This window comes from Carnobacterium sp. FSL E2-0243 (assembly GCF_038003605.1).
Taxonomy (GTDB): domain Bacteria; phylum Bacillota; class Bacilli; order Lactobacillales; family Carnobacteriaceae; genus Carnobacterium; species Carnobacterium maltaromaticum.
This window is the reverse complement of the sequence record NZ_JBBOPM010000001.1, coordinates 57,672-173,014: the sequence shown is the minus strand read 5'-3', so window position 1 is coordinate 173,014 and position 115,343 is coordinate 57,672. Positions and strand designations below refer to the sequence as shown.

Here is a 115,343-nt window from a genome sequence, read left to right as displayed (position 1 = left end):
CCGTATACGAACCATCTTCTGTTGGAACAGGAATATCTGGTCCTGTTCCAGTACTGATAATATTTCCATCCTTATCCTTAATTACCCACGTTAATGTTGAATCTGGTAATTTTTGACCTGCTGTAATTTTATCTGGGTTGAGCGGCTTTTCAATTTCAATAGTAGCATCTGGATGGCGAATAACAAATGTATCATTTACGATACTTATTTCACCTTCTGGGCTCGTTTCTGTAATTTTAACTGTATACGTACCATTCTCTGTTGGAACAGGAATATCCTTACCAGAACCACTGCTAATTACAGTCCCAGATTCATCTGTAATTTCCCAGGTTAACTCAGAATCAGGGATTTTTTGACCTCCTGTAATTGTCTCTGGATTGATTGGTTTAGAAACTTCAACTTCTGCTTTTGGATAACGGACTTCAAAGTTAACTGAAGCTGTATGAGCTTCACCTTCTAGACTTGTTTCTGTAGTTATTAACTGATAGTGCCCTTCTAATTTTGGTACCTCCGCATCAGTACCACTGCCTGTGCTAATAAGATTTCCTGCTAAATCTCTCACTTCCCAAGTTAAAGTCGAATCTGGTAATTTTTGACCTGCTGTAAGTTTACCTGGATTCACAGGTTTATCTACTTCTGCTGTAGCCTTGGGATGACGAATCTCAAAGTCCGATGAACTGACACTAGTTTCATTTTCAGGACTCGTTTCTGTTACTGTTACAGTATAGTGACCATTGTCTGTAGGAACTGGAATATCTGAACCTGTACCACTACTAATTACCGTTCCATCTTGATCTGTAATTTCCCATGTCAATGTTGAATCCAGAATTTTTTGGCTTCCAGTAATTTTTTCTGGATTGACTGCTTTATCTACTTCAACTTCCGCTTGTGGATGGCGGATTTCAAAACTAGTCTCTGCAACACTAATTTCGTTTTCGGGACTGGTTTCGGTCACTAAAACTTTATATTTTCCTTCTTCAATTGGTACTGGAATATCTAAACCTGTGCCATTACTGATCACTACTCCATTTTCGTCAACAATTTCCCATGTTACTGTTGAATCTGAAATCTTATTTGTTGCTGTAATTTTTTCTGGATTAAAAGGTTGGTCCACAGCTACTGTTGCTTCTGGATGACGAACTTCAAATTTCTTCCTATCTGAACTAATTTCGCCTTCTGGGCTTTTTTCTACAAGTGTAACTTGGTATTTCCCCTCATCTTCTGGAACAGGAATTTCAGTGCCTACTCCACTTGCAATAGCTTTTCCGTCCTCATCTGTAATTACCCAATAAACTTCTGAATCTGGAATTTTATGGGTTCCAGTAATTTTTTCAGGATTGATTGCTTTATCTACTATAACTTCCGCTTTTGGATGACGGATTTCAAAGTCAACATTTGCAATGCTGCTTTCTCCTTCTGGGCTGATTTCAGTTACTGCTACTTGATATTTTCCTTCTTCGTCTGGTACAGGAATATCTAAACCTGTGCCACTACTAATAACCGTTCCAGTTTCATCTTTCATTTCCCATGTCACCGTTGAGTCTGAGATTTTATTTGTTGCTGTTATTTTTTCTGGATTAAAAGGCTTATCAACTGTCACTGTTGCTTCTGGATGACGAATTTCAAAGTTAGTCTCAGCATTGCTACGTTCCCCTTCTGGACTTGTTTCGATTACAACTACTTTATATTTTCCTTCTTCGGTTGGTACTGGAATGTCTAAGTCCGTTCCACTGTTAACGACTTTTCCATTTTCATCTTTGATTTCCCATGTTACTGTTGAATCTGGAATTTTATTTGTTGCCGTAATCTTCTCTGGGTTAAAGTGCTTGTCGACAGCTACTGTTGCTTCTGGGTGGCGAATCTCAAATTTAGCCACTGCAATACTAGTCTCGCCTTCTGGACTTGTTTCAGTTACTGCTACTGTATATTTTCCTTCTTCGTCTGGTACGGGAATATCTAAGCCTGTTCCACTATTAATGACTTTTCCAGTTTCATCTTTCATTTCCCACGTTACTGTTGAATCTGGGATTTTATTTGTTGCCGTAATTTTTTCTGGATTAAAAGGCTTATCAACTGTCACCGTTGCTTCTGGATGACGAATTTGAAAGTTAGTCTTAGCAATACTGATTTCGCCTTCTGGACTTGTTTCAGTTACCGTTACTGTATATTTTCCTTCTTCAACTGGTACTGGAATGTCTAAGCCCGTTCCACTGTTAATGACTTTTCCATTTTCATCTTTGATCTCCCATGTTACTGTTGAATCTGGGATTTTATTTGTTGCCGTAATCTTCTCAGGATTAAAAGGCTTGTCTACTGTTACAGTTGCTTTTGGATAGCGAATCTCAAAATTAGTTTCTGCATCTTTAAACAATCCTTCAACACTTGTTTCTCTGACTTTAACTGTATATTTCCCTTCTAAAGTAGGGACTGGAATCGTTGTTATATCCGTTCCTGATGCAACTACTGTGCCTGATTCATCAAAAATTTCCCAGCTACCAGTCGAGTTTGGTAGTTCCAATCCTGCTGTAATTTCTTTAGGATTAAATGGTTTTTCAACAGCTACTACAGGATCTGGACGGCGGATGCTAAAGGTATTTGTTGTCTCATCCGCTAAAGGATTGCCGTATTTAGTTTGACTTGTAGAACTTACTGTATTTGTATAGTCCCCATTTGGCAGGCTTTCTAAAAAGTCTTTTGTTGGATTTCCAGAACCCGTCCATTCTCGTCCATCTGTGTGACGAATAACCCAAGTTTCATTTGAGATGTCACTGTTGCTAGTATTTAGAATAGATTCAGGATTAATTGGCTTATCAACAATACTCTGAACTTCTAATTTTTGCATATTTATATATGCTCCAGCACTAATACTATTTTTCCCTGTCGGAAAAATAAAACGAACGTAATACTCACCTGTTGTTAAACCGTAATCTGCAAATTTTACAACGGTACCGGGTTCATAATTTGTATCTGGTACAACTATTTGGCCATTTTCATCTTCAATATTAAACATCACTTGGCCTGTAACAACACGAGAACCAATGTATTTAACTGCTATATTGGTTAATAAATCAAATGTAAAAGCCTCTTCGTCACCGTCAAAGCCAACATAGAAGCCGTCCATCTCAATTTCCCAATCAGTCTCTCCAGCTCTGGAAATAGGTGGAATAATTGTTTCTGCTAAATTAGAAATTACTGCACTTTCTTGTTGTTTTACTTGTACTGGTTCAGTGAATTCTTCAGTATTATTTTCTTCAACAACCTGGTCTTCTTCTATAACCGTCTCTTCTTCTGCAATACTGTTTTCTTCACTTATTTTTACTTTTTCATTTTTTTCAGTAGTGTCTTCTGTATTGACGATTGGTTCTACAGCCAACGCAGTCGATCCTATTTCTGTAGTTAACATACTTAAGGTCACTGAACAGACTGCTAGAGTCTTTAAAATATCATTTCTTTTCATTTTGTTTTATCCTCCTCCATATTTTATAATTAATATAAACAACCAAATAATACACCTAGTTATTATAGCACCATATCCATTGATTATTTTGTTTTTTTCTCCCTATTTAAGCGAAAAAAAATAATTTTTATTGTTTATATTTGTTTAACGTTATTAAATAGATTAACAAAAAACGCTCGTATCATTAATGTTTACTACGAAAATTCGTACAAACATTATTATCTTAAAATTTTAAAATATAGCTTCTACTTATTTAATTATGTTATATTTAAAATAAGTTTATTTTTTCCTAACTCAAGGAAAAAATAAACTTATCTAACCAATTTTTAGGAATTAAGCATTTAGAATCCCTTAAAATTTTATTGACTCCTATGTACTTCGCTTGTCTGACACTATGTTCAAAATAAACACTATAAATAGACAAAAAAAACTTCTAGCGAAATTTGATTAATCGAATTTCACTAGAAGCTTTCTATTTATAAAAAATTTCCTTATTTTGCATCCCAAATTGGAATATCCGTACCATTTGTTGTTGAATCAATTAATTTTTTTGTTGCTTCTGTTTGATATTCTGCAACTACCTTTTTATAGACTTTATTGTCTTTGTCCGCTTTGCGTGCTGCGATTACATTTTTGTATATATCTTTTACTTCCGAAATATTATCTGTGTCTAAATACAGTGCATCTTTCTTAGGACTAAAACCTGCATCTACTGCATAGTTTGTATTGACAACTGCTGCTGCTACATCTTGTAAAGAGCGCGCTGTTTGGGCAGCATCTAATTCTTTAATCTGAATATTTTTTGTATTTTCTGTAATATCATTAACAGTTGGAGAAGCAGCCTTTGTATCCAACTTAATCAAATCTAACGCTTGCAAGAGTAGTAAAGCACGTCCACCGTTTGTAACGTCATTTGGAATCGCGATAGAATCGCCATCTTTAAGCTCTTTTATATCTTTGATTTTTTCAGAGTAAATACCTAATGGCGAAACAAAAGTAAAGCCAATCGGCGTTAAATCTGCATCATTATTTTTATTAAAATCTTCTAAAAAGGCCACATGCTGAAAGGCATTTAAGTCAATATCCCCGTTTTTCAATGCAATATTGGGCTGATTATAATCCGTAAATTCGACAACTTCCAAGTCAATGTTTTGATCTTTTAAGCGTTTAGCAACATCTTTCCAAATTTCGATTGCAGACTCACTAACTACCCCGATTTTTACTTTTTCAACTTTATCTGCTTTATCTCCGGTCCCTTTAGCGCCACATGCCCCTAAAATAAAAATAAATGCTGCTGCCAATGTTATTAATCCAATTCTCTTTTTCATACTCAATCTCCCCTTTTCTATCTATTCTCATTTCATTGCATATCTATTCATCAAGTCTTGCCTTCCCTTTCTGAAGAATTAGGTAGTCAAAAGGACAACAAAAAAACCCTTTTACCAAGAAACTCTCTTTGAGTATTCTTAATAAAAGGGCGAAATTTTCGCGTTACCACCTTTTTTTACAGGTGCATCACTACATCTGTCTCTACCAGTACTTAAGCTGAAAAAAGCTTGTCAAACTGTGGCAATATAACGGCTGCATCCGGAATGACCTAAAGGAGTTCTCTCCAGTTTAGCCATTCAACTCCAAGACCATGTTCAACTCTACTATCCACCACCTGTTCCCACCTAGCCAGGCTCTCTTTGCGCTTCATTTCAAGTTTACTCTTCTTTTCATCGTTTTTTCACATTATTTTTTAATCTCTTTTTAATAATCATTAGTTTAGCACAGCGGTAAAATAAAAGTCAAGAAAATAATTTGAATTTTAATTAAAATTTGAACAAGGAACTCATAGGTACATTTTCATGAATCCGTTTAATACCCTCACCCATTAACTGAGAACACGTAATAATTTCTAAGTTTTCTGGCGTTCTCTTTTCCGTTAAATCAATTGAATCCGTGACGCAGATTTTTTTAATCGGAGCATTCTCTAATATCTCTGTCGCATTAGCTGAAAACAAACCGTGTGAAGCGCAAGCATAAACTTCTTTGGCACCACTGTCCATTAAAACATTGGCCGCCTTAGCTAATGTTTCGCCAGTATTAATCATATCATCGATCATGATACACGTTTTCCCAGTGATATTTCCAATTACATAACCGGACTCTTCTCCGTTTTCATCAACATGTTGATCAACGATTGCTAAAGTAGTATCTAGATATTCAGATAGCGTTCTAGCTCTACCAACACCACTATTTTTAGGTGACACCACCACTACTTCTTCATTATTTAAGCCACATTCATGATAATAACGAGCTAATAACGGCAAAGTAAATAAATTGTCCACTGGAATGTCAAAAAATCCTTGTAACTGAACTGTGTGTAAATCTAACGTCAATACTCTAGTTGCACCAGCTTTTTGAATCATATTTGCAACTAATTTTGCTGTAATTGGTTCTCTAGGTTTCGCTGTCCGGTCTTGTCTTGCATAACCAAAATAAGGCATGACTACATTAATTGTCTTAGCACTAGCTCGTTTCAATGCATCAATCATAATTAATAATTCTAGCAAATGGTCATTCACAGGGTTACTCGTTGATTGAATAATATAAACATGGTCCCCACGAATACTTTCTTCAATATTAATTTGAATTTCTCCATCGCTAAAGTGACGCACACTACTTTTACCTAGCTCAATTCCCACCACCTCGGCTATTTTTTCTGCCAATGGTTGATTAGCGTTTAAACTAAAAATTTTCAATGATGGATCTTTATAAGATGTTGTCATGATACCCTCCAACTGTATTTTTTATTCTCTTGTTACTGTACCATAAAAAGAGGAAATAAACAGCCATTTCTGTTTATTTCCTCTCGCTAAATGGTGATAACAAGCTGTTTAGTTAAATTATTTAGTTAAATCTATTTTTTTACTGATCCAATGAATCAACACTCCGCCAATCGTCATTGAGACGAATTCGCCTAATCCGATTGTTAACCAACTGAACCAAAATGGAATACCTAATAATAGAGTCAATTGAGCTGCAATTGTAAACATTGAAAAGCTACAAATCAATGCTGTCACAGCTAACTTAACGAACTGATTTTTTATTTTTCGGGTCACAAAATAAACCAATACTAAGACACAAAAAGTCGATAGGCCCCCCACAATGACATCAATCATCCCCAGTGGTGACGCTAAATTGGCTAACATAACACCTAATGTGACAGCGATAATATAACGCTTATTAAATACAGCTAAATAATTAAACATTTCAGCTAATCTAAATTGAATAGCGCCAAAGCTAATCACCGAAAAAACTAAAGTGACGGTTACATACAAAGCTGTTACTAAAGCCATCTTCGTTAAGGATGCTGCAGACCATTTTGCAGATTGGTTTTCCTCAAATTTATTCATTTTATTTCTCCTTTGTAAATTCCTGCAGTATTCTAAGAATCCGCCTTGGAATTTAGTGTTAACTACGACCAAAGGAAGTGAAACACGAGTCTGAGTTCAGATTGTGCGCCAACAAAGTGTCGTAGTGTCGTGCTAATTAGAAAGTATCTAACTTTATTTAGTATACCTTATTTCTCTCGATTTTTAAAAATTTTATTTTTCTAACCAGCCACCATCAATAGGTAGCACTGTACCATGGATATAATCTGCCAAACTGCTAGCTAAAAACAGCGTTAGATCTGCTACTTCTTTAGGTTGAGCCCATCTTCCAGCTGGTGTTTCCTTCGCCACCCATTTTGCCATTTCACCTGTTCCTGCAAAATCAGCTTTGTTCATGGGGGTTTCGATTGCACCTGGAGCAATTGCATTACAGCGAATCCCATGTTTAGCATAGTCATAGTCTAGCTGTTTCGTGTAGCCAATAATACCATGTTTCGCTGTGGTGTATGCCGCTCCGCCGCCTCCTGCAACTAATCCCGCAATGGAAGCCATATTCACAATTACGCCATGCTTTTGCTCTAACATCCCCGGTAAAATTGCATTAGCGGCAAAATACATTCCTTTTAAGTTTGTATTTAGGACACGATCCCACAGAGCTTCATCCGTTTCTAAAGTTGGAGTATAGTTATCTAATATCCCAGCTGTATTTAATAGAATATCAATTTTCCCAAAAGTAGATATCGCTGTTTTCACAGCTTCTTCAACATCTTTTGGTTGAGCGACATCCCCAGTTAAATAGGCAAAATTCCGGCCTATACTATTTTGGAATACAGCATTAGTTAAGACATCCGGTTCGACAATATCCATTCCAAAAACAGTCGCACCTTGCTTTAAAAAGGCCTCAGCCTGAGCCAATCCAATACCAGAAGAAATCCCTGTTATAAACACTACTTTTTCCTTAAATTCATCAATGATCATCGATTTCCCTCATTTCCAGTTGCTTTAAAACACCAAAAAAGTTCACGCTTCCACATGAACTTTTTAGTTAAATTATTGAACTATTTCCCAGTCTTCTGCTAAAATATCACAGACTGTTGGTGAAAACATCGTGTAACCTTCATCTGCAGTTTTAATTAGAAAATAAGGATTTAGCGTTGAGCCTTTGTGAGTTGAAGTTGGTTCTAAAAATACATATAACTCAAAACCACCCCAACCCGATCTAATTATTTTTTTCCCATTTTTTAAATGCGGTAGAATTTCTTCAAAAGTCATTTTATCTCTCCTTATAATAGTATGTTTGTTGAGCTATTTAGGCCTGGCAGAAAAATAGGGAATGGGAGGAATGACGCTTTTTGTCATTTTTACCATTTATCTTTTTTCCGAAGGACTGGCTCATAAGAACTAGCCTAATAAAAAGCTTGATAAGTTACCCTATATAATTAAAATAACGCCTCTTTATTTTCGCATACTCTATAACTAATGTATAGCCTCTTTCCTAAACTAACTAGTTCAGAAAACTCATTCATTTATTCCAATTAATTCCTCTGTAAAAAATTCTGTAACTTGATCCATTACTTCACTGCGCACCAAATGGCTCTCTTTTTCATCAACTAGAAAAAGAACATTTTCTGCATATTCTTGTTCCTTGATTTCTTCATAAAAATCATAGGCGGATTCAAATGGAATTTTTTCATCTTCTTTACCATGCCAAAATAATAATGGGCGCTTGGCTAATTTACTAGGATTAAGAGCTAAATCATAATTATCTAGCCAATTTAATAAGAGTGGTAGATCCTGTGGTACAAAGATATCTCGTTCGGCTACAGTACGTAAGACTAGTTGTAAATAGCTAGTTGGAGCAGGAGTTCCCATGATACATGCAGCTACTTGAATTTCTGGATGTTGCGTTAAAAGCGCACAAGTAGTAATCCCACCCATAGAAACACCACCTACACCAATTTTTTCATTTTGAATTAAGCCTTGTTTTTGATAAAAATGGGTTAACTGAGAAAATTCAGCGAGATTAAATTGAACACTTGACCAAAAAGTCATCGCTGGAATTGTAGAAATGGCTCCCACGCGACGTTCTCCATGGTTCATCGCATCAGGTAATAAAACGCGGATGCCTTTCTTTGCTAATTTTCTAGCTTGAGTTAAAACTAATTCTTTCGAAGATTGCCAGCCATGGTAATAAATAACTAGAGGTAATGGAGCTAATTTCAACTCATCCATGACCACTTCTAAGACTGGTATTTTCTTGATAAATCGGTGACGAACACTTATTTTCATTTGAAACTTCCTTTCACTAAATACCCTCATTCTTACTTTACATAGTACAACTTGTTGATTCTTAAGTAAATAAAAAGAGACTAAGACTTTTAGTTTAGTCTTAGCCCTTATATTTTTTAGATGTAATACAAATTCTCAGAAGAATAAATGGGATCACACGTAATATCTATGCCTAATTCTCGTAAAATTTGCTCATCATTTTTACTTAACATAACTGTTGAGTGGGCTTGGACATCCGCTAACTCAGCTAGCTTATCATAAGCTAATTGGGCAGTCGGATTCGTAACCGCACTAATGGCTAAAGCAATCAGAATTTCATTAGCATTTAGAGAAGTGATTTTACTGTGTAAATCGTTTGTCTTCATATTTTGAATCGTTTCTAAGACTAATGGCGATAGCAAGAAAATTTCATCTGAAATGTTAGCAAGTATTTTAAGTGAATTTAAGATTGCTGCTGAACAAGAATCCATCAATGAAGTGGTTTTACCAGTAACAATTCGGCCATCTTGTAACTCAAAAGCAATGACTCCCGGAGTTTCGTTGGTTTCATTCTGCTCTTTAAGCTTTTCAGAATAATGGCGCGCTCGTTTAACAGGTCCACGATCTTCTTTTTTCAGTTCTACTTCTTCCATAATTAACTTAATTCGATTAACCGTTTCTTCATCAACTAGCCCTTTTTTAAAGTCACATTCTGTTGCAAAACAGCGACGAATAATTTCCTGTTTTGCTGCTTCTTGGACAACATCATCGTCTGTAATACCAAAACCAACGCGGTTAACTCCCATGTCTGTTGGAGATTGATAAACGGACTCTTTTCCTGTAATCCGCTCAATAATCCGCTTAATAACAGGGAATGTCTCAACATCGCGATTGTAGTTGACTGCAACAGTTTGATACTTATCAAAGTGGAACGAATCAATCATATTAACATCTTTAAGATCCACCGTTGCCGCTTCATAAGCAATGTTCAACGGATGTTTTAAAGGCACATTCCAAACTGGGAATGTTTCAAATTTAGAATATCCTGCAGCTTTGCCATGACGACTTTCATGATAAAGTTGGCTTAAACAAGTAGCTAATTTCCCACTGCCTGGACCTGGTGCAGTCACGACTACAATTGGTTTGGTTGTTGGAATATAACTATTTTTACCAAATCCCTCTTCACTCACAATCTTATCGATATTGGTTGGGTAATCTTCAATTGCCGTATGTTTATAGACCTTGATATTTCGTCTTTCTAACTTGTTAATAAAAAGTTTCGTTGCTGGTTGTCCATTATAACGAGTGATCACTACGCTATTAATTTCTAAACCATAGCCTCTTAATTCATCAATCAAGCGTAAAATATCCATATCATAAGTAATACCATAGTCGCCACGAATCTTATTGCGTTCAATATCGCCTGCGTACACACAAATTAAGATTTCTGCTTGATCTTTTAGCTTTTGTAACAATTTAATCTTTGAATCTTCATCAAAACCTGGCAAAACACGTTTAGCATGCTTGTCCCCAATTAATTTCCCACCAAATTCAAGATACAATTTGTCGTAATCATGAACTCGCTCAAGAATATATTTTGACTGCTCTTCAATATACTGTTGTGGATCAAACCCGATTTTTTTCATTTGCTAACCTCGACTATTTATATTTTTAAAACTTCCTTTGAAATAATTCCTTTTCCTATCTTACCACTTTTTGCCTTTCAATAGGACCTAATTTACACTTAATTTTAATTTCTTATTTCACTCTCTTTTAAATGAATCAATTAAGAAAAATAAATCCGCTTAAAATAACACAAAGAACTGCTAGACTTTATTTGGTCAAATGCTATAATTATTTGAACTAAATAAAAAGGAGCGTGTGAATAATCTATGCATAATAAATATGAACCCCTTAATTTGTATACAAATTTTGCAAATGCGGCGAAAGAATTTCCAGAAACCCCAATCTATTTTGACGAACCTTTATTGGCTTTCCCAGAATTAAATCTACAAACTACCTATTCAGAATGTACTGCTGCTATTTTAAAAAAAGCTACCCAACTTAAAAAAATCGGTGTAAAAAAAGCCGATAAAGTCATTGTTTATAAATCAGCTAAATTTGATACCTATCTTGCTGCAGTGGCAATTTCTTATTTGGGCGCTGTTCCTATCATGGTCTCAGCACATTTACCAGCTGAAACGATCGATGTCTTTGTGAATCGCTTAGATCAACCTTGGGTACTTTTCGATAGTGAAACTTCGAGCAAGTGCACCCAATTACAAAATTTACCAAAGAACAAATTAATTGCAGTAGATGAATTACTAGCTGTTGAAATTGACGAAATTTGTCAGCAAGAGGAGTTGGAAAAAGACGTTATTTCATACATGACCCATACATCTGGAACAACTGGAATTCCTAAATTGATTGCTCATTCTGCAAATTCGATGGGCTGGAGAACAAAATGGCAAAAAAATATTTTTGATTTTATTAAAGAAAAAGAATTGGTTGCATTCCATATTTCACCGGTTCATTCACGTTTTAATATTGGAATTTCATCTCTAATGGCAAAAGGCTTTCCTTTATTAGCTATTGCTGATTCGTCAGCGGAAAATGTAACTAAAGTCTTAGTCGACTACCAACCGGGTGTCTTAGAAACCCATCCGAATCATTTTGTGCAATGGGCTTCTCTAGCTAGAGAAAAACCAGGAGTCTTCAGTAGCATTAAATATTACCATTCAACTTTTGATGCCATTAATAAAGAAACATTAGCTACATTTTTACGTTGTTCAACGTTTAAGAAACCCGTTTTCTTACAAGTATATGGTCAAAGTGAATGCGGTCCAATGATTATGCGTGTTCATAATTTATCTTCCATTAAAAAAATTAATGCTCGTGATATGGGTGTTGGGATGACTGGTTTAACTGAAGTTCGGATTGTCGATCAAGCAGGGAATCCTGTTGCTGCTAACATTAGTGGAAACATCCAAATGCTTTCAAAAGGTCGCGCATTAACATATTATAAAGAAGAAACGCGCTTTGAAGATAATCTTTATGGCGATTGGTGGGACAGTGGGGATTACGGATTTAAAGATAGTCATGGAAAATTACACTTGCAAGATCGACAAGTTGATTTAGTTGATACAATTGCTAGCACTTTGGCAATTGAAGACAAATTATTAGATGAGTTAACATTCTTAGAAGAAGTTGTCATTATTCGTGGTAAAAACGGGAGCCCTCAGCCTGTTTTAGCCGTTTATCCAACACACGAAATGGACTGGGATCGTTGGTGGGCAAGTGTTTCTGATCTACCTCATTTAAATGAACCGATTATGATGACCTTTGATGAATTGCCAAGAACAGCTACTATGAAAATTCAAAGACTGGCATTAGAACAACAATTAAAAGACTAATTAGTCAATTAAACTAGCGGACAAGTTTAACTTTTAGATTGGGAGGTTTTATCATGAAAAAAAATTCAACTACTAGTACTGGGATTCAGTTTTATCAAAATCAATGGGGAACGCCAACCCATGACGACCAATTACTATTTGAATTATTGACAGTTGGAACCTTTCAAGTTGGACTTGGCTGGAAAATGGTTGTCAATAAACGCGATGTTTTTTTACGTAATTTTCAGCAAATGGATATTTTAAAAGTTGCGGCGATGATGCCTGATGATGTCGAACGAATTATGGAAGACCCAGCCATGATTCGTAATCCTAGGAAAATAAATGCAACCATCACAAATGCTCGTGCAATTATTGGAATTCAAAAAGAGTATGGCAGTTTTGCTGCTTACCTTTGGCGATTCGTCGACAATCAAACGATTGAATATGAGTATACAGAGGCTTCGGAAGTCCCAACTTCATCCCCTTTGTCTGAAAAAATTGCTAAAGAGCTGAAGAAAAAAGGCTTCAAATTTGTAGGTCCAATTGTGACCTACATGTTTATGAAAGCTAGCGGACTTGTTCACGATACTATTATTGATCGGTAAAAAAATAACCTTACTAGAACCTAATCATTTTGATTATTTCTCTAGGTAGGTTATTTTTTTATTTTAAATGAAACTGCTGATAGTTAGCTACCGCCTTATGGATAGCATGTTGATTTACTCTTTTTTTCGGATTAAATAAGTCAATTCTCACCTCTGATAAATCACTTTTATCCGATTGCCAAGTTCCTTCAATCATACCTTCTACCATCAACCAATGCTTGTGCTCCATAAAGGGGCTGATTGGATATTCTTTGTTTAAAAAAATATCTCGATTTTTATAACTAATACCATATTCATCAAAATCAGGAAATAAAAAAGTACCATATTCATTTGGAACATAAGCATTATTCGTTGGCAAATACCAATACTCTTTGCCGTCATTAAGAAACGAACTAAAATCATTCGATAAGAATTGCGTTCCTAATCGTGCATCTTTAATTGATAAACCTGACCAATAAGCAAAATCTTGTACTGTTGCAGGTCCACGGCTAGTAAAGTAACGAATGGCTAATTTGGCCAATGCTTCTTCTCGAATAAACGAAGTTAAGGGTGCAACAAATTTACTAAGCAATGTGTAAACAGCTTGATTCCCCCTCATCTTGCCACTACAAAGTAGCCCCTCTAATTCTCCAAAAAGAATAATAAAGGAAAAACTTTGGCTCGTTGTTTGAATACCTTTTTCAGCGACTATTGCAGCTAATTCTTTCCGAGTTAATTCTTTCTCTACTAATGCCTCTTCAATAATACTACAGGCTTGATGCATTTTTTTTGGCGTTAAATCGAATTTACTATAGAAGCTTTTGATTTTTTTATGAATCTGCGGTGCCGTTAATGCCAACATCCACCGACTATCCTCTGGTACAATAAAATGCCAGGTTGGACGTAATAAATGCATCCGAATAATTTTCCCGGCATCAATTGCGGCATCAACATCTTGCACTGTTAAATTTGGGATGCGCAATCCAATCGCCCATTTTGCCATTGCGTATTCCTGCGCCTGCATCGCGCCTAGATACTGAACAAGCTCTTCTGGCTTCTTAAAATTGGTACTTGAAATCTGCTGGTTAGCCAGTCTTAACGTCCTTATTTCTTGATTATCCATCTACTCACCTAACCCTTATTAGTTGCCTTTAGTCTGCTGCTAGCATATCAACCAAAACTTTTTTCGATACGGCATCATCAGGGGTAATGAGCGCTTTCCATAAAGCCCAGGCTTTTCCTCGTTGCCATGTAGTGTCATCAAGTCCCATCTCTTCCTTAAAAGCTTTGCGACTCTTTGAATCAAAAAAGGTCCAAGCCATCACTAAATCACAGGCAGGATCTCCCGTTCCAAGGATACCAAAATCTATTACACCTGATAAATGCCCGTCATTTACTAAAAGGTTGCCTACAGCAATATCACCATGAACCCACACTGGTTTTTTCTCCCACTTTGTTGCAAGAGCCGTTGTCCAAATATCTTGGTAGTGGTTGCGCTGAGGTCCTGCTGGTAATTGAGTTAATGCTTGTTCAAATTCTGCTGTATATACTGCTAAATCGCCTCCACGGTAGAAGTTATGCGCCCCAGCTTGAGGTCCATTTTCAGCATTTATTGCTTCTAATTCTTTTAAAAAACGAGCTAATTCAATCGCAAATTTTTGTAAATCAACGTTTGTATGTGTAACTGTTTCTCCTACTAACCAGCGGTTAATTGACCAAGCTAAAGGATATTCTGGTGTTGGTTTTCCTTTAGCGACTGGAGCAGTGATTGGCAAAGAAAGGTGCTGGGCTAAAACAGGTAGCCATTTAGCTTCTTTTTGAATTTGTGGTTCGTATTCTTTTCCACTAGGCAAGCGAATCGTCAAATCATCACCTAAATGGAAGGTTCGATTATCATGTCCGCTATTTTTAACTGGCTTTATTTCTAAATGTGACCACTGAGGAAATTGTTCAAAAATCAATTTTTTGGCTAAATCAACTGTAATATCCATCATTTCCTCCAATCAAAATTTTCTTTATACGATTATTCTCTCATAGATGTAGTGTCCTACGCCACCATTAAGACAGTCTAATGTAAATTCTTGGCAAGCTTCTTTCACTATTTCGGTTGCATTGTCTACTGCAACAGCAATATCAACAACTTCTAACATCGGTAAATCATTCTCGGCATCTCCAATTCCATAAGAAGTTGCGTCAGGAAAAAGCTTCATATATTGGTTGATAGCAGAACCTTTATTGCTACTCGGATTGACAATTTCTAGCCCTGTGAAAAATGACGAAAAAGCATACACATTTTCGTTGGCTAACATTTCCACAATTTTAATTGTTTTAGCTTCATCACTTTCCATGACTTCTATTTTCAATAATTTAATTTGGGGATTTTCTTTGAAAAAAGTTCCTAAATCTTCATGATGCACACAGTCATTTGTAAAATAATTTTCTTTAAAATCCATAATTTGTTTGCCTTGTTCACCCATCGGCAGAAAGGTTTTACGCAACTCTTTGAAATGTTTAGTAAAGTATTGAACAGGTTTTAAATAGACCTCTTCACTCGTATGAATATGGTAAAAAATATTTTCTTGATCCAAAAATTTCATGATATTTACGCATGTTTCTAAAGAAAGACAGTTTTCATATTGAGCTGGCTGTCCCACTAATTTAAAACCAGCCCCATTTCCAAAAATAATGTCTCCTTCTTTGCCAAGTTCACCTTGCATCTTTTCAATTTGCGTACAACTACGCCCACTGACAAATACAAATCGATCCCCTTGTTGATGCATTGCATCAATTGCATCTAAATTTATTTGTGGAATCTCCGCACCCATTTGATGAAATGTACCATCTATATCTGAAAAAACGATTTTCATTTTTATGCCTCCCTGTATCATTCTTTTATCTAACTTTAGCATACAGTATGTAATGCTTCTCATGTCAAGAAAGGAATTTTCTAGCTTTTTTGCTACTCATCTTCTTCCGATTGATCCTAAAATGAAAGAAGATGGCTATCTGCGCCCATTGATTGGAGTCAGATAGCCATCTTTTCGTTTTATTTGCTTGTTACCCACGGTACCTTAATGCAAGTCCTTTTAAGAAGTTGCGAGCATAACGATCCCCACATTCTTTATAATTCCGATGTCCCTCTTTACGAAGAACGGCACTCAATTCGCTATTGGAAATACGAACTCCTGCTTCATCTAGCATATCAAGAATATCGTCACTCGTTAAAGAAAGAGCAATTTTGACTTTTTTCAACAAAACATTATTGACGCTTCGATCATTTTTAATCATTAATTCAGGTTTTTGAGTATCATCGCCAGTTGTCTCTTTGCGACCTCTTTGTGAAATGATTAAACCATTTAAAAAGGATTCCAACATAAAATTATCACATACTTTAAGCTCTTCATGAACAATCGGTTCACTTTTTTCAACTTCTGTTGTCGTATTTTTTTTAGGGTTAATCAACATTTTTTGAACTTCCGCCTTAGTTAATTCAATGCCACCCATTCGAAAAATTTCAACCATATCAGAATCTTTAATATTTAAAGCATATCTCAATCTAATTAATATATCATTATTCGTCATTTTGATCCTCCAACATTTATCTATTATCCATCTAGTATCAGTATAATACTTTATGCTCGCTATTGCATTAATTTATTCATCCTTGCCTATTTATAACCAAATTCTGCTATACTAAACAAGTAAATAAACTGATAGCAGCTAAGAATAGTAGGTGAAAAAATGAACGGGAAAAATCGCAGTAATTTAAAAGTTGGACAGCTTGTTGATATCGTTTTAAAAAAAGATCAACGAACTGGAACGTTAACTAGAGGGCATATTAAACGCATCTTAACGAATAGTAGCAGTCATCCTCATGGTATTAAAGTCATGCTGGTTGAATCTGATCAAGTTGGGCGTGTCCAACATATTGTTGAAGAATAAGAAAGCCCAGAAAATTGATTAAGGCTGATAACTATTAGCCTTAACACCGTTTTCTGAGCTTTGATTGTTTGTTTCACGTTTCAAAACTTAAAGTCGTTTTTATCTCTTTGAGAACAGCTTGTTGTTGAGAAAAAATAGCTAAGGGATTCCCCCAATCATGAAAAACCAGGCGCGTTTCTTCCTGCTCTTTCATGATTTTTTTTAATTCCTCTACTGACTGTTGCTCTTTTGTATCCATCAATTCATAGCTATTTCTAAAGTTTGTAAGCCTTAAACTAATTTCTTCGATAGTCTGCTCTTGTTTTTTAAAACATGCGATAAAGTGTTCCGGATCATCTAATATATGAGTTTGATATTTTTCATCTATCGAATGTAGCATCTGTTTTATCTCAGCTAAAAACTGAGTTCCCCTGCTCCCCATTTACTCACTTCTCAACGCTTCGACTGGATCTTTTTTCGCCGCTAATCTTGCTGGAATTAAACCGCCTAACATCGTTAATAAAACACTGACTATAATTAAAGCAAGGGCATGAAGTGGGTTTAATTGAGCAACATCGGCTAATCCTGTCACATTTTCCATCACAATATTCGCTGGAATTGTGACTAGATAGGCGATTCCGATTCCTAATAATCCCGAAAAAGTACCAATAATAAAGGTTTCAGCATTAAAGACACGAGTAATATCTTTTTTACGCGCTCCTAATGCACGTAAGACACCGATTTCTTTCGTTCTTTCCATAACTGAAATATAAGTGATAATTCCAATCATGATTAAAGAAACGACTAATGAAATTGCTGCAAATGCGACCAAGACTACTGTAATCGCATCTAATGTATTCCCCATTAAGGACGTCACTGTAGCTGCCATATCTGTATAAACTACTTGTTTTTCTTCAGGTTGGTCTTTATTCCATTGATCTAAATGCTCCAAAACTTGCTCTTTTTTCTCAAAATCAGCTGGATAAATCGTTATTCCACTTGGTTTTTCAATTGCACCGAAGCGAGTTAATAACTGATCTTTTGTGACGGTACTAACTGTCGCAGTTAATGGATTGTTTTCTGGGCTAAAGCTCCGTGTATCTACTGCGCCACCTGTGTTTGTACTGAAAACTTCTCCAGTCATAACATTGAAATCTGCAGCTTCTTGTGCTAGTACAATAGCTGATTTTTGTGCATTTCCAATAAATTCCTGCGCTAATGTATCTGAGTATTTAATGCCTTCACTCAATCCAGCAATAGAAAGGTCTTCTTTGCCGCGAATGACGCCGACAATTTTTAAGTCCGTACCAGATTCACCTTCATATAAACTAGTCAAATCAGGATTAAGCTTAAAAAACCCATTCGTTTCAGTGTAGAAATCATCATTGAAAATAGAGGTCATTTCTTGTCCTATAAACTGATCAAAATTAATTTCTTTTTGGCTACTGTCTAAACCTAAGGCATCAACCATCCCACTTGCTAGTTGATTATTTTCTCCTACAACTAAGATTAAATCATTTTTACCTGTTGGGTAGCTACCTGCTAATAAATCATAATTTTGTTCTAAGAAAGAAGAACCTTTGGCCTCGCCATTTGTTGGATAGCTAGTTAAATTTAAACTATCAGTCTGAACCGCGGCTACTTCACCATCGTTTTGATGGATTAAATTCATATTCACATTACGCGTAAAGGACATCCCTGAAATTAAGTTCGAATCCATATCCGCTAAATAGGCAATATACTCCTTTGACAAGCTATTTTCATGGACTGTTTCTTCTTCTGCTGGCTGTTCCGGAAACACAGCTTCCATTTTACGTTGTTTTTCATTGGCCTTATCGTCTTCTTCTGTGGCTAGTCGATTGCTTGGACCAAATGTCATGTCATTAGCTGTTTCGGTAATCGTAATCGGAAAACCTGACAATGTATCATTTTCGATTGAATCTATTTGCTTACTAAAACCGTTAGATAGTGACAAAACTAAGGCAATACCAATAATACCGATACTAGATGCAAAAGCAATTAGAGCCGTTCGCCATTTTTTAGTCCAGATATTTTTCCCAGAAAGAGTCAAGGCATTCCAAAAACTCATACTCGTTTTCTTTAATTGATAATTTTTAGAGGGCTCTGAGGCTGTCATGGGATTTGAATCAGACATAACTTCCCCATCACGAAACTCAATAATACGATCTGCAAATTCTTCTGCCAAGTCTGGATTATGCGTCACCATAATAACTAATTTATCTTTTGCAATTTCAGCGATCAAGTCCATAATTTGTTGACTCGTTTGCGTGTCTAAAGCTCCAGTTGGTTCATCTGCTAAAATAATATCAGGATCATTCACTAACGATCTGGCAATGGCCACTCGCTGCATTTGTCCGCCAGAAAGTTGATTAGGTTTCTTATGCGTGTGCTCTTTCAATCCCACTCTTTCAAGAACATCCAGAGCACGCTGATTTTGTTCTGCTTTTGGTACACCACTTAATGTCATTCCCATTTTAACATTATCAAGAACGGTTAGATGACCAATTAGATTATAGCTTTGAAAAATAAAACCTACGCTATTATTACGATACGCATCCCAATCTCCATCTTTATACTTCTTCGTTGATTGTCCATTAATCAGCAAATCCCCTTCATCGTACTGATCCAAACCACCAATAATATTTAATAAAGTCGTTTTACCTGAACCGCTTGGTCCTAAGATCGCAGCAAATTCATTTTTTCTAAAATTCAAACTAACTCCGTCTAAGGCAATTTGCGTAAATTCTCCAGTTGTATATTTTTTAAAAATATTTTTTAGTTGTAGCATTTGATTCACTCTCCCCTTCTTGTTCACCTTTAGTTTATCTGACTAATGTAAACTGAAGATTAACAACTTCAAAATAAAGAAGTGTGCTGTTATTTCCAAACTTATTTGGTAAAATGAACATACCAATGACTATCAAGGGAGGGATTCGCATAATGGAAACAATTTTAATCGTTGAAGATGATCCACATACTCGAAATTTAATGGAGATTATTCTAAAAAATAATGGCTTTCAAACCGTTACTGCTACTAATGGCATTGAAGCCTTAGATGTGCTTGATAAAAGAATGATTAGCCTAATTATCTTAGATATTATGATGCCTGAAATGGATGGGTACCAGTTGACACAAAACTTAAGAGAAGCTGATTTTCAATTGCCGATTTTAATGGTCACAGCTAAAGAAACCCCTAGCGAAAAGAAAAAAGGCTTTTTAGTTGGAACTGATGATTATATGACCAAACCTGTTGATGAAGAAGAGATGATTCTACGCATTCTCGCATTACTGCGCCGCTCAAAAATTGCGATTGAACATAAAATTGTTCTTGGAGAAGTTACGTTGGATTCAGACTCACTGACTGTTTCTAGAGGAACTCTACAACAAACTTTACCCAAAAAAGAATTTTATCTCCTTTTTAAATTATTAGCCTATCCCGATAAAATCTTTACGCGTTTGCAGTTAATGGATGAAATTTGGGGCTATGAAACGGAAACTGATGAGCGAACAGTCAACGTTCACATCAATCGATTGCGTGAGCGATTTGTTGAGTATCCAGAGTTTACAATTGTCACTGTTCGAGGATTAGGATACAAAGCGGTGAAAAATATATGAAAAAACTATTTAGTCGGTTTAGTTTAACGATGAGCCTTGTTCTATTTGTTTTTTTAATGATGCTCTGCTCAACTGTTATTGTAGCTTTGATTATTTTACTACTATTTAAAACTGGGATGCTGCAATATTTCCCACGTTTTCCTGAAAAATACCGTCTTTTTGGTCCAATTCTTCTTTTGCTTTTTATTAGTATTTTAACTGGAACAATGTTAACCGGTATCTCCAGCAAACGAGCAACACGTCCATACAAAATGGCGATTGAAGCATTTAATCGGGTGGCATCTGGTGATTTTACAGTCGAATTAAAATTTAAACATGTCCCTTATGAGCTTGAAGAACTAACCAAGAGTTTTAATCGGATGACAAAAGAATTAAGCGGAATTGAAACGCTTCGTAGTGATTTTATTAATCATTTTTCACATGAATTTAAGACGCCGATTGTGTCAATACAAGGGTTTGCTAAGCTTCTAGAAAATCCTAATTTAAGTGAAGAAGAGCGCCAAAAATACGTTGCTATTATTATTCAGGAATCGGGTCGCTTAACGACTTTATCCAGTACTATTTTACATTTATCAAAAGTAGAAAATCATGAAATTATTTCTGAAAAACGCGCTATTCAGTTAGATGAGCAACTTCGCCAGACTATCCTTTTATTAGAACCAAAATGGCAGAAAAAAAGAATTGTATGGGAGTTAGAGTTAGATGACTCCATTCTCAATTCAGACGAAGACTTGTTGCAACAAATGTGGATTAACTTATTAGATAATGCCATTAAATTTTCGCCTGAAAATGGCGTTGTTAAGGTTAAACTAATGAACCTAACGGATACAGTTGTAGTTAAAATTACGGATCAAGGTAGCGGAATGTCCGACGAAACACAGCAACGTCTCTTTGATAAATTTTATCAAGGCGATGCCTCCCACTCCAAAGAAGGAAACGGGTTAGGTATGTCTTTAGTAAAAAATATTCTTCGGATTTGTGACGGAGAGATTGGTTTGAAGAGCAGCCTAGGAAATGGCAGTAGCTTTACCATTACGTTAAAGAAATAACTAAAAATAACCAGAAAACTATCCTTTATAAGATAGTTTTCTGGTTATTTTGCATTTTCAGCTTAAATTATAGGACTTTGAAATCAGAATTTCTAATTGTCATTTTCTTGCTAGGGCTATCTGGATAGGCTGCATTTCCATCATATTGAATCATTTCAGTTGTGTCTTGCCCTTTGATTAGTTGGACGTAACTTCCGCCTGCGCCGCCAATATTTGTCCAGTGAAGTGTAATAGTATTCCCTTGAGTTCCATCTGGAACGATGGTCCATAAATCTCTACGATAATTGTCCCAGTTTATATCTTTACTCTCTTCATTCGCTGTATTTTTATAAACGCCTTCATAGAAATCAATTGCATTATCGATACCGCTCCAAGTTAAATTATCTATCTCTGTTTGGGGCACAAAAGTAATGACTTGATTTCCAACGGGAGCATTTTCATCATTTAAATAACTTTGATACGCATCCCCTTCTACCGTGATTCCTTCAAAACCGTTTGCTGTTTTTTTGACTAGTAGAGCATGATTTTTAGACTGATCGTTGGTAATCGTAATAACCGTATACCCGTTTTTATCCAGATTGTCTGCAACACTGTAAGTCCAATTTTCTTGCCCATTTACTTTTAATACATTATTTTCAAATTTCCAGGAGCTGCCTTTTTGATCCTCTTTTCCAGTCGCCAACCAAAACCCATCAATAGATAGTTCATTTTTTGTCGGTGTTACAACTTCGCTTTCTTTTGAAGTGCTTGCCTCTGAACTCGTTTTATCTGATGTTTTTGCTTTTTTATCTTTAGCGCTCTTTGCCGAAGTGCTAGTGTCCTCTTTTTTGGTTTCTTTCGTATTTCCTCCATTACCACATGCTGTTACCAACAACAAACTTGCCATTAATAGAATGCCTACTCCATATTTTTTCATCACAATCGCTCCTCTTCCCAAGTTATGATTCTTAAAAATAATTTCAACTTTATTATATCAATCAATACGTAAGAATAGTTGTTTGTCCCCTTTAATTAAAGAAAAAATAATTAATTATATAAACTAACAATATCATTTTCCATCGAACAGGCTACGGATTTATCCAGCAATCAACATTTTAGCTACTTTTTTATGTGACCTGGCTGTTTTGCGATTTAGCACCTTTAACTACTTTGGCGAAATCTTATTCTAAATAAATCCAATATCGATTTATATTTTTAACTCTTTCTTCATTAAAAATAGTCTCTTCCAATATTCCATGGTTGCTTTCAATAATCTTGCGGCTCCCCTGATTGTCATTATCGCAAGTGAGCAAAACTTTTTCTAAACCTTGCTTCTTTGCCTCAATTAAAGCTTGTCCCAACATTTGTTTTCCGTAGCCTTTTTTTCGTTCTGTGGGATTAATAGAATAACCAATATGCCCACCGATACTAGTTAAGTACTGATTTAATTTTAAACGCAGTTGTAGCATCCCTATTATTTTATTTGTTGAATGATCTATATAAATGTACTGAATTGCTGGCACTAGTTTATCAGAGATGCTGTTTTCATTCTCATTTTCGACTGAACGGCAAAACCATTCTTCAATGTTTACTGCTGCGGAAAGTCCGCCAGTTCCATCCATATTTTCTTCTCTTTTTATAAATTCTTCTTTGTATTTTTTGATTGCCGGAAGATCATTATAGACCATTTTTCTAAACTCTTTCTGCATCTTTTCTCCTCCTCTTATATTCCCCTACTAAAATTAGGTATCGTCACTAAAGATTATCTAGTGCTCGTTTCACGACTGCCTGTCCACCCACAAAAACCTGTTCAATTTTTGCTCCTGTTGCTTTTAACTCAACTAAAACTTTCCCCTTTTGCTGGATAGATTGTCGACCTTGTGAAAATGTATATTCAACATTGCCTTGGAGAGTATCATGTTTAAATAGATAACAAGCCAAAGCTCCATTAGAGGTCCCCGTAGCATATTCTTCGTCAATCCCTACAAGCGGGGCAAAATTACGGCAATGGATTAAATGCTGATTCTCTTCATCTAAAGCAAAGACATGATAACCAATTATATCCAGTTGATCTGAAATTTCACGAATTTTGTTCATATTAGGCTTAAGATTTTGCAATATAGTTGTATTTTTCACCGGAATAATTAAATCTTTTAAGCCAGTTGAGACAATTTCAATTGGATAATCACTAGGGATGTCGCTCGTTTCTATCCCTAAAGAATGAGCAAGCAAATCTCTGTCAGGCTGTTTATCATAAAAAATTGGTGACGATTGTTCCATAAAAATTGTAGCCTCTGCTAATACAGAAATTGATAATCGGCCTGCTTTAGTATGCATGATATATTTCCCAATATCCAATTGATTTAATTGACTCAGCAAACTAAAAGCTGCAATCGTAGCATGTCCACATAAAGGCACCTCTGCTAGCGGTGTAAAATATCTTAATTGAAATTCACCTTTGTTTAATGGTTTAACAAATGCAGTCTCAGAATAATTCAAAGCTTTGGCAATTACCTGCATTTCATTAGTAGAAAGATTTTCATCTTCCTTTAGCAATTTAACTCCAGCAAGGTTCCCTCCTTCTCCTGCTACAGTAAAACTCGATACTTCATAAAGTGTATTCATACTCATCCTCCAGTCATATAGTTATAGCTAAACTAATTTTATCACTAAAAATAGAAAAACCAACATTTATTAGTTTAAGTGATTTTAAATTTACTTACTAATAAGTTAGGTATTACTTGTATTAACTTAATAAGAATATCGTATCGGAACTAATTTTCTAGTGACTAACTATTAATGAAGATAGTTTTCAACACATACCCCTTTATCCTATTTTATACTTTTGGCAAAAACAGTAGTTAATGACAATTTGATTTTGCTATAAGTTTTGCCACAGTTTTATGTAAAAAAAGAACCTTTTTAGGGAAAATTTTGAAAATGGCATAAACAAATGTTTTTGCCTATCGTAAATGTATACTTTTATTTTTGATAGTAATATATGACAGTCTCAAAACTTTTTTTACTACACTATAAAACAGACTATCAATACTTATAAGTTTTGATAGTTCTACCTAAGTACTCAACATTTTGCAAAAGATATTCGAACTGCAATATATTAACACCTCCGTCACACCCAAGAACTAATATTAAATATAAATTGAGAATCTAGAGTGACAAACGTCATTAACGATAAATTTAAATACTATATAAAGTAAGATATCTGACTGCCTTCTTATTTTTAATTAATACTTCACACCATAATCTTTTACTTAATTATTGCGTTCCGCCATATTTTTCACTTATTCCAAAATATCTTGATAAGTCGCTTAATTTTTCACTGTATATCAAACTTGGAACTGTTACAAACCGCTATTTAAACAGCGGTTAATAGAAACGAAAAAAATTGTTTGCTAAATTCACAGGGTTTATTGTTTAATAGTTTTGCGTCATAGTTTTCTTAATAGTCTTCGTCATAGTTTCGTCATAGTTTTATTTATAGTTAGTACGAAATATTTTTCGTTCAATATCGTTTTTATTTCATTTTATATTCGGTTTTTACTACATTAAACACAGTCATATTTCATTTTTCAAACTTTGTTTTTTAAGTTACTGTGATACAATAAAAGAAAAAGAACAAGGAGGAACAAATTTATGGCCCGTTTCAAACTTCCTAAAACAAATGAACAAGTAGTATTATCAACTGTAGAGCTAGCAAAGAATAATTATAAGAATTGGCGTTTGTTACTTAAGAAAAAAGGTGAGAACAAGAAAGATACTTCAGTAGAGCCTTTTATCATTTTAAATAACAATTTAGAAAAATTTCTACCTTATCTCTCAACCGGCTCTATCCGATTGTACCTATTCTATTGTTTCAAGGCTAACAACACTACTAGTGAATCTTGGTATTCTGTGGATAAAATAGCAAAGGAATTACATGTTACAAGTAGATCAGTTGATAATTGGAACGCAGAATTAACAACACTCAATTTAATTTATAGAGGTTCAGCAAATCATTCAAGTACCAGCACGATCATTTTACCGTTGTCTAATTTTTCAATTATTGACCATCAATTTGATTTAAAAAATCATTTATCAAACCCACAGTACAATGAAGTTGATGGTACATTAGAATATGTTTTTCATATTTTTCAGTGGAGAAAAAAGAGCACAAAGGCTAAATCTTTTTCTGCACCTTACCATCTAATAGTTCATTGTTTTACGAGAGTGATTACAGATTCGGATGGGTCTATGATTCATAAAATTAGCAAATTTTTCATTTCTGAGGACAAATCACTCAATAAGGTTAAACTTGATGAAGATTCAGAGGCTTTTAAAACAGACAATGATATATTTCTATTTAAGCCCAGAATTGAAAATAAGCCTTCAAATGTTAAAACTAAAGGAATTGCGCTATCAACTCATTACGATTTAAGGAATGAATTACAACTAAACGACATACTAACAGAATTAGTTGAAAGCGCATCGTCATTAGAACGTAATTCATTTCCAACTGCCAACTTAATAGACAAATAAAAAGGAGTGTTTCATTTGAAAAAATATGTTAACGGTGGAATTTACAAAATTGATTTACATGGTAAAAGTCAAGCAGAGTTTATAGGACCTCATCCCTGTATAATTGTTAGGACACTAAAAGAAAAGGAGATGTATTTAGTAGTGCCCTTAACAAGTTACACTCAAAAAAAGTGGAACAAAACAAAACGATGCGGATATGGAAAAAGAATACTTAGCACGGGATCAATAGCTCGTATTGACAAAGTTGCTATTGTTCACGATCGCCAAATAATATCTCGTTGGTCAGATAATGATGCTTTTTTATTACCTACAACTGAAGAATTTTCTGAAGTTTCTAATAAAGTTATCGACTATTTTGCTAAATCAAGAACAAATGCAGAAAGAGAATATTCGAATTATCTTAATGAAGTAACTAAATTAGAGGATTATATAAAAACTTCGTTTGTTTCAAAAAATGAAACAAATTTCAAAATACCTAGTAACATGTGTACCCATATTACTATTGAAGATTTATATAAAATTTGTGGAACTCTTTACCCTCAACAGCCTATTTTGATTCAAAATAATTCTGGTAATTTTATCGTAGATATTCAGTGAAATTTAATCATTGAATTCTCAATGTTTTTAAGTTATACTATGTATGAAGATAGGGTTCTGTAAAAGGGTAAGTCCAACTTCACTATTCGAGTTGCGTGGATAGGGCACTTTCAAGGTAAGTCCAGCCACATTTTTACATAATTTTAAACTGGTGCCAAGCAAATTAATTGCTTGGCTTTTTTTATTTTAGATTTCGCGCATTCATCTACAACTCTATAATGTAGGTTTGCAACTTTCATCAAATGGCTGGTATTTATTGACTTTATAATATCATTTCTCTAGCCTTCATTAAATCCTCTGTAATCTCGTCTATAGAAATAGTTTTATATCCTACATTATCGTTAAATTTATTCATACTTTCTATTACTTCTGCAACCATTTGATTAGCAAAAAAGTAAATAAAGTTATGATCTACCAAAATATCTAACATAATATCCTCAGGTTTTTCATATCCCGAAAATAATTTCATGCCATGAGCATCTGAAGATAAATATGAATAGAGTAATAAATATAAGTCCTCCTTATCAACGTATTTACAGACTCCTCTTAGTCCTCTATCATCTTCAAAGCCACTAAAAAAATTGTACCAACTATAAATTCTTTTATTTCTCAATCTTTGTCCTTCTTCTCTTATTTCATTAAAGGTTTCTGAATTGATAAATTCATTTAATTTTTCCAAATCTGGATTCACATCAATACCTAAATCGTTGTTATTATGTTTTCTACTTAATATCTCATCCATAGTTTGACCACTTGGAGAATTGGGATCACCAATACTCAGAATCTTTTTTCTCGATAATGCTTCACAATATGAGTAACTCCTTAACTTTTTTGAAAAACTAAGTTTTGAATCTAATTTATATAGATATAAAATGTTGATGTATGTTTCAAAAAACGATCTAAAAACAACATTCATGCTTGTTTGATTGAGTCCATTATTAAAATGATAATTTATTGATTCATATAAGTCACACAAACTTCTATCTAATATAAATGCAGATTTTTTTTGTTCATCTGTATAATCTTCAGTATATATATACTTTATATTTTCATCTATCACACTCTTTAACAAATCAGTATTTTTTTTATAAATCGAATTTAACATCTGCTCATTATTCATAATTCAGCTCCTAATTAATTTTTTTAATAAATCTAAAAACCTTTTTTCCTACCGCTTAACTTCACCAAACTACTATGGTCATTTTTCACACCAATAATCGTTTTATTCTTGTTCGTAACCTTCACCCGATACTTGCTGCCAGCTGTTCCTTTAAAACAATTTCGTGATTCATCCTTTACTGCAGTAATTTGAGTATTCGCACTTTCAAACGAGCTACTATTCTTATCCTTCAGTTTCTTGGTTTCTTCAATCATATCATCCATTTTAGCCTTGATAGCCTTCTTTAAAGCAGATTGTTGGGCCATTTTCTTTTCTGCTAACTCGTAAGCTTTATATTGATCCTTCCAGGCGTCGAGTAGCATCTTATTTGGGTGATCCTTTGCTTCTTCTCTAGCAATGTCTTTCTTAATCGTGTCTTTAACACCACTATACATACTCATTTAAAGTTCATCCTTTTCTCCGCTAATTCCTTGTCTTTTTCTTCCATTACCACAGCTGCTTGATACGTGTCTCCGCCCAACTCGTCCATTTCTTTTTTTGCCTGTTCGATCCCGCTTAACACGTCATCCATTTTGTCCGGATCATGTAGATAGGGTTGGCCGTTTCGGGTGAATTTTGCTATGTCACGGATCATATCTTCAATTTCATACTCGCTTAATTCAGAATAGAGTCCACCAGGCATGGCTTCATTTTTTAAACTTTTTTCAAAATAATAAAGCTCGTCTCCTTCAAACCATTGATAGTCCAATAAATTCCTTTTAATAGATTCTAATTCTGATTCAATATGTCTAAATCGTCCGGACAATTCTTTTATCCGTTCCGGCGTATATAAAATTTGTTCCGCACTCCCATTTTTAAATGCTGAAGAAAAATCTGTTGAGTTAAAACCAGCTTGGATATGAGCATTCATCATATCCTTAAAGAAGTTCCCTGTTTTCTTTATATTGTTCTTAATGTAGCGTTTAGTGCCGATTCGTGGACCAGGAGGGGAAAATGGAACAACGTCGCCTTCATGCGCATAATCAAGGATTTGAGCGTTGTACATACCAAGTAAGGCTTTTGCTTTTTCAACCGTATTTAACTCATGAAACGGATTCGCAGCTGCAAAGGTTGTCGCAAGTTTTCCAGACCTTATTGCACCAACAGTGGCCAATTTACCGCCTAAACTATGGCCAGTAAAACTTCCCACCCCATCTGGGGCTAATTGATCTCTAAATACTTTTTGAGAGAATTCAACAAATTCATTGGTTTGATTGATCCCTAAGTTTGGTGTATAAAACTGTCCTATCCCTGTACCCTGGTAGACATCCGCTACTAACCAATCTTGAACCACATCGATAGCATTGTTACTTTCTGATCCACGAGCAACGACCACAATCGTGTCATACTTTTTAGGATTTTTATTTTTTTGTGCTTCCCACTCTGAAAGTGGAACAACAGCAGCTGCTTGTAAACCACTTGAATTATTTACAGAACTAACCGTTACCCATTTGGAATTATCTTCCGGATTCGTAAATTTTGTATTTACTGCTAAAACACTGTCTTTATAAATTAAGTTTGAAAGACCCCAATATTGTGCTTCATTCACGTTCATGTGTTCACCTCTTTTTTTTTGTGTTATTATTAATTTAAATACAGTGTGAAAAGGATACTAATTATGAAAAAAAAAATTTCAATCGTTTTTTCAATACTATTTATTTTAACATGTGGAGGATTGTATATGAACCATAAAATAAAAGAAAACAATGAAAAGCAACAAGAATGGTTAAATAAGGTGGTTTCTGAACAAGAACCTTATATAAATAAATATTTAAACTATTATTACAACGGCATTGAATCGGTAACATTAACAGAATCAGAACAAATACCAACTGGAGCTGTTTCTATCGAAGGCTATGTAAATAATGATAAAGAGAAAAGTTTTTCAATTATGTTAGATAATCCTAAACCTGGTAAAAATATGGGGATTATAATGAGTGATCCCTTATATGAAATGGCCAAGCCCGAATCTGAAACGCCTGCAAAAAATATGGAAGAGATTCTAAAAGAGGAACGAAAGAAAAAAAGAGCTGAAGAAAAAACCAGCTCCACACAGAACTGGTTTAATATCTAAAAAATACCCCCACTAAATTTTATTAGTGGGGATTTTTGTACTTCTATTTTAAAGTATTCTCAATCATTGCAGCAAGGAGTAGAAAGTACTTTTCCGTATGCAAGTTAAAGGACTTTAATACCAATCAAATTGGTATTTACTCTTTAACTCAACTTTTATATTTCTTTTTTTACATTCTTTTAAAAACTCATCTTTAGTCTTTAGTATTGTGACTTCTTTATTTTCCTTATTCACAATTACATATTCAAATTGTTTAAAAAATAGACTATAAAAATTGTTGGTTATTGATTGAATAATTATATAATCATCGTCATAGTTTAGTTTATATACATATTCTACCAAACTATTGTAGCGCTCACCATTTTCTTCATCATAATATAGTGAAGAAACGATTGCACTCGTAGTAGCAACGTAAAAAGTGTCATCAATTTTTATTAAATTCCCAGCTTCAGTTGTACCTGGTGCTCTATAATTTGAGTCTTACTTAAACATAGATGCTATTTTTGGAGTTATGACTATCACGCTAACTATTAGAGCTATAGTTAATAGAATTATGCTAGCAATCGCCAATGTTCTTTTATTTTTCATTTAATCACAACTCTTTCATAGTCTATTGTTTATAAGTTATTGAAATATTAAAAGGTTTAATCAATTCTAGAGTTTGCATTGCAAAACAATAATTATTTCCATCATCGTCCACAGCTTCAATCTGAATTGCTACTAAACTAGACAAAAAGAGGGGTAAATATTGTTAAATCAGCATTTATCCCTTTTATTTTTATAAATTTAGATTGGATTCTTAAAACACGAATTAAAAAACTATTACTAATTAATTTTCACGCTCAAATACTGCTGTGTAACCAATATCCAATTTAATTTGATTCTCTTTATTTTTTACTTTCGTAACATCAGTACTTGTTACATCCGTGTCTGTAAAGTTTAATTTTAATATTCCATATTTTTCATCGTTAGCCTTTTCTGAATCGAACTCGTATCCTATCTTAGTTTGATTTCCATCTTCGTAAGTAATAAAAGCTAACCCATTTGAACTAAATTCAATTTTTTTTATAATCGAATACGAACTATTTACATCAGTAGTATCTTTTGAAACAGATGTCCAATTTCCTTCTAACTCAAACTTTTTTGTTGGTGTACAAGCCACCATAAGTGGAAAAAGTAGAAAAAATAAGATTGCTATTTTTATTTTATGCATAATACCTAGCTCCTTTAGTTAAATTAATTAATAGTTGATTTTTAAAATAAGAATATGAATAATAAGACACCTTTGTTCTTTTATCAGACCCCGTTGAAGCGATTACAGTACTTGACACTCTTCCAACTGGTCTGTAACCACTAGTATACCAAGGACTATCATTAAACCATAAACTATCTCTCAAAACCCGAGGTTGTGACTTTCTATCAACTACATAGTATTGAACTGCCCGATTCTGTGGTTGTTTTACATTACCACTAACTGCATTAGCTGATAGTGGTGGTGTCGAAAATGAAATAATTGAAACTAACAAAGATAAAAAAACTCTCATATTCACCATTATATTTTAATCTTATTTTAATAATACCTTTAAAAACTTTTTATTGCAAGCTATTTTAGAAAAATAAATTTTAAGTGTAATTTTAAATTCTGTACTATATTTTCACATACAAAAAGACCCCCAAAAGTTAGAGTTTTTATCTCTAACTTTTGGGGGTCGGTACATTTATCATCCTTTTAAATTATAAATTGGTAACTACTTTGTTTTACTTATAGTTTTACTACCCATTTTTCTATAAAACATACCGTAGCTAAGCATTCCAAGTGAAACACTCAAGACTCCTAGCCACAGATAATTCTCTTGTTTACTATTCGTTTTTGGAAGTTGGTGATCTTGATTCCCAACAGACATTTGATTACCCAGTTCACGTACCAACTCTGGTTTCCCACTTAAATCGCCAGTATTAGGCAATTCTGGTCGTGAAGGATTCAGCGGATTCTCCTCTGTTCCTAAATAACGATTCGTTACGATAAAACCAGTAGAAACATCCCCAGTTATCTCCGATTGATAGCCTGGCAGCTCTTCTTCAATAACTGTGTACTGATTCTCTACTCCTGCATCATCGTATTTTGGCAAGTCTGTAAATTTACCTTGCCACTGATTCTCTTCATTTAAAGATAACATCTCTTCAATAGGAACGCCATTTTTCATTAGCTTAATTTGCACTTCATCCGCCTTTTTCCCAATCCATTTTTTCTTAACTGGTAATTGGATTTTTTCACAGTTCGTGTTCGTGACAACAAAACCTGTTTCAGGTGTTCCTGTAATTTCTGAGCGATAATTTTCCAAGTCTTTTTCTGTTAACGTGTATTGATACTCTTCACCAAATTCATCATATTTTGGTAAATCAACAAAGGTCCCTTGCCAATTATTTTCAGCATTCAATAACAATTCTGAATTCATCAAGACATCATTTTGTTTCAATTGAATCGTGACATTTTCAGCTGCAGGTCCAACCCATTTTTTAGTGACTGGAATTTGAATTTTTTCAATATTGGTATTAGTGACAACAAAACCAGTCTCACTGTCTCCAGTTACTTCACCTTCGTAATTTGCGACAGTCACTTCTTTGATTTGATAGTTGTATTCATTTCCAGCGTCATCATATTTAGGTAAATCCGCGAATTCACCTTTCCAGTCATTATCTGCATTTAAAACTAATTTGAGCGGTGTTGTTTCAGAATCACGAAACAGCTCAATTGTCGCTGATTCACCGATTGGCCCAACCCATTCTTTAGCCACAGGAATCGTAATTGTTTCGCTATTCGTATTCGTAACCGTATAACCTGTTTCAGCAGTACCACTAATTGATGCATCATAGTTTTTATAGCCGACTATTTCAACAATCGTATACTTATTTTCAGTACCATCTGCCTGATATTTTTCTAATTCAGAAAAAGTCCCTTGCCAGTTTGTCGTCTGATCGAGTGTCAGGTAATTGCTTAACATTTGACCATTTTTAACTAAGTTGACTTGAACCCGTCCAGCAATTGGACCAACCCATTTTTTAGTCACAGAAACGGCTACTTTTTCAGTGTTAATATTGTTAATCGTGTAGCCCGCTTCTTTACTGCCTTGGATTAACGGGCGATAGTTCTCCATGTTTTCTTCGCGAATGAAATAATTAATGGCCTTACCATCGCTATTATACTTAGGTAAGTGATCAAAAGAAGCTTGCCAATTCATCGCTTCATTTATCGTCATTTCTTTTATTTTTACGTTTTTATCATTATACAGAAAAACGGTAATGGCGTCTTTTTCAGGTCCATTCCATACTTTTTTCACAGGGATACTGATTTCTTCCTTGTTTGTATTGGTAATAACAAAACCTTCTGTGGAATTCCCTTTGATACTTGATTCATAATTTTCTTGAGCAATTTCTTCTACGGTATACTTGATTTCAATACCTTTATCATCATAAGTAGGCAAGTTTGTAAATTTACCTTCCCAGTTTTGATTCGCTTGCAAAGTCAGTGAAATAGCTGTATCTTTTCCATTAGCAAACAACTTAACAACTACATCTCCACCAACTGGACCTACCCACTTTTTCGTCACTGGGATACTTGTTGAGTCCGCTCGCGTGTTGGTAACCGTATAACCCGTATCCTGATCACCTGCATAGGTTGTGACGTAGCCCGATAACTCTTCTTCTACCACAGTATAGCGAAAGAGCTCCCCTGCTGAATCATACTTAGGTAAATAGTCTATCGTTCCTTCCCAATTGTTTTCTTCAGACAGAACAATGAATACATCGGGTAACAAAAGTCCGTTTACTTGAGCGTAAATTTTAACTGAATCTTTCTTCTCACCTTGCCATTTTTTCTTAACTGGCAAATCCACTTGCTCGCTAGTTATATTCGTTACTAGGAAACCTTCTTTAGCATTGCCATCTATCAAAGAAAAATAATTCTCAAGTTTATCTTCTTTAATCGTATAACTAATTTCTTCTCCAGTTTCAGTGTATTTAGGCAAATCGGTAAAAGCACCTTGCCAATTTTTCTGACTTGTCAGCTCTAAAGATTTTGATGTATCGACTCCTTCTGCAAGTAAACGAATGATTACTTTTTCACCGACAGGTCCAAACCATTCTTTCTTAACTGGAATCGTCACTTTTTCATTATTTGTATTCGTAACAGTAAAGCCCTCTTTAGCACTTCCTGTAATTATCGCATCATAATTATCTTGCTGGATTTCTTTAAGTGTATAATTAATTTCTTGTCCATTTTCATCGTACTCTGGTAAATTTGTAAAGGCACTTGTCCAGTTTTGATTAGCGGTTAATTTTACTGAACGTCCAGTTGTTACACCATTAGAAAACAGTTCAACAGTAACTGGTTTGCCAACTGGTCCAACCCATTTTTTAGTGACTGGAATCGTAATTGACGTGCTTCTGGTATTTGTAATCGTAAATCCATCTTGGGCATTTCCGGTATAAGTTGCGACGTAACCGGCTAATTCTGCCTCAACAACTGAATAACTAATCTCTTTTCCCTTACTATCATATTTAGCTAAATCGGTAAATTCAGCACGCCAATTATTAGCCGGTGATAATTGAATCGTTTTATCTGTAATTTTATTATTTCTTTTTAAGGAAACTTCAACAGAGTCTGTCGCCTTACCTTGCCATTTTTTGATAACTGGAATACTTAGTTTTTCAATATTCGTATTTGTGATAGTTAAACCTGTATCATTATTTCCCGTCACGACAGATTCATAACCTGCTGGGACATTAACTTCTTGCACCGTGTAGTTAATCAACGAACCATCTACATTGTATTTATCCAAATTGGTAACTAACAATTGCCAATTTGAAGCTTTTTCAATGGTAACTTGGCGATTAATATCTTGGCCATCTGCATAAATACGCACATCAATACTGGTTGTTTCAGGCCCAACCCAAACTTTGGTTAAATTCAAACTGGTTTTCTTGATTTTATTCGTGATTGGGATGAGTTCTCCTGTTGTACTATTTTCTTTAATTTCAAAAGGATATTGCTTAGTTTGATCAACATCAAACTGTTCTGGTGCACTTACTTCTTTAAAATAATACTGTCCTAGCTCCATATTTTTCACATTAATTTGACCTTGGTCATCTGTTTGATAACTACCTAAAGACTGATTAGCGGCATTAAACAATTCAAATGTAATGCCTGGAAGCAAGACATCTGCTTTATTTTCTAGTGATTTAACTAAGCGGGCGCTGCCTTTTTCTGGTAAATCACCACTTCCGCCACCACCAGCACTATTATTTTCAGTGTACGATGTATTTTTTTCAATCGTTTGCTCTTCACCAGTAATTTGATAATTCGCTGTATAATCATTGGCAAATTCTTTTTTACTTAAATCATTTATATGCGTATCATAAACAAGGCCAAACTTGTGATTAGAAATTTCCTTAGCAAACAACTTTATATTAAAATGATTGCTGTTATTGGGGTCAATTTCAAGTGTTCCATATTGACTGAATTCTGCTTGACTAAGCCAAGTAAAGTTCTTATCTTTATCTTCAATAAAATATCTAAAGCTATTTGCTAACAAGGTTTGGTCGGCTGCCGAAGTATCATCAACTTCAATTAATTTTTGATTAGTTCCATTGTGAACCAATTCTTTCTTTGGTTGATTGATAATCACCTGCCAAGTAATTTTATTACTACCATCTTCAGACATATGCCCATACTTACTGAAAAATGGATAATCATCATCATTTCCCGCTTCGCCTTTTTCATAAGTAACTGTATAGTCAATATCTGGAATATTTACGCCAAAATCAGTTGTCTTAGAAATTGTGCCTTCGGTTTGACTGTCGACTCTAACTTTAAAGTAGAAATAACCCTTAACATTGATTAATTCTTCAGCTGTGCTATTAAAGGTACAAATAACTTGGTCATTTACTATTTTCGCTTCACCTAAGACTTTCCCTGTTGCCGGATCTTTCAATTCAGCAGAAGAAACAATCCCAATTAGTTCCGGGGGAAGGGACATGGTAATAGTGTCACCATTCTTAATTCCTATTCCTTCTTTTTCAGAAAATGTAACCGAAATTCCAACTCTTTCACCATTGTATAAATCAGTTTTATCCATTTTTACTGAATCAATAATTGCACCACCGCCTAATTCAGCAGCAAAAACTTGGGTACCTGTTGAAAAAAGCCCCCCTATAAGTGTAGGAAATACCATCGAAAAAATAAGAAAAAATGAAACAATTTTATTTGTTACCTTGAACACACAAACACTTCCTTTTCCACGTTTATTTTTTAATCTAAACTTACAGACTGTTCATACACAAAAAAAGAACTGACTATTTGAGAAACCCTCAATTAGTCAATTACTAATTATTTTGCTGGCTATGTAAGTTTTACTATCCATTCACATTAATGCTGTCTTTTATTTGATCAGACTATTAATTTTCGCAAAAAATGAACGAATAGTCAACTGACTTTTTCAGTTTCACATATTCTTTCAGTATCATAATTTTAATACGTTCACGCATGCCTTATAAAATAAGAAATGTCAGGAAAAAAATGATTAAAAAATGATTAAAATAACATTAGACCAAATTGGTATATTCACTATTTATTATTGAATTTAGAAATTGGTTTACTTATTTATCTTTTAATTTTCAATCTAAATACCCTTTATTTTTTAACTAACAACAATACATAAATATTATCTATCTACCTTTTCACACTCCCTCAAACACGATCGAATTCCTCAATTGGTTTTCAATTAAAATAACGTAAGAAAAAAACTGTTAAATCTATATTTAAATTTACCTCTTACTATCAAAAAAACATTTCAGTTAACTTTACGACAGATACTAATAAACATACGAAATAAATAAAATTAATAAGGCAATATTTATAACTCTCGAAATTTCGATACTACCTATTTGTGAAAGACTGACCCAAACCCCTTTATAAATAAAAAAAGTTACCTATTTTAAAATAGGTAACTCCATCTAAAATCTAATTCAGTACGTTGTAGCTGAAAGTCCAATCGCACCTTTACCTCCATGAACCGTCATTACAGAACCAATCATATCAACATGAATCTGCCTAAAACCCTGTTTTTCCAAAGAAGTTTTCAAAAGTTCAATAACTTCAGTATCAGTGCCTAAAGCATAAAAAAGATAGACATTATCACGGTTGAAATCCTGGCTTTCGACAAAATCCTTCACAAATTGTGGCGCTATTTTTTTCATCCGTCCACGATATTTTTTAGAGGCTATTAGTTTGCCCTCCACAATATCAATTCTAGGTTTCAACCGTAAAATAGCCGCTCCAATGGCCGCAGCATTTGAAACTCTACCACCTGCTAATAAAAAATCTAAAGTATCTGCCACAAAAGAAGTGTGAGTTTTTTGAACAAAATTTTCTATTTTCAGAACTAATTCTGCTACTGAATCTTGCGGATTATTCGCGATAATCTCAGCAGCTTTTAGTGTTAAATTACCTAGTCCACCTGAAACATTTTTTGAATCAATTAAATGAACCTTAGCTTTTTCACATTCTTCCACACCAATCATGGCATTTTGAAACGAACACGAGCACGCTGATGAATAGCCGATATGAATAATTTCACTTGTTGGATTTTCACCGGCAGCTTCTTCAAAAAACTCAGTATACTGATGAGGACTAACCGCATTTGTTTTAGGAATTTTTTTTGTTTCTTGATAATAATCATAAATTTCTTGAATCGGAATTTCTCCATCATAAACCGTTCGATCAGGAAAATTCACACTAAATGGAACAGATAAAATCTGTTTTTCCTCCAGTAACTCTTTTGATAAATCTGAGCAACTTTCAGTTGTTAAAATAATCTTAGCCATATCTTTCACTTTCCTTCACATCGATTTATGAATCCTCTATCTATTGTTGAATCTATTCATTCTTAATTAAAAATAAAGCTGACTATTTAGTTCAATAGCTTCTATCAAGTATACCTTAAATACTCCCCTTAAAGCGCTAAAATTAATTTTTATTTTCACCCCATACTATAGGAGCAGCTTAATAAGCCTAAATTAAACAATTGACATATACAGTCGAACGATATACAATCTATCTATACAGTTACGCGATATAAAAAATAAAGACATAGAAAAGATGTGCATTATATGAACGTTAATAAGATTCTACCACTGACTGAAACGACATTCTATATTATGATTTCACTGCTTGAACCCTCTCATGGATATGCAATTATGCAGAGAGTCGAAGAGTTAAGCAATGGGCGAGTCCGGATTGCTGCTGGCACAATGTATGGCGCAACAGAAAATTTATTAAAACAGAAGTTAATTCATGAAGTACCTAGCCCTAACGAAGATAAACGTCGCCGAGTCTACCTATTAACTGATGCTGGGAAAGAGGTCCTAAAACTTGAAGTCGAGCGACTGAAACAACTGCTACTAATTGCTGATGAGTTATTATAGGAGGTCCATATGAAAAAATTCAAACTATTCATTGATATGAAAAAAGAAGAACAGTATTTAAAAGAAATGGCAGAAAAAGGTTGGGGATTAGTTAAATATAGCGCGTATAACCGATATACCTTTGAAAAAATACATCCAGAATCTTTGAGTTATAGAATTGATTATCAAATGTTTAAGAAAAAAGGAGATTACACTGATTATCTGACTTTATTTGAGGATAGCGGTTGGAAACATATCAGCGGCAGTCAAAGTAGCGGGTTTCATTTCTTTTTACCTGAGAATGACAATAATCAAGATTTAGATATATTTTCAGATAGTCAATCAAGTAGGGAACGCTACAAACGATTGTACAATCAAGCAACAATCTGGGTAGCTTTGATGATTGTTTATTTTATTCTTCTTCAACCATCCTTTGAAAATATATCCTCTTGGTATTTAGCTCCAACTATTTGGGAATACAGTGGTTTACAGTTGGTTGGAATGATTGTTATGCAAACCTTTTTTGTTTTGATTCAATTATTTCCAATGCTCTTTTTTATGGCTAGTGCCATTATCTATGCCCTAATTGGAACCAAGGCTAAAAAATTGGCGACGATGTAGGCAACAATTGACTAATTTCTAACAGATTAAAAAATCCCTCCAACTATAATAGGAGGGATTTTCTGTATGCAAAAGATTTAAACACTTCATGATATTCGACTATTGTTTAGTAGCCGTAACTTTTTCGTCAATTCGTAAAAATGGCAGGTAGATGAAAACCGAAACTGCAATAATGATAATTTGTAAAAATGCAGCACGCCAATCACCGGCTGTCGCTAAAAATCCTGATATAACAGGTGGTGTTGTCCAAGGGATCTGTACTACAACATGGTTAATGAAACCCATTGCCGTTGCAAAGTAAGCAATTGTTAAAGAAAAAATTGGAGCTAAAATAAAGGGAATGATTAAACTGATATTAAAGACAATCGGTAAGCCAAAAATAATCGGTTCACTGATATTAAAGACAGCTGGTGTGACAGACAATTTGGCAAAATCTTTATAGTCTTGCCGTCTACTAAAAATAAAAATTGCAATCAATAACGCAATTGTATTTCCTGAACCACCCATTACGGCAAAGGTATCCTTAAAGGCCATATTAATAATATGAGGAATTTCTTCATGATTGGCATAAGCCGCCATGTTTTCTTGCATATTTTGAATCAAAAATGGATCTAATAATGAACCTGAAATCACAGCTTGATGGATACCAAATCCAAAGAATAGATTGGCAACCGAAGTAATCAATAAGAAGCCTGGTAAGCCTGTCGTCACTTTACTTAAAGGTGCTGTAACGAGCGTAGTAATCAGCGTATTTACATCGCTATGGAAAAGTTCTTTGACTAAGAAGCCAACAATCGAGATTGACACGATTGTAATCATAATTGGAATCATTACGTTAAATGATTTCATGACTGCCGGTGGAATATTTCCTGATAAATTAATTTGCAGTTTTTTATTTTTAGATAATTTAATAAATAATTCCGTTGCTATTAACCCAACAAAAATCCCAACAAACATACCTGATGCTCCAATGTAATCCAATGGAATTACGTTAGGTATTTCTAGAGCTTTTTTAGCACCTTCTGGAGTAAAAGTAGTCATCATTGGAGTTAATACCATCAACGATGAAATTGAAACTAGAATCGCTGCAATTGTATTCTCGTAATTCCGATTTTGACACATATGATAGGAAATTGCCGCAACAATTAAAAGACTTGTAATGCTCAAAGTTGCCGAAGCAATCGGCGTTCCGATTGATTGAATCTTCTCCAAAATATCGGAAGAAATAATGGAACTTAAAAATCCTGCCGGGTCAAAAATTACATAGTTAAAGAGTGTTACAAAACCTGCCAACATCATAAAAGGCATAAAAGTAGCAAACGCATCTCGTAATGTCCGTAAATGAATCTGGTTGCCCATTTTTTGAGCCACCATGCCAAATCGATCAAAAAAGCTCATTTTATTTTCCATTTTCAATCATCTCCCTAGTAAAGTTGTGATAAATCAAATTCAAAGCCATTTTCATCACTCATTTTTTTATACATTTCACCGCTTTTTTTAATGGTTCTTTCTTGTGTGGCTAGGTTCAAAGAAACTAAACCATATCGATTTTTATAAGCATTAATCCAAGACCAACAATCGATAAACGTCCAAAGGTGATAGCCTTTAATATTCGCACCCTCTTCTATCGCTTTCCAAACAAAAGCCAAATGATTTTGAATATACTCAATTCTATAGTCATCCTCAACATAGCCATTTTCATCCATAAAGCGTTCCTCATCTGCGACTCCCATACCATTTTCAGAAATAAATGATTCGATGTTGCCATAATTATCTTTGATATCCATACATAATTCATAGATACCACGCTCATAGATTTCCCATCCTCGATAATGATTCATCTTTCTACCTGGCATAATGTAGGGTTCAAAAAACCAATCAGGTAAAAATGGTCCTGCTGGATTAATACTTGTTAAACGTGCCTTCACCCTTCTTGGCTCGTAATAATTTAGCCCTAATAATTGCGCAGTATTATTTTGAATAATTTCCAAATCAGATGCTGAATAAACTGGAAGCTGATCGTGCTCCTTCAACAAAGCAACTAATTTTTTTGGAAAATGACCTAATACCATTGGATCTAGAAAACTTCGCGTATAAAATTGATCCGCAATCTCAGCAGCTTCAACATCAGCGGGGTGCTGACTTCTAGGATAAGTTGGACTCAGATTTAAAATGACTCCAATTTTACTTGATAAGCCTAGCTTTTTAAACTCTTCTATCGCCCGTGCATGAGCAAAAATTGTATTAAACGCCGCTTGAGCGCCTCTTTTAAAGTCAACAATATTTGGATAATGAAAACATTCTAAATAGGTGCCTAGAATTGGTCCCAAAGGTTCATTAAAGGTAAACCACTGACTAACTAAATCACCAAATTCTTCAAAACAAGTCTTGGCAAATCGAACATAGGCTTCCACTACTTCTCTCGATTCCCAGCCCCCTTGATCTTGTAAAGCTGCGGGCATATCGAAATGATACAAATTCGCAAAGACAGCGATACCGTTTTGATTCATCTCAGTAAATAGCGACCGATAAAATTCAATCGCTAACGGATTAACTAGACCGACACCGTCATCTGGAAACATTCTAGCCCAAGATATTGAAACTCTAAATGAGTTGTGACCCGTTTCTTTCATTAATTGAACATCCTCTTTATAACGGTGAATATGATCTGTTGCAATTTCTGAACTCACTCGATTATAAAAACGATTGGGTTCTTCTTTGAACCAGCGCTCCCAAATTGTCTCAGCTTTACCTGTTTCCCCACGACCTTCAGCTTGTTCTGCAGACCAAGCGGATCCCCACCAAAAACCATCGGGAAATTGTATTCTTTTATTTTCCATTTACTCGTCCTCCTATAGTTACAAAATTAAGTTAAAAAATTAAATTAAAGAAATCCTAATCACCGTCATCATAACACCGCTTTCAAATTGAATCTATCCTTATTTCTAATTTAGCTAAAATCTCTTCCAAAAGGATATATCTTTGTTTTCAGGACAACTGTTTATGCTATACTAGTAGTAAGAATCCGTTATATAATCGAAAAAAACATATACTTATAGCTATACATTTAAACAGGAGGCCTCCTTATGGACAAAACATATAAATATATCGAAGTGTATCAAGACATCAAAACTAAAATTGCTTGTAATGAATATGTAATTGGTCAAAAAATCCCCTCTGGGAGTGAGCTTGCTATTCGCTATGGTTGCAGTAATTTAACTGTAAAAAAAGGCCTAGATATGTTAGTTAAAGAAGGCGTTTTACGTAGACGAAGTGGATTTGGTACAGAAGTTTTAAGAAAACCGATTGAGCGTTCGTTAGTTTCTGGACCCAATATTGGCTTACTAAATGTTTTAGGGGAAGAGCATGTTGATTCTAAAATTCATAGTTTTGCCATTGAACAACCTTCGAAAAAAATAGCGGAAACTTTGAAAATTTCAACCTCTGACTATGTGTATCACATTGTGAGAAGTCGCTACGTTGATTCCAATCCTTATTCCATTGAGGAAATTATTATGCCTTTAGATTTGATTCCACATTTACAGCCCAAGCATTTGAAAGCTTCTATTTATAAATACATCGAAAACGAATTAAAGTTAACTATTAAAACATCGCATATCCGTATTCGCGGCGACAAAGCTAATGAATTCGATGCTCTTGTACTTGAAATTAAACCTGAGCAATTTATTATTGAAGTTGAAAAGATTGTTTATCTAGATTCTGGTATGCCTTTTGAACATTCTATTACCCGACATCTTTATAACGACTTTGAATTTGAAGCTGTTTTTGTTGAAAATTAAAACCTTACTAACACTAATACCTGAAAAAAGCACTTAAAATTCATTTCAAAAAAAGAGAGGCTGTTATTATCCGACCTCTCTTTTACATATTTACTTATTTTAAACATTTCATTAATTCCTAAAAAAGTCCATATAAGATGCATACATAGGAACATAATAATCCGTTAAGTCGTCTCCTATCAACTCCAAAGGTTCAATTATTTCAACCGAATTAGCAAAAATAACAGTAGGAGCTATCATAAATGTTGCTAAAATAAAAATTCCTATTAAATTTACTTTTAATTTATTCATATAATTCCCCTTTTTTTGTATCATAAAATAAATCAACTTTAACTATATCTCCAAATATAGTTGTCGGATCAGTTTTTTGCTCAATAAATGTTCCTTTTTTAAAATAAAGATAAATAACTTCACCTTTATTAGGAATTTGATTTTTTAATTGATTTTTTTTCAAGGCATAGCTTGAGTCAATAGTCATCTCTAGTTTACTTTTAGGCATATCCTTCGACAGCAATAAAAAATATGAATTTTCATCTTCAATGACATCAGCAATAAAATATTCTTTTCTATCCAAATCATTCAAATTAATCTCATTTTTTTCTAACTTACTCAAACTTGTTTTAGGTTGACTATAGTTTGAAATCGTAATAAAACAAGTTAAGAAGAAACAAAAAATTATTAAAATTCTTTTTTTCACAATTTTCCTCTTTTTCTTTGAAATAGATTCACCTTCTAAAAAAGTATTGTTTTTTAAAATTTAATCGAATTATAATTCGAATATAATAATAACTTACGGAATTTAATTTGTCAATACTCATTTTTATTAATTTTTATTTTCTCCCTCAAAGCAATTTTAAACTCAGCAGATAGCAAAAGAACTACCCATATAGTACGAGGCTGCTGAAAAACTCATAAAATAACAAAACAGAAAAAGCATGAAAATTTAGTTCCCAAAACAATTTAAAAGAAGAGTTTTCATTGGGGATGAACCTTAATATTCTATTAGTATTTACTATACTAGTGGGAAAAAATAAAAAGTCCGAATTTTCGGTTAAGAAGATTCGGACTTTTTCAGCAGCCTCATATAGTACAGGTAGATTTGTTACGTTACTCAGTATCTTCTATTACAAAAGGAACTGTTGTTGCAAGCACCTCATCGTGTTGCCCAATAAATTCATCACGCCAACAAATCACTAACTGTTTCTGCTGATTGATAGTCAACGATTTTACCAAATGACTCATTTGCTGAATGACCAATTCACCTTGACTAATTTTAAAAATAACAGGAATTAAATCACCAAAAGGAGCTTCCTCCATTTTAGGTAGTACTACATAATTAGCCTCATGATCTTCATAACAAATTGTGTTCGCATTCATTTGAATACTCCATCCTTCAATTAATTCTTTTATCATGTCTATTCTCCTCCTAAATTCTAGTTTTTACTTTCCTTTATACCCTAATTGTAGCTAGATTAGCTAGAAAAATCTATTAAAAAATAACCCTCAATCTTCATTCAACTCAGATTGAGGGTTATAAAACTCTTTTTCAATTAAAAGAATAGTAAAAACAGGCGGCTCCCAACAAGAAAAGTAAGATTAATCTCAAAATCTCCAAACGATCCATGCTTCTTTTTGACACGGTCTCAACTGAATGGTTAGGATTTATTTTTTTCGTCTCATAATTAGCACTGGCCGATAGAAAATCACCAGATGGGGTTAAGCAAAGAAACAAAAAAATGTATACAAATCCTGAAACCAATAATGTCGGAAACTGCCATACTTGGTTTGCTATCCATCCAACAATAAATGGTGCAACCAATAATCCTCCTAAAAACCAAAACTTTTTCATTCTTCTCCACTCCCCTAAACATGCTCTACTAGTTTAAACTAGTATATCTCTAAGGAAAAAGAATAGCAATCCTATCTATTTCTACCAGATTTTTATGCCAAAAATTTCTTTTAAGCCTGATAAAACTAAGGTTGGAATCGCAGGAACAAATAATACGAGTAAATAAATGTTTAACGATAAAGGTGCTGTTCCCATCACTGTATTAAAGAATGGGATAATCGTCACTAAATAAGAACTAATCCCCGCAAATAAGACTGCAGCTATCAAATGCTTATTTTGAAACGGATTTCTTCTAAATAGTGTTTTTGAACTACGTGCATCAAATACATGCCATAATTGGCCATATACCAGTGTTAAGAAAGCCACTGTTTGTGCTTGGTTACCTGATAAGCCACTTTTCGCTGCCCAAACAAAGGCTAAAAAGACTGTTAAACCCATGACCGTTCCACGAATTAATACACGTGACCACGTATAATTTGCCAAAACAGATTCCTTTGGATCGCGTGGTTTCTCATTCATAATATCCGACTCAGCTACATCATATCCTAATGAAAATGATGGGATGGCATCACTTACCATATTGACCCAAAGAATCATTAAGGCTGTCAACGTTGGTGTTGAAGCTGAAACTTGTCCGATACCAGTTGTAAAGAATAGTAAACCAATTAATAAAGAAAGAACTTCAGCAACATTGGTTGTTAACTCATGACGAATAAAGTTTTTTATATTCGCATAAATCGTTCGACCGCTCTCAACAGTTTTTTCAATAGTCGTAAACTTATCATCTAATAAAATTAAATCAGCTGAATCTTTTGTCACTTCAGTTCCAGCAATTCCCATTGCTATCCCGATATCTGCTGCTCTTAAAGCCGGAGCATCGTTGACACCATCACCAGTCATAGCAACAATTTCACCATGCTTTTGTAATTGTTCAACAATTCTTTGTTTGTGCTCTGGTGAAACACGCGCATAAACTTGTGTATCTTTCACACGTTGGAACAACTCTTCATCAGACATTTTTTCGATTTCCGCACCTTTGATTGATGGTGCATCCACTGAATCAATAATCTTTAAATCATAAGCAATTGCCTTCGCTGTTGCTTCATGATCTCCAGTAATCATCACAACTTTGACAGAGGCTTCTTTCAACAATTCAACTGAAGCTCTAACTTCGTCTCTTGGCGGATCAATGATCCCTGCAATTCCCGTCACGGTAAATCCAGTTTCAAGTTCTTCTACAGAACCTGTTTCAGCTTCTTCTTTTGAAATCACTTTTTCTGCTACTGCCAACGTACGCAATGCTTCGTTAGCAAAAGATAATGTTGTTGTATCTAAAAGTTCTTTTACATCACTCGTGTCAACAAGATTGCCATTTTGTAACGTAAAGCGACTTTTTTCAATTAAAATATCTGGAGCACCTTTTGTATATAATTTATACTCATTATTTTCTTTTACAATGACACTCATCATCTTACGACTACTTGTAAAAGGCAATACACGGTAGATTTCAATTCCTTGCTCAAGTAAAGATTCTTTCTTAAGTTGGGCTTTTTCACCTAAAATAGTCAATGCTACTTCTGTTGGATTACCAAACGGTTTATATTTCCCATCAATAAACTTCACTTCAGCTTCATTACACAATACCGCACCTTTAACAAAATCATGATAACTTGGTGCATTTGAATCTGTACTTGTAATTTCGCCCTCTGGTCCATAGCCTTTACCAGAAACAGAATAAATTGTACCATTTGCGAAAAATTTGATGACTGTCATTTCATTTTTTGTTAATGTTCCTGTTTTATCTGAACATACATATGATGTTGCACCTAATGTTTCAACACTGCTTAGGGATTTGATTAAGCCTTTATTTTTAGCCATTTTGCTAGCTCCAATTGTTAATACAATAGATAAAACAGCTGGCAAAGCATCTGGTATTGAAGCTACCGCTAAAGCAATTGCCGTTGATAAGACACTACCGACAGCCGAAAAAGTTAAGACTCCGGTTGCTTGGTAGGATTGGAACAAACCAACCACTAACGTAAAGACAACCACTACACCTGAAATAAGCATCAATGATCTGGTTAATTTTCCAACCGTCATTTGCAAAGGCGAAGGTTTTGACTCAACATTTTGAAGCAACTCCGCAATTTTACCTAACTCTGTTTGTTGTCCTGTTGCCACAACAATCCCAATTCCACTACCATTTGAGACAGTTGAACCTGAAAAGCCCATATTGGTTTGATCTCCAACTCCAACGTCACCTTCTAAAGCGTCAATTTGTTTTTGGATAGCATCTGCTTCGCCAGTTAAATGCGATTCAATGATTTGCAGTTCTGACGTCTCTAACCAACGGATATCTGCTTCAATAAAATCGCCGACATTGACTTTCACAATGTCTCCTGGAACTAGATCCACCGAATCATAATGTCCCCAATTTCCATTGCGCATAACAGACACTTTTCGATTAGATAGTTGTTTTAGAGCATCTAAACTTTTTTTAGCACTGATTTCTTGCCAAAAAGAGAGTGTTGCATTAATTAAAATCAAAATTAGAATCGCTGTACCTTCATAGATAGCTTCAGTTCCATGTTTGATATCGCCCTTAATTTGCAAATCATAGTAAGCACTAAAAAAAGATAAGACAATCGCACCCATTAATACAATGACGATTGGCTCCTTAAAACTACGAAGAAAAATTCTCCAATACGGATCTGCTTTTTCTTCTTTAAGTTTATTCTCGCCAAATTTTTCTCTATTTGCTGCACTTGATGCATCAGTTAAACCTGACTCAATCGTGACATCAAATTCTTTCAACACCTCGTGTTTTTCCTTTGTATAATACTTCATCCAAACATTCCCTCCATTTATGTTTCTTTCAAATTAAACACAAAAAAGAGCGCAAGCAATCAAGATGTTCTCCTCACCCTTGGAGAACTATGTCTTGAAAGCTTGCGCCCAACCTAGTTTTTTTGTATTTACTTGTATTACTATTATACCACTTTTTTCACTATTTATTTTAAATTATGAGAAAATTCTAGTTAAAAAATGAAAAATTTTTTTATTCACTTTCTCCTTCTCTTTTAAGATGTTTAATAAATAGTTTTAGTGTAACCTTATAGCGTAGAACTGAGTTATTTAAACAGTTCTACAATATTTTTTTAATATGCAAAAAAACAGGTAATTTCTAGATAAACTCCATACATACTCCAGATTGTCTTGATAAACTAAAGTCATCAGAAATACATATGAATTTATAAAGAATGGAGGTCTTGATATGGCAATTCTAATTTTAGTTGGGGCATTTGTTTGTTATTTTTGTTTTAGTATTATTGAGAAGATGGAAAACTAAAAAAGGGAAACCAATAATTGATTTCTCTTTTTTGAGACTGCCCTCTTACAAGCGCCTCCGCCTTATTGGCTATCCATCCTCATCAGCATCCCTATCATAAAAACAAGCAATTAATTTTCTAATAGTACTTTGCAAATAAACTTCTCTTTTTTACTATATCACTTAAGTAACAAAAAAGTTATCTAAGAGAACTTCTTTTTAAATTCCAGCTAAAAAAGAAACCCTTTTCTTTTTGACTTGTATAGAGTAGAATCAACTCAAATAGGTCACTGAAATTTAGGAGGATAAAAATGAACATACATAAAATTTTGAATAACAACGTTTTAATCGCTATTGACGATAACGGAATCGAACAAGTTATGATGGGAAAAGGCATTGGATTCAAACAAAATGCTGGTGATCCTGTAGATATTACACGAGCTGATAAGATTTTCCATTTAGAAAATAACGGATTAAAACAACATTTTAATTCGCTAATCGATGAAGTACCTTATCCAATTTTAAAGGTTACTGAAGAATTTATTGATATTTCCAAACAGCGACTAAAGCAAAAACTCAACGAAAGTTTACATGTTTCTTTAGTTGACCATATTTATCATGCCCTAAAGCGACACGAAAATGAACAAACTATTAGCAACTCATTAGTATGGGAAATCAACCGGCTTTATCCTGCCGAGTTTGGACTAGCCAAGGAATTTTTGACTATGATTCAAACTGAAATTGCAATCGAACTCCCTATTGATGAAGCTGGTTTTATCGCTATGCACTTGATCAATGCCGAAATGAATGAAGAGATGAACGCTACTGTTGCCAGTACAAAGGAAGTCGCAGCAATTTTAAAGATTGTTAAGTACCATTTAGGCGTAGAATTTGATGAGGAATCCTTAAATTTCTACCGCTTTTTAACGCATCTTAGATTTTTTGTTCAACGTGTTAGTAAAAATCATTTACTCGAAAATGAAGATCCAGAACTCTATTTAATGATGAAAAAAAAATATCCGCAAGCATATACTTGTACCACAAAAATTGCAGAATATATCTATGCAACTTTTCACATTGATTTGACCTCTGAAGAGATGTTGTATTTGCTCATTCACTTAAAACGTTTAAAAATAAGAGATAAAGCACTTACAAATAAAGATTGACAACCCTTTTTGGAAGTGCTATCATTTGGATAAGTTCATATACGAATGTAACAGGTTAGAGGATTGTGACTGTTCGGCAGGCGACACCTAAACTTTTACTAAAGAAGATTTACAGGCAAACTGTATACTTTTTTAGTAAGGGTTTAGGTTTTTCTTTTGCCAAAAATAGGGTCCGGAACTTATTTGACTGTTGAAACATGTCTGTCCCTTAACTTGAAAATAAACGGATCAACTAACTTTTTATCAAGGCCAGTTCTTTTGAACCAACTCTTCGAAAAGAAGACAAAATCCCCTCAAAGTAAAACGATACTTTGTGTGTATTTTCCTATCTTTTGCCAGAGTTAAACGGATCAACTAACTTTTTATCATAGGAGGATTTTAAAATGGATACAAATCAATTAGCTCAAACAATCTTAGAAAACGTTGGCGGTGAAAAAAATGTAACTTCACTGGTTCATTGTGCCACTCGTCTACGCTTTAAATTAAAAAATAGAGATATCGTTGATAAAGCTCAAGTTGAAGCTATCCCTGGAGTTGTAACAGTGATGGAAAGCGGCGGACAATTTCAAGTTGTCATCGGAAATATGGTCCCTGAAGTCTATGAGGCGATTGGAGCAATTTCTAATTTAACAAATGATGATTCTACTGAAACAACGACAAATAAAGATGAAACGATTTTCGGTAAATTTATCGATTTAATTTCCACTATTTTCACTCCACTCTTAGGGGTTATGGCTGGCGCAGGTATTTTAAAAGGTTTGTTGTCGCTAGCACTAAATTTTAAACTGGTTATGCCGGATTCTTCAACGCATATTATCTTAAATGCAATTGCCGATAGTCTGTTTTATTTCTTACCAATGCTGCTCGCTATTACAGCTGCTCGCAAATTTAAAGCCAATATTTATGTCGCCGTAGCCATTGCTGGTGCGTTAATTTATCCTACAATTATCGAATTAGCGGCTAGCCCTAAGGCTGTTCATTTTTTCGGAATTCCAATTGTCATGGTGAAATACACATCAACAGTGATTCCAATCATTTTAGCGATTTATGTAATGAGTATCGTAGAAAAATTCTTAAATAAACGATTGCATCAAAGTATTAAAAACTTTATCACTCCAGCTATTTTACTTGTCACAATTGTACCTTTAACACTGATGATTTTTGGACCTTTTGGTGTTTATGTTGGGAATGGGATTGCTTCAATTTTAACAGCAATCATTGCTTTTAATCCAATTATTGCTGGTGCTGTCATTGCAGCTTCTTGGCAAATTTTAGTAATATTCGGTTTACATTGGGGCATCGTTCCTGTGATGATTAATAACATTGCAACGATGGGAAAAGATCCATTAAAACCTAGTACTGCCATTTCTGTTTTTGCTCAAGCTGGTGCCTCACTTGGTGTCATGCTTAAAACAAAAAACAAAGAATTTAAGGCTCTTTCTGCTTCTGCTGCTTTGACAGCTCTATTCGGAATTACTGAGCCAGCTGTTTATGGAGTTACTTTACGCTTAAAACGTCCATTTCTAATTGGCATTCTTTCTGCCGCTGTCGGTGGAGGGATTGCCGGATATGCAGGTAGTGCTGGATACGCATCTGGTCCTTCTAGTATATTAATGATTCCAGCCTTTTACGGGCCAAATGGAGAGGGTTTTATAGGATTTTTAATCGCTATTGCTGTATCTTTTACTTTAGCCGCAGTTTTAACTTACCTGATTGGCTTTGAAGATATTCCTAGTGAAACAACAACAGAAACAAACAACAAGGACACCATTCAGCCAACAACAAGTGTTCAATCCGAAACAATTGCTAGCCCAGTAAATGGTGTACTTCTACCTTTGTCTGACGTAAAAGACAAAGCATTTGCTTCTGGCATTTTAGGTGGCGGGATTGCCGTCGTTCCATCTACTGGCGAAATCGTTTCACCAGTAGATGGCTTCGTAACAGTTGCCTTCAAAACTGGACATGCCATTGGACTTCTATCTGATGAAGGTGCAGAAATCCTCATCCATATTGGATTAGATACCGTACAATTAGATGGCCAATACTTTGATTTAAAAGTAGAGCAAAACCAGCATGTCAAAAAAGGGGATCTATTAATTGTCTTTGATTTAGATGCCATTGTCGCAGCAGGTTTTGATGTGACAACACCCATCATTATTACCAACTCAACCAATTACGAAGACGTGATCCCAACTGAAAAACAAGAAACCCAAATGGGCGATCGTCTGATTACTTTACTATAAAAAGGAGCCATTTATTATGACAAATTCAACATCCATTTTTCCAAAGAATTTCTTATGGGGCGGTGCCATAGCCGCCTGCCAAACTGAAGGAGGATACGGTAAAAACGGTCGTGGCATGGCTGTTTCCGATATTTCTTTTTATGATAGCCAGATTGACCGTCAAGATTTGGCTAAACACCGAAATATAACAACCGAAAAAATTGAGGCAGCGATAGCAGATCCCGATACAAAGCGCTATCCAAAACGTCATGGCATTGATTTTTATCATCATTACAAAGAAGATATCGCTTTATGTGCCGAAATGGGCTTTAAAGTCTTTCGCTTTTCCATGGCTTGGAGTCGAATTTTCCCAACTGGTGACGAGTTAACTCCCAACCAAGAAGGCTTAGCTTTTTACGATGCTGTTCTAACTGAAATTGAAAAATACGGGATGGAACCACTTGTGACAATCTCTCATTTCGAAATGCCTGTTGCCTTAGTTACGAACTACTGTGGGTGGACTGACCGTAAAGTGATTCAATTATTCACACGTTTCGCAGAAACTTTATTTACTCATTTTGGTCAACGAGTAACTTACTGGATCTCCTTTAACGAAATCAACGCAGGCCGGTTCTCGACCTTTAAATCAACCGGTGTCGTGGCAGATAAAACCGATCAGTATGTCCAAGATTGTTACCAAGCAGTGCATCATCAATTTGTAGCGGCAGCTTTAATTACGAAACGACTCCACGAAATTAATCCAAAAGCGCAGATGGGCTGCATGATTGCACGCTTTACCACCTATCCGGCAACCTGTAACCCAGATGACGTTTTGCAAATGATGCACGACGATCAATATGATAATTTCTTTTACACAGATGTCATGATCCGTGGGGCATATCCTGGTTATATGAACCGCTTCTTTAAGGAAAATGATGTAGCGATTCAGTGGGCAGATGGTGACAAAGAATTGTTGGCGACCCACACAGCCGATTATCTAGCCTTTAGTTATTATATGTCGAACATTTCTAGCGCCAATCCTAATGAACTGGACCAAACCGACGCTAATTTGAAAAAAGGATTAAAAAATCCTTACTTGGAAAGCTCTGCATGGGGCTGGCAAATAGATCCAAAAGGCCTACGTTATACATTGAATAATTTATATGACCGTTACCAAGTTCCACTCTTTATCGTTGAAAATGGAATTGGTGCCGAAGATTATGTGACTACAGACGGAAAAATCCACGACACGTATCGGATTGATTATTTACAAAAACATATTGAACAAATGCGCGAAGCAATTGTTGATGGCGTTGAGTTAATTGGCTATACCATGTGGTCTTCTCTAGACATTGTCTCGTCAGGTACTTCCGAAATGTCTAAACGTTACGGCTTTATTTATGTCGATCAAGATGACGACGGCAACGGTACATTAAGTCGTAGTAAGAAAGATTCTTTCTATTGGTATCAAAAAGTCATTGCCAGCAATGGGGCCGATTTAAGCTGAAATTGACTGGATAAATACAAACATGCTATAATAAAAAAGAAGACGTGCTAGTAACACGTCCCTTTGATGTAGAACCGTTTAAGACGGTAGCTTAGTTTAATTAGTTAAAAAATAACCGAATCACTCGCTAAAGTAGACGGTTATTTTTTTTGTCTTTTTTTAGTACGTCAACTACAAGCTTGGTCAAGGCAAGAATAAACATTCCTAAACTAAAAAAATAAGAGGTCAACTAATCATTCATTGATTAATTGATCTCTTTCTTTAATTTAAGGAAAACAACTTTTCTGACTATTTAAAATTTGATTTTTCAATTTGCTAAAAAAATAAGAGTACGTAGGAATTTGTAACTCCCTCCATACTCTGCCTAATACTTAAAAATTAAACCACTATTTCTTCTTCTTCCAACTAATCGATTTCACAGCACGCTTCATGACATCAAAGAAACTTAAAGATTGAATCATATCAGCGGGATCAACATACTCTCGCATGGCCCGTAAAACTGTTTTCGGTTTCTTAGAAGAAAATGTGTACGTACCATTTTTTTTCGTTTCAATCGCATAACGTGGAATCCATTTGCCTTTAAACATAACCGAGGCAATAACATGATTTACTTCTTCCCAAGGAATTTGAATAAACTTGCGAGCATCTCTGGCATTGTAAAATTCAAAGCCTTTATCGCCAATCATAATTTTCCCATAATCAGTTAATCCTGTAAAAGCAGTAGCGTCTATTACCAAATCGACTTTTGTATTAATTGACTCAACCATAATCTCTGCTCCATTTCATCTAGCTTATTTTATTTAGTATACCATTTTTTAAGTACTTAGCGTTACAAAAATAACACTACTTCCAAAATTCACTCTAACCAATTGAAATAAAAAAGCTCGGGCAAAGCCCGAGCGATCTAATCATATTATAAAAGTCCGATTACGTGGCCAAGTACACCGACTACGAATAAACCAAGGATAATAACGATTGGGCTAACTTTTTTCTTAAGCAACCACATACAGAAGAATGTTAACATTAAAGCAGCTAGACCAGGAATTAATTGATCTAAGTTATCTTGTAATGTTGTAACTTTTATAGGTGAAAGTGCCATACCAGAGTTAACTTGTTCAAAGGCTTTTTGCATGCCTTCGCCGCCACCAGGTAGGTTACCCCATTCAATATATGCACCTTTGTCTAACTTAACTTCAGAAACAGTTGGTAAGAATTTAATCGATACCCACCGCTGTACTAAAGCTGCCAGAACAAACATACCGAGGATTGATGCACCTTTAGTAATATCTTGTAATAATCCACCTGAAAGGTCGTCTGTGATTTTAGAACCGGCTTTATAACCAAATTCTTGTGTATACCACATGAATCCCCAACGAATTAAGTTCCAAGCTACGAAGAAAATGATTGGACCTAAGATATTTCCACCCATTGCTAATGATGCTCCTAGAGCACCTAACATTGGACGAACTGTAAACCAGAAGACTGGATCACCAACACCAGCTAAAGGACCCATCATACCGACTTTAACCCCTTGAATCGCTACATCATCAACTGGCGCTCCATTTGCACGTTCTTCCTCAAGTGCTAAAGTAACTCCTAGAATTGGTGAAGCAATATATGGGTGAGTATTAAAGAACTCTAAGTGACGTTTCAGTGCTGCTGCACGATCTTCTTTTGTTGAATATAATTTTTTAATTGCTGGGATCATTGAAAATGCCCAACCACCATTTTGCATACGTTCATAGTTCCAAGAACCTTGAATAAATGTTGAACGCCATGCAACGGCTAAACGATCTTTTTTAGTTAATACAATTTTCTCTGCCATTTTTTCTGCCATTTCTCTTTCCCTCGCTTTCTTTTTAAATTAATAGTCGTTCAAGATATCGCCTAACGGATCACCGGAGTTACCGCCACCGCCGCCATTTGAAGAACCACCCATTTTAGAAAGGTTCAAGTAGATGAAGGCTAAAGCAAGACCTAATGCACCAAGTGCGATTAATGTTAATTGAGAAATTGCTGCTACAACGAAACCAATAATGAAGAATGGCCATACTTCTTTTGTTGCCATCATGTTGATAACTAATGCATAACCAACAGCAACGACCATACCACCACCAATTGCCATACCTTCAGTTAACCATGCAGGCATTGATTCTAAGAAAGATTGAACTGTTTCTGCTGGGATAAATAAAAGTGCTGCTGCAGGAATCGCAATACGAATCCCTTGTAAACATACGGCAAAAATGTGTAATGCTTCGATTTTTTTGAAGTTTCCTTCTTCTGCAGCCGTGTCCATCATGTGAACAATCGGTACAGCGGCTGTACGAACAACCATTGTTAAGAAAAGACCTGCTACTGCAAGAGGTACTGCAATCGCGATTGCTGAAGGAATACCTTTTTCACCTTGACCACCTAATACTAAAATAATTGCTGATGCTACTGATGCCAAGGCTGCATCTGGTGCTACCGCTGCTCCGATATTTGCCCATCCAAGCGCGATCATTTGAAGTGTACCACCAAGAATAATACCGGCCGTTAAATTACCTGTTACCAAACCGATTAAGGTACATGCTACTAGTGGTTGGTGAAATTGAAATTCATCTAAAATTCCTTCCATACCAGCTAGAAAAGCGATAAGAATTACTAAAACCATTGATATAATAGACATAATACGCCTCCTATTTTTAATTTATTGTGTGACTATGCGTTTGCTAATTCAGATTTTGCTTTTTTCAAGATATCTTCCATGTTTGCGCTAGAATCATTTGGTACTTTACGTACATCAAATTTAACACCTTTTGCTTTTAGATTTTCGAAAGCATCAACATCTGCTTGTCCCATAGAAAGTACTTTACTAACAACGACTTTTCCAACTGAATGAGCCATAGAACCAACGTTAACTTCTTCGATATCTACTCCGCCTTCAACTGCTCTAAGAACATCTTGTGGGTTTTCAAATAACAATAATGCTTTTGTATTCCCAAAACGAGGATCTTTTGCAATTTCAATCATTTTCTCAACTGGAATAACATTTGCTTTTACGCCAGGTGGAGCTGCTTGTTCAATTAATTTTTTACGTAAATCATCTTTAGATACTGCATCTGAAACAACAATAATACGGTTTGGTTGAGTTGATTTTGTCCATGCAGTAGCTACTTGACCATGCAATAAACGAGAATCGACACGTACTAAAACCATTTTTAATTTGCCATCGCCAACAACAGTTCCTGGAGCAAGTGCTCCTTTTGGAAGTGCATCTTCAGTAACTGCAGCAGAAGTTGCTTCTTCTGGCTCCAATTCTTCAGGTTTCACTCGAACACCTTCTTTTGCAGTTCCAATGATATGGGTTGCAATTTCTTGTGCAGAAGTCATTGAAAAACGAGACGCGTAAGCTTCAATTACCATTGGTAAACTCATACCAGCAACAATTGCCCACTTATCTTTATGTTCTTCAAACAAGCTGCTCGCTTGATTAAATGGTGTACCGCCCCATAAATCAACTAAGAATAAAACTTCGTCTTGATTGTCAAAAGATGCAATTGCTTCTTGCATTTTTGCTTTGACGTCATCAGGACCTTCGCTAGGCATCAACGTAACGGCCTTAACGTTTTCTTGTTCGCCAAAAATCATTGCGCCAGATTGCAAGATACCTTCAGCGAATTCGCCATGACTTGCTAGGATAATTCCTACCATCTCTCTACCTCCTAAATAATTTATCTTTATTTTTGACCTGTGACTTGAATATAGTTAACACCACCACACCCTCTCAAGTTCTGTCATTAATTCAAAGCTACTAAAGTTTAGCTTTTTTTAAAACATCCATCAAGTTTTGTTGACTATCGGTAATAACTTTGCGAATCTCTAATTCAATTCCCCGGCTATCTAAATACGTAAAAGCCTTCAAATCATCATCATCAATCGCAATTGTATTCGAAATCATTTTCTTTCCTGTAGTATAGCCCATTGCTCCAATATTTACTGTTGGAAAATAAATACCTGCTTGAACCATTTTTGCTACTTCAACTGGATTGGTAAACAATAAGATCACTCGAACATTATCAAATAATTTATTTGAATACACTTCAATCATTTTAGCTACCGTAATAACATTAACTTTAATGCCAGGCGGAGCTGCTTGTTGAAGCAATGTTTTTCGCAGATTATCTTTGGTAACAGCGTCACTAACCACGATCATACGCTGGATATCTAGCCGTTTAGCCCAAACCGTGGCAACTTGCCCATGGATTAGTCGATCATCAATTCTTACTAAGCGGATATCAATCGCCAAAACAATCCCCTCTTTCTTATTTACTATCCACTAAATATATATGCAAGTTCCATGCCAACTTTAGTGTATCGTTGCTAAACGTTGTTAAAATAACAATAAAAAAGCATCAATACAAAAAAACAATACACTATACAGTGTATTGTTTTCTAATGATACTCTATTTCACTTCTGTTTCTAGTGTATTATTTAAAATCTGTACAAGATAATACAGTTCTTCTGGCGGAATTTTAATTAATAAAGCTTCTTCTACTATTTTCGCAATTTCTTTTACTTGTTGAAAACGTTCCAAGTTATAATCAGAACGTTGGTCTTCTGGTACTGTCAAACAGTCTTGTCTGACTATCCGTTCAACCATCCCACCTAAGTGCATAATCATATTAATTGTAAAGGCCTGATTGGTTAGTCCGCCTAGGAAGACTTCCGTTAATTTTTGTGTAAATGCCCAAAAAGGCTCCATTACTTTTTCTGCATTGATAAAGGTGAAATTTGTTCGCAGGTAATCTTGACAAATTTCCCACGATTGTTGATCGTCTAAAACAACCGGTTCAAAAATATCTTCTGCATCTAGCACTAATTCTTGCAGAATGCTCTTGGCTTCTCCTGAAAATAAGAGTTCCATTGGAATATAACGGACCCCGATTTTTGGATCCACAATTCCAGTCACCGCAATTAATTGATAGTTTGTTTGCAGTTTCTTTAATACAGCAGCCATTTCAACGATGGATATCGGTAAAACCTCTAGATCTTTTTCCCCAACTTCTGCCAGGTACTTTTCAATAATATCTTTCATCCTTTGGGCAGTTCCTTGGCCAGAAGCACAGATTGCGACAATCGCTTTCTTCAAACTTTGATTTGGTTGTGGGACTTCTTGTTCGGGTTCTTGATTTAAATTATTTCCGTACCCACTGAAGTTTTTCAATGAATGAAATAGTCGATCTAAATCTGTATCTAGTAACTCCGTTTTTCTAGCTACCTCTAAAACTAGTGCCGTCGTAACCATATCCACCGTACGTACTAGAATTCCCGTGCGACGATGAATTTCTTCACTAAAGGTTCCTAATGAACCCATGTCCACTAGTAAAATCACTCCGCTACCATTGTTAACCTGCTCTACAGCATTAATAATTTCTTCTAAAGCAACTCGAGGTTTCATTTCAACGGGCATATCAACCGCAACTAGATTATCGCTACCAAATAACTGTTTTACAACTTGGACCATACTTGTTGCGGTGCTGTTCCCATGGGCTGCCACCACAATTCCAATCCGTCCCGTTGGCTTTTCTTTCTTAAGGGAAACTAATAAAACGGTCAAGTATTCGACTTCTTCAAGGGGAATTTCAATCTGATAAGCGTCTAAAATTAAGGCTTTGATGTCTAATGCGACTTCATACTCAGCCGGATATTCCTTCACCATTTTCCGAATACTGTCGTTGCTATTCATTTCACCTTGATTATCTAACTGATGACGTTTTAAGAAAGAGCTGATATGCAGACTCATAGCATAGATGAAATTGACCTGAAAACTATCATTAAGTTTAGCCTTAGCCACATCATAGATTTTCTTCGTTAAATCAATGACTTTTTGCTCGACAATTTCGGCTAATTTTTTTTCAATATCGAACGTTAGGCGATGATCCTTGTAAAACGATTTTAAATGAACATTAATATCTGTCATAATAAATTGGTTAATCGAATCTTGATCCACACCATCATCTTTTAGCAATGCTGCTTTTTCATCAATAATTTCATATAAATTGTAAGGTAGCTCGTAAGAATCAACTAGCGGCAACATTAGATTTTGATCTGGTGAGACTTCCATAATAGGCTCCAAATCTTGGGCTAATTCTGCTAAAAATTGGCGATTATTGGCTAATAAACTGAGTCCGATTTTAACTTCTTCGGTTAAATCTTCCAATGTAATCACAATTTCTTCTTTGTCCATATGGCTTAAAAAACTGCGTGCACAAATCAGCTGAATATTTGATTTTAGTTGTCCGACATTGCCATACGTTACACTTCCAATTAGGGCTTTAACTACATCTTCAGTCAATGATATTTTACGTTGAATGCGTTCAGCTTCAATCCCAACCATTAATTTTACTAAATCGATTTTCTCTTTCGTTTGGCGTTGGTTAAAACTAGGAAGTTGGATGCTAATTGGAATCCGACGAATAAATGTGCTTAATAAATAGGAAGTTGCATCTTCTGTCGTTGCACAAATAATCCGTACATCTGCTTGCCGTTCCTTGGCTGTTTCACCCAATCTATTGTACTTTCCATTGTCCATAAAATAGAAAATCATTTCTTGACCTTCTGGCGGCAATCTGTGAATCTCATCAAGGAAAAGCATCCCGCCATCCGCTTTAGCAATCAATCCTTCTTTCTCTTTGTTCGCACCTGTGAAAGCCCCTGCCGCATAACCAAAAAGATGGCTCATTAACAATTCAGAGTTATGAGCGTAATCTGCACAATTAAAGACGACTAATTCTTCATGTCCATTAATTAGTCCTCTATCCTTAGCAAATTCAAACATAATATGCGCAAAATGGGTTTTACCAGAACCCGTCGCACCCGTTATCAAGCAATTTAAACCGCGAGGAGGATATAAAATGGCAGCTTTAGCCTGTTCAATGGGCACTTTCATACTACCATTTCCACCAATCACTTTTTGAAAAATATCTACATATTCTTTTTTGTTACGAGTAGGGATAGGAGTCTTTTTTAATTGACTCTGTTTGGTTTGAGAAACTAAACCGCACTCTAAATAACGAACCGGTCTACCATCGATTTTAGCTAATAGACCATCTTTCACGAGTTCATTTAAATCTTTGCTAGCATTAGTACGTTGTATCCCAAAAGCTTCTGCTACTTCTTTTGTGGTAATTCCCGCTCCAGAAGCCACTTCTTCTCTACTTAATGCTTTTGATTGCTTACTCACAAATAAATAGATTTTCTCTATTCGCTTCATCTCTACCCCGCCTTCAGTTATGGGTGCTTCTATTTATCTCCATCAACTTGATTATTATAACCCCTATCCTATCACAATTTCGGGCTCATTTGAAATGATTTGATACAAATTCCCCTACTAAATGGTGTTTGGTAGGAAAAGATCATTAGTAATTGTTTTTTTATAGGAAATAAATTGAGTTAAGCGCAACCATTCATTGCAATTTTTTATCTTGTATTGCTTTACATAAACAAGATATTGTTAGCTATTAACTTCTTAATTTCATTTGATGGCTTTCATTGACTAAAGTTCAATTATTGGCTACCATAGTAGTAAGGATAGGGGGCGAGGAAATGAAATTTTATCATGTAAAAACCGATCAGGATTTGCTCAACCTTGATCAAAATGAGCGTAGTTTTATTTTATGTGACCAAGAAAAATTTAAACATATTTATGAAAGTTTTAATATCATGAAACGTAAAGAAGAAGCCAATGAAAAAAATTTAGATACCATTCACTTCGAGAGTCATTTTGATTATGATGTGACCTCTTTTTCATTTTTTGAATGGCAAGAAAATAAATTAGAATTTGAGAAAGTTTATCTCTATTTTAGTAAAGATTATTTGATATTTGTCTGTAACCAAAACGAGACCTTATTTAATGAAATTGTAGCAGATATCGAAATTGATAAAGAAATCCAACCCAATGGCATTGATACTTTGACCTACGCTTACTATAAAAGTTTGGACCATATTTTAGCGAAAATGTTTGTTTCTCTAGAAAATAGCGAACAAACCATTGCTGATTTAGAAATGAGTTTATTAGAACAAATGGAGGAAGGTAACTTTGAAACGATTATGCAGTTAAAATCAATGTCCTTTGAAGCAAAACGCCACTTAAGATTACTGACTTATATTGGAGATCAAATTTTGAGTAACGACAATAATTTGATTAGCGAAGAAAATTTAAAATATTTTAAAAATATTTCCACAAAAATGAGTCGTCTATATGAGTTTGGTTCAAGTTTACATGAAAAAGCTGATCACTTATTAGAGCTCTACAACACTTCGGTTAGTGAAAAATCCAATGGATTTTTAAATAAACTAACTATTATAACCGTTTTCACAACACCAATAGCTATTTTTTCTGGAATTTATGGCATGAATTTCGTCAATATTCCTGAATTGAAATTTGAATATGGCTATTTTGTGTTACTTGGTGTTTTACTTGCCATAATCACTGGATCTTATTTTTACTTGAAAAAATCGAAAATATTGTAGCTCAGAAGAGCAAGTTTAAACGACACTAGATTTAGTTTCAAATCTTCTAAGCTTAAAATAGTTCACTTTATATAGGAAATAACCTTAAAAATATGAATTACTTCTTAAATTCGTCAAACTTCTTTACCCTTTTCGGCATACTTTCTTCACATTTTGTGGGTATACTAAAAGAGTAGTAAGGATGACAAGCATTCTTACCTAAGCTAAACAACAACCAAACTAACTTTTTATTTTCATTTTTCATTACAACTCCTCCAAAGTGTAATGAGGCCTTCGGGTCAAATTCGTGACTGTACGATTTGTAGAATCTACAGCCACGACAACTCCTTTTTGCCACCTGACTCTCCATCAGGTGGCTTTTTTATTTAGTATCTTTATTGAAAGGCGAGCGAATTTTATCCTTCAAACGTAAATAATTCAATAATTGATGTCGAGCACGTTTAATACTTTTATATCTTTTAGGTTGTTTTTTATAAAATTGTTGGTGATAATTTTCTGCTGGCCAAAAAATACTAGCCTGTTGAATTTCAGTTACGATTGGTCGTTTATACTTCCCAGACTCAATTAACTGTTGCTTCGAAGTTTCTGCAATCTGTTTTTGTTTAGTATTTTGTACAAAAATAATTGGTCGATATTGTGTACCGCGGTCTTGAAATTGACCAAGTGCATCTGTTGGATCTGTAAGTTGCCAGTATAGTTCAACCAACTCTTCATAGCTCACAATTCGGGTATCAAAGATAATTTCCACACCTTCTACATGGCCTGTATATCCTCCACTAACTTGATCATAAGTTGGATGGTCAACATGACCACCTGTATAACCAGACAGTACCGAAATAATTCCAGGTTTTGTTTCAAAAGGCTCAACCATGCACCAAAAACAACCACCGCCAAAGACAGCACGCTCCTGATACGCTAAATCTTTACCACGATGATGAGACATATCAAATTTCATTTCACCTACTGGGTCACCTGTCAGTTTCAAATAAAAATCAGTAACATCTGGAGTCAAATTATTTCTACTAGCAAGTGGACGTAATTCACTTTCAAGCTTCGCTAACTGATCCTCAAAATTAGCCTGGTTTTCCAATGCATTCCTTGTAGTCATTAATAATGTTCTTTCCCACTCACGCGTACCTGAGTTTAATATAAGATTATAAAGCTCTCTTACTACTTCCTCCTGTGTTATTTTCATTTTTCGACCTCCTTACTTGACCTGTTCAGTATACTTTATGATGATATAAAAAAGGAGTAATCTTACTTGTTGTAAACTAACAATTAACTTAACTTTCTTTGTAAAGAATTATATTGTCCAAGGCAGAGAAGCAAATAAGTACGATTAACGTCCAAATTGGTTGAATAGCTACTATTAAAAAGACACAACCTAACAAAATAATTAAAATACCTAGTCCAATAATTTTTTGCAGTGTATTTTTAGAAACTTTTTTTCTAGGATGATAAATGAAAATAAAATGTTTCGTACTATAAAATAAGAAAAAAGAAAAGATAAATAAGAGATTTATCTGCTGCCAGGGCATCGATGGTTTATAACCTAAATGGAGTGCCGCAGCAAAAGAAGTAATCGCAATTAACATAAACAGATTGCTATACAACAACAATTGTCCATTTGTTACTTGTTTTTTGTCAATCCTCATATCTAAACGAGCATAATAAGAAGTCCACATTAAACTAATTAAAATAAAGGCAATCATTACATAAAATAGCGTGGTAAAATCCATTGTCTCGCCATTTAAAATTGTAATTAAAGCAACCACGGTCTCACCAAAACAAATTAAAGTAAATAAACCTAATCGTTCAGCTAAATGACCGACATCAATAGGGGATGCCACTAATTCCTTACGTTTGATTAATGGGATGATGATATCCAAGAAAATCCCTAAAAATAAAATAAAGTAACGTGTACCGCCGGTGAAAAATAACGAAGTAGTCGATAAAATCAGTGAAAATGTAAAATAATTTGTAAGTAGTTGAATCACCTTTTTTTCTGTTTGACTATCAATACAACGTTTTACAGAATGGTATTGTAAAATAGTCAGCACACGGATTCCGATAAATCCTAATAAAAAAGTAAAGTATGTTTCATCAAAATTCAAATTAAAACTTGCTGTCATCAGCATCACAAAAAACATTTGAACAAACGTATAATAATGAGGCTTTTTCACTATCAATCTATAACGATTTAAAAACATTGTCTGCCCTGCCCAAGCCCACCACATTGGGATAATCATTAATAAATACTCACCAATAATAGTAAAAAAATGCTGTGGCTGGTTATTGACTGTCGTCAATAAATGGTTCGTTGACGAAATCGCGACAACAAAAACTAAATCATAAAATAATTCCAACCAACTAACTTTATGTTTATCCAAAAAAATTCCTCCTAAAAATGTAAGTAGATTGTTACACCATGATAATCTCATTAATTACCATGCTATCTAATTATATATTTAAAAATTATAACATACATTAAACGTTAGAAAGAAAAAGATAGGCTAAGTAAGTGATTCTATAGATTTAAATATAATTTTTCAGAAAGTCCGACAAAATAATTTGAAGAACTTATCACCATAATTACTTCTTACATTCGTCAAACTTCTTTACCCTTTTCGGCATACTTTCTTCACATTTTATGGGTATACTAAAAGAGTAGTAAGGATGACAACATTCTTACCTAAGCTAAACAACAACCAAACTAACTTTTTATTTTCATTTTTTCATTACAACTCCTCCAAAGTGTAATGAGGCCTTCGGGTCAAATTCGTGGCTGTACGATTTGTAAAGTCTACAGCCACGACAACTCCTTTTTGCCACCTGACTCTCCATCAGGTGGCTTTTTTATTTATGATGTTTTATACATTATTTTGATATCAAAAATAGCATCCATTCATTTAACTCATCTTGACTTTCCATGTTATGGAAATCCATTCAATCGTGCATTTTTCTTTTGTTATTCTTCAAAATCACTAAAAAAGCGCAAGCCATCAAGACATTCTCATCTCTATAGAGAACTGAATCTTGAAAGCTTACACCAACCTAATCGGAATTTAATCGTATATTCAGTTTAATTAGGGACTTCTGTAACCAGTGACCAGTTAATTGTAGTTTGATAACGAACTTTGTTTTTGGCACTACCACCTGGTACATATAAGGATACTTGCGTAGGATCCCAAACATTGGTTGTGATATTTTTCCCACTAGCATTCGCTTTTGGCGTTGTTAAAATAGCTGTTGGAGTTTCACTAAGACTAACTTCTCGGCTTATTATGCTGTTATCAATGATTGGTTCTGAATTAGAGGCTGTATTGTAAATCTTTCCCTTCGGAATTTTCAATTGTGCGCCTTCAAGAGTTGACCCATCTGATCCTATAAACGGAGTACTTTGACTCACACTTAAAGTCCAGCCATTATCACTTAACCTTGTATCTGATACTTGTATCCATTGTTGCGTTAGGGTTTTCCCAGAAACCGATAAAGGCTGGTTCGCTTGATAAGTCTTGTTTAAAAAAGATGTCGTCACTTTTCCAAAATCAAAATTCGAAGGTGCATAATCCACTCGAAGATAGCCTATATTTCCTGTTCCTTCATTCTCTGCATCCGTCTCATTTCCTGGTTGAGGGTTCGTTGGATCTATTGGTTTACTTGCACCTGGCTGAGTAACTGTTACTGTAAATTCACTTGTTAAATCTTTGGTTAAACCGCTATCCTCTTTAGCGAGAAAATAAGATAAGGAATACGTTCCTACCTCTTTTTTAAGAGAGTCTAAACCACGAATCTGTAATTTATTGACTAAGTCAATCTTGTTAGTATCCGAGATTAAATACGCTTGCGTTTGACTATCTTTTAAAAACCGGTCTAACATTTCCGCATTAGACAAACTTATCAATTCTTCTTGGTCTATTTGAAAATTGGTACTTTCTAATAGGGAATTTGAATCATAAACGATTAACTCTGACTGTATTTCAGTACTGTTAAAGGCATCATCTTTAATCGTCACATAAACAAGATACTTTCCACTTTTTTGCAACATTTCTGTTATTTTCTCACTATTATTTTTCATGGAATACTCAACTGTAATCTTTTTATTAGTAGGGTTGGAATCATTTAAGTCACTGACAAATTTATCTGGTATTGGAATCGCATCCTTTAAAATACTATGAACTGTTTTAGCTTTTCCTGTTGGAATCGTCTGATCTTTAACTGTTACAGTTTCACTCAATCGTTTTCCATGTCTGTTGGCCACAACAACAACTTTTTCACCCGCAATAAAATGCCCAGCATTTTCTAAATTCACTGTATAATCTCCATTTTCATCTGCCTGTAAAGTAAAATTTTCAGGTTCATCTTTAAAAGGAGAAACTAAGCTAGTTGCAGGTAAATTGGAATTCCCTGTAACCCTGACATAAGCATGTGGATAGGTGGTTCCTTTAATCATCATACTGTTTAGATTTTCTCTATTATCGCCTAACTCCGTTGTTATTAAGCTCATTTGAATCGCATCTAAAAATTCTTGTGCTAAATTTGTGTATTGCAGTAAAAATGCTCTTTCAGTTGAATTCACCACCAAATCAACTGTTTTTTTCACGTTATCCAGTTCCTTCTGAGTCACAAATTCATTGAGTTTCGTATAGCTTGTATCAGTAAATAATTGTTCAACATCTCTTCTAGCTTCAATGATATTTTGATCTAAATCAATGATCGAAAGATTACTTCCACTCATCACTACAAACACTTGCTCTGAATAAAGTCGCGTTTGAAATGAGACCGCACCAGAAAAATCCACTGTCTTAAAATTTTGATAAGTCATACTATCCAAAGGTACTGACAACTGTTTAATAATTTCCCCATCAAATCCGCTTCCTTGTCTGATACTCATTTTGAATTGCGGAACAGCTGTTCCGTATGATGAATTCTTCAGTTGATAACTGACTTGGTATTGATGACCTTTAACAACTTCAAAAGCACGTTGCGTTAATAGATTGCTCACACTTCCATTCAAGGATTGATAAAATGACATGTCAGAAAACCTAGTAGTACCTATTCTATTATTATTATATAATATATCTCCATATTGATTTAACGTTGCTAATGACCAACTAGTATAGCCAGTATATGGTTGAGCTTGTTTTCCTTGTAATAGATTATACTTAGTTAACGTAGTTGTATCTGTTACTTTACTCGCAGTTGGATAAAGCCGATCAGTCAAAGATACTTGCTCAATTTTAGCAGAAGCATGCAACGGATTCCAGATACATAAAATTAAAGAAAGACTGGCAAATAAACTTAATCTTTTAAAAAAGGATTTCATATTTTCCACCTACCTTCATATTTGACTCTCATTTATCTTGTCTCTGGCTTAATCGTTTTTGTTTCAGTTTAGTTTCTTCTCTTTTTTTTCTTTTAGCCATCATCTTTAATTTTTTTCTTTTCTTTTTTTGATTACTCCTTATTAGTACGAAAAGAGTCACTAGACCACTTACAATAAGAAAAAGAACACCAATAAGAACTAAATTATTATTATTTTCAGAAGAAACGTTGTCATTCAATGCATCTTGATTGATTTGTTGCGCTTTTTCTTTGGTAATACTAAACTTTTGACTCCAATTCCAGTTTTGGCTCGGCCATTTTGGATCATTAGTTGACGCTTCTACATTTAATACATAGTCTCCTGATTTCATTTCCTGATCCTTTAAAAAAATCGGATAAGAAAAGTTGGAATTAGGAGCCATAATCATGTCTTCTTGCTTTCGTTCGTATAGAAGCTCACCATTTTTTTCATTTAAAATTTGGGCATTCACAGTTAGCTTTGAAATAATACCTGGGGATTCATTTTCGATAGTAGCTTGAATCGCTTTTCGATAGTTACTTAGTCCTGTTGTAACACCCTTTAATTTTAATTCAGGTTTTTCAATTTCTTGATTTACCGTGACTTTTATTGCCAAGGAATAACTATATTTATTCGCAATTCCGATCCCCTGTTCTTCTTTATTTTCTACGACTTGATTTTCTTTTTCAAAATACCAAGCACCTAGCATCACACCATCTGGTACATCCTTTGGCACATCAATAAATGCCGTGACAGTTTTTTCTGAATGTGGTGGCACTTCAATACGTTTATCCGAAGCCTCAATCGTTGCGAAATCACTTAGCTTAAATTTTAAGCTCTTAGATATAGATTTTGGTTTGGCATTATAAGTAATTGTCCCATTTTCATTTGTAAAAGCCGTAAAAATTTGAGACTTTACATAAATGGGTTGATTGGATGAATTTGCTATTATTGCTTGAATTTCTTTATTTTCACCCTTAGTTACCCCTAAATCATAGAAAGAGCTTGTCTCATTGATTTCATTAGCAGCTTTTATTTTTTTTACGCTATAGCTCACCTCAGCTTTTTGTTGTATAGTTGCTTCAGAATTTTCAGCATAAACATTTCTTCCAAGCAATAACAAAGCTAAAATCATTATACTAATTATTTTTTTCATTATAAAATTCCTTTACTGTATCAATCTATAAGAAAATTGAGTTCTTGGCTCAGCTAGTAGGTCCTGTTACTAAACTCCAGTTAACAGTGGAAATATAAGCACCTTTTTTAGTAACTAGCGTTTTAAATGTTAAGCGAACCTTAGAGCTTTCCCAAACGCTAATTGTCGTAGCTTTTCCGTTATTATTCAGTTGATCTGCAGACAAAATTGTGACAGGTGTATTGTCGCCATATACGTCTACAGCTTGAGTTTTCAAATGCTTATTTTCAGCACTATCTGTCGCTGGAACATGTAAAGAATTTCGAACAACTCCTTTCGGTATTGTTAATTTAGCTCCTCTTATTTCAGCATTTCCTTTTGAAACTAGTTCATTTCGTTGAATGGTCAGCGCCCAGCCATCTGCATCCGTTCGATTATCAGTTACTTGAATAAATTGAGTTCCGATATCCTTAGCTGAATAGCTTAAAATAGCATCTTTCGTAGTTTGTTTTCCAAAATCAAATTGAAGTGGTGCTACATTTAGTGATAGAGGACCTGGATTGTTAGTAGCCGGATTATTAGGGTCTTCGACGCCTAGTTTTGATGGGTCCATCGGGTTAACCGGTCTGACTACATTCGTATCGTCTTCGAAAGTAATAACTCCTGTTGAATCAGCAAAAACTGGTGCTCCAAATCCAAAAATTGTGACAACTAACCAACCAATACTTTTTTTCACTTGAATTTCCTCCTTTCCAAAAACGATTTAGTTTAGTCGGATTTTTTATTTCCCCACTTCTGGCTTCTTTTTATTAAGCTTTTTCCGTCTTTTTTGCATTCTTATTCGTGCTTTTCGTGCTGCTTCTTTTTTCTTTTTATGTTTGTAAATTAAATAAAGCATTCCGCCAACCAGTAGCGTCATGGCTGCTATTACTGACAAAATAATCAGAGTCCAATTTGGGGCTTTTTTTTCTAATTCTACAGCATCTGTGTTTAACGTCTTAGATTCCTTTGCTGAAATTGTAAAATCTTCTTCAAAGGTCCATTGATTTTCACCCGATTTAGCCGTCATATCTAGTGTATAGGTTCCTGGCTCTAAGCTTTGATTGTCCCAACTAATAGGAAAATCAAAGTTAGAGTTGGGGGCCATTGACATATCTGTTTTTGTAGCTTCATGTAGAACAGTACCGTTCCCTTTTTTCCTTACTTTTGCATGAACATCAAATTCTTTTATTATAGTTGCTTCTGTATTTTGTAAGTTCACAGTTACAGCCGTTCGATAATTTAATAAGGCTGGTTTGATTTGATTCATTTTCAACTGTGGCTTAACTTCCTCCAATGATTCTCGCAGCTGAATGCCAATTACATAAGAATAATTATTTTTAATTTGCACATTTTTTTCGGCTTCTTTTGAATCCTCGGCTTCCTCTTTTTTTGTCACATAAAATCCACCGAGTAAAAGACCGTTAAAAGATTTATCTGGCATTTTAAGTGTGAATGGAACTTGCTTAGTTTCGTTAGGAGCCAAAGTCACTTCTTGTTCCTTTGAAATAACTGAGCTTAACGGAGTTTTTAATGTTGAATCTAGCTTTCCTTTCGTTTGGCTATAGTCAATTACGCCATTTTGATTGGTTGTAGCAATGTTAGGAGACAGGATGATAGTAGTCTGCTTATCGCTAGAATTGCTAACAGTTAGGGTAATTTCTTGTTCTTGTCCTGGCTCCATTTTCAGGTCAAAATAAGTAAGAGTTTTGTTGATTTGGTTTTCTGGTATGTTGGCTTTGGCAGAATAGGCCATGCTTCCTTCTGCTCGCCCTATAATTGGTGAAATTAAGCTCCCTATTAGTAATATAACGATTAATGAATATAGTTTTCTCATCTTGATTGATTCCCCTTTTCTGAATGAAACAACAAGGACCTCCTTTATCAAAGTGATCCTTGTCTGCAATTTTTACTTATTTAGGTGCATCTTCCAGCTCCCATGTAATTGAAGAAGTATATTCAGTATTCGCTTCAGGTGTTCCTGCTAAGACATTTAACTGAATAGATTCATTTGCTTCCTCCGTACCAGACCAAACATTGAGCCAAGTACCCCGACCGCCTTTATTGCTGGCATTCATAACCAGTTTGCTTTCTTGATTATCAAATAAAAGATCTGATTTAACTGGAGCTAATGAAATATTACTAGTGCTTCCAGCCTTTACCACACTATTCTTCATAGACAAAGTAGCACCTTTTAGCTCTTGCTTGTTTTTATTAGTAAAAGGGCTCATTTTCGCTGATAAACTCCAGCCATCTCCTGACCCACGTAAATCAGTTACTTGCACAAATGGATCTGCATTCAAGGCTTTATAGGCAATCGTTCTCCCTGAAATTTTCTGTTGTCCAAATTTTAAATTTGAAACATAGTCGACAGATAGAGGCCCAATTTGACCCGTGCCTTTATTTTCTGGATCTGAACTATCTATCGGCGTTGGGATTATAGGATTGTCTGGATCTTTTGGATTAACAGGTGGCGTGACCACACCATCTCCCGCAATAAAATCAATTTTGCTTTCCGATATTCCATTCGACGTAGCTTTTACTTTGAATCCTCCAGTTAATGGTATTACAATTGTCAGTGCTATAAGAATAATTCTTTTTTTCATTTTTATTCCCCTTTATTAATGATTACGGCGCATCTTCTAACGACCAAGTAATCGTCGATGAGTAAGTAGCGACTTTATTCCCTGATGGAACAGCTAACGTTACTTTTTCACCTTTTCCCTCAAAGGAGTTTACCCACGTTGAACGTCCTTGTGTTGTACTAGCCTTCATAATACTTGTTGGAGTTGTTGATAGATTTACTTTAAAGGCTGTTGGTGTTAAAAGTGGATCCACACCTTCTTTTGTAGTCAATGTGCCTTCTGGTATAGTCATTACAGCACCTTTTAGCTCTAATTTATCATCCGCTGTTTTAAAATTAGTTGCACTTACTTTTAAATTCCAACCTAAATCTTCCCCACGCTCATCTGTCACTTGAAGACCTAACTTAGTGCCTAAAACAGGTGACGCTTCAAGAGGCAATTTTGATTCAGCACCTAATTTTTTCGTTGGAAAATTAAAACTTGAAACAGCATCTAAACTTAACGGTCCTTTATTATCTAATCCTGGTTCAATTCCTGGATCAATAATCTCTGGAACTGTTGTTGAGTCCCCGGCTTGCAGTTCAAAATTTGCTGTTGAGGAACCTTTACTGACTTCTGCAGCATTTACTTGGGTGGTTCCTAGTAATACAACGCTGACTAAAATCCCTGTATTTAGTGATAGACCTATTAATTTATTTTTCATTTTCATTTTTATTACTCCTTTTCTCTGACTTTTTATTTTGGTGCATCCAGCAACGACCAAGTTACTGTAGAGAGGTACTCTCCATTTTTATTTCCTGCTGGTACAATTAACTTGATTTCATCTTTATCAAATACACTCGTCCAAGTTCCTGCTCCAGAACCCGCAAGAGCATGCATTAAAACAGTTGGTTTTTCATTTAATTCCACTTCTGATACTATTGGTGAAAGAGAAACGTTCGTACCAGCTGTTTCAATTACTCCCACTGGTAATATCAATTTTGCACCCTTCAATATTTTCGTTGCATCCGTACTGTCCGTAAATGCTGTTTGTGAAACTTGTAGATTCCACCCTGCTTCTTCTCCACGATTGTCTGTTACTTGCACGTTAGAATCTGTTACTACTGATGTGTAAATTTGTTCTTTACCCTCTAATTTATGTGTATCAAATAATAATGGTGCTACGTTATCAACTGTCAAAGAGCCTGTATTGTCCGTTCCCCCTGGTGGTACTGTTGGTTTGGTTGGCACGGTTGGACCTCCTGTATTGTCTCCCGGCGTTAGCTTGATATATCCATGAGAAGTTCCACTTTTCCCATTTTCACTCCCCTTGATCGTATCTCCTGGTGCTGCAAAAGCTACAGTTCCTATATTAAATAAAAAACTTGTACTGATTAACCCTGTAACGAGCAATTTTTTTGAATTCATTTTTTACTACCTCCGTTTTACTCTATTTATTTTTACTACTGAACCAACTAACAACAAACTCCCCACTATAAGTACACTTGTTTGATGCTTTTCACCAGTTTGAGGCAAATATCTATCTTTTTTAACTTCCTCACTCCCTGTACTGGGAATTTTTTTTTCATCTAATTCTTTTTTCTTTGCTGATTCATCACTTTCAGTAAAAACTATCCCGGCCTGACTTGTTGTTGTACTTGCTAAAGACACTACTGGGAAACAAAAAAACAGCAATATTAGGGGAAACAAAAGCAGAACTTGCTTTTGCACAGGCATCTGCTCACCTCCTTTCCAATTAATTTTTATTTTTTAATTCTAATGATTCTCCAAAATAATCAACATAGCTTACTTTCACGACATTTTTAAATTTTTCCTTGATGATAGTCGCTACTTTACTTTCACCTAACTCGCTATTAAAAACTAAGCTTTTCGAAATACTTTTTTCGAATTCATGAGTTCCTCTTTTAACTAAAACCTGAAACTCTACATTATAAATAAAAACGTCGGTCCAATTGTCATCAATGATCATATTTGTCACTCCATTGCTTTTTTAGTAAGAGTAAAAATTACTTACTTATACTATTCAGTGTAGAACATTTATATTTTCTCATGTTATCTTAATTTAGTATGGAATCGGACATTTCATGATAACCGCGTGATTTAATGCTAATTGTAGCCGTTTTCTGGAAATGAATTTAAAATGACTTTATCTGACACATTTGACTATAATCTAATTTTCTATATAATATTAAATCTAGATAACTAAACCTACATATCACTTGCTAACCATAAAAAGGAGATTTCATTGTGGACACATTACTTATGAAAAAAGATTTAGCTAAACTAACATTGTTTCGAGAACTTGTATACAACCAACCAAAAGAATTATCACTTGACTACTTTTCAGAATTGCTTAACATCTCTAAACGCTCAACACTGAGGACAGTTGAAGAATTAGCCCATGATTTAGAAAAAGATTTTGAAGATATGGAAATCAAAAAAAATAAATATTCATATTCAATAATGAATAATTCTCTTATGAATAACGAATATTTTATAGTTAGTTTACAGCTGTTTTATTTAAAAAATTCAATCCAATTTAATATTATTTACTCACTCTTAACGAAGTACTTTGATTCAATGACACAATTATCTGAATATTTATACATCAGTACTCCTCATTTATATAGACAAATGCCCGAAATAAAACGTTTCTTAGCTGGTTTTAAAATCGATATTATTTTCACAGAAGCGAAAAAGAAAACAAATTTTGTTGGTTCTCCAAAACATTTAAAAACATTTTATTACTTTTTTTACTGGGGAATTTCACAAGGTATCGCATGGCCTTTCGAAGAATTTTTTCCATTAAAAAAATTCAACGAAACATTTCAACTCGCATTTACAGATCCCTCTCACATACCCTCTAAGACAAAAAAATTGGAAGTTTTATTTTTATTATCTTATTTAGATAAAGTAAATCCTCCTTTTGAGTTATCAGAAGATATCAAAGAAATAGCAACTATTTTCAAAGATATCAATGATGTCTCTACTTATTCTCATAACTATGTAAAACATGAAGATGAGCGCTTATTTATAAATTTACTGTCTAGAATTTCTATGGCTGATTTAGATAACGAAGAAGAAAAAGTCTTTATTTATCAACGAGTTCTTTCCTCAGACTCTCCAATCGTCACACATTCTATTAAAATAACAGAATCTATTTTCACTCATTTTTTCCCGGATATTTTTATTTCAATTGAAGACCGTGCTGTTACTTTTTACTATATTTTTATTTTCCATATCTACATTCATTATTTTGGCATAGACTTGTCTGTATTATTTACGAATCCAGTCAGCCTAAAACGTTTCTCAACTAAGTCTGAACAATTTAAATTAATTGAAAAAAACATTGTCCATTTCTTTGACTCAATAACGACTGAGCACAATATTAAAGTCGATGAAAAGTATCTAAATGGCTATTATTTTTTAATTGCCTCCATCATTGATTATGTTGATCCAATGTTTTTAAAAATATACATTCAGTATTCAAAACACATCGCTGGAAAGAACATTATAAAAAGTAAACTATATACTATGTTTGGCAAAGAAAATATTATTATTGTGGACGATATTAACGAGGCTAAAATTATTATTTCTGATTGTTTTGAAAATGAGAACCAAGGTCAAATCCTATTTTTAATTGCTGAAATTTCCCGACCAGAAATGTGGCAAAATTTGATGCTTCTAATTCTAAAAGAAAAATTCCAAAAATCCTTCCGCTTCCCGTTGATACTTGATTAAAACAGACTAAAAAAGCTCTTAAAAACCATATCGGCTTTAAGAACTTTTTCGTATTTACTTCTTAAAATCATCAAACTTCTTTACCCATTTCAGCATACTTTCTTCACATTTTCTGAGTATACTAAAAGAGTAGTAAGGATGACAAGCATTCTTACCTAAAGCTAAACAACAACCAAACTAACTTTTTATTTTCATTTTTTCATTACAACTCCTCCAAAGTGTAATGAGGCCTTCGGGTCAAATTCATGTCTGTACGATTTGTAAAATCTACAGCCATGACAACTCCTTTTTGCCACCTGACTCTCCATCAGGTGGTTTTTTTATTTCTTTATTTTTCAAGATTATGCCATCAATAAATAACACATCTGTGTTGTTCCTCTTAAAAATATTTAAACTAGTGCTCTCTTACGTTCCAGTTTTTATAACTAGTAACATCCAACAAAGTTTGTGAGAATTTATTTTCAATTTCTTCTAACAACTTCAATATTATTGGAGATGAATTATCTAAATTCAAGCTTTTTATCTCTATCCACGAACTACCTAATGAATCATTTTTCTCATCTTCTAACTCTAAATGATTATTTTCTTCTAATTTTATATCAATATTATATAACACAAAAATATGATGTACGATTGTATTTTCACATTGTACAAAAGAATCATAACATCTAACGTTAGAATATTGGGTTACAGAAAAAATAGTTTCTTCCGCTACTTCTCTTTTCAATGTATCTATGAGACTTTCAAATTCTTTTTGACTACCTCCTGGTAAATCGTATCTATTTTTATAAGGACCACTATTTTTATTTATGCACAAGAGCTTTTTCTCTCTTATACAAACTCCATATACGCCTAAATGAGTCTTATATATTGCCATAGCTATTCATCTCCTTTCAAAAGTAGTGTCGAATGTTTATTTTTATAATCTTCTATCAGCTTATAAACCCCTGTATAAAAGTATTTACCAATTTAAAACCATATTACTTATGATAAATCCCTAAACAACACGAACTATATTAAAAAAACCACATGACGCATGATATTTTCTTCTTGAATTATATATAAATTTTTTTCATTCATCTATTATTTATTATCCATAAAATAAGGGAGTTCATCTAATCCTTTTTCGATATCCTCATAAATCGTTTCGAGATGATTCATACTCAATATAGAGGCAAGCTTATCACTTACAATTTTATTAACAGTCGCTAACTTCGGGCTATTCCAAATAAGAATTGCAGGCTTTAATGAATCAATCCAAAATTTTAAGATGCAATTATCTTTATTGGTTTCTAAATTAATAAATAAAACATAACGTCCACCAAGTATGTCTGCTACCTTTTTTATGGATAGTTCAATTGAGTTAATTTCTTCATAATCAAAACGATATAACAGCTCTTTTTGATTATTCATAAATAAACCTATATTTTTTCCTAGTTGCATTATCTCAATTCCATTTTCATTAATAGAAAGTACGCAATTAGGAGTCCCGGCAGAATATTTAATATAACCTTGAGGATATTCCTTATCATCTATCCCAACCAGTGCAGCAATTCTTTTTCCATTTTTCAACAACCCCTTAATATCATTTGAAAATGAACTATAAAAATTAGACCCTTCCGTGTTAATAGTTTTCATTGTTTCATCTCCTCCATTCTCTTTTTGTCCAAAATATTTTTGTAGGAATGTTTGAGGCTTTCTTCCAACTAGTTGGTCAAGTGTAACATTAAAATAATCTGCTAATTGTATTATATAAACTAACTCTGGAACACTTTTTCCAAGTTCCCATTTAGAAATAGTTTGCCTTGATATTAAAAGAAGGTCAGCTAATTCTTTTTGGGATATTCCTTTCTGCATTCTTAATTTTTTTATTTCATCTCCTACACACACTAATCATACACCTCCCATTTTTAATTTGTCCATAAAATCAAATGAACCTTTTCATTGCAACACTTTAAATACATTTTTCAAGGGTGCACCTGATCGTTGCACCCTTGTTACGAAGACGTTTTCCAGTATTAAAAATGTTATTTTTAATTCTACAACTATAATCTGAACGTACTACTATTTTTTCATTTCTAAACTAATAATTATTACTTCGAAGCAAATTATATTTAAATTAATGAATCTGCAATAATATTTAGGGATTCTATTAGCTTTTCTGGTGTGTTTATTTGATTAACCAAAAAATTTTCTTTACTTTGGTAAGCACAAGTATCTATGAAATATATTTGGTTATTTTTTAGAAATTGAAATTCTTTTAGTGTTGATTTTTCCTTATCATTTTGCTTAAAAGAATTATACTTTGGATAATGATTTGAAAAGTAGCTCTCCTTATTTGAATCGATTATAATAAAAATATCATTCTCTTTTTTATTCAGCTCTCTTAACAAGTGTGGGTCTGATGTTAAACCAATACCAAATAAAATAAATAGGTTAGACGTCTCTACATCATTCCTAAATTTCTCGAAATAATCCTTTTTCATTTGTTCTTTCTTTAATTCCGGTGCGCAACATACAACTTCTCCATGTTCATCTTTACGGGCATAATGGCCATGAAGATTGTAAACTTTGCCACCTTCTTTGAAGTTTAGTGTTTGCGTAGTATTATATACTTCAGAAAATACTGAGCCTATCATATAATCATAATTTGTTGTATAGACATTATATGAACATTCAGATACTTTATTTACAAAATCGAAAAAATTCTCAGAAAAATAATTACTTCCTGATTTCATTAGTGTTTTAACAGTAGCATTTACAAACTTAAAATGGTTCACATCTTTTGAAATTGATGTCTCATCAAAAATCGAATTAATTTGAGCAGCAACTAATGAAGAAAGCTCATCAACAATATTTTGGGAACTACTACTATTGCTTTTATCAAGGCCTTCAAAGAACGTATTTAATTTTGAAAGTAACGTTTCTCCAAATTCAGAATAATTGTCTAATTTTAAAAAATCTAATAAATTACAATACCTCTTTATATCATTTTGCAAATTTTCCAATTGTATCAAAACTTGTTGATCCGTTATTTTTTGAGATTTTTTATACGGTTCTAATTTTTCCAATAAAATTTTTGGATTCACACTAAGTAGATATTGACTAATAAAATAATTAAACCCATTTCCTACCAACACAGTTACTTTTTTACTCATTCCTTAACCTCTCCTTATCCTAAGCTCATCATCCAGCAGTATCATGATTTCATTTAGTATTGCACGATACTCATACTTGACGGCTCGAGCATAGTTTAAATTCATTCTATACTCTCCATGTGTACTAATCCACTTTTTTAAATCACTACATATATTTTAACATATCCCACAATATAATTACACGCATTTTATTACCTTGGTAATTTTAATTTTCACAATATAAAAAATAATCTAAAATAAGAATTTCATTTACTATCACCCGATCAAAAAATCACTATTTCCTAAAATGACTACTCATTGTTATGAATAAAAAGAACCAATCCTAAACGATCTAAGGATTGGTTCACAAGGAAAATATATATTTGTAATTAGGCTTTTTTTAAGGGGAAAAGCTACGTTTGAAAAAGTATCTCTAGTTTTCACATTTTTTAAATGTTATCCGTTAAATAAATTAGATACTTATTTAGGTATATTACTTAATTTTATCTACTAGACATCTAAAGTTGCTTTAACAGATAATAAAAATTCTATCTCAAATCAAAAACAGTTTTATTTCATCTACTGTATTTTATTCTCTTGCTATAAAGCTCATTTTTTGTCTTTAAATACGAAAATATATCACGTACATATATTTCACCAACTATTCATTATTAGTAGTCGTCACCTTTCTCAGTATCTTTTGTAATCCATATAGATAAATAACAAAAACAACCAACATACTATTTTTAGTGACATTTAAAACTGATAAAAAATCAAGGGATTCTTTTTGACTATGATATGCCTTCAACACATTTAGTACTGTTGTATTTGTATATAGAGCCGCTATATATAACGTAGTGAACATGATTAGTTGATTTATCACACTACCAATATTGGTTAACCGTGCTTTTGCAATTAATCTAAAATCTTTTGGTAAATCTACATGATTGTATACATATTGATCCAACTCACTATTCAGCTCGCTTACAAATAATGAAAGACATAAAATCCCCACATAAAAAGTAGGCTGAAACAATAAGAAAATAAAACTAACTAACAAACCTGTCATAATCAACTGTTGTTCTGAAATACCATAAAAGATTTTTTTTAAGAACGAAATAAAAGCACCTTTGACTAACATACCCACTAGATAAATATAATAGATTACCATTAGTTCACTCTCACCGTTTTTGATAACTTGGTAAAATGTTAAAAAAGCCAAAATAAAATTAGTTAGCATTCCTTTGTAAATTATAACAGACGATAACTTGAAAGATATCCTTCTTTCAGGATGCTTTTTATAGCGATATATACTATAAAAAATCATAATTATAAAAATGGTACAAATTAATCCTGGTAACAGATTAGTTATTCCTTCCTTTTTATCTTCTTTTAGCACAAAAACAGAGGCAAATATAACAATGAATAAAAACAAAGATTCAAAAATAGCATATTCAGGATAGTCATTTTTATTTTTAACATCAAAAACTAAATTTTCTGATTGATGCTGATACAACCAAATTAACGCAATACCTAATACAATAAATACGATAGCGGAATTTAATTGAATCAATTTAGCTAAAGAAATTAAATACAGTATAGAGCATAAAATCCCTCCTATTTTCCATTTCAAAGAAGGGGAATTAATTGATTGTGGTAGACTAGCTCTTTTTAATGTTGCATAACTTGGTATCAATATACCACTACATATTCCCATAAGAATTCCTGCTATACTATAAATAAAAATTGATTCGTTACTTATAAAAGCCAGCAAACAGCCTATTATCCCTATAAACACACTATATTTGAATAGTTTAGTTACCTGTACTGGATTTGAACGAAAAATAAACAGTACAGAAGATTTAATACTATAATAAAATATAAGAGGTAGTAAAAAAGATTTTGATCGATGGTTAATAAAAAGATGAGTCAACATAAGTATAACAAAAGGATGAAAACTCTTTATAAGAATGCTCGTAAAAAAAGGGAGCCTTATGTTAAATTTTCTGATTGCCTTTATCATTGTAATTTCCTCCACATCAAAAATTCTTCAGTCTCATCTACTATATCTCTATTACTAAAATTTATCAAAGATTTACTGTATTTGTATTTCAAAGATAGTTGTATATGTTTCTTTGAAATACGAAAAATTTATTTTTGTATGATTAAAAAGAACCAATCCTAAACGATATCAGGATTGGTTCATAAGGATAATATATATTTGTGATTAGCATTGTTTCAAAGCTTTCTTCTTTAGAATAGGGGATAAAATCTCAGTGAACGACCTAGCCTAACGCCATTTTGTCTCACCAACAACCGTGAATCGTATCTTGAAAAAACTAGACACTTCTTTACAGATCAATCGACTTCACTTATCTAAACACCTTTGTTTTGACGAGTTCAAATCAGTTAAGAAAGTTCAAGGGAAAATGATTTTTATTTATATGGATGCCAAAATGATTATTGACCGATTTCATAGTGTCCAATTAATGACGCGTTTGTTAAATCAAATTCGGATTCGAATCATGAAGAAATTCAATCACTTCGCTACTTATGACCAAAAAGATTATACGAAGTTGAAACGTTACTAGCGCTTGATTTTACAGAATTCTAATACGTTAGATTTTAAACATTATTCCTGTCAGTCTCTGTTTAAAAGTTATCTGGCAACGACAGATGTCGTGGACTATCTTCTAGCACTAGATGAGGAATTAAAAGCAACCTACTTGTACTACCAAGACTTGTTTTATGCCTTTAAAACAGCGGATTATGCGTCCTTTGAAAATGTATTAAATACTGTTCCACCAAAGATTTCTAACGAAATGAAGAAAAGCGTGAATACCCTAAAAAAACACAAAAACCACATTGCCAATACCTTTCAGTCTCCCCATTTAAACGGACCAATTGAAGGAACCATCACTAAAATTAAAGTATTGAATCGGATTGCTTTTGGTTACAGAAGCTTTTCTAGCTTTAAAAGAAGAATTTTATTGGCCTGTCGTACAACACAAAAAGCAGCTTGAGTATTCCCCTCAAACTGCCTGATTAAACCTGGCTTCTATTCTCTTGAAAAAGACCCATAAACATCATTTGACATAGAGCCGCTTTAAGAGCTATTTCCCTATTTACTTCTTCTATTCATCAAACTTCTTTATCCTTTTTAACATACTTTCTTCACATTTTGTGAGTATACTAAAAGAGTAGTGAGGATGATGCACATTCTTACCTACAGCTAAACAACAAGCAAACTAACTTTTTATTTTTTCGTTACAACTCCTTTTTGTCACCTGACTCTCCATCAGGTGGCTTTTTTTAATAGTTTAAATATCTACTAAGTGCATAGAATATCCGGTTTTCACCTTAATCTCTAAATAACGTTCCCATGCTTCCATTCCATTAAATGGCGCAATTAAAATATTCTTCCTATTAATCACATCTTGTAAATTATCCACTTTCATTGACCAGTTAGGAAACTTAGCTTTCATTTCATTTAATTTCAAATTAGCTTCGGCTGGGGTAAATGGTTGAACAACTAGTTGATAGTGTGTTTTATTTGGCAATTGCATTAAGAATGATTGGTAACTTGGAAAAGCTGCTCTAAATTCTTTCAAGCGTTCTAAAGCTTCTTTCTCATTAAAAGGACTAATAACTACTGCTTTTTTTGTTTGATTGACTTGACCAGATGATTCTCCAGTAATTTGCATACTATATCCAGTTTTTTCTTTGATTTCCAAGTATCTCTCTGCTACTTCCATTCCATTAAAAGGCGTTATTAATACACCTTTGCGTTGTGATACATTTCTTAAGTCATCAACTTTTTTACTCCAATTTGGAAATTTACTATTTAATTCTGCAAGTTTACTATCTACTTCCTTTACATTAAAAGGTTGAATAACTAGTTCGTATTGCGTTTCATTTGGTAAGCGGCGTAAAAAGGCTTGATAGTTTGGCGCTTTCTGTCTAAACTCTGCCAGTTTACCAAGTGCTTCTCCTTCATTAAAGGGACTGATTACTACTGCTTTTTGAGTTGCTTCTACCGGGTTTCCATTTACAATTCTTCTTGCAAAACTAGGATAATAATAAGCCATATTCGTTACTTTAACAACATCTCCGGTTGTTGGGGCATGAACAAATTGATTATTACCAATATAAATAGCATTATGATAGGAATTACCTTTTGAACCCCAGAATAAGATATCGCCAATCTGTAATGAGTTTAAACTTACTTCACTTCCCATATTTTCTTGTTGTGTAGTTACTCTTGGCAAACTAATTCCGACAGCATTTTTATATACATACTGTACTAGACCAGAACAGTCAAAACCACTAGGAGTATTCCCACCATAAACATATGGAACTCCTCTAAAGCTCAACGCTAAATTTACAATTGATTGTTGTTGTGTAATTGAAAATGAAGTAATCAAATTATTGTCAATACCGATTACTGGTTCATCATCTGGAAAAACAGGCATTTCTTCTATTTTTTGCTGAATAAATTCTTCAGAATTTTCTGCAGATGCTGCTGTTCCACCGCAAAAAATAACAAGTAAAGCTAACAAATATATACTAATCTTTTTCATTATATTATCTCTCCATCCTATAAATACATTACTTTTTGTACTTTACTCATAAATTCAAAATTTTCATTCTGATAAACTAGTATTTAAACATCTACTAATTGCATAGAATATCCAGTTTTCACCTTAATCTCTAAATAACGTTCCCACGCTTCCATTCCATTAAATGGCGCAATTAAAATATTCTTCCTATTAATCACATCTTGTAAATTATCCACTTTCATTGACCAGTTAGGAAACTTAGCTTTCATTTCATTTAATTTCAAATTAGCTTCGGCTGGGGTAAATGGTTGAACAACTAGTTGATAGTGTGTTTTATTTGGCAATTGCATTAAGAATGATTGGTAACTTGGAAAAGCTGCTCTAAATTCTTTCAAGCGTTCTAAAGCTTCTTTCTCATTAAAAGGACTAATAACTACTGCTTTTTTTGTTTGATTGACTTGACCAGATGATTCTCCAGTAATTTGCATACTATATCCAGTTTTTTCTTTGATTTCCAAGTATCTCTCTGCTACTTCCATTCCATTAAAAGGCGTTATTAATACACCTTTGCGTTGTGATACATTTCTTAAGTCATCAACTTTTTTACTCCAATTTGGAAATTTACTATTTAATTCTGCAAGTTTACTATCTACTTCCTTTACATTAAAAGGTTGAATAACTAGTTCGTATTGCGTTTCATTTGGTAAGCGGCGTAAAAAGGCTTGATAGTTTGGCGCTTTCTGTCTAAACTCTGCCAGTTTACCAAGTGCTTCTCCTTCATTAAAGGGACTGATTACTACTGCTTTTTGAGTTACATTCAAAGCTTCTTGATCCCATGTTTGTAAATTATTACCCTGAATTATTGAAATTAATTTATTAGCATACTGTGGATCTGTAGCATACCCATCTTGCTGAAGCAACTGGGCCACAGTTCTATAATCTGTGATGCCAACTAAGTTAGCATATCTAGAATTCTCAGTTAAAAATTTACCGTGGTCTTCTATGCTTTCGTTCCAACTAGGATATTTTCTAAAATCAGCCATTATAGTTATCCATTTTCCATTAACATATTCTTGTGTTGGAAATTTAATTGATTGCCCATTATAAGAACCTTTAATTCCAAATAAATTATTACCTTGAATAGCTAGTCCAGATTCTCCCCATGTACTCTCTAGTGCTGCTTGAGCAGCAGAAATGGAAGGCAATATTTTATATTTCTTCCATCCTTCAATTGCACCTGATTTAATTCTTGGCAATAAAGTTGCTGGAGACCGAGTCAAATCATTTTGGTTATCTGGGCTAGCTAGACTTGCCCTTTGATCATAGTAGTTAGGCCCTATTTCTGGTTTCTTAACCAAATCAACCTCTTCAGATGGGGGAACAATTTCTCCCCCTGAAACAGCAAGCGCTTTCAAACCACCGAATATCATTCCACTTAATACAAGTATAACTAACAACACTTTTTTCAACATAAACTTCTCCCTCCAAAACTATTTATTTCTCAAAAAATCTCCTATAAAATTAGTATACATTGAACTGGCTATAAAAATCAATTAAATATATAAATTAAAATTCAAAAAAATCATTATATAGTGATATGTAGATAAGTAACTATGTATTAAATTCGATATATTTATTCTATTTTTATCTATTTACTTCTTATATTCATCAAACTTCTTTATTCTTTTTAACATACTTTCTTCACATTTTATGAGTATACTAAAAGAGTAGTAAGGATGACAGACATTCTTATCTAAAGCTAAACAACAACCAAACTAACTTTTTATTTTCATTTTTTCATTACAACTCCTCCAAAGTGTAATGGACCAATTGATCAAAGTCAGTTCTTTGAACTGATTTGTATCATATCTGTACGATTTATAAAATCTACAGCCATGACAACTCCTTTTTGCCACCTGACTCTCCATCAGGTGGCTTTTTTAATTGCTTTAATTAAATATTCCATTGCTCTTTGAATTTATTTTCTGACTCTTTCATCAAGGTTATAAATGCTTTATAACTATCAACTTGCTGTGGAATTTGAATAGACTGCTTAAATATCAAAGCTCCGTATCCTGATAATCTACCAATTTCGTTGTATTTTGTTTTCTCAACACTAGGATAGACTACACCAGCTGTTTTTGATTTTAATATATATGAATAACCTATAATTTGATACAAATCTTCACGACTAATTCCTTTTGAAGTAAATTCAAGTTTTTTATATTTTGCATCAATAACAATACCTAGTTCATTGTTATAGAAATCGGGATAAACGGTTCTTGTTCTATCAGAAAATATTGATATACCATCCTTCGATTTTTTATTTCTAGGATGAATGAACTGATCTTTAAGAATCGTATTTACATATTCTTCCCAAAGCCAGGAAACATCGAATAATATACCATGAATATTCTGGGCTCCTCCCCCCAAATCATGATGTCTATAAGTTAATATCAACAAGCATAACTGTTGAAGTAGGCGATATTCAGTATAGTAAGCATGTCTTAGCGGAGTATTTCTGTTGGCATTAATCACTTTTCTCTTGTTACCTAAATTAAACGATGGAGTTGCAAGTATAATCGAGGCAATATTTTGTTTCATAAGCTCTGATGAATTTAAGATAAGTTGTCCATTTTTTGTTGATAGACGAATATATTCTATTGTATGCCGCACTAATTGCATCAAGTCGTTATCCTGAGTATATTCTCGAGATGAATAAGCTACTTTACCTGTAAAAGGTATATTGCTTTTAATATGTCTAGCAATATCAATATTTCCTTTAACATTGATATTATTGTATTCTATTCTACAATATTGTTTAAAAATACCTTTTCTCATAGCTGCATTTAAATATTGAGGAAATGCATAAATTAAGAATTGATATATTTGCTCTTCCATAGATAAATTAGTATTTAAATCAACTACATTGATATTTAAAACTTTTTGTAACATATAATGTAAAAAATAATCATCTTTATTTTGAGAAAATCGTGAGTGTATTTCTAAGTTTTCGCCCCCACAACCAATAAAACCTGCAATATTTTGAAATTTTAATTCCTCATTTATCGTTTCAATAATTTTTGAACTACTTTCTAAATCATCTATCATAGAAAAATCACTAGGAAAAATAAAAATATTACTCTCATTTGATAATACTGATAAAGTCTTATCTATTAGTTTAGCTGAAATTTTAGGATACGTCTTTTTAAATTCAGATTTTGAATAACTATTATTATCTTGGATCCTCATTATAATTTACCTCGTCTATCTTATTTATCAAGTTATAAGCATCTTTCATAGACTCAATTTTTTGTTTTTCTTCATAGCTACCTCGGATATATTCTTCTAATAACGGCTGAAGGTAATCCTGCCATAAAACTTCATAACTATAGTCTAATTCAGGTAACTTTAAAAAGTAACTTGGTCCTATATGATAGTTAGAATTTAAATCATCTATAACGGAAATTTGCTCATTTAAAGAAATTAAACGATCAGCAGCATTTTCTATTTTATCGTCATCTAACTGTCCTTGCCACATAGAAAGTGTTTCATTTGCTTTTATTTCTATAAATCTAAATCGACGACGCATAGCAAAATCAAAACTGTCTACTGAACGATCAATATCATTCATAGTACCAATAATATAAACATTTTCAGGAATATAGAAATTTTCATCATCTTGTCTAAGATTAGCATATTGCGTTTTTACCGAACCAGATTTTCCCCGATAACTTGGATCAATTGAAAAAAATAGTTCTCCTAATATCTTAGAAATTTCTCCGCGATTAATTTCATCGATCACAAAAACAAAATTCTTCCCCTCAACACTATTAGATTCAGCTGGTGCTAGATAGGATACCAAACCAAATTTTTTCTTCATTTTCTCAATAACAACCAAAGCTTGTCCACGATAATAGAGTTGCTTTTTATAATCAGAATTTTTATACAACTCGTATACATAGCGTTTAGGTAATACCCCACCATCAGCACCACTATCATAGGTTACATTAAAATTATTTACACTATTAACAGTAAGGTAAGCCGTTTTCGTCACATATTCTTTTTCATCGGCTGTATTTACATGTGCAAGATATTTTACCCACGATTCCTCAAAATTATCTTTTCCTCCGATACGAAGTGCTTCTATCGCTTTTCCACAGAATGATTTAAAAATACCATCTTGTAACTCAAATCCCATTTCACCATCATCAGGCGTTACAGGTCGTAAACCTTCTACAAAATCAGTATAATCATAACTTGGATGAAACTGGACAAATTCAAATTGTTCTGAATCTTTTAATTCCTCTTTAGAAATACCTATAATCTCGGCTGCTATTTCTTTAGCTAAGTAACTCTTTCCTGTTCCTGGAGCACCACGTAAAATAATATTCTTCGATTTTTCAAGCTTATATGCCAACTCATTTTTTTTATTCGTGAATTCCATACTTGATTCCTTCTTTCCTACATTTACAAAATCCTCATAAAAACGAATCAATGTTTTATTGGGCTCTTCTTTAGAAAATAAATCTAGTTCAGCTATTTTATAAGATATACCTAATTCTTTGTCTCTGTTCTTTTCTTTATTCCACTCTACTATTCTTAGCGAACTAATTTCAAAATTCTGGAAAGTTGTGCGGACATTTGTCCAATTTCCATTTGGTAAACTATAATCAAAATAAGGTATTTTACTACTGTTCTCACCACTAGTTGGACCGTATGAGCTATTGCTAAATAAATGAATATGATAGTCAATGCCTGCAATATTTAGTACATCATAGTTTTTAACACGACTAAATTTATTATTTTCAAACCCATCAATTCCTATACTTGTTTCTCTATTTTCGTTGTTTTTAATATTTATATTTGCTTGTTCGACAAAGCGCTTTAAGAGATATTTAAATTCTTTATATTCATTTCCAGTATCTTTGAAATCCATTTATCTTACCCACCCTCAATTTTGTATTGTCTAAATACACTAAAACTAATATATTATATTTCCTAAAACCTCACTACTTATGGTATGGTTCTGCGTAACATAAGTGAATGATATTACTTAACAGCACTTTTCTACTCTTTTATTTTTTTTAATTCCTCTATAATTTGGTTATATTTTTCTTCTATATATTTTTCATTTATATTACCCTCATGATAATATCTTGCAGCAGAATTCAGCTTCTGTTCTCCAATACTAATTTGGGAACTCTCCTCCATGATAAATTTGGTTAATTTATCATTTTCAACTTTCCCTTTTATGAATTCTTTAAAATAATCATCTTCATGAACAAACTCCTCTTCCTTCAAAAGAACATGTTCGACATTTCCCCCATCATCTATTTCTCTTCCATTACTATATATATATGAATAGCTAACTTTGGTACCTAATAAATATAAATAGCTTTCACCTGCCGTATCCTTAATTTGAACAATATTAAATGATATCTTAGGCTCATTTGGCAGACCAAACTTCACTTCCTCAGGACTTTTTTCATAATATTGAATTAAGCCTAAATATATTTCATTATTTTCATCAAAATCATTCATGAGTTTATTTTTTTTCGCCATTTTATATAAACTTTGTTTCTGCCTTTCATTATATAGAGATATATAATCCCCCTCTTTTGAATAAAAATGACTTTCCCTTTTTTTAGAAACACCTACACTTAAAATATTTTTACCATGTTCTAAAGGAACAGAAATATTACCGGCTAAATCTCTACTCTCATTATCTAAAGATATTAGCTTTGTTGAATTCTCAGTAACTGCATATACGTTTATTCCATCAATTTTCACATTGTTTTTTAGTCGGATCTTAATTGGATATGGAATATCAGCTAACAACAATTTGCCTTTTGTATTTGGTTTAAGTTCATTTATGTTATCGGTTGGAGTAAATAATAATTGACAAGTATAGCACGAGTTACTTATAGGAGTGTTTTTATTCAACTTAACATCCCATTCCTTTGATTGATCAACTTTATTAACAATTGTTGTTTGGCTGCTTTCCTGATTATATAAAATAAGTTTCTCAACAACATTAAGCCTTAATGAAAAAAATGTTACCCCAATTATTGTAAACCCAAGTCCACCGATAATTACTTTATATTTAGCAAATAAATCTTTTATTTTCATTTTCAAAAACCCCTCAGTTCTTCATTATTATAATACCCCTATTTAGACAAATGCTACATAATTAATATTTCAAGCAATCCTCTATATTATAACACGACATATAATAAATAAGTAATTTTTTAACACTTTTACTATTATGATAGATAATTTCGAAAAATTTACTAAATATCTATATCTAGAAAAAAATCTGATAATAAACTCAATCTTCATAGTTGAATTTATTATCAGATTAAAAAAATTTTGGAATTTTCTCTATATTATCACCTGCTATCAACTCTGCACCCAAGGGACCTTGATAAGATACCTCCTAAATAACTTCATAATAGCAAATATTCTTTAGCAAATAGACATCTTTCTAAAATCTAATAGTTCTAAACAGCGATATCATCTATTAATCTTTTACCTTTAAAAAAACTGTTACAGCTAATACACTAGCACCTGCACTAAGCATCCCTTTCAAAAACCGATTTTGCTTTTCCTTAGATTTCTTTTTACAATATTCACAAATTGTGTCATCTGTATTATCTGGCATTTCTCTATCACATTTCTTACAAGTTTTATTTTCCATATACAGTAGTCCCCTGTCTATTTATTAGTTAAAGTGATTTAGTACTCATCTACTCCGCAAGCATTTCTTCATAATTATCAATAAAATCAAGCATTGAATCAGATGATTCAATGACTTCCTTAGATAAAAATTTGAATGGGTTAGTCGCTATAGATAAATATTGATCTAGTTCTAATGCATCATTACCAGAAAATTTTTGAAGAATAATCGCTTTAAAGTTACCTATAGTGTAATACAACATTTCGTATTCACCTAATTCATACTGGGTTGCAATTTGATAATAAAACGCATCTTTCATATAAGATAAATTTTCAAGTGCGATTTGGGCTAGTTTGTCCCCAGCATCAGCCGATAAACCATTAGTCATAAAAGGAATTTTATTCGTAGATTTGGAAGTAATTAAATTATTTTTTGTTTCGAGTAATTGATTTAATAGTAGGTTCTTTGCATTGGTAGCTTGGCTCATCGACTCTCTTAGCAAAACTTTTTTAGTCTCGGCATCTTTTGCAAGAATAGCCATTTCAAATTTTTCTTTTGCAGATTGAACTTCTGCATACCTATTCAGATCAAAATTTCTATTTACTTGATCTACTTTCTCTCCTAATACATCTAAAGTATCACTTATCTGTTGTAATTTCATTGCTAAACCCAAAGATGCAATTGAAGGACCTAAATTTGTTGGTAATTCCTTAATTGGAATATTTTTAACTATCTTTCCCGTATCAGAATTAACAAATTGAGCATACTTAAGGCCTGATTCTTGATACGTTCCAAAAGATATTGTACCTTTTGCAAGTTTCTCAGCCATATCTTGCGAAATATCAAGAACAATTTCCCCTTGCTTCATAATCTGCTCTACAAAAGAAGGGATAGTCATTAACTGAGTAGCTATGGTATCAATAAATTTTGCTACATTCTTTTGTTTGTATCTCTCATAAATATTACTTTGGAGTGCCTCATTCTTATTTACTAAAACAGTACTACCAATTTCACCATTTTGATTTATATAATTTGCATCTTTCATGAGCTACACTCCAAAATTCATATTTGATTTAATTTTATTGGTTGATTTTTTTAAATTCTGAAATTGCATTTCATAGTTGAGATAGATAGAGTTAGTTACCTCAACTCATCATCCAACAGTATAATAACTTCATCTAATACATCACGCCATAAAGTAAACATTCGCTTCCTATTTTTTTCGATATAAAATCATACACATAAGCTAGACTTAACTTTTATCAACAAATCCATGAGCTCACTCTCATTTGGATTTTTTTCTATTTCTTTTTTTACATACTCATCTAAATACTTATAAAAAGTTTCAAAATCCAAGTATGCTATTTGATTTATTTCAACAGCAGGATAGCCTAATTCCAGCAAAACATGTTTATCATCTAATGGTTTAGGTAACTGTGCCATATCATAGTCATCTAAATCCGATTGAAAAGAAATAAAAACTATTTCTTGCCCGTAGCCTTCCTTATCAGCAAAGCATTCTAATGCACTCTTCAAATATTTTCCATTAATAAAACTAAAATAGGTTAGCGCAACTTTATCAACATCTGTACTATTATTAATCACTTGATACTCTTCACTCATTTTTTTCCTCCATCGTTACTTAATTTTCAATTATTTAATAATAGGAAAAAAGTTTGTTATTTCACCTACATCATTTAAATAGCCTCTAAATTTCAATCCATTTGAAGCAGTTCCCTCTACAAGTCTACCATCTATTGTTCCATTCTTCATTGCTTCCTGTCCCCACAGATACATTTTCTCATCACTAATTATAGATGAATCATAAATTGTTTTTGGCTGTTTAATATTTTTGTAAGACACTGGTTCTGCAATATTGCCTGCAATATCTTTTCTTGGTATTCTATATTCTACTTCGTAAATTCCATCAATTGTAGGATGTTGTTTTTTAGAAATAATTAAGTCATTTATATCTACACCTTGATTTTTTAAAGCATTGTTAAATTCAGTCATATTATGACCACCAACAACTCCTTTTTTGGTGCTAACAATTTCTACATCTTTCAAATGATTTTGGGCATTTGCACTAAACTTAAAATTATTCATTGGAGTTGTTTTTTTAGGTGCTGTTGGTTCATTATTTACTTTACCACTGTTTCCACCCTTTACTCCAGGTCCGGAGTAGTAATTTTTCCCAGCTGAATATAATGACGGTCCCATATTTGCAAGAGCAACATTTGCTCCAAATGACTCCATCGCAGCTGCACCAGCCGCTACCTCTGCCATATTCTTAAAGTTTTCCATATCTTTTTTCTGGACCTTTTTCACTTCTTCACCATGTTTTTCATGGTAGCTATCTAAGTTTTTTGACCAGTTTAGATTCATAAAATTAATCGGACTGTATCCTTGTTTATCCCCATTAAATGAGCGCTGCTTACCTAGTTCTTCTAAACCTAACAAGACTTGTTCTATCAACCCGTTTAGCTCTGAAAAATCACTATCATGTCGATGAACAAAGTCTCTGAAATCTTCCATTAATTGAACTTTTTTCTCGGCTTGTAAAACGCTATAGTCATCAAACAAATGACCTAACCCAGGTATTTTTGAAGCTTGTTCGGCTATTTGATGCAACCAATTGGTTTTCTCCCTTTGTAACTCATCACGTCTACGTTGTAAATCTTCTAGATGGTCTAAATCTAACTTTACCCCTGAAGCAGTAACTTCACTTTCAAAGGCACGGATAAAGTTTTCCAGTGTCGTAATAGCTGTATAGAATACATCACTTAATCCATCTAGCATCGGCGTATAACCTGCTGAAAAATAAGATTTAGTGGAAGACCAGGCAACACCTTTTAACTTTGTATCTCCTGAAAATTCTTCAATTGTTCCATTGGTTCCAGTAAAACTCAAACCTAATGTTAATTTTAACTCTTTCATTTGGCTAAGTAAATGTTTGTACTCCCCAATATCCATTTTAGTCATTTAGTATCCCTCCATTCTTCACAAAATGAAGGTCATCTTCTAATTGATTATAGGCTTTCTTTTCTCGGTAGTACTCTTCTTCCGTGTCTTCAATCAAATTTTTAATCTTCTTTTGTGCATAGTGTGTTTCAACTTCAATTTCTGCAATTGCTTGGTCAATGATACTTGTATATTCAGTGCCTCTGAAAATTTGATGTTCCTCTTCTAGCAATTCTAGTTCTTTTGTTTTTATCCGTTGAATATCCTCATGTAATTGATCTAAGTCATTGGTTTTGCGGAGCAATTGACTGAGCTCATTTGAAGAATGATCTAGTTTTTTCTGTAACTGTTGCTTATCAGTCAAAACGCTTCTCATTTTCTTTATCTTTTTCAATAAATGTTTGGTTAATTTTCAAAATATTCTCCGCATCATTCTGAATCGAACTACTCACTTTACCTACTGCACTTACAAATTTAGAGAGCGTTGACCCTAAATCATTACATGAACGACCTGATGAATAGCTAAATGAAGTTGCTTTTGTTAGATTGGTTCCTTTATTTTTCATTGTTTCCGAATGGTTTTTAAATCGAGTAGAAAAACTTTCTGCAGTTTCTGAGTGGGTTGTAATTTCTCCCAATGGTTTCACTCCTTTTGTATCTGTCTAGTTTAATTAAACCACAACAGTTATAGGATGTAAAACAATTCATCAGATTCTAATATAAAGAATTATTAAAAAAACAGTTCTAAAAAATATTTTCTCCCTATTTACTTCTTAGATTCATCAAACTTCTTTACTCTTTTTAACATACTTTCTTCACATTTTGTGAGTATACTAAAAGAGTAGTAAGGATGACAAACATTCTTACCTAAGCTAAACAACAACCAAACTAACTTTTTATTTTCATTTTTCATTACAACTCCTCCAAAGTGTAATGGACTAATTGATCAAAGTCAGTTCTTTGAACTGATTTGTATCATGTCTGTACGATTTATAAAATCTACAACCATGACAACTCCTTTTTGCCACCTGACTCTCCATCAGGTGGCTTTTTTTATTTCAAATAATATTTTGAATCTCTAGTAAATCAGTTACTTTGTAATCTGCATCTGACTTTATTCCACTATTTTCTGTCAATAAAATAGATTGAATTCCTGCATTTTTCCCACACTCAATATCTAATTGTCGATCACCAATATAATAGGTATTTTTTGGATCAAGTAAATAGGTATCCGTTAAATAAAATAAAGCTTCTGGATTTGGCTTTCTCTTAAACCCATTTTTACTTGTTATTATTTCATCAAAAAAATTGAATAGTCCATGACTCTTTAATACTTCACAGGTCGATTCACCTTTATGAGTATAAACAAAATTACGGATATTTCTTTGAGTAAGTATCTGTAAAATATCCTTTCCATTTTTCATGATTGTAATGTCATTTTTCTTTGTATAGCTAATTTCTGAATAGTCTAGCTTTATTTCTTCAAACGTGAGCTTACTTTGATTAGATAGTAAAATTAAAAAGTCATGTACTGATCTTTTTTTAACATAGTCTAAAATTGTTTTTTTATCATAGTCTAAGCCATATTTATTGGCCAGCTCATAAATACTCTCAACAATCATTGGATATGAATCCAATAATGTTCCATCTAAATCCCATATAACCGCTTTATCCATTTAAATACCTCCAAATACATAGTAATACTAAACTTTAAAAACTAGGAGGATAAATCTTTCAAAATGACTTCAGTTACTTCTTTTTGAGTTAGATTTTCTCCTAGTTTCCTTTCACCAGGAACACTTAAATAATCCTTTTCTAACCACCATTCTTTCATTCTATCTGGACCAAAATCTTTAGATTTTTCTCTTTTACTATGGCGCACCAATGTCTCATCAAAAGACAGATCAAAATAATACACGTAGACATTCTTATCGAAGCTATCCATTAATTCTATTAACATATCTCTATATTTATTATTTCCCAATATTCCTTCAACAATTACATACTCACAATGATTTTTCCCATACTCAGCAATTAGTCTGATTAACTCTATCGCTGGATTGTCTTTTCGGTCTTTAGTATTTAAAATTCCTAATCGAATTTCATCTTGGGATACTACCATAGCTTTTCCTCTTTGAAAAGAATTTTGTAATTCCTTGGCAATAGTAGTTTTTCCACTACCAGAATTCCCTCTTAAAATAATTAATTTAGCTGTCAATTCGTTCACCTCATTTACTAATAATTATAGCACTAAATTTTAAATATCAGTTTTTTTGGAAAGTGAAAAATTGAATAGTCCTATTTTTATTGATGCTTAAATTTAGTCTATCTAGTAAACGCATGTTATAATATACGTAAGAAAGATACTAAAGGGGGATACCACCATGAGTCTTCTTAGATCGGCAGTAAAATTCAAAGCCGCTAAAATTACAAAGAAAAGCAATGAACGTAGTAACAAACGTAGAGCAGGTAGAAAATAAATTTCTTACTATATATTTTACAAAAGGTCGAAGAATGATTATTTCTTCGACTTTTTTGTATGAGATAAAATTGAATTTATGCCTTTACTACTTTGAAAGCTCACAAACCTTATTATACCAGCCTAAAACTAAAATCCTTTCCAAAAACAAAAAATAGAAAGCACATCACGTACTTTCCATTTCCTTCCTTAACCCCTATATAAAAGCATTCCCCACTAAAAAACCTCATTACTTATGATATGGTTCGCCTTTCATAATCCGAAAACCGCGATAAACTTGCTCCACTAATACCAGACGCATCAGTTGATGGGGCAATGTCATCTTGCCAAAAGAAATTGGTGTGTTGCTGCGTTTCATCACTGCTTGACTCAAACCTAATGATCCGCCGATAACAAATACCAAATTACTTTTTCCTTGAATCCCCAATTGTTCAATTTCTTTTGAAAATTCTTCAGATGTTCGTTGCTTTCCCTCAATTGCTAAGGCAAAAACATAGGCATTTTCAGGAATTTTGGCTAAAATTCGCTCGCCTTCTTTTTCTTTCACTTGCAGCATCTCTGCTTCACTTAATTTTTCAGGCGCTTTCTCATCGGGCACTTCAATAAGTTCGATTTTGCAATAAGCTCCAAGTCGTTTTGTGTACTCATCAATACCCATTTTTAAATACTTCTCTTTTAGTTTTCCCACAGTTATAATTTTGATATTCACAGTTTTCCTCCGTTAATCACAAGTTATCCACAAAAGTTATCCACATGTCCACAATTTAAAATCATGATTTGGTAGGCGCACACTTGTTCACCACCATATATATGGGTTGACATTCGCAGTAATCGCATTTTATTATTTTGTTATCCACAGCTTTGAACTGTTCCATAACAGGCAACTCAAAACCGCCGTAAACAGCGTCATCAAGCGCTTCTTCTATATGTTCTAAACACGCGTATATTGGTTTCATCCACAACACCTTTCTCATTTTGTGGATAAGTTATCCCACTAATAATCCACCTATTTATCATTTTACAGTACTTATCCCCAATCTTCATCTTTTTTTTTCATTATTATCCACATCTTAGTAAAAAACAGATTGTTTTTGTGTACTAGTCAGCCTCTGTGGAAAAGTTAAATCCTAACTATTTTTATCTTTTCTACACTAACTATGGTACACTTTACTCATAGATTTTATCATTATTAAGGAGGTTTTTCTTATTATTAAAGTAGAATTACAGTTCCCATCAAGTAATGGGGTCAATCAAATTTTTGCTAGTTGTTGGAAACCTGAAATTGAGCCAATTGCAGTCCTACAAATCAGTCACGGAATGGCAGAATTTATTGATCGCTATACTGATTTTGCTGAATTTTTAACTAGTCATGGCTTTTTAGTTGTTGGTAATGATCATTTAGGTCATGGCCGCTCTGTCGCTGCTAGCTCTGATTTTGGTTATTTTTCTAAGAAAAACAGTAAAGATTATGTGATTGAAGACATCTATACTTTGCATCAATTAGTGAAGCAGGATTATCCAACATTGCCTTATTTTTTAATGGGTCACAGTATGGGCTCTTTTATTGTTCGTAATTATTTGCAGAAATATGGAGCTTCAGTAGATGGCGCAATTATCATGGGGACTAGTGGACCTAAGTTAGAAACAGCACTGATTTTACCAATTCTAGAGGTTTTAAATAAGTTACAACCTCGTAAGCAAAATAAGTGGGTTGATCAATTGGCTTTCGGTAGTTTTAACAATTACTTTCCTGAGGATGCCGCCGAATTTGCTTGGCTCAGTGAAAATCAAGAAAATGTTCAACGTTATATGGATCATCCGCAAACTGGTTTTATTTTTACAAATAATGGTTTTTTAACGCTCTTTACGTTGTTGCAAGATGCTACAAAACCTGGCTGGGCTAATCCGATTCCCCGGGAATTACCTCTATTAATTATTTCGGGTGAGGACGATCCAGTAGGACAAATGGGAGTGGGGATTCGTAAAGTTTTCCGCGAGCTTGAGGAGTTGGATTTTGTGGATATCACGTTCTGCAGTTATCCGACTATGCGCCATGAAATTTTGATGGAAACGAATCATTTATTGGTTTATTCTGATATTTTAGACTGGCTAAGTAAACATTTATAATAGTAAACCAACCTTTAAGGATCACAGTCCATCTTTGATGGATGTGTATCATGTTTCTAAGTTGCTTAAGCAACAAGAACCATGATAAAAAAGACTGCTGGGATTAAAATCCCAACAGTCTTTTGTGTTTATATGCTATTTGCTGCTTCCATTGTTACTTTGGCTGTTTCTAATTTTCCATCACGATAGAATTTAACTTCGACTGTATCCCCAACTTTTAAGTTGTAGATAACTTTACGAAGTGAGACACTATCCGTAATTTTTTGGCCATCAATCTCAGTGATTGTATCATATTGTTCTAGACCGCCTTTAGCTGCTGCGGAATCTTTTTGTACGTTTGTAATCACAACACCTTCAGTAACATCTTCTGGTAATTTAAGCACACTTTGTTGTTGTTGTTCAGAAATTTGTGATAGGTCTCTTAAGACTACACCTAAAACTGGACGAACAATTTTACCATTTTGTTGTAATTCATTGATAATTTTCACAACATCGTTACTTGGAATCGCAAAGCCCATTCCTTCAACCGTATCTTGTGAAATTTTCATGGAGTTGATTCCGATAACTTGGCCGGCTAAATTGATTAAGGCTCCACCTGAATTTCCTGGGTTAATTGCAGCATCTGTTTGGATTGCTGTCATATCCCAGTCTTCAACGCCATCGCCATCAATATCCATTGCTACAGATCTATCTTTTGCTGAGACAATTCCTTGTGTCACAGAAGTTGCAAAGTTTGTTCCTAGTGGTGAACCAATCGCAATTGCTGGCTCTCCAACTTTAATATCATCAGAGTTTCCAAATGTAGCAACTGTTTTCACTTTATCAGCAGGAATAGAAAGTACTGCTAAATCTGTCCATTGATCTGCTCCAATTAGTTTGGCTTCTACTTTTGTGCCATCTTTTAGAATAACTTCAATAGCATCAGATCCATCAATAACATGATTATTTGTTACGATGTAAGCTGTCTTGCCATCTTTTTTGTAGATAACCCCACTACCTTCACTTTGGGTTTGTAGGTCAGAACTGTCACTACTTTGGCTTGAATTTCCGCCACCCTGCAAGAAGTTGCCTTGAGAGTTCGCCATATTCACAACAGACACTACAGCATCTTCAACTTTAGCTACAGCTTCAGTTGTATCCGTCGTTACATTTGCTGAAATATTTGATGTTTGCACATTTTTGGCTGTATTGTTGTTCGTTGACCCAACGTTTGTGTCTTGGGATTGCGTGTACCCATACAAAGCACCACCGCCTAAAACAACCATAACTAATCCACCGACTAAACCACCAACTAGACCACTTTTAAAACCGCCTTTTTTAGGTGTTGGTGGTTGTGGGTCTTTCTTTTCATTTTTGGGTGGTCTTACGCCGCCGCTTCCACCATTTCCAGCGCTTGCTTCAACTGGCTGCTTTTGTGTTTTTCTACGTGGCTCAACTGTTTTTTCAACAATCGGCTCACTTGATGTTGGTGCTACCGCTGGTTGAGATTTTTCTTCCCTCTTATCCGCAGCGATTGCATCATCTAAAGCTTTTCTATCTGCCAAAATTTCTTCTTCTGGAAAGCGTTCTTGGTTTTCATTTGTATATTCATCAAAAGTTTCATTGGTCATACCAGTTCCCATTACATCTTCAGAAGAAAGTTCTTGGTCGACAGCATGATTTTCTTCACTTGAAATTAAATTTCCATTTTCATCGTATCTCATTTTCCAATTCACCTCGTTATTTAGTTTAAGTATTTTTCTATACTCTTAGTTTACAATTTAAATTTGAATTTTATATGAAAATAATAGGACTAAATTCTTATCTTTTCTTTATTAGTTTAACATAATTTGAATTATTTATGTTAGCAATAGCCTTATTAAATCACTATTTTGAAATTTTTATGAATTCTATGAATGAATGATTATGCAGTATCCCGTATTTATTTTTAGCAAATAGCTACTTTGTTATACTCAGAAGTAAAAAAATAGAGACTGGAAAAATTCCTAGGTCTCTATTTTATATCACCAAACTAGACAATAAATAGTGGTGCAGCTTTATCTGGGTCAGTATCGTAGATTTTAAATTGTTCTTCGACGCCTGTTCCTTTTTCACGTAAAACACTGACTGCTGTCATATGAGCTAATTCTTTTAAATTATTTTCGCGGCTTAAATGTCCAAGGTAAATCCGTTTCGTCGCATCTCCTAGAACTTCAGCCATAGCAATTGCGCCATCTTCATTAGATAAATGACCTTTATCTCCAAGAATTCTTTGTTTTAACGACCAAGGATATGCGCCCATGCGTAACATTTCTAAATCATGATTGCTTTCAAATAGGTACGCATTTGCATTTTCAACAACACCGCGCATTCGATCATTTACATAACCTGTATCTGTAATCATTGCGAAGCGCTTATTATTTTTGTGGAAGCAATAAAATTGTGGAGCAACAGCATCATGAGAAACGCCAAAGCTTTCAATATCGATATCTCCAATAGATAAAGTTGTGCCCATTTCAAAAATATGCTTTTGCTCCGTTTTGACTTCGCCTATAATTGGCGACATCGCTTGCCATGTTTTTTCATTGGCATAGACATCCATTTTATATTTACGAGCTAATACTCCCACACCATGGATGTGATCGCGATGCTCGTGAGTGACTAAGATACCATCTATATCCGCAATATCACGGTTAATTTGTTTTAATAATTCCGTTACTTTTTTCCCACTTAAACCACTGTCTACTAACAGTTTCTTTTTGCCTGATTCAATATACGTCACGTTCCCAGAACTACCGCTAGCAAGAATACTAACTTTTAACGCATCTGTTTCTTCAGTAATCATAAATAGTAGTGCCTCCTCTATCATCCTACTTATTTTACAACAAATCCTAGTGGAATAAAAGCCCAACTACTTTGAATTTAAGCTTTCTAACTACAAATAAAAGGGTTGAGAGCATCTCTGCTCCCAACCCCAATCATATTCCGATTATTCTAGTGGTGCTAACTCTTCTTCCGTTGCGGCCCCATCTGAGCTAGAATCAGAATCATTTGTTGTAGAGGATGTATGTTTAATAATTGTCCCATCTACTCCACTCACTAGTTTAATTTTTTCTTCATTTCCAATTTTAAGTGAAACATACCAAACCGGTCCATAAATACTTAAATTATCTTTAGGTAACCATAAAGTCCGATAATAACCTAGTTTAGGGCGTCCATTAATCACACTATCTGCTGGAATCTCATTGTTTTGATACAGAGATTCAATGGCATTTTTTTCTGAAATTAATGGGCGACTTTTTCCAGTCACTTCTATTTTCCCAGCATATGTTTGAATGTAGGAAATAATTTTCCCACCATCCATATGAAAGGTAATTCGTCCGGTACCATCTAATATTCGAAAACCTTCTGCTTTTTGCGTATAGATAATCGCATTTTGGGTAGCTGAATATTTAAAGAAATTATAACTTTCACCAAAAAATATATGTTCCTTAGCAATAAAAGCATCAATTTTCTCAGCATATTTTTTTATATCTTTGCTGTTAAACTTTTCCCCAACAGGAAATAATTCTAATGGTTCCGTTAGCGGTCGATAAATTGTATGCTTGTCTTCCATTGAGATTGTTGTATCTTTTGGCAATTGATCCACTTTTTGTTTCAATAAATTATCATTTTTTGCCTTTACATATGGCACTAGCAATTTCTCATCTGAAAACTGCTTCGCATCAAATTTAATTCCGTCTTTTTTCATTTCATCAAAAGGAACAACTGTCGACGTCTCAGCAGATTCATAAGTTAATGTTGTAGCTTTACCAAAATAAGAATATAAGAGAAAAATATTTAGCGAGAGGAAAGTTAGTAGGAAGATTAGCTCAATTCTTTTAAAATCCATTTCACTTTGCCTCCCCATCTTGGTTATCTGATAGTTCGTCAATATTGTACCAAATACCATTTGTAAAAATATACCAACTTGGTTCAAAATCTACAATTGTATTAGCGCCAGATTCTTCCGACTCTAAACCATCGGATTCTAGATTTTTTGTCCAACAGTAACCAAGTTCAATGTCGTCAATCGTATTAATTGGATACCCAATTGAATCTAAATGTGCAATCAATTCAGATCCATTTAATAGTCGTTTTTCTGCCATTTCATCAAATACTGGTGTTTGAGCAATGACCAATGACATTTGCATTCTTGATAATACACCATCTTTAGCAATCGTTAGATAAGTGCCACCAAAATCATTTTCCATTCCACCGCGACCAAATACAGGAAAACCTTCAATATATCGACGATAAACAACTTGTTGTTTCGTATTATTATATTGGAAGAAACGAATTTTCCCAGGCCAAACTTCAAAATCTTTTAATTCACTGATGCTATATTTTAATACATCTTGTAAATCCAATTTAACGCTGGTGCTACTCCGGTTATACGTCAAAATATTGGTTTCTTTATCAACGGTTACTTTACTAACATTATCATAATACTGTTCAAAACGTTTATCAGCAGTAGTAGAGTTCGTAATTTCAGATAAATCTTCAAATAAACGATTTCTAATCTCTAAGCTAGGTTTAAGTTCAGCAATATAGGAAGGACTCGACAACTCGACTTCCTCTTTTGGTAGATAAACAAATCGCGTTGCTAGTTTTTGTATAGAAACGTCAACAAAATATTTTTCATTGCTTGTTAATACATCTGATAGCGTTGATTTATTGAAACCTTCAATTTCAGCACTATAAACGGTTCTTGAGTTGTCGTCAAAAAAGTGAATTTCACCTGATTCATTTAAAGGAATCACGATTCTTTGAAAGGTTTGATTCCGATAATTACTAGCTAATTTTGAAAAAGATTTGGTTAATGTACTAAAAGGTCTTGCTGTTGGATAAATAAATTCTAACGAGTTTCCCTCGCCTAGCTTACTTGTATAATCTTCATCATTATATGTTTTGGCATCTTTAATGTTAGAAAACTTCCACTCATAAAATTCCTTATCTAAACGAGCCATTAAATCAGGATTTGAAGCCAATTTTGGATTATTATCCGTATGGAAAACAACACGGTTCGCCGAAAAAATTTCATTTTCTTGCAGTGTAGAATTAATACCTGTTTTCTTACTGTTAGAGTCACTACTATTCTCTATTTTATTTGGCATTGTCCATATCGCCCACGTTAAAACTAGACTTAGTGCGACTAGAAAAACCAAGGCAATTCGAACAAAATATCTTATTTTCATATCCACTCGTCCTCCTCATAAGGAACATAAGGCAATGAAATAAAGAAGGTTGAGCCTTTGTTCTCGATACTTTCTAGCCAGATCTTGCCGCCATGCTTTTGCACAACTTCCTTAGAAATAGCCAAGCCTAAACCAGTACCTCCCATTGAGCGTGCACGAGCTTTATCAACTCGAAAGAATCGATCAAAAACATGCGGAATGTCTTTTTTAGGTACACCAAGTCCTTCATCAGCGATACTGATAACGATATTATTGTGGGTTTCCATTAAACGACAAGTAATTGTACCACCAGAAGGCGAATACTTAATTGCATTATTCATAATATTATCTAGCACTTGAATCATTTTATCTGCATCCACTTCAACCCACAGATCACGCTTAGTAAAATCACGCTTAATAACAAATGGCTTCACTGGTTTATCAGCAGATTGTAGCATCATATCAAATCGATTCAACACATGGCTGAATAATTCGTTGATATTGACATATTCTAATTCAAACGTATCTTTTCCAGCATCCATTCGAGACAGATTTAATAAATCTGTAATCATACGAATCATACGGTCTGTTTCTTCTTGAGTGACAGCTAAAAAGCGTGGGGCAATATCTGGATCTTTCCAAGCCCCGTCATTCAGCGCCTCTAAGTAGCTTCTCATACTCGTTAAAGGCGTTCTTAACTCATGAGATACATTCGAAACAAAGTCACGACGTTCTCGCTCGACTTTTTCTTGTTCAGTGATATCGTGTAATACGCAAACTAAACCACTAATAAAGCCAGTTTCTCTTTGAATTAAAGAAAACTCACCACGCAAAGTCACTTCATTATCTTCTGTAGAAAAATCTAAAATCAATTCTTCTTGTGTCTCTAAAAGATGGCGTAACGTGAAATGTTCTTGTATTTTAAGGATTTCTAGAATCGAATAGCCGACCGCCTTATCTTGCGTTAAATTCAACAACTCTAAAGCCGTCTCGTTAATAATCACAACTTTACCTCGCCGATCTGTCGCAATAACTCCATCCGTCATATGCTCCAAGACACTATCCAAACGGCGCCGTTCAGCTTCCGTTGATTCTTGAGCCTCTTCGACTTTTGTTGATAAATCATTAATCGCTAAAGAAAGCTGTCCAAGTTCATCTTGTCCATAAATCTTTACTTGTCCAGAATAATCCCCTTCAGCCATCTGTGTTGCTTGCTTTTTCATTTCCGAGATTGGCTTCGTTATTGCCCGGGAAATAAATAGGGCTAAAACTACTGTAACTCCTGCAGCAATCATAGATGCTTTAAAAAAGATTTCAGTAATACTGCTGATTTGTTTATAGACCGATTCAATATTACTTTCAACACTGATTACCCCTAAAATTTTGTTATCATCCGAAATAATGGGCATAACGACTTTCCATACCCGATCGTTGTTTTCGTCAGGGTATGGTCTTTCGCTTTGTTTACCAATGACTAAGGCTTGCTTCACGTCATTGTCTTTAGAAATACGTCCAATTGTGTTTGGATTTGAATTTGTCCCAACTATATAATGATCAACATCAATAATCTCGGTTTTCGAGATATTTCTACGAGAGAAATCACTAACTAAACGATTGATATCCTCATGATACGTTTTAGAATCAGGATTTTTTAAGATAGGCTGCAGATTTGTTCCTAGAAAATTAACACGCTCTGAAATATCATCTTTAAAAACATTGACCATTTTTGTCTCTAACTGCCCAACAAAATAAGCCCCGATAATTTCTAAAACAACTATTAACAAGAACACAAATACAATCACAATCTTGAAATGAATGGATTGAAAAATTTTGATTCGCTTATTCATAAAAGCTTACTCCTGTTCAGGATTTCTCAAATAATACCCAACACCACGTCTAGTCACTAACCAACCAGGATGACTTGGGTTGTCTTCTATTTTTTCTCTTAAACGACGAACGGTTACATCAACTGTTCTAACATCTCCAAAATAATCATAACCCCAAACTGTTTGTAGCAAATGCTCACGGGTCATAACTTGACCTAAGTGTCTCGCCAAATAATGTAGCAATTCAAATTCACGATGCGTTAATTCAATCTTTTCGCCTCGTTTTGAGACAATATAAGCATCTGGATGGACTGTCAAAGCTCCAACTTCAATTTCATTATTGTCATCTTCTTCAACAACTGGTGTTGCAGCATTTCCATGACGTCTTAAATTAGCTTTTACACGGGCTACTAATTCACGATTTGAAAAAGGTTTCGTGACATAATCATCAGCTCCTAATTCTAAGCCTAAAACCTTATCGATTTCAGAATCTTTAGCAGTCACCATAATAATCGGCATGTCATAATTTTTACGAACCTCGCGGCAAACTTCTAAGCCATCAATTTTCGGTAACATTAAATCTAATATAATTAAATCCGGTTCTACTTCTGGAACCATTTTTAAGGCTTCTTCGCCATCATATGCTGTACTTACTTCGTAACCTTCTTTAGTTAAGTTAAATTTCACAATGTCTGAGATTGGTTTTTCATCGTCTACGACTAATATTTTTTTCATATTGTAACCCTCCTTGGATTCAATAAAACATTTCTTCCTTTTGATGGATATACTAACTCCATGCTAACCTCCATTATACCTAACGAGTGGCATAAGTGCAAAACTTTTAACATAGCTCTTTATATTGGTGGCTCGTTACAAGCCCAATGCACTAAACACTTCTAAAGAATCGCATAAGCTTCTAATAATTTAATGCTTTCTTTAAGTCTTTTTGGTACGCTAAACAATAAACTTTTTAGGAGCGTAGAATAAATGAAATCACAAAAATCAGCTATAAATATTACAGTAGGCATTCTGGCACAAATTATCATTGTATTACTCGGATTTGTGACGAGAAAAGTCTTTATTGATTATTTAGGCAACGATGCAAACGGGTTAAATAACTATTTCACCAATATTGTAGCTATGCTTAGTTTAGTTGAACTAGGACTCGGAAATAGTTTATTGTTTAGCCTCTACAAACCACTAGCCGAAAAAAATCATGACTTGATTAATCGGCTGTTAAGCGTCTACAAAAAAATCTATTATTGGATTATCGCTATTATTGGTTTTTTAGGCATTATTTTAGCTAGTTTTATGCCGACATTAATTGGTTCTGACTCTGGCTTTAGCAACTCTTACATTATCGCCGTTTTTAGTCTTTTTATTTTGAGTACTATGACTACTTATTTATTTACATACAAACGGCTATTACTGACCGCCAATCAAGATGGTTATTATGCCACACTCGCAGATATTATTTACTCCATCATCAGAGCTCTCTTGCAAATTCTCATTATTATGAAAACACAAAACTTCATTTTATTTTTAGTCGTTGATATCTTCTTACGCTTAATTGAGAATTATGTATTATCACTCTTTATCCAAAAAAAGTATGCCTATTTAAAAACGCTCAAAAATAGTCGCTTAGAACCGGCCTTAAAAGAAACTATTATTGATAATACCAAATCTTTAGCTTTCCATCGAATCGGAACCTTTATCATGACTGGTTTGGATAGTATTTTGATTAATGCTTTTTATAACTTAGGAACGGTCAGCATCTTCTCAAACTACACGCTCATTAGTTCAACTTTACTCAATTTAGTTACGCAGTTTTCGACTGGAATTAGTGCCAGTTTTGGTCTGTTGCTTGCTGAAGGAAAACTGAAACGGCTTTTTGAAACGTATCGAATGGCAAACTTTATCAACTTTATGATTGTTAATTTTTCAGCAGTTACATTGTTGGCTCTGTTTAACCCCTTTATGCAACTCTGGTTAGGCGATAAATTCCTCTTTGATAACTCAATTGTTTTCATTTTGGTTTTAAATTTCACAATTGCTAGTTTAACGACAATTAACGGCTCAATTCGAGGAGCTGCTGGACTATTCAAACCTGATAAGTATCTTCACATCTTCTATGCATTGTTAAAGATTGCCTTCTCTTTACTACTTAATCAGTATTTGGGTTTAATTGGGATTTTTTTAGCAACAACAATTTGTTATCTAATCAAGGATCTAATTGTTTTGCCGATAATTGTATATCGCGGAATTTTCAAAAAAAGTGCTCGAGTCTTTTACCAAGAGTTTTTTGGATATGGATCCGTTATACTAGTCAGTGGACTCTTAATTTCCCTAACGAAACAGTTCATTTATTCTTGGTCTTTAGCCCCATTTAGTGCCTTTTTATGTTTAGCTCTCATGTGTCTAATTATCCCTAATCTCTTGGCAATTTCAGTTTATCATCGGTCACAAAAATATAAAGATTCAAAAGAACTCATTTTCTCAACTCTGTTTAAAAAGAAATCCTAATCGATGGAAAAAGTATTTCCCAGGTTATAATCTAAATAAAAAAACCGCACAAGTTGCACGGCTTTTAGTCATATATTTTTTAATCCGCTTAAACGCTCGATATGAATCGTGATATAGCCTAACTCATCATCTGGTAGGACTACATTAAAATCTTGTTTCATCATTTCTGCTACTTTTAGAGCAATTTGATAACTAGCATGGTAATTCTTTTTTATAATGGCCAAAACTTCTAGATCCATTGTGTGGTATTTTTTAGTATAAAAACGTTCCAGAACAAAGCGCAAATGAGTGACTAAACGTGAATAAGACAAACTCAAGTCAGCTTGGTTAAAATCCAAAACTAGTTCTTCACCAACTACTCGTGCCATTTCAGAGACCATTGTAATCTCACGAATACTTTTTGAATTTCCATACTCTCCTGTTCGAGCGCTATGGATATGGATTGCAATATAAGCTGCTTCATCCAATGTAAAAACACTACCAAACTGAGTCGATAGATATTCAATGGCCCATTCAGCAATTAAAAATTCTTCAGCATATAAAACTTCAATTTCTTTTCTGAGTTTATTACGTACAACAATACCATTTTTTAAACGGTCCATCGCAAAGGCAATATGATCCGCTAAAGCGATATGAATATGTTCATTTAATTTTTCCTTCAACGCGTGTTCTGCATGCTCAATAATGCGCTCTGAAGCAAAGAAATACGACTCATCAATTTGTGACAATAACTGTTGAAAATTTTCTTGCTCATTTTCCATAATAAATAGTTGCTCAATATCATAATCAAATACCAAATCATTTTTCTTCTTATTAAAACCAATCCCTTTGCCGATGGCTACTTTTTCAGTAGTTCCATCGACAACGAGAACAGCATTCTGATTAAATACTTTTTTTATTTTCAATTTTTCATCTGCTCCTTACCATTCAAGGGGGACAAATTGATTAAGCTTTTGAAACAACCATTGCCACTGTTTCACCAGCTACAGCATTTCTACTACCCTTAAAATCATAGTTGTATGCTTCCATATTTCCATTTGTAACGATCACTGGGATAACAATGCTTGGTGCATTAGCGATTAAATACTCACGATCAATTTTCACTAATGGATCGCCTTTTTTCACTGCATCACCAATTTTAACTTTAGCTTCAAAGCCTTTGCCTTGTAAATTAACTGTATCCAACCCTACATGGACTAAAACCTCAACACCTGAATCCGATTGAATCCCGTATGCGTGTAACGTATCTGCTACTTGAACTAATGTCCCACTAATTGGTGAAACAATCACATCTGAAGTCGGATCGATGGCAAAACCTTCGCCCATCATTTTTTCTGCAAACACAGGATCTGGTACTTCTGAAATTGGTAAAACTTTACCATCCGCAACTGCTACTAATTCCTCATAAAGACTTGCCACTGCTTCTTCTTTTTTCTTCTTATTAAAAAATAAACCCATTCTAAAAACTCCCCTCAAATTTTTGACCCTAAAAAAACATGACAAAAGGATTCACTATTTTGAATGATTTTCCACTCACCATAGGGAACGCTCTTATCATGCCTAATTTACTTAGTCACATGAAACTCATTAAGCAGTTATCCTGCTTAATTCTGATTTATGGCTTTATTTTATGCTTTGGGAGAGGAAAAATCAATCTATTTTTAGATTTCTTAATAAAACGTCATAAACTTTAAACCAATTAACACGTTATTTTAACTAAAAGTAGTATAGCATGGTTCACTAAAAGTTCCTTCTAATTTGTCCTTTTTCTATTTAAAATAGCTCGAATTGCTTTTATTCGTTTTTTTCTCTTACTTTTGCTATGATGAGGTCATAAAATAGGTACGTTTCCAATACAATCTTAGACAAGGAGGAAATTTATATGAAAGCAATTGGTTTTACACATTTCGGTGGTCCAGAAGTTTTTGAAGAAATCACGACGAAAGAATTACCTACGTACAAAGAAAATCAAGTTCTAATTAAAACTCTAAAAGCTGGCGTGAATCCCTATGATGCCCTTCTCAGAAGTGGAGAAATGGCTAAATTTAGACCTTTAGCGTTTCCTATCATCCCCGGTACAGATGTCGTGGGAGAAATTATCGCTGTTGGTAATGACGTCACTGATTTTTCAATTGGAGATATCGTTATTGCTAATCCGTCGATTGGAGGATACAGTCAGTATATTGCTATTTCCCATAAGAGAATCATGAAAAAACCAGAAAAAATGAGCCTGTCGATTGCGGCAGGATTTGCTTCTGTTAGCGTAACAGCTTATTGGGCAATTATGGGATTTGCTCCAGTAAAAAAAGGGGCAACTATTATCATTCAAGGTGCCTCTGGTGCTGTAGGAGGCGTCGCTGTCCAAATTGCTAAAGATAATGGCTTGTATGTCATCGGCATCGGCAATAGCCGAAATAAAGAGTATGTACTGAGTTTAGGTGCAGATGAGTTCGTGGCTTATAATGAAGAACACAGTACTAGCACATTAGCAAATAGGGCAGATATTGTCTTAGATGCTTCTTTTGGTGGTAAAGGTGCCCCTTCTGGTTTAGATTTAGTAAAAGATGGCGGCTACTACCTTTCCTTAACTGCAGTTCCCGAGGCTCAACCAGATAAAAATGTTACTATTGTCAGCATCCAAAGAACGAAAGACATGACCACTGGAAAAGCATTAACGTATTTGAGTGACCTTTACCAACGCAAAGAAATTATTATGGAAACAGCTCTTGAATTTCCTTTAACTGCAGTTGGAGCCTCTAAAGCTCATCAAGCGATTGAAACAAAAAAACAAGCCGGAAAAATTATTTTATCTGTTGAAAACAACTGATTTCATTGGTTTTTCAGCACTTTGAAAAATGTTTCATGTGAAGCAATTCCATTTTTATCATAAAAATATTTCGTTTGTTTGGTTTATTATTCTGAAAAATTCATACCTTGCCATCACTAAAAATAAAAACAGAAACCACATCTTGCTTCTATAGCATGAGATGTGGTTTTTAGCTCAATCATTAATTTACTGAATACAGATAGTCTCTTTATTCATCAGCAAAACGTTTACTTAATTTTTCTTTATGTGAAATTAAAATATCTTCTAAAGATATCTCATATTTATTCGCTATAACTAATAAATTTCCTAACACATCGCCTAACTCTTCTTTCAAATTTTCTTTCAGTTCAACATCATTTTGGTCAGCTTCATCTGGACGATCTCGACCAATTTCAATCGCACGAATGGCTCTGGCTACTTCACCAGTCTCTTCAGATAAAAAACCTATCCGAATAAATATATTTAAATCACTCCACCCTCTAGCTAAATAATAGTCACGAACCCAGTCTTGAAATTCAGTAATCTCCATTTTTCATCATCTCCCTTGCCAATCTGATACTTTTAGTATAAACGAGTACACTCATCTGTCTAGCCCAAATTTGGAAATTCAGTCTCAACTTTACGTAAACTTTGTACTTTCAAGTAGTTACATAGTAGAATGAAGATAACTACTATTTTACTTAGACAGGATGTGAAAAAATGTCATATAAACATCTATTAGAAATTCTAATTTTCGCGCTTGATGCTGCCTCTATTTTAATTATTGTTTGGGGTGTTTTACTAGCTTCAAAAGATCTGATTAAGTCTGAATTTAGCCATAAATCACGCCAAGATATCATTCGAAATAACAATATTATCAAAAACCACCTTGGGTCTTATATTCTATTTGGACTTGAAATCTTGATAGCCGCTGATATTATTGAATCTATTTTAAACCCATCTTTCCAAGATTTGATAGTGCTTGCTTCTATTGTAGTGATTCGAACAGCCATTTCCTACTTCTTAACAAAGGAAATTGAAGCCATTAAAGAATAAAATCGAACCTAATGTATGTAAAAAGCGAAAAGAAACTAGTATTCTTTTCGCTTTTTGTATTGTCTAGAACTAATTAAGCAAAAAACTTATAATTAGTACACTCTCTAAATAGTTAACACTAGATATAATCTAAATGGCGGAAGCCCTGTTATCAAAATATCTATCAATTCCTCCTAAAATTTAGTCTTTAGGATAAACAAAATCATACCAAGCCCATTGATCATCGCCGTCTGGTGACCCTAACTGAAACTCTGCTTCTGGAATATCTAAAGAAATTAATTTTTTATCCACTGCAGAAGATAATTCAGTTGGTTTATCTGTAAACATAATTAAGTCTTGTGTACCTTCTTGGCTAAGTAAACTTACGGCTAATCTACCATGCTTATCGATTACTGGTAAAATTGCTTGTTCAATTGTTTCTAAACGTGCTAACTCAGCTTCTGTTGGAAACCCATTCTCCTCTTTAGCTAAAACTTGCAACGTTAATACAACACACAAAGGAAATTCATTTGCCCATCCTTGCTCTTTTGCAGTCATATTTATGCGCACCAATGTTGAAAAACCATCAATTTTTGCCATATAAACTTTCCAATTATCTAGTACCATTTTACATTCTCCTTTTATTCACTATTTTGTCTATCTATCATAGCATAAATTTAAAAAATACGATGCTTTAAAACAATATTGTTTATTTATAAATAACATAAACAAGACATCTATCAATCGGAGCTGTATTTACCTAAAATCAAACAAGTTACCTATACCATTATCTAAAAATAACAAATTAACCATTGCTTATTTAAAGAAAGTAAACTATAATCATTTTAACTATTTTCACAGAATAGTGACTATTTTAATTTAAAGGAGCGAGACCGAATGCTTTTTCACACTATCCACGAACTAATTGGACAAACACCATTGCTTGAAATCCAAGGCTTTACTTTGCCTCAGGGAACAAAAATTTTTGCCAAGCTTGAATTGTGCAATCCAGGTGGTAGCGTTAAAGATCGACTCGGAGTAAAATTACTAGAAACGGCCTTTGCAGAAGGAGCTATCAATGGAGATTCAACTATCATTGAACCAACTGCTGGCAATACTGGGATTGGTTTAGCTCTAGCGGCTCAACAATATGGCCTAAAAGTCATTTTTGTTGTTCCTGAAAAATTTAGTTTAGAAAAACAAGTTTTAATGCAGGCTTTAGGTGCGACACTAGTTCACACACCCACTGAAGCTGGGATTACTGGCGCGATTGAAAAAGCTCGGGAATTAGCTCAGACAATACCCAACAGTTTTGTGCCAATGCAATTTGAAAATCCAAATAACCCCTTAACTTATTATGAAACATTGGGGCCAGAGTTGCTGCAAGATCACCCAGAACCCTTCACTTCATTTGTGGCTGGGGCAGGTAGTGGTGGAACATTTGCTGGAACAGCTCGTTATTTGAAAGAACAACAACCCACAATCCGAACGTGTATTGTGGAACCTGAGGGCTCTATTTTAAATGGTGGACCTGCTCATGGACATGATACGGAGGGGATTGGAATGGAATTTATACCAAAATTTCTTGATACAACTCTATTTGATGAAATTTATACCATCTCTGATGATGATGCTTTTTATTATGTAAAAGAACTTGCCAAACGTACAGGGCTTTTTATCGGTAGCTCCAGTGGAGCTGCGTTCGCAGCCTGTCTGAAAGAGGCGGCTTTATTGCCTGCCGGAAGTCACATTGTGACCATTTTTCCAGATAGCAGCGAGCGTTATATGAGTCAAAAAATATATCGATAGGAGGGTTTCTCATGAAAATGAAAACCAAGTTAATCCACGGTGGAATTAGCCGTGACAGTCATACAGGAGCGTTAAGTGTTCCAATTTACCAAGTCTCAACCTACGCACAAGAAAAGGTAGGTAAGCATAAAGGCTATGAGTATTCTCGCTCAGGCAATCCAACCCGTTTTGCTTTGGAGGAACTAATTGCTGACTTAGAGGAAGGAACACGCGGCTTTGCTTTTGGCTCTGGATTAGCTGCCATTCATACAGTGTTTTCTTTATTTGGACAAGGAGACCATGTGATTTTAGGTGATGATGTTTATGGTGGAACATACCGCTTATTAAATTCCGTTATGAAAAAACAAGGCCTAACATTCACAATTGTTGATACCAGCAATCCAGAAGAAATTATTGCTGCTATTAAACCTACTACAAAAGCCGTTTATTTGGAATCACCTAGTAATCCGCTATTAAAGATTTCAGATATCGCCTTGATTGCCCGTCTAGCTAAAGAAAATAACCTATTAACAATTGTAGATAATACTTTTGCTACTCCGTACTTCCAACAACCTTTAGTTCTAGGTGCCGATATCGTCGTTCACAGTGGAACAAAATATTTAGGTGGTCATAGCGATGTTGTGGCTGGATTAGCGACAACAAATAATGAGGCTATAGCAGATGAGATTGGTTTCTTGCAAAATGCAATTGGCGGTGTCCTAGGACCTCAAGATAGCTGGTTGCTCCAACGTGGTATTAAAACACTTGGTATTCGGATGGAAGAATTAGCTGCAAATGCCTTATTAGTTGCGCAACTCTTAGAAAAACATCCTAGTGTAGCAAGGGTTTATTATCATGGTTTGCCTACTCATAAAGGGCATGAAATTGCCAAGAAACAAATGACTGGGTACAGCGGAATTGTTTCCTTTGAATTAAATCCTGGACTTTCAGCTGAGACCTTTGTTGAAAGTCTCCAACTTTTCACTCTTGCCGAAAGCCTAGGTGCTGTTGAAAGTTTAGCTGAGATTCCAGCTTTAATGACCCATGCTTCTATCCCAGCCGATCTTCGTCTAAAAGCTGGAATTAAAGACGAACTGATTCGTTTATCTGTTGGTTTAGAAGATAGTGAAGATCTAATTGCTGATTTAGAGCAAGCTCTTTTGCTTGCTAGTAAGTAGGTCAAGACTATGGGTAGAGAATTTTTAGATGTGTTTTCAGAATGGGCGAATGACTACGATACATTTGTCGAAGGGCAAGACCCCGCCTATCAACCTGTTTTCAAAGACTATTCACTTATTTTAGATACTATTGTCACTAAAAGTGGCTCTTCTGTTTTAGAATTTGGTATTGGGACAGCTAACTTAACTTTGCGTTTGCTAGCAGCTGGTAAGTCGGTTTTTCCAATTGAACCCTCTCCTGAGATGCGCCAATTAGCCAAAGCTAAACTGCCAGCAGAAATTGTTGTTTACGATGGGGATCTTGAAACCTATCCTCGTCCAGCCATGCCGATCGATACGATTGTCAGCTCATATGTCTTTCATCATTTAACAGATGTTGAAAAGGCCGAGGCTTTAAAAGATTATGCCACACTCTTGCCAAAAAATGGTAAACTTGTATTTGCAGATACCATGTTCCAGACGAAAAAAGCTTTAGACGAAAAAGTTCAATATGCTCTTGAAAAAAATTATGCTGATTTAGCCGCTGATTTAGTTCGTGAATATTACCCACTAATTCCGACCATGGAAGAGGCTTTTCGTACTGCTGGATTCACAGCAAACTTTATCCAAATGAATGATTATGTCTGGATCGTTGAAGCAACTAAAATTTAATTATTGGAGGTTCGAAACGTGGAAAAAATGAACGTTGAAAGTTTTAATTTAGATCACACGAAAGTAAAAGCACCTTATGTTCGCTTAGCTGGTCGTAAAGATGGTGAAAATGGCGATGTCATTTTAAAATATGATGTTCGTTTTAAACAACCGAATAAAGAGCATATGGAAATGAAAAGTCTCCATTCTTTAGAGCATTTAACAGCTGAACTGATTCGTAACCATGCAGATTATGTAGTGGATTGGAGTCCAATGGGTTGCCAAACTGGTTTTTATTTAACAGTGATTAATCATGATAACTATGATGATATCTTATCTGTTTTAGAAGCGACTATGAAAGATGTTTTAGTAGCAACTGAAGTTCCTGCAAGTAATGAGGTTCAATGCGGTTGGGCTGCTAGTCATACTCTCGAAGGTGCTCAGCAATTAGCAACTGAATTTTTAGCTAAACGCGATGAATGGTCAGAAGTCTTTTAAAAAATAAAAAAGAGCCTAGGATATCAAGTAGATACATTTATCTACTTAGTTCTAGGCTCGCTTTTTTATTTATCAATCATTTTTACATAATAACTAAAAAGATTCCTGCTGCTATGATCGCACCTAACACTGGGCCAACAACGGGTACCCATGAATAGCTCCAATCAGAATCGCCTTTATTAGCAATTGGTAGAATTTGATGTGCAATTCTTGGTCCTAAGTCACGAGCAGGATTGATAGCATACCCTGTTGCGCCACCTAAAGATAAACCAATGGAAACAATTAAGACACCGACTACTAAAGGATTCATTCCATCGGCAAATGTATGTTGAGAGAATGACAACAAGCCTAAAACCAGGACAATTGTGCCGATCATTTCTGTAAGAACATTTGCAGGATAATTTCTAATCGCTGGACCCGTTGCAAAAGTTCCTAAAATAGCACCTTTATCTTCTGTCGCTTGCCAATGATCCAAGTACGTTAACCAAACTAGCGTAGCGCCTATAACCCCACCAGCTACCTGAGCTAGAATAAACGGTACGACCAAACTCCAACTAAAGTTACCAGCAATCGCCATCGCAATTGTAACAGCTGGATTTAAATGAGCTGGTCCCATAAAACCTGCAACATAAACCGCAATCGTAACCGCCGCACCCCAACCTAATGCAATAACAATCCAACCTGAAGCTTCCGCTTTACTTTTCTTCAAGTTAACCGCCGCGCAAACACCATCACCTAATAAAACCAAGATCAACGTACCTAAAAACTCACTAAAAATCTGTAATGTATCTCCACTCATCTCTATCGCTCCTTATATAAAAAGTTTGTTGAGCCGGTTAGGCCTGGCAGAAAAATAGAAAATTCCAAGAAAAGTGGCTCTTTACTTTTTTGGGAATTTATCTTTTTTCCGAAGGACTGGCTCACAAGAACTAGCCTTGATAAAAAGTTTGTTGAGCCGGTTAGCTCTGGCAAGAAAATAGGAAAAATTGATAGGACGCTTTTTGTCCTCTCGAATTTTTATCTTTTTCTCGAAGAGTTGGCTCATAAGAACTAGCCTTTTTTCAATTCAATTAAATCTGATTCATTGATGACTTGAGCCAATTCATTGATATAGTTTGATTTTTCTTCTTCAGACCAATTTAGTCTTTCTGCCATTACATCAACAACTGGTTTTTTAATTTCATCCAAACTATCACGCATAAAGAGCATATGATTCGTCCGACGCACTAAGAAATCAGCTGGTGTCAAGGTCATTTCTTCGTTGAGAGCATAGTCCAGACTCAAGCTTTCACCTAAACTCAGACCTGGAAAGGCTTTCAATTTATCGATATTTGCAAATAATGCCGTTACATTGCTGCCATACAAGTCAGCTAAATAAATTGCCTCTTCTTTCGATAAACCTTTTTCTATTCCTTCTTTAGCTAAAGTCTCTAACGTCTCTTCTACCTTCCCAGGATCCATTTTTCCTCCTGAAATTTGATAGGTTTTAGAATCAATCAGTGTAAATACTTTGTGGAATTCTGCTTCTAATGTTTTTTGAATGAGCTGCATCGCACCTTCTGCCATTTTTCGATAATC

At 34.1% G+C, this 115,343-nt stretch carries 105 protein-coding genes, 1 pseudogene and 2 other annotated features (2 of these 108 cut by a window edge); of the genes and pseudogenes, 25 read left to right on the top strand and 81 right to left on the bottom strand.

What is annotated here, in order from left to right; genetic code table 11:
• The 8 genes from MHI00_RS00760 to MHI00_RS00725 all read right to left on the bottom strand — a co-directional run.
• Positions 1–3,457: the 5' portion of an LPXTG cell wall anchor domain-containing protein gene (locus MHI00_RS00760; protein WP_341110168.1), read on the bottom strand. Its footprint begins 302 nt before the window's first position; only the first 3,457 of its 3,759 coding nucleotides appear in the window; the start codon lies at positions 3,455–3,457; the stop codon falls past the left edge of the window.
• 491 nt (positions 3,458–3,948) lie between these two features.
• Positions 3,949–4,785, bottom strand: a complete 837-nt coding sequence (locus tag MHI00_RS00755) for a MetQ/NlpA family ABC transporter substrate-binding protein (protein ID WP_010052585.1) — start codon at positions 4,783–4,785, stop codon at positions 3,949–3,951.
• 142 nt (positions 4,786–4,927) lie between these two features.
• Positions 4,928–5,188 (bottom strand) — a binding site (T-box leader).
• Positions 5,189–5,271: 83 nt separating this feature from the next.
• A complete protein-coding gene (locus tag MHI00_RS00750) occupies positions 5,272–6,231 on the bottom strand; it encodes a ribose-phosphate diphosphokinase (protein ID WP_341110167.1) in 960 nt (319 codons plus the stop codon).
• A gap of 117 nt (positions 6,232–6,348) precedes the next feature.
• Positions 6,349–6,858, bottom strand: coding sequence for a QueT transporter family protein (locus tag MHI00_RS00745; RefSeq protein WP_341110166.1), 510 nt, complete (start codon positions 6,856–6,858; stop codon positions 6,349–6,351).
• A gap of 192 nt (positions 6,859–7,050) precedes the next feature.
• Complete coding sequence (locus MHI00_RS00740; RefSeq protein ID WP_229251580.1) at positions 7,051–7,815, bottom strand: 3-oxoacyl-ACP reductase; 765 nt, start codon at positions 7,813–7,815, stop codon at positions 7,051–7,053.
• Between the two features lie 72 nt (positions 7,816–7,887).
• Positions 7,888–8,109 (bottom strand): DUF2829 domain-containing protein, encoded by a 222-nt coding sequence (locus tag MHI00_RS00735; RefSeq protein ID WP_010052580.1) that lies wholly within the window; start codon positions 8,107–8,109, stop codon positions 7,888–7,890.
• Positions 8,110–8,355: 246 nt separating this feature from the next.
• The gene (locus tag MHI00_RS00730; protein WP_341110160.1) at positions 8,356–9,126 is read right to left on the bottom strand and encodes an alpha/beta fold hydrolase; all 771 of its coding nucleotides are present in this window, start codon (positions 9,124–9,126) and stop codon (positions 8,356–8,358) included.
• A 116-nt stretch (positions 9,127–9,242) separates the two neighbouring features.
• A complete protein-coding gene (locus MHI00_RS00725) occupies positions 9,243–10,751 on the bottom strand; it encodes a DUF1846 domain-containing protein (RefSeq protein WP_010052576.1) in 1,509 nt (502 codons plus the stop codon).
• Between the two features lie 246 nt (positions 10,752–10,997).
• Between MHI00_RS00725 and MHI00_RS00720 the strand changes: the two genes are divergently transcribed.
• Both MHI00_RS00720 and MHI00_RS00715 read left to right on the top strand, forming a co-directional pair.
• Positions 10,998–12,518, top strand: a complete 1,521-nt coding sequence (locus tag MHI00_RS00720; RefSeq protein WP_341110156.1) for an acyl-CoA synthetase — start codon at positions 10,998–11,000, stop codon at positions 12,516–12,518.
• Between the two features lie 53 nt (positions 12,519–12,571).
• Positions 12,572–13,102 (top strand): DNA-3-methyladenine glycosylase I, encoded by a 531-nt coding sequence (locus MHI00_RS00715; RefSeq protein WP_341110153.1) that lies wholly within the window; start codon positions 12,572–12,574, stop codon positions 13,100–13,102.
• Between the two features lie 58 nt (positions 13,103–13,160).
• Here MHI00_RS00715 and MHI00_RS00710 read toward each other — a convergent pair whose 3' ends face one another.
• From MHI00_RS00710 to MHI00_RS00695, 4 genes are all read right to left on the bottom strand, one after another.
• The gene (locus MHI00_RS00710; protein ID WP_341110152.1) at positions 13,161–14,204 is read right to left on the bottom strand and encodes a winged helix DNA-binding domain-containing protein; all 1,044 of its coding nucleotides are present in this window, start codon (positions 14,202–14,204) and stop codon (positions 13,161–13,163) included.
• Positions 14,205–14,232: 28 nt separating this feature from the next.
• The gene (locus MHI00_RS00705) at positions 14,233–15,072 is read right to left on the bottom strand and encodes an aminoglycoside phosphotransferase family protein (RefSeq protein WP_081039806.1); all 840 of its coding nucleotides are present in this window, start codon (positions 15,070–15,072) and stop codon (positions 14,233–14,235) included.
• Positions 15,073–15,096: 24 nt separating this feature from the next.
• Positions 15,097–15,948 carry an HAD-IIB family hydrolase gene (locus MHI00_RS00700; protein WP_317913863.1) on the bottom strand — a complete coding sequence of 284 codons (852 nt, stop codon included), beginning with the start codon at positions 15,946–15,948 and terminating at the stop codon, positions 15,097–15,099.
• 190 nt (positions 15,949–16,138) lie between these two features.
• Entirely contained in the window at positions 16,139–16,663 is a 525-nt protein-coding gene (locus tag MHI00_RS00695; protein ID WP_287431689.1) for a YehS family protein, read from the bottom strand.
• Between the two features lie 159 nt (positions 16,664–16,822).
• Here MHI00_RS00695 and MHI00_RS00690 point away from each other — a divergent pair, with 159 nt between their 5' ends.
• Entirely contained in the window at positions 16,823–17,023 is a 201-nt protein-coding gene (locus MHI00_RS00690; RefSeq protein ID WP_010052567.1) for a YwbE family protein, read from the top strand.
• A 73-nt stretch (positions 17,024–17,096) separates the two neighbouring features.
• Here MHI00_RS00690 and MHI00_RS00685 read toward each other — a convergent pair whose 3' ends face one another.
• A complete protein-coding gene (locus MHI00_RS00685) occupies positions 17,097–17,444 on the bottom strand; it encodes a hypothetical protein (RefSeq protein WP_341110148.1) in 348 nt (115 codons plus the stop codon).
• On the bottom strand, positions 17,445–19,811 hold the full coding sequence (locus MHI00_RS00680; RefSeq protein WP_341110147.1) for an ABC transporter ATP-binding protein/permease: 2,367 nt from the start codon (positions 19,809–19,811) through the stop codon (positions 17,445–17,447). It lies immediately after the preceding gene.
• A 152-nt stretch (positions 19,812–19,963) separates the two neighbouring features.
• Between MHI00_RS00680 and MHI00_RS00675 the strand changes: the two genes are divergently transcribed.
• Together MHI00_RS00675 and MHI00_RS00670 are read left to right on the top strand one after the other, a co-directional pair.
• Positions 19,964–20,638, top strand: a complete 675-nt coding sequence (locus MHI00_RS00675; RefSeq protein WP_056999071.1) for a response regulator transcription factor — start codon at positions 19,964–19,966, stop codon at positions 20,636–20,638.
• Positions 20,635–21,687, top strand: a complete 1,053-nt coding sequence (locus MHI00_RS00670; RefSeq protein WP_087114871.1) for a HAMP domain-containing sensor histidine kinase — start codon at positions 20,635–20,637, stop codon at positions 21,685–21,687. Before MHI00_RS00675 ends, MHI00_RS00670 begins: the two co-directional genes overlap by 4 nt.
• 67 nt (positions 21,688–21,754) lie before the next feature.
• Here MHI00_RS00670 and MHI00_RS00665 read toward each other — a convergent pair whose 3' ends face one another.
• From MHI00_RS00665 to MHI00_RS00655, 3 genes are all read right to left on the bottom strand, one after another.
• A complete protein-coding gene (locus tag MHI00_RS00665; protein ID WP_341110141.1) occupies positions 21,755–22,603 on the bottom strand; it encodes a hypothetical protein in 849 nt (282 codons plus the stop codon).
• 244 nt (positions 22,604–22,847) lie between these two features.
• Positions 22,848–23,375, bottom strand: coding sequence for a GNAT family N-acetyltransferase (locus tag MHI00_RS00660; protein WP_341110138.1), 528 nt, complete (start codon positions 23,373–23,375; stop codon positions 22,848–22,850).
• A gap of 46 nt (positions 23,376–23,421) precedes the next feature.
• Positions 23,422–24,291, bottom strand: coding sequence for a PhzF family phenazine biosynthesis protein (locus MHI00_RS00655; protein ID WP_341110136.1), 870 nt, complete (start codon positions 24,289–24,291; stop codon positions 23,422–23,424).
• A gap of 1,029 nt (positions 24,292–25,320) precedes the next feature.
• Between MHI00_RS00655 and MHI00_RS00650 the strand changes: the two genes are divergently transcribed.
• Positions 25,321–26,202 carry a hypothetical protein gene (locus MHI00_RS00650; protein WP_341110134.1) on the top strand — a complete coding sequence of 294 codons (882 nt, stop codon included), beginning with the start codon at positions 25,321–25,323 and terminating at the stop codon, positions 26,200–26,202.
• 15 nt (positions 26,203–26,217) lie between these two features.
• Complete coding sequence (locus MHI00_RS00645) at positions 26,218–26,799, top strand: type II toxin-antitoxin system PemK/MazF family toxin (RefSeq protein ID WP_341110131.1); 582 nt, start codon at positions 26,218–26,220, stop codon at positions 26,797–26,799.
• A gap of 262 nt (positions 26,800–27,061) precedes the next feature.
• Here MHI00_RS00645 and MHI00_RS00640 read toward each other — a convergent pair whose 3' ends face one another.
• From MHI00_RS00640 to MHI00_RS00630, 3 genes are read right to left on the bottom strand one after another with little or no spacing between them, the layout of a single operon-like run.
• Positions 27,062–27,919: a DUF5677 domain-containing protein gene (locus tag MHI00_RS00640; protein ID WP_341110129.1), complete on the bottom strand. Its 858-nt coding sequence runs from the start codon at positions 27,917–27,919 to the stop codon at positions 27,062–27,064.
• 32 nt (positions 27,920–27,951) lie between these two features.
• Positions 27,952–28,359 carry a hypothetical protein gene (locus tag MHI00_RS00635; RefSeq protein ID WP_341110126.1) on the bottom strand — a complete coding sequence of 136 codons (408 nt, stop codon included), beginning with the start codon at positions 28,357–28,359 and terminating at the stop codon, positions 27,952–27,954.
• Positions 28,356–29,513, bottom strand: coding sequence for a hypothetical protein (locus tag MHI00_RS00630; RefSeq protein ID WP_341110125.1), 1,158 nt, complete (start codon positions 29,511–29,513; stop codon positions 28,356–28,358). Before MHI00_RS00630 ends, MHI00_RS00635 begins: the two co-directional genes overlap by 4 nt.
• Positions 29,514–29,639: 126 nt before the next feature.
• Between MHI00_RS00630 and MHI00_RS00625 the strand changes: the two genes are divergently transcribed.
• Positions 29,640–30,032 carry a DUF1433 domain-containing protein gene (locus tag MHI00_RS00625; protein ID WP_167739710.1) on the top strand — a complete coding sequence of 131 codons (393 nt, stop codon included), beginning with the start codon at positions 29,640–29,642 and terminating at the stop codon, positions 30,030–30,032.
• A gap of 829 nt (positions 30,033–30,861) precedes the next feature.
• Here MHI00_RS00625 and MHI00_RS00620 read toward each other — a convergent pair.
• The 4 genes from MHI00_RS00620 to MHI00_RS00605 all read right to left on the bottom strand — a co-directional run bounded on the left by MHI00_RS00620 (position 30,862) and on the right by MHI00_RS00605 (position 37,913).
• Positions 30,862–31,245: a hypothetical protein gene (locus MHI00_RS00620; RefSeq protein WP_341110120.1), complete on the bottom strand. Its 384-nt coding sequence runs from the start codon at positions 31,243–31,245 to the stop codon at positions 30,862–30,864.
• Positions 31,238–31,585 carry a hypothetical protein gene (locus MHI00_RS00615; protein ID WP_341110118.1) on the bottom strand — a complete coding sequence of 116 codons (348 nt, stop codon included), beginning with the start codon at positions 31,583–31,585 and terminating at the stop codon, positions 31,238–31,240. The genes MHI00_RS00620 and MHI00_RS00615 overlap by 8 nt, the downstream gene beginning before the upstream one ends.
• A gap of 195 nt (positions 31,586–31,780) precedes the next feature.
• Positions 31,781–36,310 carry a Cna B-type domain-containing protein gene (locus tag MHI00_RS00610; protein WP_341110116.1) on the bottom strand — a complete coding sequence of 1,510 codons (4,530 nt, stop codon included), beginning with the start codon at positions 36,308–36,310 and terminating at the stop codon, positions 31,781–31,783.
• Between the two features lie 745 nt (positions 36,311–37,055).
• Positions 37,056–37,913, bottom strand: a complete 858-nt coding sequence (locus MHI00_RS00605) for a DegV family protein (RefSeq protein WP_015075207.1) — start codon at positions 37,911–37,913, stop codon at positions 37,056–37,058.
• Between the two features lie 285 nt (positions 37,914–38,198).
• Here MHI00_RS00605 and MHI00_RS00600 point away from each other — a divergent pair, with 285 nt between their 5' ends.
• Positions 38,199–38,513: a PadR family transcriptional regulator gene (locus MHI00_RS00600; RefSeq protein ID WP_010052524.1), complete on the top strand. Its 315-nt coding sequence runs from the start codon at positions 38,199–38,201 to the stop codon at positions 38,511–38,513.
• Between the two features lie 9 nt (positions 38,514–38,522).
• Positions 38,523–39,113 (top strand): DUF2812 domain-containing protein, encoded by a 591-nt coding sequence (locus MHI00_RS00595; RefSeq protein ID WP_341110109.1) that lies wholly within the window; start codon positions 38,523–38,525, stop codon positions 39,111–39,113.
• A gap of 99 nt (positions 39,114–39,212) precedes the next feature.
• Here MHI00_RS00595 and MHI00_RS00590 read toward each other — a convergent pair whose 3' ends face one another.
• Both MHI00_RS00590 and MHI00_RS00585 read right to left on the bottom strand, forming a co-directional pair.
• On the bottom strand, positions 39,213–40,523 hold the full coding sequence (locus MHI00_RS00590) for a PTS sugar transporter subunit IIC (RefSeq protein WP_322809498.1): 1,311 nt from the start codon (positions 40,521–40,523) through the stop codon (positions 39,213–39,215).
• A gap of 14 nt (positions 40,524–40,537) precedes the next feature.
• Positions 40,538–41,953 carry a glycoside hydrolase family 1 protein gene (locus MHI00_RS00585; RefSeq protein ID WP_015075203.1) on the bottom strand — a complete coding sequence of 472 codons (1,416 nt, stop codon included), beginning with the start codon at positions 41,951–41,953 and terminating at the stop codon, positions 40,538–40,540.
• Positions 41,954–42,199: 246 nt separating this feature from the next.
• On the opposite strand from MHI00_RS00585, the gene MHI00_RS00580 reads away from it, so the two are divergent.
• A complete protein-coding gene (locus tag MHI00_RS00580; RefSeq protein WP_341110103.1) occupies positions 42,200–42,913 on the top strand; it encodes a GntR family transcriptional regulator in 714 nt (237 codons plus the stop codon).
• 111 nt (positions 42,914–43,024) lie between these two features.
• Here the strand turns inward: MHI00_RS00580 and MHI00_RS00575 are convergent, their stop codons facing one another.
• The 5 genes from MHI00_RS00575 to MHI00_RS00555 all read right to left on the bottom strand — a co-directional run bounded on the left by MHI00_RS00575 (position 43,025) and on the right by MHI00_RS00555 (position 47,609).
• Entirely contained in the window at positions 43,025–43,204 is a 180-nt protein-coding gene (locus MHI00_RS00575) for a hypothetical protein (RefSeq protein ID WP_315527374.1), read from the bottom strand.
• Positions 43,197–43,610: a hypothetical protein gene (locus tag MHI00_RS00570; RefSeq protein ID WP_087114852.1), complete on the bottom strand. Its 414-nt coding sequence runs from the start codon at positions 43,608–43,610 to the stop codon at positions 43,197–43,199. Before MHI00_RS00570 ends, MHI00_RS00575 begins: the two co-directional genes overlap by 8 nt.
• Positions 43,611–44,020: 410 nt before the next feature.
• Positions 44,021–44,326, bottom strand: coding sequence for a hypothetical protein (locus MHI00_RS00565; protein ID WP_015075199.1), 306 nt, complete (start codon positions 44,324–44,326; stop codon positions 44,021–44,023).
• Between the two features lie 133 nt (positions 44,327–44,459).
• Positions 44,460–44,762, bottom strand: coding sequence for a hypothetical protein (locus MHI00_RS00560; protein WP_010052511.1), 303 nt, complete (start codon positions 44,760–44,762; stop codon positions 44,460–44,462).
• A gap of 81 nt (positions 44,763–44,843) precedes the next feature.
• Positions 44,844–47,609, bottom strand: a complete 2,766-nt coding sequence (locus MHI00_RS00555; protein WP_317912788.1) for a cation-translocating P-type ATPase — start codon at positions 47,607–47,609, stop codon at positions 44,844–44,846.
• 67 nt (positions 47,610–47,676) lie between these two features.
• Positions 47,677–47,723 (bottom strand) — a sequence feature (sodium ion sensor (DUF1646 type); this cis-regulatory element may regulate processes involved in with the transportation of sodium ions).
• A gap of 678 nt (positions 47,724–48,401) precedes the next feature.
• Between MHI00_RS00555 and licT the strand changes: the two genes are divergently transcribed.
• The 3 genes from licT (at position 48,402) to MHI00_RS00540 (ending at position 52,985) form a co-directional block, all read left to right on the top strand.
• A complete protein-coding gene (licT, locus tag MHI00_RS00550; RefSeq protein ID WP_057000888.1) occupies positions 48,402–49,256 on the top strand; it encodes a BglG family transcription antiterminator LicT in 855 nt (284 codons plus the stop codon).
• A 383-nt stretch (positions 49,257–49,639) separates the two neighbouring features.
• Complete coding sequence (locus MHI00_RS00545; RefSeq protein WP_341110093.1) at positions 49,640–51,499, top strand: beta-glucoside-specific PTS transporter subunit IIABC; 1,860 nt, start codon at positions 49,640–49,642, stop codon at positions 51,497–51,499.
• A gap of 16 nt (positions 51,500–51,515) precedes the next feature.
• On the top strand, positions 51,516–52,985 hold the full coding sequence (locus MHI00_RS00540; protein WP_341110091.1) for a glycoside hydrolase family 1 protein: 1,470 nt from the start codon (positions 51,516–51,518) through the stop codon (positions 52,983–52,985).
• A gap of 386 nt (positions 52,986–53,371) precedes the next feature.
• Here MHI00_RS00540 and MHI00_RS00535 read toward each other — a convergent pair whose 3' ends face one another.
• The 6 genes from MHI00_RS00535 to MHI00_RS00510 form a co-directional block, all read right to left on the bottom strand.
• Positions 53,372–53,752, bottom strand: a complete 381-nt coding sequence (locus MHI00_RS00535) for a DUF956 family protein (RefSeq protein WP_010052505.1) — start codon at positions 53,750–53,752, stop codon at positions 53,372–53,374.
• 146 nt (positions 53,753–53,898) lie between these two features.
• Entirely contained in the window at positions 53,899–54,810 is a 912-nt protein-coding gene (locus MHI00_RS00530) for a PTS system mannose/fructose/sorbose family transporter subunit IID (RefSeq protein ID WP_010052503.1), read from the bottom strand.
• 39 nt (positions 54,811–54,849) lie between these two features.
• Positions 54,850–55,653, bottom strand: a complete 804-nt coding sequence (locus MHI00_RS00525) for a PTS mannose/fructose/sorbose transporter subunit IIC (protein ID WP_010052501.1) — start codon at positions 55,651–55,653, stop codon at positions 54,850–54,852.
• A 32-nt stretch (positions 55,654–55,685) separates the two neighbouring features.
• Positions 55,686–56,678, bottom strand: coding sequence for a mannose/fructose/sorbose PTS transporter subunit IIA (locus MHI00_RS00520; RefSeq protein ID WP_010052499.1), 993 nt, complete (start codon positions 56,676–56,678; stop codon positions 55,686–55,688).
• Positions 56,679–56,778: 100 nt separating this feature from the next.
• Positions 56,779–57,273, bottom strand: a complete 495-nt coding sequence (locus tag MHI00_RS00515) for a PTS sugar transporter subunit IIB (protein WP_010052497.1) — start codon at positions 57,271–57,273, stop codon at positions 56,779–56,781.
• Positions 57,274–57,430: 157 nt separating this feature from the next.
• Positions 57,431–60,241, bottom strand: a complete 2,811-nt coding sequence (locus MHI00_RS00510; RefSeq protein ID WP_341110084.1) for a sigma 54-interacting transcriptional regulator — start codon at positions 60,239–60,241, stop codon at positions 57,431–57,433.
• Positions 60,242–60,573: 332 nt separating this feature from the next.
• Between MHI00_RS00510 and MHI00_RS00505 the strand changes: the two genes are divergently transcribed.
• The gene (locus tag MHI00_RS00505) at positions 60,574–61,500 is read left to right on the top strand and encodes a magnesium transporter CorA family protein (protein WP_341110083.1); all 927 of its coding nucleotides are present in this window, start codon (positions 60,574–60,576) and stop codon (positions 61,498–61,500) included.
• A gap of 97 nt (positions 61,501–61,597) precedes the next feature.
• Here the strand turns inward: MHI00_RS00505 and MHI00_RS00500 are convergent, their stop codons facing one another.
• The 12 genes from MHI00_RS00500 to MHI00_RS00445 all read right to left on the bottom strand — a co-directional run bounded on the left by MHI00_RS00500 (position 61,598) and on the right by MHI00_RS00445 (position 72,572).
• Positions 61,598–61,744, bottom strand: a complete 147-nt coding sequence (locus MHI00_RS00500) for a hypothetical protein (protein ID WP_155520221.1) — start codon at positions 61,742–61,744, stop codon at positions 61,598–61,600.
• 117 nt (positions 61,745–61,861) lie between these two features.
• Entirely contained in the window at positions 61,862–62,695 is an 834-nt protein-coding gene (msrA, locus tag MHI00_RS00495; RefSeq protein ID WP_341110078.1) for a peptide-methionine (S)-S-oxide reductase MsrA, read from the bottom strand.
• Between the two features lie 88 nt (positions 62,696–62,783).
• Positions 62,784–63,890, bottom strand: coding sequence for a low temperature requirement protein A (locus MHI00_RS00490; RefSeq protein ID WP_201731538.1), 1,107 nt, complete (start codon positions 63,888–63,890; stop codon positions 62,784–62,786).
• Between the two features lie 692 nt (positions 63,891–64,582).
• The gene (locus tag MHI00_RS00485) at positions 64,583–66,826 is read right to left on the bottom strand and encodes a WxL domain-containing protein (protein WP_341110071.1); all 2,244 of its coding nucleotides are present in this window, start codon (positions 66,824–66,826) and stop codon (positions 64,583–64,585) included.
• A 28-nt stretch (positions 66,827–66,854) separates the two neighbouring features.
• Positions 66,855–68,000, bottom strand: coding sequence for a DUF916 and DUF3324 domain-containing protein (locus MHI00_RS00480; protein WP_341110068.1), 1,146 nt, complete (start codon positions 67,998–68,000; stop codon positions 66,855–66,857).
• A gap of 49 nt (positions 68,001–68,049) precedes the next feature.
• A complete protein-coding gene (locus MHI00_RS00475) occupies positions 68,050–68,715 on the bottom strand; it encodes a WxL domain-containing protein (protein ID WP_201734316.1) in 666 nt (221 codons plus the stop codon).
• 45 nt (positions 68,716–68,760) lie between these two features.
• The gene (locus tag MHI00_RS00470; protein ID WP_341110066.1) at positions 68,761–69,855 is read right to left on the bottom strand and encodes a DUF916 and DUF3324 domain-containing protein; all 1,095 of its coding nucleotides are present in this window, start codon (positions 69,853–69,855) and stop codon (positions 68,761–68,763) included.
• 76 nt (positions 69,856–69,931) lie between these two features.
• Positions 69,932–70,624 (bottom strand): WxL domain-containing protein, encoded by a 693-nt coding sequence (locus MHI00_RS00465; protein WP_035064848.1) that lies wholly within the window; start codon positions 70,622–70,624, stop codon positions 69,932–69,934.
• Between the two features lie 22 nt (positions 70,625–70,646).
• Positions 70,647–71,312, bottom strand: coding sequence for a WxL domain-containing protein (locus MHI00_RS00460; protein ID WP_015075181.1), 666 nt, complete (start codon positions 71,310–71,312; stop codon positions 70,647–70,649).
• Between the two features lie 26 nt (positions 71,313–71,338).
• Entirely contained in the window at positions 71,339–72,010 is a 672-nt protein-coding gene (locus MHI00_RS00455; RefSeq protein WP_015075180.1) for a WxL domain-containing protein, read from the bottom strand.
• 6 nt (positions 72,011–72,016) lie between these two features.
• On the bottom strand, positions 72,017–72,319 hold the full coding sequence (locus MHI00_RS00450) for an LPXTG cell wall anchor domain-containing protein (RefSeq protein WP_015075179.1): 303 nt from the start codon (positions 72,317–72,319) through the stop codon (positions 72,017–72,019).
• Positions 72,320–72,338: 19 nt separating this feature from the next.
• On the bottom strand, positions 72,339–72,572 hold the full coding sequence (locus tag MHI00_RS00445) for a hypothetical protein (protein WP_015075178.1): 234 nt from the start codon (positions 72,570–72,572) through the stop codon (positions 72,339–72,341).
• Between the two features lie 278 nt (positions 72,573–72,850).
• Here MHI00_RS00445 and MHI00_RS00440 point away from each other — a divergent pair, with 278 nt between their 5' ends.
• A complete protein-coding gene (locus MHI00_RS00440; protein ID WP_341110061.1) occupies positions 72,851–74,344 on the top strand; it encodes a helix-turn-helix domain-containing protein in 1,494 nt (497 codons plus the stop codon).
• Between the two features lie 394 nt (positions 74,345–74,738).
• On the opposite strand, the gene MHI00_RS00435 is transcribed toward MHI00_RS00440, so the two are convergent.
• The 4 genes from MHI00_RS00435 to MHI00_RS00420 form a co-directional block, all read right to left on the bottom strand.
• A complete protein-coding gene (locus tag MHI00_RS00435) occupies positions 74,739–75,221 on the bottom strand; it encodes an NUDIX hydrolase (protein WP_317944797.1) in 483 nt (160 codons plus the stop codon).
• 206 nt (positions 75,222–75,427) lie between these two features.
• Entirely contained in the window at positions 75,428–76,234 is an 807-nt protein-coding gene (locus tag MHI00_RS00430) for a helix-turn-helix domain-containing protein (protein ID WP_341110053.1), read from the bottom strand.
• Between the two features lie 224 nt (positions 76,235–76,458).
• Positions 76,459–77,502, bottom strand: a complete 1,044-nt coding sequence (locus MHI00_RS00425) for a hypothetical protein (protein WP_341110052.1) — start codon at positions 77,500–77,502, stop codon at positions 76,459–76,461.
• Positions 77,503–78,142: 640 nt separating this feature from the next.
• Positions 78,143–79,198 (bottom strand): hypothetical protein, encoded by a 1,056-nt coding sequence (locus tag MHI00_RS00420; protein WP_341110049.1) that lies wholly within the window; start codon positions 79,196–79,198, stop codon positions 78,143–78,145.
• 601 nt (positions 79,199–79,799) lie between these two features.
• Here MHI00_RS00420 and MHI00_RS00415 point away from each other — a divergent pair.
• Positions 79,800–80,504, top strand: a pseudogene (locus MHI00_RS00415) (transposase).
• A gap of 297 nt (positions 80,505–80,801) precedes the next feature.
• On the opposite strand, the gene MHI00_RS00410 reads toward MHI00_RS00415, so the two are convergent.
• The 16 genes from MHI00_RS00410 to MHI00_RS00335 form a co-directional block, all read right to left on the bottom strand.
• Positions 80,802–82,061: a C40 family peptidase gene (locus tag MHI00_RS00410; protein WP_051926705.1), complete on the bottom strand. Its 1,260-nt coding sequence runs from the start codon at positions 82,059–82,061 to the stop codon at positions 80,802–80,804.
• 83 nt (positions 82,062–82,144) lie between these two features.
• Positions 82,145–83,512 carry a glycoside hydrolase family 73 protein gene (locus MHI00_RS17695; protein WP_442879922.1) on the bottom strand — a complete coding sequence of 456 codons (1,368 nt, stop codon included), beginning with the start codon at positions 83,510–83,512 and terminating at the stop codon, positions 82,145–82,147.
• A gap of 481 nt (positions 83,513–83,993) precedes the next feature.
• On the bottom strand, positions 83,994–85,292 hold the full coding sequence (locus MHI00_RS00400) for a 5-methylcytosine restriction system specificity protein McrC (protein WP_341110043.1): 1,299 nt from the start codon (positions 85,290–85,292) through the stop codon (positions 83,994–83,996).
• Positions 85,276–86,979 (bottom strand): McrB family protein, encoded by a 1,704-nt coding sequence (locus tag MHI00_RS00395; RefSeq protein ID WP_341110039.1) that lies wholly within the window; start codon positions 86,977–86,979, stop codon positions 85,276–85,278. The genes MHI00_RS00400 and MHI00_RS00395 overlap by 17 nt, the downstream gene beginning before the upstream one ends.
• 131 nt (positions 86,980–87,110) lie before the next feature.
• Complete coding sequence (locus MHI00_RS00390; protein ID WP_010052479.1) at positions 87,111–88,172, bottom strand: hypothetical protein; 1,062 nt, start codon at positions 88,170–88,172, stop codon at positions 87,111–87,113.
• A 391-nt stretch (positions 88,173–88,563) separates the two neighbouring features.
• Positions 88,564–88,740, bottom strand: coding sequence for a hypothetical protein (locus MHI00_RS00385; protein WP_158218107.1), 177 nt, complete (start codon positions 88,738–88,740; stop codon positions 88,564–88,566).
• 49 nt (positions 88,741–88,789) lie between these two features.
• A complete protein-coding gene (locus MHI00_RS00380; protein ID WP_010052478.1) occupies positions 88,790–89,764 on the bottom strand; it encodes a hypothetical protein in 975 nt (324 codons plus the stop codon).
• Positions 89,765–89,952: 188 nt separating this feature from the next.
• Entirely contained in the window at positions 89,953–90,342 is a 390-nt protein-coding gene (locus MHI00_RS00375; RefSeq protein WP_010052477.1) for a hypothetical protein, read from the bottom strand.
• Positions 90,343–90,372: 30 nt separating this feature from the next.
• Entirely contained in the window at positions 90,373–91,701 is a 1,329-nt protein-coding gene (locus MHI00_RS00370; protein ID WP_341110035.1) for a T7SS effector LXG polymorphic toxin, read from the bottom strand.
• Complete coding sequence (locus tag MHI00_RS00365; protein ID WP_015075140.1) at positions 91,694–92,044, bottom strand: hypothetical protein; 351 nt, start codon at positions 92,042–92,044, stop codon at positions 91,694–91,696. Before MHI00_RS00365 ends, MHI00_RS00370 begins: the two co-directional genes overlap by 8 nt.
• Entirely contained in the window at positions 92,037–92,327 is a 291-nt protein-coding gene (locus MHI00_RS00360) for a DUF3130 family protein (protein WP_231620877.1), read from the bottom strand. The genes MHI00_RS00365 and MHI00_RS00360 overlap by 8 nt, the downstream gene beginning before the upstream one ends.
• Before the next feature lie 119 nt (positions 92,328–92,446).
• Complete coding sequence (locus tag MHI00_RS00355; RefSeq protein WP_158218106.1) at positions 92,447–92,593, bottom strand: hypothetical protein; 147 nt, start codon at positions 92,591–92,593, stop codon at positions 92,447–92,449.
• Positions 92,594–92,738: 145 nt separating this feature from the next.
• Positions 92,739–93,356, bottom strand: coding sequence for an HAD-IA family hydrolase (locus MHI00_RS00350; RefSeq protein ID WP_341110033.1), 618 nt, complete (start codon positions 93,354–93,356; stop codon positions 92,739–92,741).
• A 41-nt stretch (positions 93,357–93,397) separates the two neighbouring features.
• The gene (locus tag MHI00_RS00345) at positions 93,398–93,898 is read right to left on the bottom strand and encodes an AAA family ATPase (RefSeq protein WP_341110031.1); all 501 of its coding nucleotides are present in this window, start codon (positions 93,896–93,898) and stop codon (positions 93,398–93,400) included.
• A gap of 490 nt (positions 93,899–94,388) precedes the next feature.
• The gene (gene rlmH / locus MHI00_RS00340) at positions 94,389–94,868 is read right to left on the bottom strand and encodes a 23S rRNA (pseudouridine(1915)-N(3))-methyltransferase RlmH (protein ID WP_015075134.1); all 480 of its coding nucleotides are present in this window, start codon (positions 94,866–94,868) and stop codon (positions 94,389–94,391) included.
• A gap of 61 nt (positions 94,869–94,929) precedes the next feature.
• Positions 94,930–95,115, bottom strand: coding sequence for a CxxH/CxxC protein (locus tag MHI00_RS00335; protein WP_010052465.1), 186 nt, complete (start codon positions 95,113–95,115; stop codon positions 94,930–94,932).
• A gap of 217 nt (positions 95,116–95,332) precedes the next feature.
• Between MHI00_RS00335 and MHI00_RS00330 the strand changes: the two genes are divergently transcribed.
• Complete coding sequence (locus MHI00_RS00330; RefSeq protein WP_324255101.1) at positions 95,333–96,286, top strand: alpha/beta fold hydrolase; 954 nt, start codon at positions 95,333–95,335, stop codon at positions 96,284–96,286.
• A gap of 128 nt (positions 96,287–96,414) precedes the next feature.
• On the opposite strand, the gene MHI00_RS00325 is transcribed toward MHI00_RS00330, so the two are convergent.
• The 6 genes from MHI00_RS00325 to yycF all read right to left on the bottom strand — a co-directional run bounded on the left by MHI00_RS00325 (position 96,415) and on the right by yycF (position 104,042).
• The gene (locus tag MHI00_RS00325) at positions 96,415–97,737 is read right to left on the bottom strand and encodes a S1C family serine protease (protein WP_410369087.1); all 1,323 of its coding nucleotides are present in this window, start codon (positions 97,735–97,737) and stop codon (positions 96,415–96,417) included.
• A 560-nt stretch (positions 97,738–98,297) separates the two neighbouring features.
• A complete protein-coding gene (locus MHI00_RS00320; RefSeq protein ID WP_010052462.1) occupies positions 98,298–99,110 on the bottom strand; it encodes an MBL fold metallo-hydrolase in 813 nt (270 codons plus the stop codon).
• A 144-nt stretch (positions 99,111–99,254) separates the two neighbouring features.
• Positions 99,255–100,157 carry a two-component system regulatory protein YycI gene (locus MHI00_RS00315; RefSeq protein WP_015075132.1) on the bottom strand — a complete coding sequence of 301 codons (903 nt, stop codon included), beginning with the start codon at positions 100,155–100,157 and terminating at the stop codon, positions 99,255–99,257.
• Between the two features lies 1 nt (position 100,158).
• Positions 100,159–101,502, bottom strand: a complete 1,344-nt coding sequence (locus MHI00_RS00310) for a YycH family regulatory protein (RefSeq protein WP_015075131.1) — start codon at positions 101,500–101,502, stop codon at positions 100,159–100,161.
• Complete coding sequence (walK, locus tag MHI00_RS00305; protein WP_010052455.1) at positions 101,499–103,328, bottom strand: cell wall metabolism sensor histidine kinase WalK; 1,830 nt, start codon at positions 103,326–103,328, stop codon at positions 101,499–101,501. Before walK ends, MHI00_RS00310 begins: the two co-directional genes overlap by 4 nt.
• A gap of 6 nt (positions 103,329–103,334) precedes the next feature.
• Positions 103,335–104,042: a response regulator YycF gene (gene yycF / locus MHI00_RS00300; RefSeq protein ID WP_010052454.1), complete on the bottom strand. Its 708-nt coding sequence runs from the start codon at positions 104,040–104,042 to the stop codon at positions 103,335–103,337.
• A 252-nt stretch (positions 104,043–104,294) separates the two neighbouring features.
• Here yycF and MHI00_RS00295 point away from each other — a divergent pair, with 252 nt between their 5' ends.
• Positions 104,295–105,830: a lipopolysaccharide biosynthesis protein gene (locus MHI00_RS00295; protein ID WP_119907008.1), complete on the top strand. Its 1,536-nt coding sequence runs from the start codon at positions 104,295–104,297 to the stop codon at positions 105,828–105,830.
• 68 nt (positions 105,831–105,898) lie between these two features.
• Here MHI00_RS00295 and MHI00_RS00290 read toward each other — a convergent pair whose 3' ends face one another.
• A complete protein-coding gene (locus MHI00_RS00290) occupies positions 105,899–106,735 on the bottom strand; it encodes a PRD domain-containing protein (RefSeq protein WP_010052451.1) in 837 nt (278 codons plus the stop codon).
• A gap of 40 nt (positions 106,736–106,775) precedes the next feature.
• Positions 106,776–107,288, bottom strand: coding sequence for a PTS sugar transporter subunit IIA (locus tag MHI00_RS00285; RefSeq protein WP_010052448.1), 513 nt, complete (start codon positions 107,286–107,288; stop codon positions 106,776–106,778).
• A 424-nt stretch (positions 107,289–107,712) separates the two neighbouring features.
• Here MHI00_RS00285 and MHI00_RS00280 point away from each other — a divergent pair, with 424 nt between their 5' ends.
• Positions 107,713–108,657, top strand: coding sequence for an NADP-dependent oxidoreductase (locus tag MHI00_RS00280; RefSeq protein WP_332489759.1), 945 nt, complete (start codon positions 107,713–107,715; stop codon positions 108,655–108,657).
• Positions 108,658–108,865: 208 nt separating this feature from the next.
• Here the strand turns inward: MHI00_RS00280 and MHI00_RS00275 are convergent, their stop codons facing one another.
• Entirely contained in the window at positions 108,866–109,186 is a 321-nt protein-coding gene (locus MHI00_RS00275) for a MazG nucleotide pyrophosphohydrolase domain-containing protein (RefSeq protein ID WP_010052445.1), read from the bottom strand.
• A 170-nt stretch (positions 109,187–109,356) separates the two neighbouring features.
• Between MHI00_RS00275 and MHI00_RS00270 the strand changes: the two genes are divergently transcribed.
• On the top strand, positions 109,357–109,692 hold the full coding sequence (locus tag MHI00_RS00270) for a DUF1622 domain-containing protein (protein WP_010052444.1): 336 nt from the start codon (positions 109,357–109,359) through the stop codon (positions 109,690–109,692).
• Between the two features lie 180 nt (positions 109,693–109,872).
• Here MHI00_RS00270 and MHI00_RS00265 read toward each other — a convergent pair whose 3' ends face one another.
• Positions 109,873–110,298 carry a DUF695 domain-containing protein gene (locus MHI00_RS00265; RefSeq protein ID WP_341110007.1) on the bottom strand — a complete coding sequence of 142 codons (426 nt, stop codon included), beginning with the start codon at positions 110,296–110,298 and terminating at the stop codon, positions 109,873–109,875.
• A gap of 270 nt (positions 110,299–110,568) precedes the next feature.
• Between MHI00_RS00265 and MHI00_RS00260 the strand changes: the two genes are divergently transcribed.
• The 4 genes from MHI00_RS00260 to MHI00_RS00245 are packed head-to-tail and all read left to right on the top strand — an operon-like array spanning position 110,569 to position 113,765.
• Entirely contained in the window at positions 110,569–111,480 is a 912-nt protein-coding gene (locus tag MHI00_RS00260; RefSeq protein ID WP_010052442.1) for a PLP-dependent cysteine synthase family protein, read from the top strand.
• Between the two features lie 11 nt (positions 111,481–111,491).
• A complete protein-coding gene (locus MHI00_RS00255) occupies positions 111,492–112,637 on the top strand; it encodes a cystathionine gamma-synthase (RefSeq protein WP_015075124.1) in 1,146 nt (381 codons plus the stop codon).
• A gap of 9 nt (positions 112,638–112,646) precedes the next feature.
• Positions 112,647–113,288, top strand: coding sequence for a class I SAM-dependent methyltransferase (locus tag MHI00_RS00250; protein ID WP_035064888.1), 642 nt, complete (start codon positions 112,647–112,649; stop codon positions 113,286–113,288).
• 27 nt (positions 113,289–113,315) lie between these two features.
• A complete protein-coding gene (locus tag MHI00_RS00245) occupies positions 113,316–113,765 on the top strand; it encodes an S-ribosylhomocysteine lyase (RefSeq protein ID WP_033257385.1) in 450 nt (149 codons plus the stop codon).
• Positions 113,766–113,847: 82 nt separating this feature from the next.
• Here the strand turns inward: MHI00_RS00245 and MHI00_RS00240 are convergent, their stop codons facing one another.
• Both MHI00_RS00240 and glpO read right to left on the bottom strand, forming a co-directional pair.
• Positions 113,848–114,564: an MIP/aquaporin family protein gene (locus MHI00_RS00240; RefSeq protein WP_010052433.1), complete on the bottom strand. Its 717-nt coding sequence runs from the start codon at positions 114,562–114,564 to the stop codon at positions 113,848–113,850.
• 251 nt (positions 114,565–114,815) lie between these two features.
• Positions 114,816–115,343 carry the final stretch of a type 1 glycerol-3-phosphate oxidase gene (gene glpO / locus MHI00_RS00235; RefSeq protein WP_341110000.1) on the bottom strand. 1,302 nt of this gene lie beyond the right edge of the window, so 528 of the gene's 1,830 nt are visible here — the last part of the coding sequence; its start codon lies off the right edge, out of view — the gene reads right to left on this strand; its stop codon occupies positions 114,816–114,818.

Bases quoted from the DNA above. Each gene is read 5' to 3' on its own strand.
- MHI00_RS00755 (WP_010052585.1), bottom strand. From the start codon at position 4,785: ATGAAAAAGAGAATTGGATTAATAACATTGGCAGCAGCATTTATTTTT.
- MHI00_RS00750 (WP_341110167.1), bottom strand. From the start codon at position 6,231: ATGACAACATCTTATAAAGATCCATCATTGAAAATTTTTAGTTTAAAC.
- MHI00_RS00745 (WP_341110166.1), bottom strand. From the start codon at position 6,858: ATGAATAAATTTGAGGAAAACCAATCTGCAAAATGGTCTGCAGCATCC.
- MHI00_RS00740 (WP_229251580.1), bottom strand. From the start codon at position 7,815: ATGATCATTGATGAATTTAAGGAAAAAGTAGTGTTTATAACAGGGATT.
- MHI00_RS00735 (WP_010052580.1), bottom strand. From the start codon at position 8,109: ATGACTTTTGAAGAAATTCTACCGCATTTAAAAAATGGGAAAAAAATA.
- MHI00_RS00730 (WP_341110160.1), bottom strand. From the start codon at position 9,126: ATGAAAATAAGTGTTCGTCACCGATTTATCAAGAAAATACCAGTCTTA.
- MHI00_RS00725 (WP_010052576.1), bottom strand. From the start codon at position 10,751: ATGAAAAAAATCGGGTTTGATCCACAACAGTATATTGAAGAGCAGTCA.
- MHI00_RS00720 (WP_341110156.1), top strand. From the start codon at position 10,998: ATGCATAATAAATATGAACCCCTTAATTTGTATACAAATTTTGCAAAT.
- MHI00_RS00715 (WP_341110153.1), top strand. From the start codon at position 12,572: ATGAAAAAAAATTCAACTACTAGTACTGGGATTCAGTTTTATCAAAAT.
- MHI00_RS00710 (WP_341110152.1), bottom strand. From the start codon at position 14,204: ATGGATAATCAAGAAATAAGGACGTTAAGACTGGCTAACCAGCAGATT.
- MHI00_RS00705 (WP_081039806.1), bottom strand. From the start codon at position 15,072: ATGGATATTACAGTTGATTTAGCCAAAAAATTGATTTTTGAACAATTT.
- MHI00_RS00700 (WP_317913863.1), bottom strand. From the start codon at position 15,948: ATGAAAATCGTTTTTTCAGATATAGATGGTACATTTCATCAAATGGGT.
- MHI00_RS00695 (WP_287431689.1), bottom strand. From the start codon at position 16,663: ATGACGAATAATGATATATTAATTAGATTGAGATATGCTTTAAATATT.
- MHI00_RS00690 (WP_010052567.1), top strand. From the start codon at position 16,823: ATGAACGGGAAAAATCGCAGTAATTTAAAAGTTGGACAGCTTGTTGAT.
- MHI00_RS00685 (WP_341110148.1), bottom strand. From the start codon at position 17,444: ATGGGGAGCAGGGGAACTCAGTTTTTAGCTGAGATAAAACAGATGCTA.
- MHI00_RS00680 (WP_341110147.1), bottom strand. From the start codon at position 19,811: ATGCTACAACTAAAAAATATTTTTAAAAAATATACAACTGGAGAATTT.
- MHI00_RS00675 (WP_056999071.1), top strand. From the start codon at position 19,964: ATGGAAACAATTTTAATCGTTGAAGATGATCCACATACTCGAAATTTA.
- MHI00_RS00670 (WP_087114871.1), top strand. From the start codon at position 20,635: ATGAAAAAACTATTTAGTCGGTTTAGTTTAACGATGAGCCTTGTTCTA.
- MHI00_RS00665 (WP_341110141.1), bottom strand. From the start codon at position 22,603: ATGAAAAAATATGGAGTAGGCATTCTATTAATGGCAAGTTTGTTGTTG.
- MHI00_RS00660 (WP_341110138.1), bottom strand. From the start codon at position 23,375: ATGCAGAAAGAGTTTAGAAAAATGGTCTATAATGATCTTCCGGCAATC.
- MHI00_RS00655 (WP_341110136.1), bottom strand. From the start codon at position 24,291: ATGAATACACTTTATGAAGTATCGAGTTTTACTGTAGCAGGAGAAGGA.
- MHI00_RS00650 (WP_341110134.1), top strand. From the start codon at position 25,321: ATGGCCCGTTTCAAACTTCCTAAAACAAATGAACAAGTAGTATTATCA.
- MHI00_RS00640 (WP_341110129.1), bottom strand. From the start codon at position 27,919: ATGAATAATGAGCAGATGTTAAATTCGATTTATAAAAAAAATACTGAT.
- MHI00_RS00635 (WP_341110126.1), bottom strand. From the start codon at position 28,359: ATGAGTATGTATAGTGGTGTTAAAGACACGATTAAGAAAGACATTGCT.
- MHI00_RS00630 (WP_341110125.1), bottom strand. From the start codon at position 29,513: ATGAACGTGAATGAAGCACAATATTGGGGTCTTTCAAACTTAATTTAT.
- MHI00_RS00625 (WP_167739710.1), top strand. From the start codon at position 29,640: ATGAACCATAAAATAAAAGAAAACAATGAAAAGCAACAAGAATGGTTA.
- MHI00_RS00620 (WP_341110120.1), bottom strand. From the start codon at position 31,245: ATGCATAAAATAAAAATAGCAATCTTATTTTTTCTACTTTTTCCACTT.
- MHI00_RS00615 (WP_341110118.1), bottom strand. From the start codon at position 31,585: ATGGTGAATATGAGAGTTTTTTTATCTTTGTTAGTTTCAATTATTTCA.
- MHI00_RS00605 (WP_015075207.1), bottom strand. From the start codon at position 37,913: ATGGCTAAGATTATTTTAACAACTGAAAGTTGCTCAGATTTATCAAAA.
- MHI00_RS00600 (WP_010052524.1), top strand. From the start codon at position 38,199: ATGAACGTTAATAAGATTCTACCACTGACTGAAACGACATTCTATATT.
- MHI00_RS00595 (WP_341110109.1), top strand. From the start codon at position 38,523: ATGAAAAAATTCAAACTATTCATTGATATGAAAAAAGAAGAACAGTAT.
- MHI00_RS00590 (WP_322809498.1), bottom strand. From the start codon at position 40,523: ATGGAAAATAAAATGAGCTTTTTTGATCGATTTGGCATGGTGGCTCAA.
- MHI00_RS00585 (WP_015075203.1), bottom strand. From the start codon at position 41,953: ATGGAAAATAAAAGAATACAATTTCCCGATGGTTTTTGGTGGGGATCC.
- MHI00_RS00580 (WP_341110103.1), top strand. From the start codon at position 42,200: ATGGACAAAACATATAAATATATCGAAGTGTATCAAGACATCAAAACT.
- MHI00_RS00575 (WP_315527374.1), bottom strand. From the start codon at position 43,204: ATGAATAAATTAAAAGTAAATTTAATAGGAATTTTTATTTTAGCAACA.
- MHI00_RS00565 (WP_015075199.1), bottom strand. From the start codon at position 44,326: ATGATAAAAGAATTAATTGAAGGATGGAGTATTCAAATGAATGCGAAC.
- MHI00_RS00560 (WP_010052511.1), bottom strand. From the start codon at position 44,762: ATGAAAAAGTTTTGGTTTTTAGGAGGATTATTGGTTGCACCATTTATT.
- MHI00_RS00555 (WP_317912788.1), bottom strand. From the start codon at position 47,609: ATGAAGTATTATACAAAGGAAAAACACGAGGTGTTGAAAGAATTTGAT.
- licT (WP_057000888.1), top strand. From the start codon at position 48,402: ATGAACATACATAAAATTTTGAATAACAACGTTTTAATCGCTATTGAC.
- MHI00_RS00545 (WP_341110093.1), top strand. From the start codon at position 49,640: ATGGATACAAATCAATTAGCTCAAACAATCTTAGAAAACGTTGGCGGT.
- MHI00_RS00540 (WP_341110091.1), top strand. From the start codon at position 51,516: ATGACAAATTCAACATCCATTTTTCCAAAGAATTTCTTATGGGGCGGT.
- MHI00_RS00535 (WP_010052505.1), bottom strand. From the start codon at position 53,752: ATGGTTGAGTCAATTAATACAAAAGTCGATTTGGTAATAGACGCTACT.
- MHI00_RS00530 (WP_010052503.1), bottom strand. From the start codon at position 54,810: ATGGCAGAGAAAATTGTATTAACTAAAAAAGATCGTTTAGCCGTTGCA.
- MHI00_RS00525 (WP_010052501.1), bottom strand. From the start codon at position 55,653: ATGTCTATTATATCAATGGTTTTAGTAATTCTTATCGCTTTTCTAGCT.
- MHI00_RS00520 (WP_010052499.1), bottom strand. From the start codon at position 56,678: ATGGTAGGAATTATCCTAGCAAGTCATGGCGAATTCGCTGAAGGTATC.
- MHI00_RS00510 (WP_341110084.1), bottom strand. From the start codon at position 60,241: ATGAAGCGAATAGAGAAAATCTATTTATTTGTGAGTAAGCAATCAAAA.
- MHI00_RS00505 (WP_341110083.1), top strand. From the start codon at position 60,574: ATGAAATTTTATCATGTAAAAACCGATCAGGATTTGCTCAACCTTGAT.
- MHI00_RS00500 (WP_155520221.1), bottom strand. From the start codon at position 61,744: ATGAAAAATGAAAATAAAAAGTTAGTTTGGTTGTTGTTTAGCTTAGGT.
- msrA (WP_341110078.1), bottom strand. From the start codon at position 62,695: ATGAAAATAACACAGGAGGAAGTAGTAAGAGAGCTTTATAATCTTATA.
- MHI00_RS00485 (WP_341110071.1), bottom strand. From the start codon at position 66,826: ATGAAATCCTTTTTTAAAAGATTAAGTTTATTTGCCAGTCTTTCTTTA.
- MHI00_RS00480 (WP_341110068.1), bottom strand. From the start codon at position 68,000: ATGAAAAAAATAATTAGTATAATGATTTTAGCTTTGTTATTGCTTGGA.
- MHI00_RS00470 (WP_341110066.1), bottom strand. From the start codon at position 69,855: ATGAGAAAACTATATTCATTAATCGTTATATTACTAATAGGGAGCTTA.
- MHI00_RS00465 (WP_035064848.1), bottom strand. From the start codon at position 70,624: ATGAAAAAAAGAATTATTCTTATAGCACTGACAATTGTAATACCATTA.
- MHI00_RS00460 (WP_015075181.1), bottom strand. From the start codon at position 71,312: ATGAAAATGAAAAATAAATTAATAGGTCTATCACTAAATACAGGGATT.
- MHI00_RS00455 (WP_015075180.1), bottom strand. From the start codon at position 72,010: ATGAATTCAAAAAAATTGCTCGTTACAGGGTTAATCAGTACAAGTTTT.
- MHI00_RS00450 (WP_015075179.1), bottom strand. From the start codon at position 72,319: ATGCCTGTGCAAAAGCAAGTTCTGCTTTTGTTTCCCCTAATATTGCTG.
- MHI00_RS00445 (WP_015075178.1), bottom strand. From the start codon at position 72,572: ATGATCATTGATGACAATTGGACCGACGTTTTTATTTATAATGTAGAG.
- MHI00_RS00435 (WP_317944797.1), bottom strand. From the start codon at position 75,221: ATGGCAATATATAAGACTCATTTAGGCGTATATGGAGTTTGTATAAGA.
- MHI00_RS00425 (WP_341110052.1), bottom strand. From the start codon at position 77,502: ATGAGTAAAAAAGTAACTGTGTTGGTAGGAAATGGGTTTAATTATTTT.
- MHI00_RS00420 (WP_341110049.1), bottom strand. From the start codon at position 79,198: ATGGGAATATGTAGTGGTATATTGATACCAAGTTATGCAACATTAAAA.
- MHI00_RS00410 (WP_051926705.1), bottom strand. From the start codon at position 82,061: ATGAAAAAGATTAGTATATATTTGTTAGCTTTACTTGTTATTTTTTGC.
- MHI00_RS17695 (WP_442879922.1), bottom strand. From the start codon at position 83,512: ATGTTGAAAAAAGTGTTGTTAGTTATACTTGTATTAAGTGGAATGATA.
- MHI00_RS00400 (WP_341110043.1), bottom strand. From the start codon at position 85,292: ATGAGGATCCAAGATAATAATAGTTATTCAAAATCTGAATTTAAAAAG.
- MHI00_RS00395 (WP_341110039.1), bottom strand. From the start codon at position 86,979: ATGGATTTCAAAGATACTGGAAATGAATATAAAGAATTTAAATATCTC.
- MHI00_RS00390 (WP_010052479.1), bottom strand. From the start codon at position 88,172: ATGAAAATAAAAGATTTATTTGCTAAATATAAAGTAATTATCGGTGGA.
- MHI00_RS00385 (WP_158218107.1), bottom strand. From the start codon at position 88,740: ATGGAAAATAAAACTTGTAAGAAATGTGATAGAGAAATGCCAGATAAT.
- MHI00_RS00380 (WP_010052478.1), bottom strand. From the start codon at position 89,764: ATGAAAGATGCAAATTATATAAATCAAAATGGTGAAATTGGTAGTACT.
- MHI00_RS00375 (WP_010052477.1), bottom strand. From the start codon at position 90,342: ATGAGTGAAGAGTATCAAGTGATTAATAATAGTACAGATGTTGATAAA.
- MHI00_RS00370 (WP_341110035.1), bottom strand. From the start codon at position 91,701: ATGACTAAAATGGATATTGGGGAGTACAAACATTTACTTAGCCAAATG.
- MHI00_RS00355 (WP_158218106.1), bottom strand. From the start codon at position 92,593: ATGAAAAATGAAAATAAAAAGTTAGTTTGGTTGTTGTTTAGCTTAGGT.
- MHI00_RS00350 (WP_341110033.1), bottom strand. From the start codon at position 93,356: ATGGATAAAGCGGTTATATGGGATTTAGATGGAACATTATTGGATTCA.
- MHI00_RS00335 (WP_010052465.1), bottom strand. From the start codon at position 95,115: ATGAAACCAATATACGCGTGTTTAGAACATATAGAAGAAGCGCTTGAT.
- MHI00_RS00320 (WP_010052462.1), bottom strand. From the start codon at position 99,110: ATGATTACTGAAGAAACAGATGCGTTAAAAGTTAGTATTCTTGCTAGC.
- MHI00_RS00315 (WP_015075132.1), bottom strand. From the start codon at position 100,157: ATGGATTTTAAAAGAATTGAGCTAATCTTCCTACTAACTTTCCTCTCG.
- MHI00_RS00310 (WP_015075131.1), bottom strand. From the start codon at position 101,502: ATGAAAATAAGATATTTTGTTCGAATTGCCTTGGTTTTTCTAGTCGCA.
- walK (WP_010052455.1), bottom strand. From the start codon at position 103,328: ATGAATAAGCGAATCAAAATTTTTCAATCCATTCATTTCAAGATTGTG.
- yycF (WP_010052454.1), bottom strand. From the start codon at position 104,042: ATGAAAAAAATATTAGTCGTAGACGATGAAAAACCAATCTCAGACATT.
- MHI00_RS00295 (WP_119907008.1), top strand. From the start codon at position 104,295: ATGAAATCACAAAAATCAGCTATAAATATTACAGTAGGCATTCTGGCA.
- MHI00_RS00285 (WP_010052448.1), bottom strand. From the start codon at position 107,288: ATGGGTTTATTTTTTAATAAGAAGAAAAAAGAAGAAGCAGTGGCAAGT.
- MHI00_RS00280 (WP_332489759.1), top strand. From the start codon at position 107,713: ATGAAAGCAATTGGTTTTACACATTTCGGTGGTCCAGAAGTTTTTGAA.
- MHI00_RS00275 (WP_010052445.1), bottom strand. From the start codon at position 109,186: ATGGAGATTACTGAATTTCAAGACTGGGTTCGTGACTATTATTTAGCT.
- MHI00_RS00270 (WP_010052444.1), top strand. From the start codon at position 109,357: ATGTCATATAAACATCTATTAGAAATTCTAATTTTCGCGCTTGATGCT.
- MHI00_RS00265 (WP_341110007.1), bottom strand. From the start codon at position 110,298: ATGGTACTAGATAATTGGAAAGTTTATATGGCAAAAATTGATGGTTTT.
- MHI00_RS00260 (WP_010052442.1), top strand. From the start codon at position 110,569: ATGCTTTTTCACACTATCCACGAACTAATTGGACAAACACCATTGCTT.
- MHI00_RS00255 (WP_015075124.1), top strand. From the start codon at position 111,492: ATGAAAATGAAAACCAAGTTAATCCACGGTGGAATTAGCCGTGACAGT.
- MHI00_RS00250 (WP_035064888.1), top strand. From the start codon at position 112,647: ATGGGTAGAGAATTTTTAGATGTGTTTTCAGAATGGGCGAATGACTAC.
- MHI00_RS00245 (WP_033257385.1), top strand. From the start codon at position 113,316: ATGAACGTTGAAAGTTTTAATTTAGATCACACGAAAGTAAAAGCACCT.
- MHI00_RS00240 (WP_010052433.1), bottom strand. From the start codon at position 114,564: ATGAGTGGAGATACATTACAGATTTTTAGTGAGTTTTTAGGTACGTTG.